This window comes from Hydrogenophaga sp. (genome assembly GCF_014773545.1).
GTDB lineage: Bacteria > Pseudomonadota > Gammaproteobacteria > Burkholderiales > Burkholderiaceae_C > Hydrogenophaga.
This window is the reverse complement of sequence record NZ_SDDV01000001.1, coordinates 225,947-331,748: the sequence shown is the minus strand read 5'-3', so window position 1 is coordinate 331,748 and position 105,802 is coordinate 225,947. Positions and strand designations below refer to the sequence as shown.

Below are 105,802 nucleotides of genomic sequence, written 5' to 3'. Positions count from 1 at the left end.
ACCGCATCCACGACGGCGGCCCCCGGCCCCGGTGCTACGCGTTAACCCTAGGCCCAATACTGTTCAAATAGCTCGCCACGAATCATAATTCGCGCATCCCGACTTCGAGACGCGAACACGATGGCGAGAACGCGCAAGGCACTGCCAGATAAGATTGACGTGGCGCATCTGATCAGCACCGGCGTGTTGGCCAGTGTTTGTCCTCGGGCGCTGATCGACGATGTACTGGCACAAACCGGCAAGGCAAGCCAGCGCGAGCGGCTACTGCCGGCCCCGGCGGTCGTCTATTACGTGATGGCGTTGGCTTTATGGCGCGAAGCGCCATTGGAAGAAGTGCTGCGCGTGGTGTGCGAAGGTTTGCAATGGCTCAGCGGCGGCGCGTCGGGCGCGGTACAGGCCAGCAAGTCGGCGATCTCGCAGGCGCGTACTCGCCTGGGCCCGCAAGTCATGAAGCAACTCGCTGATCGGGTACTGAAGCCGATGGCGCGCCCCGAAGCGCCTGGGGCGTGGTACCGGGGCTGGCGCTTGATGGCAGTGGACGGCAGTTGCATGGACGTGGCCGACGAGGCGGCCAACGCCAAGTTCTTCGGCTATCCGGCCGCGTCGCGTGGCCAGAGCGCATTCCCGCAGGCGCGCTTGCTCGGCCTGGTTGAGTGCGGTACGCATGCGGTGGTGGCCGCGAGCATAGCGCCCTACAGCCACAGTGAGGTGGCCATGGCGGCGGAGTTGCTGCCGGCCAAACTCAACGGCGACATGTTGGTCATGGCCGAGCGCAACTTCTACAGCTTCAAGTTGTGGCAGGCGTGCGCCAGCGGCGCCAAGCTACTGTGGCGCGTCAAGTCCAATCTGGGCCTGCCAGTGGAGCAAGAGCTTGCCGACGGTTCATACCTGAGCACCGTGTTCGACAGCGAAGATCGCGCCAGGCGCAACGGCCAGCGAGTGCGGGTCATTGACTACACGTTGAAGGACTCGGCGAGTCCCGTGCAAGACAGCTACCGATTGGTCACCAATATCCTGGACCCCGAGGCGGCGCCAGCGCTGGAACTGGCGGCGCTGTACCACGAGCGCTGGGAGGTCGAAAGCGTCTTCGATGAGTTCAAGACGCACATGCGCTCGACCAGCACGGTGCTGCGCAGCAAGACGCCCGATCTCGTCCAGCAGGAACTGTGGGGTCTGCTGCTGGCGCACTACGGAGTGCGCCAGTTGATGGAGCGCGCGGCTTGGCAGCAGGGACTCGATCCGGACCGCCTGAGCTTTGTCCACGCGTTGCGCGTGATCAAGCGAAAGATGCCGCAAGCCGCGGCCATTCCCCCCTGAGCGCCTGCCGGCATGGCGCAACGCGTTGCTCAACGAGATCGCCAGTGGCCGCTGCGTGAGTAGTCGTGGGCGCCTCAACCCGCGTGGCGTCAAACGCAAGATGAGCAACTACACCGTTCGACGACGTGGCACCCCTCTACACCTCAAGCATGAGCCGGTGCCAGTGTTGCGTATCTGAACAGTATTGTGCCTAGGTTGGAAAATACTGCGTTCGAAAATGACCAGGAGCCGCCGCCTCAGACAAGCGGCTGAAGCAGATCGATTATCGATCTGCGGCCCCTTATGCAAACCGCCAGAGAAGCAGGCTTGTCTGGCGGTTTGCAGGGCTTGACGGCCACGGCGGGCCGAGTCGGGGCGAACTTACATGTTTTCTATCATCACCTGACCAAAGCCCGAGCAGCTCACCTGGGTGGCGCCCTCCATCAGGCGCGCGAAGTCGTAGGTGACTTGCTTGCTGGCGATCGATTTTTCAATCGAACTGATGATCAAGTCGGCGGCTTCGGTCCAGCCCATGTGGCGCAGCATCATTTCGGCCGACAGAATTTCCGAGCCGGGGTTGACGTAGTCCTTGCCGGCGTACTTGGGCGCGGTGCCGTGGGTGGCCTCGAAACAGGCCACCGAGTCCGATAGGTTGGCGCCCGGCGCAATGCCAATGCCACCGACCTGCGCTGCCAGCGCGTCCGAGATGTAGTCGCCGTTGAGGTTGAGCGTGGCCACCACCGAGTACTCGGCCGGGCGCAGCAAAATCTGCTGCAGGAAAGCGTCGGCAATGCTGTCTTTGACAATGATGTCTTTGCCGGTTTTGGGGTTTTTGAAGGTGCACCACGGGCCGCCGTCGATCAGTTCGGCGCCGAACTCGCGCTGCGCCAGCGCGTAAGACCAGTCACGAAAACCACCTTCGGTGTACTTCATGATGTTGCCCTTGTGCACAATGGTCACGCTGGGCTTGTCGTTGTCGATCGCGTACTGGATGGCCTTGCGCACCAGGCGTTCGGTGCCCTCGCGGCTGACCGGCTTGATGCCAATGCCGGACGTGGCGGGAAAACGAATCTTGGTCACGCCCATCTCGTCGATCAGGAACTTGATCAGTTTGCGTGCCTTATCGGATTCGGCTTCGTATTCGATGCCGGCGTAAATGTCTTCCGAGTTCTCGCGGAATATCACCATGTTGGTCTTTTCCGGCTCTTTCACCGGCGACGGCACGCCTTTGAAGTACTGCACCGGACGCAGACAGACGTAGAGGTCAAGTTCCTGGCGCAGCGCCACGTTGAGCGAGCGGATGCCGCCGCCAACCGGCGTCGTCAGCGGGCCTTTGATCGAGACCACATAGTCACGCAGGGCGGACAGCGTTTCTTCGGGCAGCCAGACGTCGGGGCCGTAAACCCGGGTCGACTTCTCGCCCGCGTAGACCTCCATCCAGTGAATTTTCCTCTTGCCGCCGTAGGCCTTGGCCACCGCCGCATCGACCACCTTGAGCATCACAGGCGTGATGTCCAAACCGGTGCCATCGCCTTCGATGTAAGGAATAATGGGCTCGTCTGGCACGTTGAGCGACATGTCGGCGTTGACGGTGATCTTCTGGCCTGCTGCGGGCACCTGGATGTGCTGGTACATGAATTCGGGTCTCCGGGATGTGCGGTATTGATCGATGTGGCAAACTGCGGCTGCAGTGCCAAATGAAACATCATCTCAGCTGATGCTCGCAAACGATTCTAGTCTGACTCGCTGTACCAAAACTGACAAGTGCCCGGCGCTTCATGGGGCAAAGGGGGGTTGCGTGCGCGTTTTTCTTTTGCTCGTTCCTTGGTTCGTCGCGCGCCTGCTCCGGCGGCTGACGCTGGCGGCGCTGGTCGGCGCCGGCCACCTGGCTTGGGCCGGGCCGGGCGCCAGCTTGCCCCAGTTGGATCTGCCGCGCATGCCCCTGAGCGTAGGCATGCACCAGATCGACGCTCAAGTGGCACAAACTCCGCAGCAGCGACAAATCGGCCTGATGTACCGCAGCAGCATGCCGCAGCACGAAGGCATGCTGTTCATCTTCGAACACGCGGGTGTGCAGTGCTTTTGGATGAAGCACACCCCGCTGCCGCTGACGGCGGCTTTTCTGGCCGATGACGGCCGCATCGTCAACCTGGCCGACATGCAGCCGCATTCCGAGCAAAGCCACTGCTCGGTGCAACCGGTGCGCTACGTGCTGGAGATGAACCAGAGCTGGTTTTCCAAACGCGGCATTCGGCCCGGTCAGCACGTCAGCGGCGCGCCGTTTCGGTCGCGCTGAAGACGAGCAGTCGATTCAGCGCACCAGCATCCTGTCGGTCTACCCGCGCCACCCGAACGGCCAAGCCATCAGGCGTAGTTGGCCTGCACAAACGACCAGTTCACCAACTTGTCGAGGAAAGTTTCGACAAACTTGGGACGCAGGTTGCGGTAGTCGATGTAATAGGCGTGCTCCCACACATCAACGGTCAGCAGGGCTTGGTCGCCGGTGGTCAGCGGTGTGCCGGCCGCGCCCATGTTGACGATGTCGAGCGTGCCGTCGGCTTTTTTCACCAGCCAGGTCCAGCCCGAGCCAAAGTTGCCCACAGCGCTCTTGATGAAGGCTTCGCGAAAGGCGGCGTAGCTGCCCCACTTGGCGTTGATGGACGCCGCCAGTGCGCCGCTGGGTTCGCCGCCGCCTTGGGGCTTCATGCAGTTCCAGAAGAAAGTGTGGTTCCAGATCTGGGCCGCGTTGTTGTAAACGCCTCCGCTGGATTTCTTGATGATGTCCTCCAGCGCCAGGGTTTCAAACTCGCTGCCCTTTTGCAGGTTGTTGAGGTTGACCACGTAGGCGTTGTGGTGCTTGCCGTGGTGAAACTCCAGCGCTTCGCGGCTGTAGTGCGGTGCCAGGTCGTCCAGCCCATAGGGCAGTGGGGGCAGGGTGTGTTCCATCGGGTTTTCCTTCTGCGTTGGAATGTGAAATGTCAAGTGGGGGCAGCGCGGATTGTAGGCATGCCAGATGAAACCATGCCCTTCAGGGGCTTTGGCGGGCCGCTGGCAAGCAGTCATCGACCGTCAACAGCAGCTCGCCGTCCAACAGCGACGCGCGCAGGGTCTGCCCAGGCCGGGCCTGGCCGGTGTGTGTCACCAAGTGGCCCTGGCTGTCACTCAAAAAGGCGTAGCCGCGCCCAAGCACCAGCCGCGGGTCGAGCAGACCCAGGGCCGCATCGAGCCGCTGCAGGCGCTGGCCATGCCGATCCAGCAGGCGCGTGCGCGCTTGCTCCAGCGCGTCTTGCAGCGCTTGCAGGCGCAACTGCTGGCGCTGACTGGTGCGCAGCAGCGCGCGTTCGAGCCGGTGTTGCAGGCCAGCGAGCCGCTGCTGGCTGTCGTGCACGCGACCCGAGGGTCGCCCCAGGCGCTGGCTCAGGCGGTCGAGCCACTGGCCGCGTTGGTCGATGGCGTTGAAAACGGCGTCGTGCAGACGTTCGTGCAGGTAAGACAGCTCGCCCAGCCGGGCCAAGCGCGCCGGCGCGCACAGCTCAGCAGCGGCGCTGGGCGTGGGTGCGCGCAGGTCGGCGACGAAATCGGCCAGGGTGAAATCGGTTTCGTGTCCGACACCGCACACCACCGGCATCGGCGCCTGGGCCAAGGTACGCACCAGTTGCTCGTCGTTGAAGGCCCACAAATCTTCCAGCGAACCGCCGCCGCGCACCAGCAACAACACCTCGGCCTCGCGCTGCTGCGCAAATCGCTGGTAGGCCAGCCGCAAGGCCGCGCACAGTTCGGCCGGCGCCTGCGCGCCCTGCACGGCGCTGGGATAAATGTATACCGGCAGGTGCGGCACACGCCGGCGCAGCGCGCTGGCCACGTCGCGCAAGGCGGCCGCGCCCAACGAAGTCACCACGCCGATGCTGCGCGGCTGCGCAGGCAGCGCTCGTTTGCGCGCGGCATCGAACAGACCTTCGGCCTCGAGCCGGGCTTTGAGGCGCAAAAACTGCTCGAACCACACGCCCTGCCCGGCCGGCTGCAAGCTCTCGACGATCAGTTGCAGTTCGCCGCGCGCACCGTAGACGTCGAGCTTGCCGCGCGCCTGCACCAACTGGCCGTCGCCCGGGACGAAGGCGAGCTGATCGGCAGCGCGGCGAAACAGCGCGCAGCGCAACTGCACGCCATCGTCCTTGAGCAAAAAATAACAATGCCCGCTGACGGCGCGGGAAAAACCGGCCACCTCGCCCCGCACCACGACCGGGTTCAAACGCACGGCCAGCGCGTCGGCCACGGCGCGCATGAGCGGGCCCAGCGCCCAGACCGGGCGACCGTGCAAAGGTTCGGCAGCCAACAAGGGCTCAGTCACCGCATCCCCCGTTCGATATCTGTCCACAACCCGAGCGCACGCCAGGGCTTTGCTGCAACACACCGAACCCCAGCGCACACGGCTGCCAGCGGCTTGATTTATAGGCGTTTTGCAGCGTTGGTCCGGTTTTTGCGCGGCCGCGCCGCGTTGCAGGCGCCAAGCGATGCTGGCTTTTTGGCAGGTTCTTCACAAAGTTATCCACAGAATCAGCGACACCCGCCAGGCAGCACAAACGCAAGCGGTCTGCGCCATAATTCGAGCTTGTCGATTGGTCGCCCGCCTGGCGGCCTAGTCTGGAGCCCGATTTGCTTTCCATCATACAAGCCGCTGGCTGGCCGGTCTGGCCCTTGATCGCCTGCTCGGTGCTGGGGCTGACCCTGGTCATCGAACGCTTCATCAGTCTCAAGAGCAGCAAAATCGTGCCGCCCAAGCTGCTGGAAGAAGCCATCATGGTGTCGCGCACCGGCATTCCGGGCCCCGAGGTGGTGGACCAACTGGAGCAAAACTCGGTTCTGGGCGAGGTGTTGGCAAGCGGCTTTCGCACCCTGAGCGGCGACCCCAACGCCAGCGAAGACGATTTGCGCGCCAGTTTGCAAGGCGCCGGCCGCCGCGCTGGCGCCAAGCTGCAACGCTACTTGGGCGCGATCGCCACCATCGCATCGGCCGCACCCTTGCTCGGCTTGCTGGGCACCGTTATCGGCATGATAGAGATTTTTGCCTCGCAAGGCGTAGACGGCGGCATGGGCGTGGCACCGGGTGGCGGCAACCCGACCCAGCTTGCGCACGGCATCTCGATTGCCTTGTACAGCACCGCCTTCGGCCTGATCATCGCCATTCCGGCGCTGGTGTTCTGGCGTTATTTTCGCTCCCGGGTGGACGAATACCTGCTGACCATGGAACTGGCGGCCGAGCGTTTTGCCCGCCACCTGCTCACCCTGCGCGCCTGAGCCGCCATGAACTTCCGACCTGGCGAGCGCGACGAGCCCGAGCTCAATCTGATTCCGTTCATCGACATTTTGCTGGTGGTGCTGATCTTCCTGATACTGACCACCACCTATAGCAAGTACACCGAGTTGCAGGTCAACCTGCCGCTGGCCGACGCGCAGGCGCTGCGCGACAAGCCCCGGGAGGTGGTGGTGGCGGTCGGCCGCGACGGCCGCTACTCAATCAACCGCGAACTGCTCGCCGACGCCAGCGTGCCCGCACTCACACACGCGCTGGCGCTGGCCGCGCAGGGCAGCCCCGACGTGGTGGTGGTCATCAGCGCCGACGCCGTCGCCACGCACCAGTCGGTCATCAACGTGATGGACGCCGCGCGCCGCGCCGGGTTGGTGCAAATCACCTTCTCCACCCAGCAGCAGCCGGGCGCGGCTGGCGCACCCGCGCGGCCCTGAGGCGCGGCCGCCTCATGGGTTCAGGTTCGGCCCGGCGCCACGCCCGCTGGCAGGCCAACGCCGTGCGACGCGGGCCGCTGGCGCGGCTGCTGTGGCCCTGGGCCTTGTGCTACGGCGCACTGGTGGCGCTGCGGCGCTGGTTGTACAGCGTGGGTTTTTTCACCCGGCATCAACTGCCGGTACCGGTCATCGTGGTCGGCAATGTGGTGCTGGGCGGCGCCGGAAAAACCCCGACCGTGCTCGCCCTGCTGCGGCATTTGCAGCAGCAGGGCTGGCGCCCGGGCGTGGTTTCACGCGGCTATGGCCGCCGTGCCCAGACGGTGCTGGAGGTTCATGCCGGCAGCAGTGCCGCCGACGCCGGCGACGAGCCGGCGCTGATTCAGCGCCGCAGCGGCGTGCCGGTGTTCGTGGCGGCACGCCGGGTCGCTGCCGCGCGCGCGTTGCTGGCGGCGCACCCCGAAGTCGACCTGTTGCTCTGCGACGATGGCCTGCAACACCTGGCGCTACAGCGCGAGCTGGCGATTGCCGTCTTCGACGAGCGCGGCGTGGGCAACGGCTGGCTGTTGCCGGCAGGTTTGTTGCGCGAACCCTGGCCGCCCAGCACCCGGCCTGCGCCGGTCGACCTGGTGCTGCAGCAGCACCGCACCGGCATCTGCCCGGCGCTGCTGGTGGCACCGCCCGGCGTGCCGGTGTTCCATGCGCTGCGCCGTCTGGCCGACTGCGCCGTCGGCCCCGGCGGCGCGGTGATGGCGCTGACGCAACTGCGCGGCCAGCGTGTGCTTGCCGTGGCCGGCATTGCCCGGCCCGAGGTCTTTTTTGCTATGTTGCGTGCCTGCGGGTTGACGCTGCTGCAAGAGCTGGCGCTGGTCGACCACGCCGACGCCGCCGACTACGCCGACGCCTGCCAACGCCTGCGGCAAGACGAGCACAGCACGCTGCTGTGCACCGAAAAAGACGCCGTCAAACTGTTTGCCCTGCTGGCCGGTGACGTCTGCGCCGCCAGGGTCTGGTCGGTGGCGCTCGAACTCAGCCCCGAGCCGGCATTTTTTCACGCCGTCGACGAACGCCTGCGCCGCCACAGACCCGGCAAACCAAGCTAAACCGCACACCCGACTATCATCGGCACCATGGACACCAAACTGCTGGCACTGCTGGTCTGCCCGGTCACCAAGGGACCGCTGATCTATGACCGCGACAAACAAGAGCTGCTCTCGCGCAGCGCACGCCTGGCCTACCCGGTGCGCGACGGCATTCCCATTTTGCTGGAGCACGAAGCGCGCACCCTGAGCGAAGAAGAAGCGGCGCGCCCCCACACCGCCACGCCGCAGCCATGAGCCGGCCGGCGCCGGGGGCCGGCTTCACGGTGCTGATTCCGGCCCGGCTGGCGTCGAGCCGACTGCCCAACAAGCCGCTGGCCGACCTGGCCGGCCTGCCCATGGTGGTGCGAGTGGCGCAGCGCGCACGCCTGAGCCGGGCCAGCCGCTGCGTGGTCGCAGCCGACGACGCGCGCATCGTCCAGGCCTGCCAGGCGCACGGCATTCCCGCCCTGCTGACCGACACCCGGCACGCCAGCGGCAGCGACCGCTTGGCACAGGCCTGTGACCTGCTTGGACTGGCCGACGACGAGCTGGTGGTCAATGTACAGGGCGACGAACCGCTGATCGAGCCGGCGCTGATCGACGCAGTGGCAGACGAACTGCGCCAGCGCCCCGACTGCGTGATGAGCACTGCCGCACACGCCATCGACCGCGTGGCCGATTTCCTCAACCCCAACGTGGTCAAGCTGGTGCTGGCCCGCGACCGCAGCGCGCTCTATTTCAGCCGCGCGCCGATTCCCTGCTGGCGCGACGCCCAGACGGCAGCGAACGCCTGCGCTGCCCTGCCGACGCCGGCGCCGCTGCGCCACATCGGCATTTACGGCTACCGGGCCGGCTTTCTGCGCCGCTTTCCCACGCTGGAGCCAGCACCGCTGGAGGCCACCGAAGCGCTCGAGCAGTTGCGCGTGCTCTGGCATGGCCAGCGCATCGCGGTGCATCTGAGCACACACGCGCCGGCGCCAGGAGTGGACACCGCCGCCGACCTCGAACACGTGCGGGCCCTGCTGAGCGCGCCGTGACGCTGGCGCCAGAGCGCCGGCGCCGCAAACCCGCTTCCCTGGCCGCCCCGCGCGCGCTCGCACCCCCTGCCATGTCAGCCCCAACCCCAAACACCCGCTGCATCGCGCTGGCCGGACCGACTGCCAGCGGCAAGAGCGCGGCCGCACTCGCCATTGCGCAACACTGGCCGGTGGAGATCGTCAGCGTCGATTCGGCGCTGGTCTACCGCGGCATGGACATCGGCACCGCCAAGCCAAGCGCCACCGAACAAGCGGCGGTGCCGCATCACCTGATCGACATCCGCGACCCGCTGCAGGCCTACAGCGCGGCTGAATTTGCCGTCGACGCCCGGCACTTGATCGGGCAAATCAATGCGCGCGGGCGCAACGCCTTGCTGGTCGGCGGCAGCATGCTGTACTTCAAGGCCTTGCTGCAAGGACTGGACGATCTGCCGCGCGCCGACGCGGCGCTGCGCTTGGCGATCGAGTCGCGCGCGCGCGTGCACGGCTGGCCAGCGCTGCACGCCGAGCTGGCGCAGCAAGACCCGGCCACCGCAGCGCGCCTATCGGTCAACGATGCGCAACGCATTGCGCGCGCGCTCGAAGTGCAAACCCTCACCGGCCAGCCGCTGTCAGCACTGCACAGCGGACGCAGCACCGCTTGCGGCCCGCTGGCTCCCGCGGCGCTGATTGCGCTCGAACCCCAAGACCGCGGCTGGCTGCACCAGCGCATAGCCGAGCGTTTCGACACCATGCAGGCGGCCGGTTTGCTGGCTGAAGTGCAGCGCTTGCGCGCACGCGGCGATTTGCACCCGGCGCTGCCGTCGATGCGCTGCGTCGGCTACCGCCAGGCCTGGGAATTGCTGGCCGCCGCCGACCCGCCCACGCCAGCCCAACTCAGCCAATGGCGTGAACGTAGCATTTTTGCCACGCGCCAACTGGCCAAGCGCCAGCTCACCTGGCTGCGCAGCATGTCCGAGCGGCAGGTGCTGGCAGCCGACGCGCCCGACGCGACGCCACGCTTGCTGCAGACGGTCGAGCGGCTGCTGGGCGCACCCACTGGAGCCGCCGCTTGCGGCTTGTTGGCAGCAGATGCCGGCCAAGCGCTGCGGTGACAGCACGGTGTCCGAGCGCCCCGCTGTGCCAGGCGGGGACGGGAAAGTTCAGCAGGCGGGCATTGTCAGCGCTGGCGTTGCAGGTTCGCGTCGCACCCGATACCGGCCGCGATCCAGCGCAGCGCCAGTCGGCGCAGCAGCGGCGCTGCCCACGCCCAGCGCGGGCCGAGCACGCCAACTGCATCGCTGATGACACCGCAGCGGTAGCGCTGTTGCACATCGTCCCAGCGCAATGCATCGCAAGCGCCGCTGCGTTTGCGAGAGACCCACTGGCCCAGCGGGCAAGGCTCGACCAGGCAACACACGCCGCAGCCATTGCAGGGCGCTCCCACCGCCGGCTGGACTGGTGCCTCGGAGTGGATGTGAATCACTTGCATGGAAGCTCAAAAAGTGCAGTGTCGCATTCTGTTGGGAACAGCCGCCTCGTCATGGGTCAAAAAGGCGGTGAAAACAAAGTTTCACCAAAAATGGACCGCTCCAAACCCCGGCCCGCCTGGTGCCCCGGCGGCGGCTGAAGCGGTCGCTGCCCGGCTGCACTCAGGGCTGCATCCAGGCCTGCACCAGCGGCCAGGCCAGCGCGGCCTCGGTCAGGCTGTGCACCAGCAGACCGACCAGCGCGCCCACCAGCGTGCCGTTGATGCGGATGAACTGCAGATCGCGACCGATGTGGTTTTCCAGCACCCGGCTCATTTCCTGCGCGTCCCAGGCCTGCACGCGCTGGGTGACGAAAGCGACCATGGTTTCGCGCCCGCTGCGCAGCACGCGCAACAGCGCGTACTGCGCCTGCCGGTTGAGCCAGTCGCGCAGCGCCGCGTCGGCCAACAAATGCTGGCCGCTGGCCTGCGCCAGCAGGGCGATGCGCTCGCCCAGCGCGGAACCGGGCTGGCTGGATTCGGCGCGCAATTGCTCCAGCAACTCGTGCCACCAGGCTTCGACTGGTTCGCGCCAGTCGGGTTGCGCCAACCAGGTATCGCGCCACAGCGCCACGCGCGCTTGCCAGTCGGGGTCGTTCTGCAGGCGCTGAATCGAATCGTTCATCCAGTCGTCAAAGCGCGCGCGCAGCTCGTGCTGCGGGTCTTGCGCCACTTCGGACAAGGTGCGCGAGAGCGCAGCCACCAGTTTGCGCGTGGCCAGCCGGGCGGCCACCTGGTCCAGCCCCAGGTATTTGAGCTCCTTGAGTTCGCGCGCAATGGCCTCGGTCAGACGTTCCTGCGTCGGCTCCTGCTCGGCCCATTGCGCCAGTTGTCGCAGCAAGCCGTCGAGCCACTGCTGGTGGTGGCCCTGCGCGGTCAGCGCGGCCAGCGCCTGGCCGCCCAGGGCGGCCAGGTCGAGCTCGCGCAGCAGGCGTTGCGCCAGCGCGGCAACCCAATGCCGCGCCGGGGTCTGGTCTAGCACGTCGAGCACAGCGGGCACCAGGCGTTGCAGCCACTGGCTCAGCCGCCGCGCCGCTTCGGGTCGCACCAGCCACAAAGCCAGCTCGTGCGCCAAGTCCCAGCGTGCCAGCGCGCGCCGCAAATGCTCGGCTAGCAAGAAATGGTCACCCAGAAAGCGCGCCAACTGCGCGCCCAGCTGGTCTTTGTTGGCGACGATGATGGCGGTGTGCGGAATCGGCAGCCCGAGCGGGTGGCGAAACAGCGCCACCACCGCGAACCAGTCGGCCAGCGCGCCTATCATGGCCGCCTCGGCCGCCGCCGCCACGTAAGACCAGGCCGCGTGGCGCGGCTCGAGCAGCGTGGCCAGCACGTAGATGACGGCCGACAGCAGCAGCAGGCCCAGCGCCATGGCCTTCATCTGCGCCAGGCTGGCGCTGCGGTGGTGTGGCAGGATCGCTTTCATGGCCGCCAGTGTGCCCGCTTTGGCCAGCGCCTAGCAGCCTGTCGGACTTGAAGCGCCAGAATTTCTTTCCAAAATGCTACATAAGGCATAGCAATTTGTTACCATTCCACCTGCCCCGATTGGTGATTTTGACCATGCCCAACTTCATTCCCACCGACCGCAAAACCGACTACCTGTTGCCCCCGTCGGTGGACGATTGGCTCACCCAAGACCACCTGGCGCGCTTTGTCGTTGAAGTCATCCTCCTATTGCTGGGGGCTACCGCTGCGCCCGTGCCCACCAGCGCGCCCTGCGCCTGGCTTGCCAACCACGCGTGACGCGCAAGATGATCCATGGCAACCGGCTGTGGGATCGCGTCCTGGAATCTTTGCGTGGGGGCCTCTCGCCTGAGCAGGCCAGCGGCATACTCCAACGTATGCTCGATCCTGTTCGCATCAGTCACGAGACGATCTACACCGCCCTGTACGCCATGCCTCGCGGCGAGTTGCGCGCCGAAATACTGGCGCTGCTGCCACGGGGCCACAAAACCCGCCGCCCTCGCAGTGCGGGCACCGACCGCCGGGGCCTCATCCCCGGTGCCGTCAGCATTGAGGAGCGCCCCATCGAGGTCAGTGAACGACTGGTGCCTGGTCACTGGGAAGGCGACCTTATCAAGGGCGCCCGAAACCAGTCCCAGATCGGCACGCTGGTTGAACGCAAGACGCTCTACACCGTGCTGGTTCAACTCGACTGCGCCACGGCCGAGCACACTGCGCAGCGCTTTGGCATGGCCCTCAACCGGCTCGATGCGGCCATGCGCTTGTCGATGACGTATGACAACGGCAAGGAGATGGCGCACCACCAGGCCTTGTCTGAGGCAACGGGTATCAAAGTGTTCTTTGCCCACCCCTACAGCCCTTGGGAGCGGGGCATCAATGAGAACACCAATGGCTTGCTGCGCCGCGTGCTGCCCAAGGGCTCGGACCTGAGCGAGCACACCCAGGAGCAGCTCGATGCGATCGCCTTTCACCACAACGCCAAACCTCGCAAGTCCCTGGGCTGGAAGTCACCTGCCGAACTGTTCCTCCCCGAAGGATCATTCGACTTCCAGGCGTATTGGTCCGCTATCATCAACCCCGTTGCACTTGGGGCTTGAATGCGCCCTGTGAAAAAGTCAAAAAATCCTGGGAATTCACCCCAAATTGCCTATTTTTTAAGCAACTTCAAAATCGGTCGGGTTTTTGAATTGCTGAGTCCGACAGGCTGCTAGGGGAATTTGACTGGCCATAGGTGGGGGAATTTGAAGTGGCCATCAGGGACCCAGATCGCCTGATGTCATCAGGCCGAATTCTCAGCCACTGAGCTAGCCGCTTGCTGCGGCCTGGAGAAAAACTCTCATGCTCTCAGTCCGCCGGCTGCGCGCGGGCACTCAGTAGCCCGCCTCGGACCCCGGTTTTTTTCGGCTGAACAAACCGGCCGCCCGCGCACCCTGAGCGACGAAGCGCTCTTTGCGCGCCACTTTGGGATCGACGCGCAGGGCGCGATAGACCTCTACCCTATCGTCGGCGCGCAACGGCGTTTGTGGCCCGGCCCGGCGCCCCCACACGCCCAGCGTCAGATCGGTCGAGCCTATTTCAGGAAAGCGCTGCAACCACCCGGCTTGCCGCAAGGCTTGCTCCACCGTCGCCCCTTCGTCCAACTCCAGCACCGCTTCATGCACGGTGCGCGGCGCGCTGGAATAAATCAGGGTGACTTGCATCCCAGCCCCGGCAGCGCTCAGTTGCAGCCGTAGACCTGGTCGGCACGCTTGACGAAAGCGTCCACCAGATTGCTGGCAAGGCGGTCGAACACGGGCCCGACCAGCGCTGCCAGCGTCACGCTGGAGAAAGCGTAGCTCAAGGTGAAATCGATCTTGCAGGCGGGCTCGCTGCCGTCGCCCAAGGAGGTGAACTCCCAGCAGCCGTCCAGATGAGAAAACGGCCCGTCCACCAGCTCAATGAACACCTTGCGGTCGACTTCGTGCACGTTGCGGGTGGTAAAGCTGTGGTGCCAGCCACTGACGGCCATGCCCACTTTGGCCACCACGCCGTGTTCGGCCCGCTCCAGCACCTCGCCATGCTCACACCAGGGCAAAAACTCGGGGTAGTGCGCAACGTCTGTCACCAGCGCAAACATTTCGTGCGCACTGTGCCAGAGCAAAACCGACTTGTGAATGGTTTTCATACAATCAGGGGCTGTGCGCGAGCTGTTTTTGGCCTGTTGCCAAACCGTGCTATCCACGCGCCAGGCCCTCGCCCTCTATTGTATGGGTCTTGCATGTTCTGCCATGCGTCCTCACCTGTGCCCTCATGGCCACCAAATCCAGCAAAACCGCCAGCACCAAAGGCCTTGACAGCCGCATTGCCGACAACAAAAAGGCTTTCTTCAACTACGCGATCGAGGAACGCTTCGAGGCCGGCATGGTGCTGCAAGGTTGGGAGGTCAAGGCGCTGCGCGCTGGCAAGGTGCAATTGACCGACGGCTACGTGGTGATCCGCACGGGCGAGCTGTTTCTGATTGGCTGCCAGATCAACCCCCTGAACACCGCCTCCACGCACATCAGCCCGGATGCGGTGCGTAGCAAAAAGCTGCTGCTGCAAAAAGACCAGATTCGCCGCTTGATTGGCAAGGTTGAGCAAAAGGGCTACACCCTGGTGCCGCTCAACCTGCACTGGAAGAACGGCAAGGTCAAGTGTGAAATAGCGCTGGCCAAAGGCAAGGCTGAGCACGACAAGCGCGACACCATCAAAGAGCGCGAGGGCCAGCGCGAGGTGCAGCGGGCCATGAAGAATCGACAGCGCTGAGAGCGACTGGACGCGCAGGCGCGCGCCGCAAGAGCGATCTCGATCAGGGCTGCTTGGCGCGCTGCCTCCAGCCCAACCACTCGTTGAGCACCAGGGCGCTCACCACCACGCTGCCACCCAGCAGCACCGGATTGGCAGGTGTTTCGTTGGCCCAGAGCCAGGCCAGGAAAATGCCGAAAATCACCTCCAGCAAGCTCAGCAAGGAGACTTCAGACGCCTTGAGCACGCGCGCACAAATCACCGCCAGCACGCAGGGAATGGCCAATTGGAACAGCCCCAGAAACGCCAACCAGGCCAGATCGGAGCGGGTCGCCGCCCAGGGCAGCGCCAGCGGCAGCGTCAGCAGGGTTGAGAGCAGCGCCCCGAGCAGCACGGCAGGCACCAGATCGATGGTCTGGCCCTGAATTTGAGCGCGCTGCACCACCGTCCAGTTGACGGCGCCGGCCAGCGGCACGCAAAAGGCGACCAGTGAGCCCAGCAGCAGCTTGTGGTCCGACACCGCTGGCGCCGCCGCCGGCTGCAGCCATTGGCTGCCGAACATATAGGCAATGCCCAGTCCGGCCAGCAGCACCGCCAGCCAGGTACGCCAGGCCAGGCGCTGGCCGATCAGCAGCCGCGCCAGCAACGCAGTGAGCAGCGGGCCGACCGACAACACCACCAGCACGTTGGCCACGCTGGTCAGCGTCAGCGCCAGCATCAAGGCGGTGAACATCACGCCCCAGCAAAGACCGCAAATCCAGAACGAGCCGGAATCGAGCACCAGGCCCCAGTGACGCTCGAACACCTGCCACCAGGCAACGGGGCTTGCCGGCCGGCCCGCCGACGGGAGCTGCCGGCGCTGCCGGGCGCGCCACAGCGGCAGCAGCAGCAGCAAGGACAGGGCCGTGAAGGCGCTGCGCCAAAAAGCCGCCTCGAAGCGGCCAACCGCTTCAAACTGGCGCGACACCACGCCAGCCATGGACCACAGCAGCGCCACCAGCACCATCAGCAGCACCGCCTGGTTGTGGCTGGGCAAGCGCGCTGCGTGCACAGGCCAGACGCCCATCAGTCGCGGCTGGAGCGCTTGCGTTCGTGCTCTTTGAGGAAGCGCTTGCGCAGCCGCACGCTCTTGGGCGTGATCTCGACCAGTTCGTCGTCTTCGATGAATTCGACGCCGTATTCCAGGTTCAGGTCTATCGGTGGCGTGATCTTGATTGCGTCTTCCTTGCCAGAGACGCGAAAGTTGGTCAACTGCTTGGTGCGGGTGGCGTTGACCACCAGATCGTTGTCGCGGTTGTGGATGCCGACAATCATGCCCTCGTACACCGGGTCGCCGGCGCGCACGAACATGCGGCCGCGGTCGTCGAGCTTGCCCAGCGCGTAGGTGAAAATTTCACCGTCGTCCATAGAGATCAGCACACCGTTTTTGCGCCCGGCGATGTCGCCCTTGTGCGGCTCGTAGCTGTCAAAAATGTTGGAGATCAGGCCCGAGCCGCGCGTCAGGTTCAGAAATTCGTTGGTAAAGCCAATCAGGCCGCGCGCTGGAATGCGGTATTCCAGCCGCACGCGGCCGCGGCCGTCGGGCTCCATGTTGACCAGATCGCCCTTGCGTTCGCCCAGCGCCTGCATCACGCCACCCTGGTGCTGCTCCTCGATGTCGGCCGTCACCAGCTCGATCGGCTCGTGGCGCACGCCGTCGATGTCTTTGAACACCACGCGCGGCTTGGACACCGCCAGCTCGTAGCCTTCGCGGCGCATGTTCTCCAGCAAAATCGTCAGGTGCAGCTCACCGCGGCCCGCCACCTCGAAAATGCCTTCCTCGTCGGTTTCTTTCACCCGCAGCGCCACGTTGGACTGCAATTCCTTTTGCAGCCGGTCCCAGATTTGGCGGCTGGTGACGAACTTGCCTTCACGCCCGGCCAGCGGGCTGGTGTTGACGCAAAAGTTCATGGTCAGCGTCGGCTCGTCGACCTTGAGCATAGGCAAAGGTGCCGGATTGAGCGGGTCGGTCACGGTCACGCCAATGCCGATGTCGGCCACGCCGTTGATCAGCACAATGTCGCCCGGGCCGGCCTGGCTGACCTGCACCCGATCCAGCCCCTGGAAGGTCAGCACCTGGTTGATGCGGCCTTTGATCGATTTGCCGTTTGGGCCCTCCATCACCAGCACGTCCATCGCCGGGCGGATGGTGCCGGCGCTGATGCGGCCCACACCGATGCGGCCGACGAAGTTGGAGAAGTCGAGCGCCGAGATTTGCAGTTGCAGCGGCGCCGCCGGATCGCCCTGCTGGACGGGCACATGCTTGAGCACGGTGTCAAACAAGGCCGACATGTCCGGCCCCCACTGCTCGCCCGGCGCACCTTCTTGCAGCGAAGACCAGCCGTTGATGCCCGAGGCGTAGACCACGGGAAAGTCGAGCTGCTCGTCGTTGGCGCCCAGCTTGTCAAACAAATCGAAGGCGGCGTTGACCACCTTGTCCGGGTTGGCGCCGGGCTTGTCGACCTTGTTGACCACCACGATCGGCTTGAGTCCCAGCGCCAGCGCTTTCTTGGTGACGAAGCGGGTTTGCGGCATCGGGCCTTCCTGCGCGTCTATCAGCAGCAGCACGCCGTCGACCATAGACAAGGCGCGCTCGACCTCGCCGCCAAAGTCAGCGTGGCCGGGGGTATCGACAATGTTGATGTGCGTGCCCTGCCAGCTCACGGCGCAGTTTTTGGCCAGGATGGTGATGCCGCGCTCGCGTTCGATGGCGTTGCTGTCCATCACGGTGTCGACCACTTTTTCGTGCTCGGCAAAGGTGCCGGACTGCCGCAGCAGTTGGTCGACCATGGTGGTTTTGCCGTGGTCGACGTGGGCGATGATGGCGACGTTGCGGATTTGTTTGCTCATGATGAAGAGTGGGCAGAGGTTTGCAGAATGTGCTGTATTTCGATCGGGCTCAGCAGCCGCCCGGGTATCAGTTCGCCGCCTTGGATGTGGGCACTGCCCAGCAGCGAATCCTGGGCGCCCTGCTTAGGCCCGAACACCGCCACCTGCGCGTTGTCGGGCCAGTCGCCACGGCGGCGCACGCCGCTCAGGAATCGGGCTGCATGATCGGCGTCGAGCGTGACGCGCTCGTGTCCTGCCAGCAGGGCCTGCACTGGCAGCAGCCGCGCCAGCCGCTCGGCCTCGCCGAGTTGTTCAAACGCCGCCAGCGTGATGCAGTGCGACAGATCGAACGCGCCGCTGGCGCAGCGGCGCAGCAGGCTGACATGGGCAGCGCACCCGAGCGCCTGGCCTATGTCTTCGCCCAGGGTGCGAATGTAAGTGCCTTTGCTGCAGCGCACGCGCAGCCGCAACCAGGGCGCGTCGCCCTGCAATTGCAGCTCCAGCAGTTCCAGTTCGTGAATCAGCACCGGGCGCGGCGCGCGCTCCAGCGTTTGGCCGTCGCGGGCGTATTCGTACAGCGGTTTGCCGTCTTTCTTGAGCGCGCTGTACATGGGCGGCACCTGGCTGATGGGGCCGGTGAAACGATCCAGCGTCTCGACCACCTGGCCCGGCGTGCAGCGCACCGCACAGGTCTGCGTCACGCGGCCTTCGGCGTCGCCGGTGCTGGTGCTCACACCCAGGCGCAGCACGGTTTCGTAGCTTTTGTCGGCGTCCAGGTGCAACTGGCTGAATTTGGTGGCGGCACCAAAACACAGGGGTAACACGCCGCTGGCCAGCGGGTCCAGCGTGCCGGTGTGACCGGCTTTTTCGGCGCGCAGCAGCCACTTGACTTTTTGCAGCGCCTGGTTGCTGGAGAGCCCGAGCGGTTTGTCCAGCAGCAGCAGCCCGTGCAGCGGCTGGCGCTGCACCCGCTGGCGCGGCGCGCGCGCGGCGCCGGCGCAGGCATCGCCACCCCCTGCGGGGGCCAAGGCTCCCTGGGACGGCCCTGCACGGTGCATGTTCAGTCGTCCTTGGCGCGCGAAGATACCGCCTTGGCGATCAGGGCGTTCATGTCGCAGGCGCGTTCGGTGGTGTCGTCAAAGACAAAATGCAGCGTCGGCACGGTGTGGATGTGCAGCCGCTTGAACAGACCGCTGCGCAGAAAACCGGCAGCGGCGTTCAGGCCTTGCAGGGTTTCTTGCGGGTTGCCGCTCAGCAGGCTGAAAAACACCTTGGCGTGCGCGTAGTCGGGCGTGACTTCGACCGCGTTGATCGTCACCATGCCGACGCGCCGGTCTTTCAACTCGCGTGCAATCAGCTCGGCCAGATCGCGCTGGATCTGGTCGGCCACGCGCAAACCGCGGTTTGGGGTGGTGGAGGCTTTGCGCACCATATCGATGACCCGCTCAGAGCGTGCGAGCAACTTCCTTGACCTCAAAGAACTCGAGCTGATCGCCCTCTTTGATGTCGTTGTAGTTCTTCAGCTTGATGCCGCATTCAAAGCCTTCCTTGACTTCGCGCACGTCGTCCTTGAGCCGCTTCAAGGTCTCGATCTCGCCGCTGACCACCACCACGTTGTTGCGCAACAGGCGGAAATGCGCGCTGCGCGTGACCTGGCCCGAGGTGACCATACAGCCCGCCACGGTGCCGATCTTGCTGGCGATGAAGACGGTGCGGATTTCGGCCGAGCCAATGATTTCCTCGCGCTTCTCGGGCGCCAACATGCCCGACATGGCGGCCTTGAGTTCATCCACCGCGTCGTAGATGATGTTGTAGTAGCGCAGGTCGACCTCGTTGCCCTCGGCCAGCTTGCGCGCACCAACGTCGGCGCGCACGTTAAAGCCTATCACCACCGCCTTGGAAGCAATCGCGAGGTTGACGTCGCTCTCGCTGATGCCGCCCACACCGGCGTATACCAATTGCACCTTGACCTCGTCGGTCGAGAGCTTGAGCAGTGCGGTCGCCAGCGCTTCTTGCGAACCCTGCACATCGGCCTTGACGATGATGGGCAGCAGCTTGACCTCTTCGGCCGTCATGTCGGTGAACATGGTTTCCAGCTTGGCCGCTTGCTGTCTGGCCAGCTTGGTGTTGCGGAACTTGCCGGCCCGGTAGGTGGCGATTTCGCGCGCCCGGCGCTCGTCGCTCATGACGATGAAATCGTCACCGGCCTGCGGCACCTCGGCCAAGCCCTGAATTTCAACCGGAATCGACGGTCCGGCCGACTTGACGGCTTTGCCGTTCTCGTCCAGCATGGCGCGCACCCGGCCCGAAGTCTGACCCACCAGCACCACGTCGCCGGTCTTGAGGGTGCCGCTTTGCACCAGCACCGTGGCCACCGATCCGCGCCCCTTGTCGAGCCGGGCTTCGATCACCAGGCCCTTGGCCATGGCGTCCACCGGCGCCTTGAGCTCGAGCACTTCGGCCTGCAACAGCACCTGCTCGAGCAAGGCGTCTATGCCGACGCCGGTCTTGGCCGACACGCCCACAAAAGGCGTATCACCGCCAAATTCTTCCGGCACCACGGCTTCGGCCACCAGTTCGGCGCGCACGCGCTCGAGCTGAATGCCGGGTTTATCGATCTTGGTCAGCGCCACCACCATCGGCACCTTGGCCGCCTTGGCGTGTTTGATTGCTTCCTTGGTCTGCGGCATGACGCCGTCGTCGGCCGCGCAAACCAGAATCACGATGTCGGTCGCCTGGGCGCCGCGGGCACGCATGGCGGTGAAGGCCTCGTGGCCCGGTGTGTCGAGGAACGACACCATGCCGCGCGGCGTTTGCACGTGGTAAGCACCGATGTGCTGGGTAATGCCGCCGGCCTCACCGGCTGCCACCTTGGTGCGGCGAATGTAGTCCAGCAGCGAGGTCTTGCCGTGGTCTACGTGGCCCATGACGGTGACCACCGGCGCACGCGGCAACAGTTGCTGCGCCTGCGGCAACACTTCTTCGTCGGTGAAGGCTTCCGGGTCGTCCAGCGCAGCCACCACGGCGCGGTGCCCCAGTTCTTCCACCACGATCATGGCGGTGTCTTGGTCCAGCGGCTGGTTGATGGTGACCATCTGGCCCAGCTTCATCAACTGTTTGATGACCTCGGACGATTTCAAGCTCATTTTGTGCGCCAGCTCGGCCACCGTAATGGTCTCGGGCACGTGCACTTCTATTACTTTGAATTCGGACGGTGCGACAAAACCGCCGTGGCCCGTGTCGCCGCGCGCGTCGCGGTCGTTGCGCCGCCCGCTGCCGCCCCTGGGGCCGCCGCGCCAGTTGGCGCGTCCGGCGCTGGTGTCGCCGCGGGTCTTGATTTCTTTTTTCTTGGCGGCGTCGTCTTTCCAAGTCGAAGACAGGTTCTCCGACTTGACTTCTTTTTTGCCGGCGCCGGCCGTGCCGGCGCTGCCGGCGGGCGCCGGTTTGCTTGTGGCTGCGGCCGGTTTGCCGGGCACACCGACCGGCTTGTGCAAGGTGCCTTTGATGCCTGCCTTGGCATCGGCTACCGGTGCCGGTGCCGGTGCCGGTGCCGGCGGGGGAACGGGTTTTTTCGCCAGCATGGTCTTGGCGGGCGAAGCCATCATGGCGCGAATATTGGCGGCCTCGGCTTCGGCCTTGCGGCGCCGCTCCAGCAGGTCTTGGGCGCGCAGTTCCTCGGCCTTTTTGGCCTGCGCGTTTTTCTCGGCCAGCTCACGGGCAGCGGACTCGCGCGCCTGCGCCTGCGCCTTGACCTGCTCCAAGCGGGCCGCTTCGGCCGCCAGCGCCTGCTGGCTCGGAGCCAGCGGCGCTGGCGCCGCAACTGCTTTCACTTGCGCTGCGGCGGCGAGTTGTGCCGCCTCGGCGGCGGCGCGCGCCTGTTCGGCCTGCACGCGGCGCGCCTCCTCGGCTTCACGCTCGCGCCGCTGCTGCGCCAGGTCTTCTTCCTGCCGCTGGAGCAGGGCGGCCTGGCGGCGTGCATCTTCCTCGCGCCGCTCCAGCTCGGCCTGCTCAATCTGAGGGTCGCTGAAAACCGGCACGGGCTGTGGCGGCGCGGCCGTCACTTCTTCTTCGCGCTGGATGAAGGTGCGCTTCTTGCGTACCTCGACCTGAATCGTGCGCGAGCGCCCAGTGGCGTCGGCCTGTTTGATCTCCGAGGTCGACTTCTTCACCAGGGTGATTTTCTTGCGCTCACCGCTGGCGGTGCCGTGGCTGAGCTTGAGGTGCTCCAGCAGCATCTGCTTGTCGGAATCGGTCAGCCGATCGGCACCCGATACTTTCGGCACACCGGAGGCGCTGAGTTGCTCCAGCAACAATGAAGTGGGCTTGTTCAGCTCGGCGGCCAATTCGGCAACGGTGGTACTGGTCATGGTTTGTTTTCTCCGCGAGGGCCCTGATACGCTCAGACCGAAGGCTGCGCCGGGTCGGCGCTGAACCAGTGGGCGCGAGCTTGCATGATCAGCGCGGTGGCTTCTTCTGAAGTTTGCCCGGTGATGTCGGTCAACTCGTCGCTGGACAAGTCGGCCAATTCATCGCGGGTGTGAATGCCGCCGTCGGCCAGCTTGGCCACCAATTCGGGCGTCACGCCTTGGAGGTCGCGCAAGTCCTGCGACACATCCCCGACGCTTTCTTCGCGGGCAATCTCCATCGTCAACAAAACGTCCTTGGCGCGGCTGCGCAGCTCGTTGACGGTTTCCTCGTCGAAAGACTCGATCTCCAGCATTTCCTGCAGGGGCACATAAGCCACCTCCTCCAGACTGGTGAAGCCTTCTTCGATCAGGATGTCGGCAATTTCTTGATCGACGTCGAGCTTGGCCATGAAAAGCGTGCGAATGCCTTGCGCCTCGGCGTTTTGCTTCTGCGCCGACTCGTCAACGGTCATGATATTGATGCGCCAGCCGGTCAATTCAGACGCCAGGCGGACGTTTTGCCCGCCGCGGCCAATGGCAATGGCGAGATTTTCCTCGTCCACCACCACGTCCATGGCGTGGCGCTCCTCGTCGACCATGATCGACTGCACATTGGCCGGTGCAAGCGCGCCAATCACGAACTGCGCCGGGTCTTCGCTCCAGAGCACAATGTCCACCCGTTCGCCGGCCAGCTCGTTGGTCACACCGTTGACGCGCGAGCCGCGCACCCCGACGCAGGTGCCAATCGGGTCGATGCGCTTGTCCATCGTATGTACGGCAATCTTGGCGCGTGAGCCAGGATCGCGGGCACAAGCCTTGATCTCCAACTGGCCTTGCTCGACCTCGGGCACTTCCTGCCGAAACAACTCGACCATGAAGGCCGGCGCCGAACGCGACAAGACGATGGGCGCGCCACGCAGCGTCAGATCGACATCTTTGATGATGGCGCGCACGCGGTCGCCCGTGCGGAAATTCTCCTTCGGAATCATCTCGCTGCGCTTTAATCGACCTTCCACGCGACCGCTCTCGATGATCAAGTCACCTTTGTCCATGCGCTTGACGGTGCCGACAAAAATTTTGTCGCCACGCGACATAAAGTCATTCAGCAGCATTTCGCGTTCGGCGTCGCGGATTTTTTGCAAAATGACTTGCTTGGCAGCCATGGCGCCTATGCGTCCGATCGGCACACTTTCGATCGACTTCTCGATGTAGTCGCCTTCTTCGATGTCGGCCAGCTCCTCGCGTGCGTCCGACAGCAGCTCCTCGGCGTCCGGGTTTTGCAAACCAGCCGCATCGGGCACCACCAGCCAACGGCGAAAGCTTTCATAAGCACCGGTATCGGGGTCCATGACGACGCGAATATCGACCTCGCCTTTGTAGAACTTCTTGGTGGCCGAAGCCAGCGCCTGCTCCACTGCGCCCAACACCACGTCGCGCTCGACATTTTTCTCGCGCGAGATCGCATCGATCAGCATCAACATTTCGCGGTTCATTTCACTCGCCACCTTTTCAGCAATCTTTGTTCAGACTCAAAACCGTAATCCAGCCACGGCCAGCAACGACCCATGACCCTCATGGCGCGGCTTGCGCGCCCGGGTCGCTGCGACCCTTGAAATTCACCAGCGGCGCCAGTCGCGCCTGCTGCAACTCGTCGAGCTTGAAGCGCATGGCCTGCAAGGGCGGCGCAGCGCGCTTCTTGCTCACGCGCTGCCCCGGCTTGAGCGCAGGCTCGTCGCTCCAGACCAGTTGCCAGCCCAAGCCGTCTGCAGTGCGCTCGAGCGTGCCGCGAAACTTCTTGCGATTGGCCGCCACGCCGGCGCCCGTGACGCCGATCGGCTCTTTCAATACGATGTCCAGCACGCAACCCTGGAAGCGAACAAAATCGAGCTCGCCCTTGAGCAAGCGGTCAATGCCCGGCGAGCCGACCTCGAGCCGGCGGTACTCCAGACCCTCGACTTCGAGCAGATACTGCAACTGGCGGGTGATTTTTTCGCAGTCTTCGACCGTGACGAAGCGCTGCACGGCCAGCGGCTGTCCAGCCAGCGGCGGCTGCCAAGGCCAATCTATCGTCACCCGCAGCAAACCTCCAGCGCAACGCTCGAGTTCGACCAGGTCGTAACCCAGCCCGGTCACGGTTTGTTCTACGGTTTCCTGCCAAGCCATCTTGCGTCGTGTCTGCCCTGGATTGGGGTGCTGAGAAAGTAAAAGCGATAAAAGCGTTCAACCAAAAAAAATGGGCCGGTGATAACCCGCCCATTTGGTCGTGAAGCGCGCATTCTAACCGTTTTCTTGCCGGTTTGCAATGCCCGATCTTGCCTGCGCTGCCTGATACCGGCACCTGTTGCCAGGCGCCGGCACGGCGCCTCAGTGGAACTGCTCTTCTTCGGTCGAGCCGCTCAGGGCTTTGACGGAGGACGAGCCGCCTTGAATCACCGTGGTCACGTCGTCAAAGTAGCCGGCACCGACTTCTTGCTGGTGCGACACGAAGGTGTAGCCCTTCTCGCGGGCGGCAAATTCCGGCTCTTGCACCATGTTGACGTAGTGCTTCATGCCTTCGCCGCGGGCGTAGGCGTGGGCAAACTGGAAGGTGTTGAACCAGTTGATGTGAATGCCGGCCAGTGTGATGAACTGGTACTTGTAGCCCAGTGCCGCCAGGTCTTCCTGGAACGTCGCGATTTGCGAGTCGTTGAGGTTTTTCTTCCAGTTGAAGGAAGGCGAGCAGTTGTACGACAGCAGCTTGCCCGGGCAGGCGGCGTGCACGGCCTGGGCGAATTCGCGGGCAAACCCGATGTCGGGCACGCCGGTTTCGCACCACACCAGATCGGCGTAGGGCGCGTAGGCGATGCCGCGGCTGATCGACTGCTCCAGGCCGTTCTTGACCCGGAAGAAACCTTCTTGCGTGCGCTCACCGGTCAGGAAGGGTTTGTCGTTGGCGTCGTGGTCGCTGGTGATCAGGTTGGCGGCTTCGGCGTCGGTGCGCGCCAGCACGATGGTCGACACCCCCATGACGTCAGCGGCGAAGCGGGCAGAAATCAGCTTCTCGCAGGCTTCTTGCGTCGGCACCAGCACCTTGCCACCCATGTGGCCGCACTTCTTCACGGCGGCCAATTGGTCTTCGAAGTGAACGCCAGCGGCACCGGCGGCGATCATGTTCTTCATCAGCTCGAAAGCGTTGAGCACACCGCCGAAACCGGCTTCGGCGTCGGCGACGATGGGCAGAAAGTAGTCGATGAACTCGGGCGAACCCGGTTCGATGCCACGACCCCACTGAATTTCATCGGCGCGCTTGAAGGTGTTGTTGATGCGGCGCACCATGGTCGGCACCGAGTCGTAGGCGTAGAGCGACTGGTCGGGGTACATGGTTTCGCTGGTGTTGCCGTCGGCCGCCACCTGCCAGCCCGACAGATAGACCGCTTCCAGACCGGCCTTGGCCTGCTGCATGGCCTGACCGGCGGTAATGGCGCCGAAGGCGTTGACGTAGCCTTTCTTGGCGCCGCCGTTGACCTTGTCCCACAGCTTTTCAGCGCCGCGCTTGGCCAGCGTGTGCTCGATTTGCATGCTGCCGCGCAGACGCACCACATCGGCGGCGCTGTAGCCGCGCTTGACACCCTTCCAGCGCGGGTTGGTCGCCCAGTCTTTTTCCAGGGCTTCGATCTGTTGGGCACGGCTGAGTTGTTCGGTCAGAGATTGGGACATGAGTGGACTCCTTCTGGTTAAAAAAATGGACAGGCCGCCGGGCTCTGCACAGGCACTGCTGCTGCAGTCACTTTACGTCTTGACCATGTCTTTTGAAAGCTCTTATGTCTTATATAAGACAAAAATTTTCTGCTTTGAAAACAAGCAACTGGAAAATAATTTCATCATTCGGAATTTTTTTCTGTCGCCATGAGAAATTTCTTTGCAGCGCAACGCCGATGCATTCCGCATTGTGAACATTGATTCTTTCCATGCAGAAACTCGCGCGGGGTTGTCCTTGAGCGCGGGCGTGACCGCGCAGGTCATGGAGATCGGGCACAGGACGGACGGCTCCAGCCCGGTAAAGCGCATGAAGCCTGCTGCCCGGGACAGGTGTGGGCTGGGGCTGCCCCCACCCCCGCCCTCTCCCATTGGGCCTATCTGTCAAGTTCCGTGCGATTATGTACCCTGTCGCAGCTGGCCGTTGTTTCGAGCGCGTGCTGTCTTAACGTGCGATCTCATCGGTAAAACCGATGGAGTCAATTCGGGGTACGAGTCGGTGAAGGCGCGCCAAGTTAGCTATCGGGATACAAGCTCCCAAAGAATTTTCTCGGCGTCTACCCCAGCACCTCCACCCCTGAGTTTCTTTCATCATCCGGGGCGTCGGCCTGGATTCATGAAAGTTAGCGATTCAGCCAGCCGCGCCCGGACTTCGCGCCGAAGAAACTTGGAGCTCATCTGATGTACCGTTGAGTGGCACGCCACACATGACCGGTAAGCCATTGGTGCCTTTGTGGCCCGTACGTTAGCGTGGTTGGGTTGCGTCTTCGACATTGGTGAGGCTCATGGCTGCCGTTGCGGTGGCGATGACCATCCCGATTGGCGAAACGATAAGGATCGCCGGACGTTCCACAACAAGGGCAGATGACCCGTCACCCCATCGTGCGCGCTCAAGGTAAGCCGCGCACGCCGCCCCGTCAGGGAAGAGGCGCTGGAACTCCGGCAGGGAGCGCGGAAACGGCAGATCGTCTCGCTCAAGCACGTCGATAACCATGGTCGCCCCAAGTCAGCGCAGATGCTCAACACACTACCGGTAGTGGGTTTGGGTGACAACCGGATAAGAACGGTTCAATCTTCCACAAAAGCCTCTTGCCGCTTTTTCCTGATGGACGGCAATAAAACGACAATCAACAGCAAGACCGCGATCAGCAGCAAGGTGGCCGAAATCGGGCGGCTGACAAACACCGACCAGTCGCCACGCGAGATCAGCAAGGCGCGGCGCAAAAACTCTTCCATCATGGGGCCGAGAATGAAGCCCAACAGCAAGGGGGCAGGCTCGCACCCGAGTTTGATGAAGATGTAGCCGATCAAGCCAAACAGCGCCACCATCCAGATGTCGAAGCTGTTGTTGTTAACCGAATACACGCCGATGGCACAAAACAGCACAATGGCTGGGAACAACCAGCGGTACGGCACCGCCAGCAGCTTGACCCACAGACCGATCAGCGGCAAGTTGAGCACAACCAACATCAGGTTTCCGATCCACATGGAGGCAATCAGGCCCCAGAACAGCTCGGGGTTGGAGCTCATGACCTGCGGACCCGGCTGGATGCCGTGAATCGTCATGGCGCCCACCATCAAGGCCATCACGGCATTGGGCGGAATGCCCAGCGTGAGCAGGGGGATGAACGAAGTTTGCGCGCCGGCGTTATTGGCCGACTCGGGTGCGGCCACGCCGCGAATATTGCCTTGGCCAAACGGAACCTCACCCGGGCGCAGCCGGGTTTTCTTCTCGATCGTGTAGGCGGCAAAGGCCGACAGCAGCGCGCCGCCGCCCGGCAAGATACCCAGCGCCGAACCCAGCGCCGTGCCGCGCAACATGGCGGGCACCATGCTTTTCACGTCTTGCCTGGTTGGCATGATGCCGCTGACCTTGCCCTGCACGATCGCGCGGTTTTCCTCGGGTTGTGACAGGTTATGAATGATTTCGGCGTAACCAAAAACGCCCATGGCCACCACCACGAAGCTGATGCCGTCGGTCAACTCCGGAATATCAAAGGTGTAGCGGGCCACACCCGAATTGATGTCGGTGCCGACCAGGCCGAGCAGCAAACCGAGCACGATCATCGCCAGCGCCTTGAGCAGCGAACCCGAGGCCAGCACGACGGCGCCGATCAGACCGACCAGCATGAGCGAAAAATATTCGGCCGGGCCAAAGCTGAGCGCGATCTCGGTCAACGGCGGCGCAAAGGCAGCCACCACCAGGGTGGCGACGGTACCGGCAAAAAACGAACCCAACCCAGCCGCCGCCAGCGCCGGACCAGCCCGGCCCTTGAGCGCCATCTGATGGCCGTCGATGACCGTGACCACCGAAGACGATTCACCCGGCAGATTGACCAAGATCGCCGTCGTCGAGCCACCGTACTGGGCACCGTAGAAAATGCCGGCCAGCATAATCAGCGCGGCCAGCGGCGGCAAACCGTAGGTCACCGGCAGCAGCATGGCAATGGTGGCCACTGGGCCGATACCGGGCAGCACGCCGATCAGCGTGCCCAGCAGGCAGCCGATGAAAGCGAACAGCAGGTTTTCAAAGGTCAGCGCCGCGCCAAAACCGAGCGCCAGGTTGTCGAGCAATTCCATTTTTTCAACCCAGTCTCAGACGCTCAGGAACTCAGGCCACACCGGCAGGCGCAGATCGAGGGCAAAGACAAAGGCCAGATAACAGCCCAGGGACAAACCGACAGCCAGCAACAGCGACTCTTTGAACGAATGGTTTTTGCGCGCCATGCCGACAATGAATACCAGCGCAAAAATAGCCACTAGCAAGCCCATGGCGGGCAAACCCCAGGATGGCAGTCCGACCAGCAGGGCGCCAAATGCCAGGTTACCCAGCAGCACGAAACCGAGCGGCCGCCAGGCAAAGGCGCCGACCTTGTCGCCGCCCGGCAAGCCATGGGTGAACGACTTGAACGTGATGAGCGCGCCCAGCAATGCCAGCAGCACCCCCAGCAGCAGCGGAAAATAGCCCGGCCCCATGCGGGCGGCGCTGCCGATGGTGAATTGAGTCGCCCCGAGCGCGAACGCCAAACCGACCACGGTAAACATCAGTCCGGCGAAAAAATCTCTCTGACTGGCCAGTTGCACGGGCATCTCCTTGGTTTTGACCCAGCCTGTATTTTGTCGGCTGCCGCAGACGCAGCCCATGTGGCTTACACCTACCGGTTCAGCCCGGTGCAGTCTTGAGCTCAGCTTGGGCTGAGCCCTTCGACCCTTCGACCAGCTCAGGACAGGCTCAGGACAGGCTTGTCGAAGGGCTCATGCTGCACAGTTGCCACTTCACTGGGCCGGATCAATAGGCGGCTCACCAGCGACCCAGCGGCTGACGCGCACGCGCCGCAGCAGCAATCTGCTCGGCCACCGAACTGCGATCGGCCCGGTGCGCGAAGTCAATCGCCGTCAGCCCCTGCTCATTTTTCAGCAACGGGTTGGCTCCTCGCATAAGCAACAGTTGCACCACCGACGATTGACCGTAGAGGGCGGCCATCATCAGCGGCGTGCTTCGGTTGGGCGACTCGGCGTTTATCAAGGCTTGCTGCTCCAGCAACAAGCGCACGATATCGATGCTCTGCGGAGCATCACTGGATGCGGCGTAATGCAGCGCGGTCCAACCGGGCTGGTTGACGGCGGCCCCGCGCTCGATCAGGCGGCGCACCAGCGGCAAATGTCCTCTGAGCGCAGCCATCATCAGCGCGGTCTCACCGCTGGGACTGCGCGCCTGTAAGTCGATGCCGGGATGCTCCAGCAACAAGGCAGCGACGGCAAACGACTCGGCCCGCAGCGCCAGCAACAAACCAGGCTCGCCAGCGGCGTTGCGCGTGTTGAGGTCAAAACCACGCAACGCCAAGGCCGTGACGGCGCTGGGACGATCGCGTTGGATGGCGGTGAAAAATTCGTCCAATGAACTTGCCCGAGCGGATATCTGCGCGCCGCACAGGGCGACAAAAACCAACACAGCCACCAGTTTTCTGACCGCCGCCAAGGGAATCTGGCGCATGTTCAGGTGCATGTTCAGGCCCCTGTCCGGTCGAACAATTGCTCAAAATTGCGGCTGGTGGCGTCTGCCACCTGCTCCAGCGTCAGCCCCTTGATCTGCGCGATCTGCTGCGCCACGTAAGGCAGATAGGCCGGCGTGTTGGTCTTGCCTCGGTGCGGCGCCGGAGCCAGGTAAGGGCTGTCGGTCTCGATCAGGATGCGCTGCAGCGGCACGAAAGCGGCAATTGCGCGCAGGTCGGCGGCGTTGCGAAAGGTCAGAATGCCGGAGAAAGAAATGTAGAAGTCCAACTCCAGCGCGGCGCGGGCGACCGACTCGGTTTCGGTGAAACAGTGAAACACCCCGCGCGCGACGGCCGCAGCGGCACCAGCAGGCGAGGCAAATCCGCCCTCTTCGCGCAGGATAGACAAGGTGTCGGCCGCCGCACTGCGGCTGTGAATCACCAGCGGCAGGCCGCTGCGGCGCGCAGCGCGAATGTGAATGCGATAGCGCTCGCGCTGCCAGGCCATGTCGGCCACGCTGCGGCTGCCCAGCCGATAGTAGTCCAGCCCGGTCTCGCCAATGCCGACCACGCGCGGGCGCGCCGCACGCACGAGCAAGTCGTCCAGCGAGGGCTCGTGCACGTCCTCGATGTCGGGGTGAACGCCGACGGTGGCCCACAGATGGCCGTGCTGCGTCGCCAGGGTATGAACGGCGTCGAATTCTTCCAGCGTGGTGCAAATGCACAACGCGCGCTCGACCTGCGCCTGCGCCATGGCAGCCAGCACCGCCGGCAAGTGATCGCGCAATGCAGGAAAACTCAGATGACAATGCGAATCGGTAAACATGCTCGGAAGGCGCAACGGGCACGGCGTCGCCAGTAGATCCGCCAGTTCAGAAGGTTTGCGTCGGGCGATCGGAGCCCAGGCTGGAGCCGAGAATTTCTTCGATCTTGCGCTTGAGCTGACGCGATTTCTCGTCCGCCGGAAAGCGGATGCCCACCCCCTGGGTGCGCCCTCCATGTGACTTGACCGGCGTGATCCAGGCCACTTTTCCCGCCACCGGATAGCGCTGCGGGTCTTCGGGCAGGGTCAGCAACACGTAGACGTCGTCACCCAGGCGGTGCTCGCGGTTCGATGGAAAGAAAATGCCACCGTCGGCGAACAAGGGAATGTAGGCTGCGTACAAGCCGGCCTTCTCCTTGATGGAGAGCTGGATCACGCTCGGACGGGCCGCGCCGGCTGCGGCTGCAGGGGGGACGTTCATGGCAATAGAGTGTAGCTTGTCAAAGCGCGAAATTTTTTATCGATCGCCCGACGGCATAAACAGGTGCAAACCGCCACAGCGTCTCGACCTGAACGCTGAACGGAGTGGTTCGGGCTCTCAGAAATCTGGCCCCTGCGGCTGCTCCCACACCGTGCGCGCGCGCGCCGCCCAGGCTTCTTGCATGAGAGCGGCGTTGAAGGGGTGTTCGACCGTGCGCGCCGCCGCCATCAAGTCGCGCGACCACTGGGCCAGCGCACGCCAGCTCGGGGGAGCGGGCAGTGCTGTGGACAGAAAAAACCGTGGCGCACCGCCCGCAGCGAGCGCCATCAGATCGTGGCAGAGTTGTTGCAGCACGACGAGTTGACGCACCGGCGGCCAGTCGGCCAGCAAAGTCCAGTCGCCGCGCGCCAGCGCTTGCGGCAGTTGTGTCCAGGTCGGGACATCGAGGCCGCTGCGCGCCCACGCCAGCGCATCGTCGGGGCGACCACCGGCGGCTTGCAGCCATACAGCGGCCTGCTCGCGCGTGGCGGCGGTTTTGCCCAGCGCCAGGCTCTGCGCCTGCAACCAATTCAGCGCCTGCTCAGGCTGCGGCCAGACCATGGCGTGGCTCTGGCAGCGGCTGCGTATGGTGGGCAGCAACTGGTGCGCGGCTTCGCTGGCCAACACAAAGCGCACCTGCCCCAGCGGTTCTTCCAGCGTTTTGAGCAAGGTGTTGGCCGACTCCGGGTTCATGCGTTCGGCCGGATACACCAGCACCACCTGGGTGCCGCCGCGGGCACTGGTGAACTGGGTGAAATGGATGACTGAGCGCGCCGCCTCGACCCGAATCCACTTGCTGGGCTGGCGTTTTTTATCGTCGATCTCTTTTTGCGCGCTCTCCTCCAGCGGCCAAGCCAGCTTCAGGTGCAAAGATTCTGGCAGCAGCACGCACAAGTCGGCGTGGGTGCGCACGTCCACCGCGTGGCAACTGCCGCAGACGCCGCAGGCGCCGTGCGCGCTGGGCCGCTCGCACAACCAGGCACGCGCCAGCGCCAGCGCCAGTTCGTATTGACCCAGACCGCTGGGGCCGCACAGCAGCAGCGCATGGCCGCGCTGCGTCAGCAAGCTGGCAAGCTGCGGCAGCAGCCAGGGTGCGAGTGGCGGCGGGCTGGCAAGCGAAACGGACATAAGGGGTTCCCGGGGCAGAGTCAGGCCGTTGGCGGCCAGTCGGTCGATTATCTGAAATACCGGTCGCCCCGCATCAACCCCTGGGATGGTGCGCGGCGACGATGTTTTTGAGCCGCTCGCGTGCCACGTGGGTGTAGATGGTGGTGGTGGAGATGTCAGCGTGCCCGAGCAGCAGTTGCACCGCACGCAAATCGGCACCGTGGTTGAGCAAGTGAGTGGCAAAAGCGTGCCGCAAAGTGTGCGGCGACAGCGGCGCCGTGATGCCGGCCGCCAGCGCGTGTTGCTTGACGATCTGCCAAAACCGCACCCGCGTCATGGCGTGCCCGGCGCTGCTGCCGCGTGCGGCGACAAACAAGTCCGGGCTTTGCCGGGCCAGCAACAGCGCCGGCCGGGCCTGCTCCAGATAACGATCCAGCCACAGAGCGGCCACCTGACCAAACGGCAGCAGCCGCTCTTTGTCGCCTTTGCCGGTAATGCGCAGCAAGTGGTCGCTGCGCACGAGTTGGAAGATTTTCAACCCGACCAGTTCGCTCACGCGCAGTCCGCTGGCGTACATCAGCTCGAGCATGGCGCGGTCGCGCAAACCCATGGGTGTTGCGGAGTCGGGCGCGTCGAGCAGGGCTTGCACCTGCCGTTCGCTCAGCGTCTTGGGCACCCGCAAAGCGACGCGCGCGCTCAGCAGGCGCAGCGTCGGGTCGGCGTGAATGAAGCGCTCGCGCAGCGCCCAGTGAAAAAAACGCCGAAACACCGTTAGTCTGCGGTTGGCGCTGCTGGCGCGAGTCTGCGCGTGGCGCTCGGCGAAGTACCGGTTCAGATCGAGCTCGCAGGCGTCGACCAGGGGCCGTCCCTGAGCGGCCAACCACTGGCTCAGCAGCAGCAGGTCGCGCCGGTAGGCGTCGAGCGTGTTGCGCGCCAGGCCCTCTTCGAGCCACAAACAGTCGATGAAGGCCTGCACGCTGGCTTGGCTGGCCGCCAGCATGGACGCATCCGCCGACCCGCTGCCGGTTGACGCTGGCGTTTGGTCTGGCAGCACGGCAAGCCTGGGGCGAAAGTAAAACGCCGACGGTCAACGGCTGTTGGCGCCGCTCAAGCGCCGCACGCGAGCCAAACCACCGCCTGCCTCAGCGTGGACTGCGCCGCACCTGTGGACGGGCGTGTCCGCCTTCGCTGCGGCGCGGCTGAAAATCGCTGCCGCGCTCGGCGCCCTTGTCGCTGCGGCCCAAGCTGGTAAAACCGCTGGGCCGAGTGGCCGGGCGCGCCGCCGGGCCGCTGCGCTCAGCCCAGCCGCGCGCGGCCGGACGGTGTTCGCTGGGCGGGTCAAAACGGGTCTCGCTGCGCGGCTCGAAGCGGCCCTGATCCGGGCGCGGTGCGTCACGGCGGGCGTCAAAACGCGCCGGGGCCGCACTGCGGCGTTCGGCAAAACGGTCGTTCGTTCGGCCGGCGAAGCGCCCGCCCGCGCCAGCGCGGGCCACGGGGTCGGACGGTGGAATGCGCAGGCGTGGCTCCATGCCGGGCACGGTTTGCACCGCGATACGCTGGCGCGTGAAGGATTCGATGTCGCTGATTTTGCGCCGATCGCGCAGCTCGGCCAAGGTGACGGCCAGACCGTCGCGCCCGGCGCGGCCCGTGCGACCGATGCGGTGCGTGTAGTCTTCGGCCTTCATCGGCAGGCCGAAATTGAACACGTGGGTGATGGTAGGCACGTCGATGCCGCGCGCAGCGACATCGGTCGCCACCAGAATTTGCACCTGACCGGCGCGCAGCGCCATCAAGCGGCGGTTGCGTATACCCTGGCTGAGTGCGCCGTGCAAGGCCACGGCAGCAAAACCGACCTGTTGCAAATCGGTGGCCAAACCGTCGCATTCAATTTGCGTGCTGCAAAACACAATGGCTTGATTGATGCTGGCGTCACGCAGCCAATGATCCAGCAGCGCGCGCTTGTGCTGCGCGTTGTCGGCCCAGAATAAGCGCTGCTCGATGTTGCTGTGCTGCTCTTGCGGACTGTCGATCTGAATTTTTTGCACATGCTGGCCGCCGTCGTGCATCACGCGCAGGGCGAGCTGCTGGATGCGCGGCGCAAAAGTGGCGGAAAACATCATGGTCTGGCGGCGCTGGCTGGTCAGTTCGTTGACCTCGGCCAGATCGTCGGAGAAACCCAAGTCGAGCATGCGGTCGGCTTCGTCGACCACCAGGAATTGCACCCGGTCGAGCTTGATCTGCTGCGAGCGCTGCAGATCGAGCAAGCGGCCAGGGGTGGCAACCACCAAATCGGCGTTTTGCAGCTTGGCAATCTGCAACTGGTAAGGCATGCCGCCGACCACGTTGGCAATGCGCAGCCCACGGCAGTGGCGCACCAAGTCGATGGCGTCATTCGCCACCTGCTGCGCCAGTTCGCGCGTCGGGCACAGAATCAGCGCGCCGGGTGTGGCGGCTTTGAAGTTGCGCGCGCTGGTCGGGTCTTTGCGCTTGGGTGCTTTGGGTGCAGACTCACCGCGCGCCAGGGCTTGCGCGGCGGCGCGTTCACGCTCGGTGCGTTCTTGCGCCTGCTCTTGGGCACGCTGCTGCAACAAAGTGTGCAGCACCGGCAGCAAAAATGCAGCGGTTTTACCGCTTCCAGTCTGGCTCGAGACCATCAAGTCGGCGTAGCGCTGTGCGCCTTCGCTCAGCAGCGCCTTGGGCACCACCTTGTTCTGCACCGGGGTGGGTTGCTGATAGCCCAGGTCGGTGCAGGCTTGCACCAACTCGGGCGCCAAGCCCAGGCGTTCAAAGCCATTGGGCTGCGCAGGCGCCGGCGCGGCCGTGTTCAGCGGCTCGAGCGCCGCGTCGGTGTCGGTGATGATAGAAAAATCGTCGTTGGCGAGGGTGGCGGATTCAAAAGCGTCGTTCATGTTCCATCTTCCTGGTGCGCAAAGATAAGGCGCGCACGTGGACGAGCAAAGCGGGAACCGAACCTGGTGGTTTTTCCGGGCATGGCCGGAGCCGCAGGGTCAGCGCTGCTTCGTTCGTGGTTGGCAAAAACATCAACCATCAAACGAAGCGCGCTGCTGTCCAGAACAAAAGTCTGGCCGTGGCGGCGCGTGGGCCCTGGAGATCAATGCTGAGCTTGAAAGACCGGCCGGCGGCTGGTGACGTTCAAGCCCGCGGCCGTCTAAAGCAAAACCAGTCGCCTAAAGGCGTCGATCTGCATGACGGCATCAGGACTCTGAGTGTGAGGCAGATGCACAATTCAGCGCAGAAATCTGCGCAGCCCTTGATTATCGCATGGTTTTAAACTCTGCGTAAAAAACAAATGCACCCGACCCTCACCGATGCCCCCGGGTCTGCTCGCCCCGCAAGGGCTTGATCGGCTTTGACGACGCCGCTGGCCCGTGCGTCAGAGCACCGCTTCCGACCCCTTGGATCGACCGTGATGCGCCACCAACTGAGTTAACAAAGCCGACGCGACGCGCGCCATCGGCCCGTCGGCGCGGCTGGTCAGGGCGATCGGCACGCGCGCACCCAGCACCAGTCCGGCGCCGGTGGCACCCGCCAGGTATTCGAGCTGCTTGGCCAGCATATTGCCGCTCTCCAAGTCTGGCACCATCAGCACGTCAGCCTGCCCCGCCACTGGGGAGTCGATGTTTTTGATCGTCGCCGCCTCGGCCGAAATGGCGTTGTCGAAAGCCAGCGGGCCATCCAGGATGCCCCCGCTGATTTGCCCGCGGGCGGCCATTTTGCACAGCGCTGCAGCATCCAAGGTGGACGGAATATTGGGGTTGACGGTCTCCACCGCCGACAGCAAGGCCACGCGCGGCAGCACCACGCCCAGCACGCGCGCAAAATCAATTGCGTTTTGCACAATGTCGATTTTGTCGGCCAGCGTCGGCTGGATGTTGAGCGCAGCATCTGTGATCAGCAGCGGCTTGCTGTAGAGCGGCACATCGAAACGAAACACGTGCGACATGCGCCGACCGGTGCGCAGCTCTTTGCGCGCCAGCACGGCGCGAATCAATTCATCGGTGTGCAAGCTGCCCTTCATCAGCGCGTCTACGGCTGCATCGGCAGCGAGTGCAGCCGCGTGTTCGGCCGCTGCATGGCTGTGCAGCACGTCGACGATTTCGACGTCGTTCAAGTCCAGGCCGAACTGCTCGGCCACGGCGCGTATGCGGGATTCGGGACCGATCAGGACCGGAATCAGCAAACCGTGACGGGCCGCATCGATGGCGCCGGTGAGTGAGCCTTGGTCGCAGGGATGAACCACGGCACAGCGCACCGGTGCCAGAGCGCGACCGAGGGCCAGCAGTTCGTTGAAGCGGGCCTGCGGGTCGAACAACTGAATCTGTGGCACGCTGCTTCTGGGTAGGCGAATTTTTTGCCGCGGGGCCAACACGCGCGCCGTGCCGTGCAGCACGCGCTCGCCTTTTTGGTTATTTACCTCGCAGGCCAGCTCGACCGCCTTATTCGCTTCGTCCTTTGTAATGACGACCGCGCTCACCGTCAGCGTGTCGCCAATGCGAACCGGTCGCTCGAAGTGCAAGGCCTGCGCCAGATAAATGGTGCCGGTGCCCGGAAACTGGGTGCCCAGCAGGGCCGAAATCAAGGCCCCGCTCCACATCCCGTGCGCAATGACACCATGAAAACGGGTGTTGTTGGCGTAGTCCGCGTCCATGTGCGCGGGGTTGGTATCGCCCGAGACGGCGGCAAAAGCCCGAATATCCTCGTTCGTGAGGGTGCGCAGCAGCCGCGCACTCTGACCGATCTGCAATTCGTCAAAGGTGTGGTTTTCAATCAAGTCGCTGGAGAGATTCATATAAAGGCTTTGCTTTGAGTCAATGGATATTCGGGTCGCAGGTCGTTCCATCTAAGCGTTCAACTTCATGCGTCCGCCTTGGCCGCCCTTTTCTTGCCGCTGTGTTTTTGTCCCTGCCGCAGCGCCTGCAGGCGGCGCTGCAGCGGCTCGTCGGCCACGCTGATGCTGGCAACCCTGCCTGCGTAGATCAGGCCTTCGTTGCCGTCGAGGGTGACGATGTCGCCCTCACTCAAGGCATGGTCGCCTAGGCGCAGACTGCGCTGCGCTTCGTTGATTTGCAGCGTCTGGCAGGCCACCAGGCATACCTTGCCGAGCTGGCGCGCCACCACCGCCGCGTGTGAGGTGCGCGCGCCGCGCTGGGTCAACAAGGCGACCGACAATTCCAAGGCGGCGATGTCGCTGGTCTGCGCATCCGGGCGCAGCAGTACCACCGGCACGCCGGCGGCTACGCGCTCGCGCACCCGGGCTTCGTCAAACGCCAATTCGCCCCAGGCCACGCCGTTGCCGGCCGATGTCGCGCCCGCCAGCGGCGCGGCCACGGCGCCCGACTCGTCCTGCGTCAGCAGCCGCTCGGTTGCCAGCTCGTGCAGTTGCAGCGCCTGCGTGCGCTCCAGCGCGGTCACGGCGTCGATCAGACCTTCGTCGAACAGGTCGAGCGCAATGCGTGCCGTCGCCAACGCGGTGCGCTTGCCCGAGCGGCTTTGCAGCATGAACAGCGCGCCGTCCTGCACGGTGAATTCAAAATCCTGCATGTCCTCAAAGGCCTGCTCCAACTGGGTGGCTACGGCCTGCAACTGGGCCCAGGCGGTGGGTGCGGCTTGCGCCAGCGCCTCGTGGCCGTGCGCGTTGCGCTGACCGGACACCACGTCCTCGCCTTGTGCGTTGGGCAAAAAATCGACCCACAGCCGGTTCTCGCCCGAGTTGGGATCGCGCGTGAAACCCACGCCCGCGCCCGAGTGGCAGCCCGAGTTGCCAAACACCATGCGCTGAATCGTCACCGCCGTTCCCATGGCGGGGTCGATGCGGTGAATTTCCCGGTAGGTTTTGGCCTTGGCTTGCTGCCAGGAGGCAAACACCGCCTGCACCGCAGCGCCGAGTTGAGCCCGCACATCCTGCGGAAACGGTTCGCCGGCGTGCTGCTGGTAAAGCGCCAAAAAACGCTGGCTCAATTCGCGCAGTTCGCTGAAGTCGAGCCAGCGCTCGTCGCGCCCTTGCGTGACGCGGTCTATTTCCTCCTCGAACAAGGCCGCTGGCAGGCCCGCGACCACACTGCCGTAGGTGGCAATCAGGCGCCGGTAGCTGTCCCAGACCAGGCGCGGGTTGCCGGTCTGGCGCAACAAGCCGGGCAGCGTGGCCTCACACAAGCCGACGTTGAGCAGCGTGTCCATCATGCCCGGCATCGACACCGGTGCGCCCGAGCGCACCGAGACGATCAGCGGTTGGCGCCGGTCGCCGAACACCAGTTCGGTGGCTGCTTCCAGCGCTGGCAGGCCCACGCTGAACAGCGGCAGCATGCAGGTTTCGGGTGCGCGCGTGAAATGGGTGCCGATCACCAGCGCAGGCGGCACCGGCAGACCGATAGCGGCCATGCGCAGCAGGTTGTGCGCCTTTGACCCCATGTGCTCGCGGTCGGGCTTGTGATGCGTCGGCGCCGGATTGCTGCCGATCAGGTAGAAGTGTTTGGGCCAGTGTGAGGTATTGCTCATGGGATTTTCGTCGAGGCGGCTGCTCAGGCAGCCAGACCGGACTTGCTGAACACCAGCTTGCGCAGCGCATAGCCGGCGCTCAGCAGGCTGTCGGTGGCGTTTTCAATGGTGGCGGCGAGTTCGGTGGCGAGTGAAAAAGCGGTCGGGTGGGCGTGCAGGTGCAGCACGATTTTTTCCCGCGCGCTGCGCAGCAGGTCATCACAAATGCGCTCGGCACGCAACATGCGCCACAGCGTCTGCAAAAAGGCTTCGCTGTCGCTGGGTTCGACCTGCTCGCTCATGTGGCGGGCGATCTCGATCGCTTTGACCTGATCTTGAATCGCTGCCAGCGTGGTGTCGGCCAGTTCAGCCAGCACCCGCAGCACCGGCGCTGGCAGTTCGGGCAGCGGAGACGCCAGCAGCAGGTGGTGCAAAAAGCTGGCCTCTTCGAGCGCGTCGGCGATGTCGTCCGAGGCTTCCAGCAAATGCACCATCGGCAGCCAGCGGGTTTGCCGCTCGGCGCGCCGGCGCGCCTCCATCAGCAAATGGTCAGCCTTGCGTTCCCAGGCCTTGGCGCGCTGCGCCGCTTCGGCGCTGTCGCTGCCAAACTCAAATGCATCGCTCAAAGACAGCGCCAGCGCGTGGCAGTAAGCCGCGTGTTCGGCCAGCAAGTCAAACTCGAAGGTGCGCCGGCGCAGCACGCGCGCCAGCAGCAGCCGCGCTTCGTCGGCGATCAATCCCACCGGCTGCTGCTGGCGCAGCTTGACGCTGGCCATGCGCAGCAAATCCTGCAAAAAAGCCTGTGCGACCGCCTCGCCCAGCACCAGGTCGAGCCGGTCACCGATGCGAAACGCCTCGCTGTCTATCGTCTGCATGGCCTCGAACACCAGTTGTTCGCCGCCGGCGAGCAACCAGGCCATGTGGCCCAGGTCGTGTTCGGCGGCAAAGCGCAGCACCGCCAGCGCCACCGGTTTGCGCACGAAGAACTGCAAGCGCTTGCGGGCGCGGTTCCAGTCGATCACGAACACGATGCGCGAAGCCACGGCTTCCAGTGCGTTTTGCAGCTCGACCAGATCGTCGGCCTTGAACACCGCGTTGCCCACGTGGTAGGGCTTGCCTTGATTGAGCTCGCCACTGACCCTGGGCTCGAACACGGTCCAGACAAAGCCGCGCTGCTGCAGCATCTGACGGAAAAAATCAAAGCGTGTCGGATGCAGGTCGGAATAGCACAAGTGAATCGTCTGGCCTTCGACCTGGATCACCAGCACATGCGCGTCATTGGTGCCGATGTCGTTCTGAATCAACAGACGCGCGCCGTCACGGGTGACGGCGGTGTCCAGGCCAGGGTGGTTGAACTTGAGCGCGGCGGTGCGCGCCAAGCCGCGCATGAAAGCCCGGATCAAGGGCCGGTCGGCCTCGTCGACCTGCCAGACGTGCGCGCCGTCTATGTTTTCGGTCGCCACCGCCACCGCCATCGCATTGAGCTGCTTGTGCAAGTCCATCACCAGCAGGTGCAGGCTGTCGCCGACACGCCGGTTGCCGTGCGTCAAGCTGTTGAGCGCGGCCAGGCTCAGGCCCTCCTCGTCGCTCAAAGTCTCGATTTCCTGCAACCATCGGTCGCGCCGTGCCGCCAGGGCGGCATCGCGGTGCTCGGCCACGTCGCACAGCGGCCGCGCCATCAGGCTCAGATCGGCCGCCAATGCCGCCAGCCATTGCGCGAGCTCAGACACGATCAAGACCTGATCCTGCAAGTAGGTCGTCTTGGCCACCTCTTTGAGCCAGACCGCGTCGCGCAAACCCAGTTGCGCCATCTCGCGCGCCCAGTCGGGCGAACTGCTGGCCGGATCGGCAGCGCGCAGCGCCGCCGACTGCATCACCGAGAGATACAGCTTCAGACGGTCATTCGCCTGCAAGGCCACTTTGATCCAGGCCGGCAGCAGCAGCGAAGGCTGTCCGAGCGAGGCCACCGCTTTTTGTTTCTCCATGCATCCATCCTTGGTGTTGTCAACAACCTCGCATCATCCGGTTCTAGTATGGCGAATTGGTGAAAACGCCCGTCGCGCAGCTGCGTCGAGTGGCTGTTTGACCCCGAGTTTGACCCCGAACAAGAAAATGCGCCAGCCTGGTTTCTGTCATTTTTTTGACATGAAACACACGGCCTGGCGCGCTATGCTTGCCCGTGACCGAGCCGAAGCCGGTTGATCACCAGCGGGTTTGGTCTCGCAGGTTTTTGGAAATACAGGAGAAATGAGCATGCGAGCCCTGAAGTTAGTCAGAAAACGGATCGAAAACCAGCCCAATAATCCGGCGGCGGAAATTTTCTCCCGGCTGGTGCTGGCGCTGGAGTCGCAGACGCCGTTCCAACTCGCCGACCTGTACCAGCTCGACTTCGACGACTTTGGCCTGGCGCTGGATTTGTTGAACGAGTGGCGGCTCGATCGCTACTATGCCAGCAAGGGGCGCTTGCTCGACTTGTCGATGCAACACGCCGATCTGCAGGCGCAAAGCGAGACCAGCCCTTTCACTGAAGCAGGGGCAAAAAAAATCGCCTGAACTCGGCTCGACCGCGTGCTGCCGACAAGGGCTGGCGCGGATCGGACCGCATCGGATCAGTCGTCCAGCGGCGTGAGTTTGGCCACGCTCAAGGCCAGCCACTTCACGCCGTGGCGCGTAAAACCGATCTGGGCACGCACATCAGCCGCCGCACCCTCCAGCGCCAACACCTTGCCTTCGCCGAACTTGTTGTGAAACACCTTCTGACCCACCTTGAGTGAGGTGCCGCGTGACGGTTCGGGGTCGTTTTTCCCCAAGCCCAAAGCACTGCTGCGTTCTTTCCATCCGTCCGACCAAGCCGGCTTCGTCCAAGCGGCAGCGTCGGTAGCGGCACCGCCCCTCTGTGGCAACCTCGGCGTCAGCCATTTCAAGCAGGCCGGCGGCAGCTCGTCATAAAAGCGGCTGATCGGGTGGGAGCGCGTCTGCCCGTGCAGCATACGCGTTTGCGAGTGGCTCAGGTACAGACGTGCGCGCGCTCGTGTGATCGCCACGTACAGCAGGCGGCGCTCTTCCTCCAGGCCGCTGCGCTCGTTCATGGCATTTTGGTGCGGAAACAAGCCCTCTTCCATGCCGGTGATGAAAACGCAGTCGAATTCCAATCCCTTGGAGGCGTGCACCGTCATCAATTGCACCGCGTCTTGACCGGCCTGCGCCTGGTTATCTCCCGCTTCGAGCGCGGCGTGGCTCAAAAAGGCCGCCAGCGGGCTCATGGTCTCGCCGCTGCCAGCGTCCAGCTCGGGTGCTGACCCCTGTGCGCCCTGCGGCAGTGCCAGTGCATCGCGCCCAAAGCCTTCCTGGGTGACGAAACTCTCGGCCGCATTGACCAGTTCTTCCAGGTTTTCCACCCGATCCTGAGCTTCGCGCTCGGCGCGGTAGTGCGCCAATAAAGCGCTGTGTTGCAACATCAGTTCGATGATTTGGCGCAGCGTCAGCCCAGGCGTCTGCTCGCGCAACACGTCCAGTTGGGCTTTGAAAGCACCCAGTGCCGCCCCGGCGCGCCCGCTCACAGCGCCTACTGCGTCGTGCAAGGAGCAGGTGCGCGCGCGCGCCGCGTCTTGCAACTGCTCCAGGCTGCGCGCGCCCACGCCGCGCGGCGGAAAATTCACCACGCGCAAGAAACTGTTGTCGTCGTGGGGATTTTCCAGCAGGCGCAAATAAGCCAGCGCGTGCTTGATTTCGGCGCGCTCGAAGAAACGCAGACCACCGTAGACGCGGTACGGCAGTCCGGCGCTAAACAGGGCGCCCTCGAGCACCCGGCTTTGTGCGTTGCTGCGGTAGAGCACGGCGATCTGGCTGCGCGCAACGCCTTCGGACACCAGTTGTCTGATTTCGTCGACCATCCACTGCGCCTCGGCAAAGTCACTCGTGGCCTCGAACACCCGTACTGGTTCGCCTGCGCCAGCGTCGGTGCGCAGATTCTTGCCCAGGCGCTGGCTGTTGTGGCTGATGAGTTGGTTGGCCGAATCCAGTATGTTGCTGCAACTGCGGTAGTTCTGCTCCAGCTTGATCTGCTGGCGCACCTGGTATTCGCGCACAAAATCGGCCATATTGCCCACCCGCGCGCCACGAAAGGCGTAAATGCTCTGGTCGTCGTCGCCGACCGCGAACACCGCTTGAGCAGCCAACGGCACAGCCACACCAAGCGGCGGGGCACACAAAGCTTTGATCCAGGCGTATTGCAGCCGGTTGGTGTCCTGGAACTCGTCGATCAGTAGGTGGCGAAAGCGCTGCTGATAGTGCGCGCGCACCGGGTCGTTGTCGCGCAGCAGCTCGAAGCTGCGCAGCATCAGCTCGCCAAAATCGACCACCCCTTCGCGCTGGCATTGCGCCTCGTACAGCTCGTACAGTTCGACCCATTTGCGCGTGTCTGGGTCGCGCGCAGGCACGTCGCATGGGCGCATGCTGTCTTCCTTGCAGCCGCTGATGAACGATTGCAAAGCCTTGGGCGGGTAACGCAGTTCGTCGACATTGAACTGTCGGCACAAGCGCTTGATGGCCGCCAATTGATCTTGCGCATCCAGAATCTGAAACGTGGCCGGCAAGCGGGCCAACAGATGGTGCGCGCGCAGCATGCGGTGGCACAGACCATGAAAAGTGCCGATCCACATGCCGCGCACGTTGAGCGGCAACATGCTCGTCAGCCGCGTCATCATTTCTCTGGCAGCCTTGTTGGTAAAAGTCACAGCCAGTACGCCAGCAGGCGAAACTTGGCCGGTTTGCAGCAGCCAGGCAATACGGGTGGTCAGCACACGCGTCTTGCCCGAGCCAGCACCGGCCAAAATCAGCGCGTGCTCGGGCGCCAGCGTGACAGCGGCACGCTGCTCGGGGTTAAGGCCCGCCAACAGCGGGGACGACGCGGTGAATTCTTTCAGTGACATGCCGGTGATTGTAGAAAGCGTCCGCACCCAGCCCGAAAAAACGGCAGCTGCACACGGCGCAGCACCGGGTTCAAGTCGCTTAACATAGGGGCTGGCTGACTGCATGGTGCGGTGGCAATGGGAGCAGATCATGGGCGACAAAGCGCAGCACAGCGAAAAACTGAAGAAAAAACCGAAAAAGGACAGCTCGGCCCCCAAGGGACCGGCCACCTCGGACCGTCCCACACCGCCGGTGACGGCGGTGCCGGCGCGCGGCAAAGAAAAGAAAAAGTAATACCGATGCACGGCCAGCGCTCGCCGCTGTGACTCACGGCGGACGGCTCGGTTGCGGCTGAGCTGCGGGCCTGCAGCTCAGTCGCAGCGGGCACACGGTCAAGCGCTAGCGCAGCTTGCTGCGCCGTTGCTGCTGACGTGCCTGGCGCTGCGCGTCGGCCTGCAAAGCGGCGTCTGTCCAATGGGCAAACTGCTGCGGTGTCTCCAAGGTCATGCACCCGATTTGATGCGATCGAAAATCGCTCAGCACAATTTCGGCTGCTTTTTGCCAGTCGATCCGCGCACCCGCGGTAAGCGCACCCCGCTGGCGGGCAATCGCCCGCAACAAGTCCTGCTCGCCCAGATCGGCCACTTGTTCGGGCAACAGGCCCAGCCGGTAGCGCGCCAGCAGCAAGGCCGCATAGGGCTGCTTGATACGGGCCAACAACTCCAGCGCCACCTCCTGCTCGTCGTAGGCGTTGCGACCTACAGCACCGCTGGCGGCCAAGTTCGATCCGCTCTCGGGCACGCCAATGCGCGGCCATAACATGCCTGGGGTGTCGAACAAATAAAAATGATCGGCCAGCACGATGCGCTGCTCCCGGCGCGTCATCCCCGCCTCGTCGCCGGTCTTGGCCGCACGCCGCCCCGCCAAGGTGTTGATCAGCGTCGACTTGCCGACGTTCGGAACCCCGCAAATCAGCACCCGCATCGGTTTGACCGCCGTGCCGCGCAGGGGCGCCAGAGCCGAACAAGCGGCCACCAGCATACGCGCTGGAGCGGCAACGTTGGCGTCCGAGGCCATGGCCTGCGTTCGGGGCATTGCGTTGAAGTGCGCCAACCAGAGCTTGGTGCGCACCGAATCGGCCAGGTCTTGCTTGTTGAGCAGCTTGAGCGTGGGTCGCCCGCTGGTGAGTTCTGCCAGCAGCGGGTTGGCGCTGGAGCCGGGCAGACGCGCATCGAGCATTTCAATCACCACGTCGATGTCTTTCACGCGCTCGGTAATCGCCTTGCGCGTCAGGTGCATATGTCCGGGAAACCACTGAATGCTCATGAAATCGGCTCTTGGGTTATGCAGCAGCACCGCCAGGCTGCCAGGCAGGCGATTGTGCGCCCTCAGCGCCGTAGCAGCGTGCCACAATGAACGCTTTGACGTCGCAGAGGAACCCGTGCACGACTCCCGCGCCCACGGCCGCGCCGGCCACCACACCCACGCGAGCAGGCACCAGGGGCCGACCTGATGTGCTGGTCTTGCCTGCACCGTCACCTGTTTGCCTGGGCGCTAGACTTGGCCTGCGGCCTGCCCATGATCGCGCGCATGCGCGCGCAGGTGGTGCCGCTGGCGCACGGGCGCGTGCTTGAAGTCGGTATCGGCACCGGGCTCAATCTGCCGCATTACGACCGTTCGCGCGTGCAGCGCATCACCGGCATCGACCCCGGCCTGGAGATGCAGCCGCGCGCACGCCGTCGCATCAAGGCGGCTGGCATCGAGGTCGAGTTGCTCGGCTTGAGCGCCGAACTCATCCCCCGGCCCGACGCCAGCTTCGACTCGGTGGTGTTGACCTACACGCTGTGTTCGATTCCCGACCCGCTTGCCGCACTGCGCGAGATGCGTCGCGTGCTCGCGCCCGGCGGCGTGCTGCTGTTTTGCGAACACGGCCGCGCCCCGGACGCCTACGTGGCACGCTGGCAGGACCGGCTGCAACCGCTGTGGGGGCGACTGGCCGGCGGCTGCCACCTCAACCGCGACGTGCCAGCGCTGCTGCATGCGGCCGGTTTTGTTTGTGCGCCACTCAACACCGGCTACCTGCGCGGCCCCAAACCCTGGACGTTCCACTACTGGGGGCAGGCACTCGCGGCCTGAGCGCACCCGTCCACATGGCGCCGACTTGTCCCTGCAAAACGGGGAAAAACCTGTGCATAAACCCGCATCGATTCTGTACGGCAGCCGCAAGCCATTGATTCATAAACACTTGAATCATCATGCCTGTTTTATAAGCAGTCAGGACTTGGCCGCGCTGCGCGTCTGACCCGGCGCCCGACCCAGGCGCTCGCTAGCAAGGTATTGCTGCCGGTAGGTTTCAAACGGCAGCGTGTCGGCCGCCTCGATGGCGCGCTGCTTGCTCCATGACTGCGCCGCCAAGGCTTCAAAGCGCGCTTGCTGCTGCTGACTCCAGGGCAGCGCCAGCAGCTCGCGCTGCGTATGCTTTGACTGCGCCAGTGAAAAATCAAGAAACGAATCGGCGTGCTGCTCGCGCATGGCGCCGAGCACGCGCGCTGCGGGCAGGCAAGCAGGCGCCAGCCAGGCTGCCTTGGCCTGCGCCACAGCCTGCGCGTGGGCGTCGCCCCCATGCAGCTCATCGAGCCGGCGCGCGATCGGTGGCAACTGCTCCAGCAGCTCCAGGCCCCACTGCTGCTGCGAAATGCTTTGCCCGGCGCGCCACAGGCACAGACCGGGTGTGCGCCCGCGCGCGGCGCTGAGCTGCTGGTTGTGCGCCAGCTCGCGGTTTTCGGCCGGTGAGTCAGGCGGGCTGTCGCTCAGCAGACAGTGCAACAAAAACACGTCGAGCAGGTGCAGCGTGGCGGCCGAAATGCCGATCGGCTCGAACGGATCGAGGTCGAGCAGCCGCACCTCGATGTACTCGACGCCGCGCTCGCGCAGGGCGTGCAAGGGCCGCTCGCCCGGCGCCGTCACGCGCTTGGGGCGGATGCTGCCGTAAAACTCGTTTTCGATTTGCAGCAGCGAGGTGGCAATCTGGTTGTAATCGCCGCCGGGGTTGCGAATACCCACGCTTTCGTACGCCGGCCAGGGCTGTGTGAGCGCGCTTTGCAGCGAGGCCGCATAGCCCTCTAAATCGTTGTAACTCACATCCAGCGTGGCCTGCGCCGCGCTCTGATAGCCCAGACGCCCCATGCGCAAGGACGTGCCGTGCGGCATGTGCAAGGTGCTGCCCTGCCCCAGCGCCTGCAGCTCGTGCGTGCGGCCTTCGACGAAGCTGGAGCAGACTGCGGGCGATGCGCCCAGCAAAGTCAGCAAAACAAACGCATGGCGGCGAAAGTTGCGGATCAGCGCAAAATAACCGTCGTCGCTCACCCCGGGCAGCGACCAGTTGTAGTGAATGCCCGAAATGGTCTGCATGCGGCGGCCGTAGCGGTGGCCCAGACCCATGCGGTAGACGCTCTTGGCACGCCCGACGTTGGACGATCCGTAGACACCAATCGGAATCGTCTCGTCGGCTGGCAGGACGCACGGCATGCTGGCGACCCAGAGCATTTCAGCGCCGCCGCCCTGCTGAACCTGCTGCAAGCTGTGCAGAGTGAATTGGTGAATTTCGGTCAGTTCATTCAGGCAGGCGCGCACGCTGTCGTGCACGCCGGTAATGAATTCAAGCTGCGCTTCGCTGAAGTCGGTGGTGATGTGCGAATGCGCCAGCGCACTGCCCAGCACCTGCGGGTGCGGCGTCAAGGCCAGTTGAGCGTCGGGCCGCACCCGCAGGCTTTCTTTTTCCAGGCCGCGCCGCATACCGCGCAAGCGCTCGTCTGCAAGGGCCGCGAGCCGTTTGTTTGATGTGGTCATGCGCTGAAGATGTAGCTGTGGCGGGCCGAAAGTTAACACGAGCGGGCTCTTTGTGCCGCTGCGGTGTCGGTGGCACGGGCAGGCGCCACGGGTCGGCCCACCGTCCAGGCGGGATTGCGCGACCGATGGCCACGGTATCCGCTACCATTCAAAGCTGCTCGAGACAGAGAAAAAATGCGCCTGTTGATCACCCTGCCCTTGCTGACTGCACTGCTGGGCGGCACGCCCGGGCTGGCGGCACAGCCTGGCGCCGCCGGCAGCGCCGCTTGCACCGCGCTGGCCGGCGCCACCGCAACACCCCGGATCGGCACCTTCAAGCACGTCGAGGGTGAGGCCTGGCTCGGTTCGGCCGACGCCCGGTGCAGCCCGCGCCCCGGCGACGGTCTGCGCCAGGCCGATCGCGCGCGCACCCGCGCTGGCGGCGAGATCGTCATCACCGGCCACACCGATCGCCAAGGCTCGGTCGCAGACAACGACCGGCTGTCGCTACAGCGCGCGCAAGCCGTGCGTGCGCTGCTGATCGAGCGCGGCTTTGCCGCCGAGCTGGTGCAGGCCATCGGTCGCGGCGAACGCGAACCCCTGCTGGCGACCGAAGATGAAGTGGTCGAGCCGCGCAACCGACGCGCCGATGTGTTGGTGCGCTGACCCACCTGAGACATGGCCAATGAACACAGCCTGACGCGCGCGCTGCGCGAGCTGCTGCAGCACCAGCGCTGCGCCGCCCTGGGCACGCTGGGCGCAGACGGTGCGCCTTTCGTCTCCATGGTGCCCTACGCGATCGACACCGAGCAGCGCTGCCTGCTCATCCATGTGAGCGCACTGGCCGCGCACAGCGCCAACCTGCTGCGCGAGCCGCGCGTCTCCTTGCTGGTGTGCCAGAGCGAAGCGGCGGCCGAGCCGGTGCATGCGCTGGCGCGCGTGACGCTGCAAGCCAGCGCCACGCTGCTGGCGCCCGGCAGTTCGGACGCGCTGGCCTGCCGGGCCTTGTACCTGCAACGCTTTCCCGAGGCCGAGCCGATGACGCAATTGGGCGACTTTCGCTTCGTTCGTCTGCAGGTGCAACAAGCGCGCCAGGTGGCCGGTTTTGGCGCTGCGCGCAGCCTCGATGGCGCCGAAGTGCAGACCGCACTCGGGCTCGCACCGTGAGCGCGCCCGCCCTCACGACCGAGCCCGACCAGGCGCTGTCGGTGCTGTACGCCGACGCCGATCTGCTGGTGCTGGACAAACCAGCCGGCCTGCTGTCGGTTCCCGGACGCGGCCCGCAGCGGCAGGACTGTCTGAGCGCGCGCGCGCAAGCCGTCTGGCCCGATGCCCTGGTGGTGCACCGGCTCGACATGGCTACCTCGGGCCTGCTGCTGATGGCGCGCGGCAGCGCGGCGCAGCGCCAACTCGGCAGCGCCTTCGAGCAACGCCGCATCGGCAAACGCTACTGCGCCGTGGTGGCCGGCGCGCTGCACAACCCCAGCCCCGACAACGGCTGGAACAGCGTCGAGCTGCCGCTGCTGGCCGACTGGCTCGACCGGCCCCGCAGCAAGGTCTGCCATCTGCACGGCAAACCGAGCCTGACACGCTGGCGGCTGGCGGCGCAGCCGGACGACCCGGCAGACCAGCCCTTGACGACCCGGCTTGAACTCGAACCCATCAGCGGCCGCTCGCACCAGTTGCGCGTACACCTGCAGGCCATAGGCCACCCCATCTGGGGCGACACCCTGTACGGCGGCGGGGGGGGGGGGAGAGGGGTTGGGGGTGAGGGAGAACGGGCATGACTTTCATTTTCCGGGGTGGCTTTCAAAGTCATGCCCGTTCGTTTAGACAAACCACTCCCAAGGAGCCGTTCATGAGCCGAGAAGTCGTCGTCGTCAGTGCCGTTCGCACCGCCATTGGAACCTATGGCGGCAGCCTGAAAGACATTGCCCCCACCGAACTGGGCACCCTGGTGGTGCGCGAATCGCTGGCGCGCGCCGGGGTCGACGGCAAGGACGTCGGGCACGTGGTGTTTGGCCATGTGGTCAACACCGAACCGAAAGACATGTACCTCTCGCGCGTGGCAGCGCTGCAGGGCGGTTGCGGCGAAGACACGCCGGCTTACAACGTCAACCGCCTGTGCGGATCGGGCCTGCAGGCGGTGGTGTCGGCCGCGCAAAGCATTTTGCTCGGTGATGCCGACATTGCCATTGGCGCCGGGGCCGAAAACATGAGCCGCGCGCCTTATGCCAGCCTGAACATGCGCTGGGGTGCGCGTATGGGCGACAGCAAAATGGTTGACATGATGACAGGCGCGCTGCACGACCCGTTTCACGCCGTCCACATGGGCGTGACGGCAGAAAACATCGCCACCCGATGGGGCATCAGCCGCGCCGAGCAAGACGCGCTGGCGGTGCAAAGCCACAACCGCGCCGAACGCGCCACACAGGAAGGCCGTTTCAAAGACCAAATCGTCCCCGTGCTGCTGAAAAGCAAAAAAGGCGAAGTGGCCTACCTCACCGACGAGCACTTCCGTCCCAATTGCAGCCTGGAAGACCTGGCCCGGCTCAAACCCGTTTTTGTGAAGGAAAACGGCAGCGTGACGGCGGGCAACGCCTCGGGCATCAACGACGCCGCGGCTGCCGTGCTGCTGATGGATGCGCAAGTCGCGCGCGCGCGCGGTCTGGCACCCATGGCGCGCCTGGTGGCTTACGCGCACGCGGGCGTAGACCCCAAGTACATGGGCATAGGCCCGGTGCCGGCGACCCGACTGGCGCTGCAAAAAGCCGGCCTGAGCGTGGCCGACATGGACGTGATAGAGGCCAACGAGGCCTTCGCCGCGCAGGCCTGTGCCGTCACGCGCGACCTCGGCCTCGATCCCGCCAAGGTCAATCCGAACGGCTCGGGCATTTCGCTTGGCCACCCGATTGGTGCCACCGGCGCCTTGATCACGGTCAAGGCGCTGCACGAACTCCAGCGCATCGGCGCACGCTACGCGCTGGTGACCATGTGCATTGGAGGCGGCCAGGGCATTGCGGCCATTTTTGAGCGCGTCTGAGGTTCAAACGGCATCTTCGTCACCCTGGAAGCCGCCGCGCCGGTAGGTCAGCACCAGGGTGTCGCGCCAGCCAAAGCCACCGGCCTGCAGCGGCTGAATCGGCGTGCTCTCGTGTATCACGCGCGCGTCGTCGAGCAGCAGCAGCGACCAGGGCTGGCTGAGCGTGAAACGCTGGCCGCTCGGGCCATCGGCCTCGAACACCCGGCTCTCGCCGCCCTTGATGTTCGATCGCTCCAGCATGAACACCGCCACCAGATCGACGCCGTCGCGGTGCGCGCCTTCGGGCGTGGGCCGGCCAATGCCGTCGGTGGTGTCGATGCGAAAAGTGTGCGCCTCGATGTACCAGGGCTGCTCGCCGTGCAAGGCCGACACCAGTTCGCCCACCCGCAGCAGCAGGCGCGGCCACAGCGCCTGCGCCAGCGTCTGCGGCAACAAAGGCTCAAACCAGCGCCGCATGCCGCCGTGCAAGGCGTTGTATTCCAGCGGCTGCCAGTGCGCGCGGTGTGGCATTTGCTGCAGTTCGGTGCCGCGCTGCACAAAGCAGCCGTAACGCCGCCGCCGGTAACGCCCGCCGTCGCGCAGATAAGCGTCGGACGGCAAATCGCTCCAGCCGCGGTGCAGCACATCAAGCTCGTCGGCACGGGCAGGCAACCATTGGCGCACGTCGGCGGCGCTGATGAGGGCAAAGCCCTGGCGCCGCAAAGCTTCGACGGCTTCGTCTACAAGCACATAAGGCGGCTGAAATAAAGGGGTCATGGAGCGGCAGTTTAGCTGGCGCGCGCTTGCGGCACATTCAAAATCCGCCTGGGGCTGAACAATGTCACACAGCCAGGATGGTTATGGCGCACTGCCTGTGGCACAGTCAATCAGCCCGGCCTACATTGGCTGCGGGAAAAGGGATTCCATGAGCGATGTCGGCGCATCCAAGTCTGCACCCGAGCAAGAACAGGCACCCGGGGCTGTCGGCAGTTTTCACGCCAGCAGCGCGCCCGATGCGGTTGAATCGGTGCTCTCGCTGCCGCTGGCCCGCCTGGGCTGGCTTGACCCGTTGCGCTGGATTCGGCTGGGCTGGAACGACTTTAGGCGCTGCCCCCGTATCGGGCTGTTTTACGGCCTGTGCTTTGTACTTATGGGCTACGCGCTGCTGGCGGTGTTTCGTTCGTCCCCAGCTTATGTGATGGCGCTCGCGGCGGGTTTTTTGCTGATGGGCCCCTTTCTGTGTCTCGGTCTGTACCACACCAGTCGAGCGCTGCAAACCCCTGGGGCTACGCCTTCGCTGCGCGCTTCGCTGCTGGCCTGGAGGCCCACCCTGGGAACAATGGGCATTTTTGCCGGCCTGCTGCTGATTCTGGAGCTGCTCTGGGGGCGCGCTTCGTTGGTGGTGTTTGCCATCTCCTTCAACACCATGCCAAGCACCGACGGGTTGTTGCAGCAATTGTTCAAGCTGGAAAACATCAGCTTCCTCATCACCTATACCGCTGTCGGCGGCATTTTCGCCGGCCTGATTTTTGTCACCAGCGTGATTTCGATCCCGATGATTCTGGATCGCCAGGTCGATGCGATCTCAGCCGGACTGACCAGCATCCGCGCCTGCTTGGAAAATCCCGGCGTGATGCTGCTCTGGGGCGCGCTCATCACGCTGCTGATCGGTCTGGCCATGCTGCCGGCCCTGCTAGGCCTGCTGGTCGTCGGCCCGGTAATAGGCCACGCGAGCTGGCACGCCTACCAGCATATCGTTGCGCATCGAGCGGCCTGAGGGCAAACCCACGCCTCATCTGTCCGCGTCTGCCTGAGCACCCTCGCGCCACAAAAACAACAGCATCAGCCAGCCCATGCCGGTGTTGATCAATGCCAGCAGCACCAGCACAACGCGCAGCGGCTCGGGCGGCTGATTCAGGTGAACGTACCAAGCCAGAAAGGCCGACAGGGCATTGAAGACCAGAAACAGCCAGAACAGACCGCTGCGCGGCCGCCACAGCCGCTGGAGCTTGCGCCATTGAAGTGTCATGGGTGAATTGTGCGGCAAGACAGGCCCAATCGGCTGGGCGGGCGCAGCCGTCTTGGCTGCTGCGGCAGGCTTTTCATCCTGATTTGCGCCGCTCTCGCGTCCCTATGGGCATCCGTGCGACACTTGAAACCATGTCTATTTCTTCCAAAAAGTCTGTTGCCGCACCGGTCAAACCCCGCTCTGCGCCTCGCAACGAGGTGCGCATCATCGGCGGCCAGTGGAAGCGCAGCAAGCTGGCGCTGGCTGACCGTGCGGGTCTGCGTCCGACGCCTTCGCGGGTGCGCGAGACGCTGTTCAACTGGCTCGGGCAAGACCTGAACGGCTGGCGCTGCCTGGACGCCTTTGCCGGCAGTGGTGCGCTCGGCTTTGAAGCCGCCTCGCGTGGCGCCTCCGAGGTGTTGTTGGTCGAGCAGGATGTGGCAGCGCTGGCCCATTTGCAGCAGATCAAGCTGCGACTCAGGGCCGACACGGTGCGGGTGCTGCGCGGTGATGCGCTGGCGGTCTTGCGTCAGCGCAGCGGGCAAGGACTTGACCTGGTGTTTCTAGACCCGCCTTTTTGCACCGATGAGCCCGCAACCCTGCTGCTGGCCGCGCTGGCGGCGGCGCGCGCGTGCCTGACTGAAAACGGTCTGATCTATCTGGAGGCACCGCGCATCTGGCGCACTGACGAACTGGCCGCGCTGGGCCTGCAGGTGCAGCGCCAGGGCCAGGCCGGCCAGGTCGCCTTTCATTTGTTGCGTTCAGACCGTTTCTGAATTTCGTTCGTCCTTGCTTGGAATGACGGCTGCTGGATAATCGGATCAACAGATTTTTTCTACCCACCGGAACCTGAAACGTCGGCACAGCGTTTGGGCGTTCGGCATTTTTGCAAGAGGCTGCCATCGACCACGCTGCACACCAGGCAGGCCAGGCGCTGACCCAGCGGCAAGCCCAGATTTTGGCCTTAATCCAGGATTGCATTGCACGCAACGGCGCGCCCCCAACGCGGGCTGAAATTGCCGCCACGCTGGGCTATAAATCGGCCAATGCGGCCGAAGATCATTTGCGCGCGCTCGCGCGCAAGGGCGCCATCGAACTCCTGAGCGGGGCGTCGCGCGGCATACGGCTGCGCCGCGAAGAGTTGCAGTGCGTCAACGCCGCGCGCGGCACACTGCTCAGCCTGCCGCTGGTCGGCCGCGTAGCGGCCGGTGCGCCGCTGTTGGCGCAGGAACATGTGGAGCACACCTACCGGGTCGATTCCAGCTTGTTTCAGCGACCACCCGACTACCTGCTCCGGGTGCGAGGCCAATCGATGCGCGACGCAGGCATTCTGGCTGGCGACCTGCTCGCGGTACAGCGCTGCAATGAGGCCCACAGCGGCCAGATCATCGTCGCACGCCTGTTCGATGAAGTCACGGTCAAGCGCTTCGTGCGCCGGCTGCAACAGATCGAACTGCAGGCCGAAAACCCCGATTACCCCAGCATGGTGGTGCAAGAGGGCGATAGCTTTGCCATCGAAGGGCTGGTGGTCGGGTTGATCCGCAGCAGCCTGTCTGGCAGCCTATGACCGATCCGGCAAGACAGCGCTGGATTTTCCCGCTACCCAACCTATTCAGCAGCGCGCCGGCGCCGGGCTGAGCTACAGCCGCTGCAAACCCGCGCACCAGGCCACAAACCCCGAAGCGACGCACGCTCAAACGTCGGCCAGCACGCGCAAGTGCGCCTCCACACTGCGCGCCAGCGCGCTCAGGTCGTAGCCGCCTTCCAGGCAACTGACGATGCGGCCCTGGGCGTGGCGTTGCGCCACCTCCTTCAAGCGCTGGGTGATCCAGGCGAAATCTTGCTCGACCAGGCCAAGCTGTCCCATGTCGTCTTCGCGGTGCGCGTCAAAGCCGGCGCTGATGAAGATCATCTCGGGCCGGTGTGCTTCCAGCCGGGGCAGCCAGGCGGTCTCGATCAGCGTCCGAATTTCTGCTCCTCGGCTGTAGGCGGGTACCGGCAGGTTCACCAGATTGGGGGCGCTGGCGTGGCTCCACTCGGGGTAATACGGGTGCTGGTAGTAGCTGCACATGAGAATGCGCTCGTCCCCAGCCACAATGTCTTCGCTGCCGTTGCCGTGGTGCACGTCAAAATCAATCAGCGCCACACGCTTGAGACCGTGGCGCTCGAGCGCGTACTTGGCCGCCACCGCGACGTTGTTGACGAAACAAAAACCCATCGCCTGGTTGCGCGTGGCGTGGTGACCGGGCGGGCGCACAGCGCAAAACGCATTCGTCAGCTCACCGGCCATGACGGCGTCGGTGGCGTCGATGGCCGCGCCGGCAGCGTACAAGATCGCGTCCCACGAATGCACGTTGATGCAGGTGTCGGGGTCGAGTTGCGCATGGCTGGGGCCACCGGCGGCGATCTCGTCGCGCAGACATTCGGTCAGACCGCGCAGCGCCGCCAGGTGCATGCGGCCGTGCGCGAGTTCGAGGTCGGCCATCGAAGCCGGGGTGGCCTCGCGCCGCTCCAGCGCCACGTCCAGCCCGCTGATGAGCAGCCGGTCTTCGATCGCATCAAGCCGCTGCGGGCATTCCGGATGCCCCGGGCCCATTTCGTGGCGCCGACAATTTTTGTGCGTGAAGTATCCGGTGGCTTGTCTCATGGTATTTTTAAGCTATGGTTAGCGGGATGAATGCCCACCTGAAAATACACCAACTCTCCGAGCAGCTTAACACGGTGATCGTGGGCAAGTCGTCCCAAATCAGCGACTGTGTCGGTTGCCTGCTGGCCGGCGGTCACTTGCTGATTGAGGACGTGCCAGGCGTGGGAAAAACCACGCTGGCGCATGCGCTGGCGCGCTCGTTTGGCCTGCAATTTTCGCGCGTGCAGTTCACCGCCGACCTCATGCCCAGCGACCTGGTGGGCGTGTCGATCTACGAGCGCGGCCGCGAAGCCTTCGTCTTTCACCCGGGGCCGGTGTTTGCCCAGGTGCTGCTGGCCGACGAAATCAACCGCGCCAGCCCCAAGACGCAAAGCGCGCTGCTGGAGGCAATGGAGGAAAAACAGGTCACAGTCGAAGGATCGACGCGCGCGCTGCCGAACCCGTTTTTCGTCATTGCGACGCAAAACCCGCACGACCAGTTGGGCACCTACGCGCTGCCTGAATCGCAGCTCGATCGCTTTCACATGCGGCTCTCGCTGGGCTACCCGGACCGCGTGGCCGAACGCGAACTGCTGCGCGGTGCCGAACGACGCGAGCTGATCGAGCAGTTGCCCGCGGTGCTCTCGGCGCCTGAGCTGGCGCAGTTGCAGCGCAGCGTGAGCCAGATCCACAGCGCCGAAGCGGTGCTGGAATATTTGCAAGACCTGGTGGCGGCAACGCGCTCGGGCCGTTGGTTTGTGCAGGGCTTGTCGCCGCGTGCCGCGCTGGCGGTGTTGCGCGCAGCCAAGGCGCAGGCTTTTCTGTGCGGGCGCGACTACGTGGCGCCGGACGACATCGCCGCCATCTTGCCGCAGACCGCGGCGCACCGCTTGACTGCACGCAGCGATGCCGGGCGCGGCGCGCTCGAGCAGGTGCGCGCCATGCTTGACGCCGTGCCGCTGCCGTGAATCCGAAAACCCTGCTGCACTGGGCCAAGACCAAGGCGCGATCAGCTGCGCCGTCCACCCAGTACCGGTGGTGGGTGACGCTGCGACGAAGGCTACAAAACTGGCTTCATCAGCGCCTGCCCGCCAGCGACACCCTCACCCTGAGCCAGCGCCGGGTCTATATCCTGCCGACCCGCGCCGGCTGGATGCTGCTGCTCACGCTGCTGCTGCTGCTGCTGGCCAGCATCAATTACCAGCTCAACCTGGGTTACCTGCTGACTTTTCTGCTGGCTGGCAGCGCTGCCGTCGGTATGTATATCTGCCAGCGCAACCTGTGCGGCCTGACGCTGCACCTGGACCCGCCCTTGCCAGCGCACGCCGGTCAGGCGCTGACGCTGGCGCTGCATCTGCACAACCCACAGCGGCGCACGCGCTTTGGCATTGGCCTGGGCGTCATCAACGCCGACGCGGCCCCACCCGCGCTGGCCTGGACCGATGTGCCCGCGCAGGGCAGCGCCAATGTGCAAGCCAGCTGGCGCGCGCCGCAGCGCGGCCGCCACCCGCTGCCAGCGCTGATGGTGCAAACGCTGTTTCCGCTCGGCACGTTTCGCGTCTGGGCGGTCTGGCGCACGGCGGCTTTGGTCCTGGTCTACCCCAGCCCGGAGTTGCCTGCACCGCCGCTGCCTTTGGTCCAGCCGCACGCCGACGGCAGCTCCAGCACGCACGCCAGCAGCAGCAGCAGCGGTGAATTTGACGGCGTGCGTGCCTACCGGCGCGGCGACCCGCAGAAAACCGTGGTCTGGAAAAAAGCCGCACAAGCCTTTGCTGCCGGCCGCAACGAACTGGTCAGCCGCGACACGCTGGTCTCGCAGCACCAGCAGCTCTGGCTGGACCATGCACACTGCGGCGCCGCCCCCTTTGAGGCGCGCCTGTCGCGCCTGTGCGCCTGGGTCTTGTTGGCCGAGCGCCTCGGGCTCGACTATGGGCTGCGTCTGCCCGGGTGCGAAATTGCGCCGAGCCAAGGCCCGGCGCACTGCGCCCGCTGTCTGGAGGCGCTGGCCCTATGTTGAGACGGGCTGCGCAGACCTTGGTGCAACTGCCGCGCGAGACACGCGACACCTTCTTTATGCTGGCCGTGATTGGCTGGGTGGTGCTGCTCCAAGTCGGCCACATTCCCTGGTGGTGCACGCTGCTGAGCGGCGCCGTGCTGGCCGCACGCGCCACCCTGGCGCTGCGCGGCCAGCCGCTGCCGGGCTGGAGCTGGCGCGCCGCTCTGCTGGCGCTAACGCTGGGGGCGACTTGGCTGACACACGACAGCTTGCTCGGGCGCGACGCCGGCGTCACCCTGATCGTTGCCCTGCTGGCGCTGAAAACGCTGGAGCTGCGCGCCCGGCGCGACGCCTTCGTGGTGTTCTTTCTGGCCTTCTTCACCCTGCTGACGCACTTTTTCTACTCGCAATCGCTGCTGAGTGCCATCGGCACTGTGTTGGCCGTGCTTGGCCTGCTGACCGCCCTGGTCAACGCCCACCTGCCGGTGGGTCGGCCGCCGCTGGCGCAGTCGGCGCGCATCGCCGCCGGCATGGCGCTGCTGGGCGCACCCCTCATGCTGGTGCTGTTTTTGCTGTTTCCACGCATGGAGCCGCTGTGGAGTCTGCCCAGTGACGGCATGAGCGGGCGCAGCGGCTTGTCCGAGCAGATGCGGGTCGGGCAGATTGCACGGCTGGCGCTGGACGAGCGCATTGCGCTGCGCATTCGCTTTGACGGCGCGCCGCCAGCGCCCGAGTACCTTTACTTGCGTGGTCCGGTGTTGGGCGACTTTGATGGCACCGAGTGGCGCGCACTGCGCTCCAGCCTGCCCGCCAGCATGGCACTGACTGCCGACCTGCGCGTCACTGGCGCGGCGCTGCACTACGAAGTGACCCTGGAGCCGCACCTGCGGCCTTGGTTGTTCGTGCTCGAAGCCACGCCGCAGGCGCCGCTGCTGGCCGGACACGAGGCCTTCATGTCGAGCGACTTGCAGTGGCACACGCGCCGCCCCATCAGTGAACTGCTGCGCTACCGCGCCGTCAGCTATCCCCACTTTGCTCACGGCCCGCTCAGGCTGGTGCCGGCCTTGCACGAACACACCCGCCTGCCGCCCGGCTACAACCCGCGCACGCTGGCGTTGGCGCAAACGCTGCGCCAACAACACGGCTTTGGCTCCCAGGCCAACCCGGCGCTGGTGCAGGCCGTGCTGGAGCGGCTGCGCAGCGGCGGCTACAGCTACACCCTGGAGCCGGGCCTGTTTGGCCCGCACAGCGCCGACGAATTCTGGTTCGACCGGCGCGAAGGGTTTTGCGAACACATTGCGTCGGCCTTCGTGCTTCTGATGCGCGCGCTCGACATCCCGGCGCGCATCGTCACTGGCTACCTGGGCGGCGAACTCAACCCAGTGGACGGCTTTTGGACGGTGCGCCAAAGCGACGCCCACGCCTGGGCCGAGGTCTGGCTGCGCGACCAAGGCTGGGTACGGGTCGACCCGACGGCATCAGTAGCCCCGCAGCGCATCGGTACGCTACAACGGCTGCGCGCACCCGAGGGCGCGCTGGCCGGCGCCATACGCACCCTCAACCCCACGCTGGCGACCCAGTTGCGCGCGCTGTGGGAAGCGGCGAACAACCGCTGGAACCAATGGGTGCTCAAGCACAACCGGGAGCGGCAATTCGACCTGCTCAAAAGCCTGGGCTTTGCCAGCCCGAGCTGGGCCGACCTGGCCAAACTGCTGATCGCTCTGGTGCTGCTGCTGGGTCTGGCGGGCGCGGCCTGGACACTGTGGCAACGCCAGCAACACGACCCCTGGCTGCGGCTGTTACAGCGCAGCCGCCAGCGCTTGCAAGGGCATGGGCTGGCGCCGGGCGCCCACCTGCCGCCACGCGCCCTGGCGCAACAGGTGCAGCAACATTTTGGCGACAATGAATTCAGCCGCAGCCTGTGTCGCTGGCTGCTGCGGCTCGAAGCACAGCGCTACAGCGCCCACAGCAGCATCGAGCTGGCTACACTGCGCAGCGAGTACAGACAAATCGTCTGGCCCAGCAAAAACACCCGATGAAATCGAATTCTTCGCCCGCTTGGAATCCTTGGCGCAAAGCGCCGACCGCTGCGCTGCTGCTGGCCGCCCTGGGATGGCCGGGCGTACCGGCGGCGGCCCAGGCAGCCCGGACCGCCGCGCCCGAGGCGGCCCGGGCCGACCCGAGGCGGCTGCGCTGCGCTACGCGCAACACGCTGGCGCACTGAGACTGGCCGAGCAACTCGCGCAGCGACACGGGCTCGACCCAGCCTGGGTGCAGCAGCAAATCGCTCAGGCCCGGCACCTGCCCCAAGTGGTGCGACTGATGACGCCCGCGCCGCAAGGGACAAACAACTGGGCCGTCTACCGTGCCCGATTCGTCGAACCCGTGCGCCTGCGCGCGGGTTTGCAATTCTGGCGCGAACACCGCAGCAGCCTGGCGCGTGCCGAAGCTGAATTTGGCGTACCGGCCAGCCTGATCGTCAGCGTGATCGGCATCGAAACCCTGTACGGGCGTCAGCTTGGCGGTTTTCGCGTCATCGACGCGCTCGCCACGCTGGCGTTCGACTTTCCCGCCAGCCACCCGCGCGCGGCGGCCCGCAGCGAATTTTTCAAGTCTGAACTCGGACACTATCTGAGCCTGACGCAGCGCTACGGCCTCGACCCGCAAGCCCTGCGCGGCAGCTTTGCCGGCGCCATGGGCTGGCCCCAGTTCATGCCCAGCAGTTGGGTCAACTTTGCCGTCGACTTTGACCGCGACGGCCAGGTCAACCTGTTCGACAGCCCGGTCGACGCCATCGGCTCGGTGGCCAACTACTTCAAAGCCTTCGGCTGGCAGACCGGCATGCCGACCCATTTTCCGGTCACTTTCGACCCGACCCAAATTGACAAAACCACCCTGCTCGCTCCCAGCGTGCGGCCCAGCTTCAGCGTGGCGCAGTTCCACGCCCACGGTGCGCGGCTCGACACCACAGCCCAGCAACACAGCGGAGAACTGGCGCTGATCGAACTGAAAAACGGCAGCAACCCGTCCAGCTTTGTGGCCGGGACACAAAATTTCTACGTCATCACGCGCTACAACCAAAGCAGCTTCTATGCGATGGCCGTGATCGAACTGGCGCAGGCCTTGCAAGCCGGGCTGGCTGCACCCTGAAGCGCGGCGGGCGGCGCACGGCGCCACCTGCGCTCAAACGCTTTTTCGTCCGACACCGAGCGCGGTCAGCGCCGACAAAAACAAGAACAACGCCGCCCCGGCCAGCGTCAGCGCGTACCAGCCGCGGTCCATGAACAGTCCGAACAACAGCGGCGAGACGGCAAAACCGACGTCCAGCCCGGCGTAGACGGTGCCGTAGACGCGGCCGGTGGCGCCGGCTGGCGTGGCCTGGCGAATCATCATGTCGCGGCTGGGCCCCGCCACCCCGACGGCACAACCGGTTGCCGCCAAAACGAGCAAAGTCGCGCCAGCGCTGAGCCAAGCGCTGGCGCACAGCAACAGCAATAGCGCGCCCACCGATATCGCCAGCGCCACCACGCGCTCGCTGCGGTATCCGCGCCGCTGGCTGTGCCCGACCACAAAACCACCGATCAGCATCCCCACGGCAGCGCACAGCATATAGGCGCTGACCCCCAGCGTGGCAGCGGCCAGACCGATATCGTGCTGGTGCTTGAGAATGGACGGCACGTAGCTCTGCACCACCGCCAGCGTCATGGTCGAGAGCATGAAAAAAACAAAACACCCCCACAGCACCGGCAGCCTCAGGTACGCCAAGTCGGCCCCGGCGGGCCGGGTGCGATCGCGCGGGGCGACCGTGGTGCGCAGCTTGTCGCGCTGCCAAATCAGCAGCGCGAGCACCAGCGCATAAAAAACCGCTGCCGCCCAGTAGGCCAGGCGCCAATCGGCCAGGGTGCTGATGCCGATCAGAAATACCGGCGCCAACGCCCAGCCCAGATAGCCGCTCAGACCGTGCACGCTGTAGGCATGTCCGAGCCGCTGCGGCGAGACGCGCTGATTCAAAATGGCGAAGTCGACCGGATGAAACGGCGCATTGCCCAAGCCGGCCAGCACGGCCACCAGCAGCAAGCCGCCGTAGCCGCTGACCTGGGCCGCCAGCAGTGCTGCCAACAAAAAGCAGCCCAGCGCGGCCAGCAGCACCGGCTGCGCGCCGATGCGATCCACCACGAAACCGGCGCCGACCTGCCCGATGCCGGAGATGACGAAAAACACGCTCATCAGCAGACCGACCTCGGCGTAACTCAAACCGAAGTCGCGCATGAAAACCGGAAACAGCGGTGCCAGCAAGAGCTGCGAAAAATGCGAGGTGCCGTGCGCCAGACCGACCCATCCGATGACGCTTGCATCCTGCCTGAACTCGATTGTTCGGGCAGCAGGCGCGTCGTCCAGGCTGGTGGCTCTCATGCAAGCCATGGTAGCGCGGGCAGCGCACACGCGCTCGCAGCACCCGCCGCAGCCAGGTCGATGGCGGTCTCAGGTTGCTGCACCGGGCCGATCAGGCCGCGTCGAGCGCCACGGCAAATGGAAAATGGAAAATAAAAAAATGGGCCTACACGGGCTGTGCTCAAGCAGTCTTTTGTCACGGTTTTGATTGATAATTTGGCCATGGGCTTGTGAAATCTGACTCGAACTTTGGGAGACAGCCGGGTGCAACGTGCCGCTTGCTACGTCAAAACCGCCAAGGGTTGGGATGTCTTGGCACGTCCAGGCGTCGTGGGTCGACACGCCCACAGTCTGCTGCTGCTGGCCAATGGCAGGCGCAGCGCCGGCGAGCTTTCGCTGCTGCTGGGCGATGACGTTTCAGCCCTGGCGCACCATCTGCACGCTGAGGGTTACCTGCAGCACGCCGGTGCCAGCGCACAAGGTGTTGCCGCTGAAGACCTGCCCTGAGAGGCCGAGCCCCCTCAGAGCCAGCGTTTGAGCAAACCCAGCAGCCGCGCCAGTCGCGCTCCATAGGGCGGATAAAACAAGCGCCCAAGCGCCCAACGCGACTGCAACAGCACCGGCTTTTGCTGGGTGAAGCGCAAAAAGCCCGTCTCGCCATGGTAGGCGCCCCAGCCGCTGTGGCCCACGCCGCCAAAAGGCAGGTTTTCGTGCGCGACGTGCAGCAGCGTGTCGTTGACCGTGACGCCTCCGCTGACCGTCTGGCGCAGCACGCGGTCGCGCGCGGCGTGGTCGCGGCCGAACCAGTACAGCGCCAGCGGACGCGCACGCGCGTTGATGGCGTCGATCGCCTGCGCCAGGCTATCGTACGGCAGCACCGGCAAAATCGGACCAAAAATCTCCTCGTCCAGCAAGCGCAGACCGGGTGGCGGGTCAAACACCAGCACCGGGTTCATCTGGCGCAGGTTGACGCCGTCGGTCTCTGCGGGCGCCATCGGCACCAGCCGTGCACCCTGCGCCTGCGCTTGCGCCAGCAAAGACAGCAAGCGCGCGTGCTGTCGGTCGCTGATGATGCTGGCGTAGTCGGGGTTGCCGGCAAGCACGGGGAACAAGCGCGCCACCGCAGCGGAAAAAGCCCGCTCGAACGCAGCCTCACGTCCACGCGGCAGCAGCACGTAGTCGGGTGCAATACAGGTCTGGCCAGCGTTGAGCAGCTTGCCGTGGGCAATTTTCAGCGCCGCGTCGGCCAGATCGCACGAGGCATCGACGATGCAGGGCGACTTGCCGCCCAGCTCCAGCGTGGTAGGGGTGAGGTTGCGCGCCGCCGCCTCGGCCACCGCGCGCCCGACGCTGGTCGAGCCGGTGAAAAACAAGTGGTCGAACGGCAGACTGGCAAAGTCCCGCGCCAGCTCGACGCCGCCCGTCAGCACACAGAATTCGTCAGCGGCAAAATACTGCCGCACCAGTTGCGCCAGCAGCGCCGATGTCTGCGGCGTGATTTCGCTCGGCTTGAGCATGACGCGGTTGCCTGCTGCCAGCGCCGTTGCCGCCGGCCCCAGCGCGAGTTGCAGCGGATAGTTCCACGGCGCGATCACTCCCACCACCCCCAGCGGCTGGCGCAGGATGTGGGCGCGCGCCGGCAGCAGGTAAAACGGCGTGGCAACGCGCTGCGGCTTCATCCAGCGCGGCAACTGGCGCTGCAATTGCCCGAGCAGGGCGTGCAGCATAAACAGATCGGCCACTTCGGTCAGTTGCGGCGAGCGCACGCCAAAATCGGCCTGCACCGCCGCGGCCAGGGCCGCCGTGTGCCGGTTGAGCAACTCGCCCACACGCCGCAGCCGCTCGCGCCGCAGCGCCAGCGGCACCTCGATCTGGCGGCGGCTGGCCTGGTGCTGCGCGTCAAACAGCGCGTGCAGTTCGGTTGCAGAACCGGCTGGCGTCATGGCACCCTACTGACCCGCCCCGGTTCGGTTGACCGCATAAGCAGCCCTCGATCAGTCGGCCGCCAGGGCGGCACCGAACTCGAACACGCCGGGGTTGCGCACCGGATCGACGTCCACCGGAATGACCGATTTGGGCGGGTACTTGCCCTCCAGCAGCAACCTGGAGAGCGGGTTTTCGATCCGCTGCTGGATCGCACGCTTGAGCGGGCGGGCACCGAACACCGGGTCGAAGCCGACTTTGGCCAGCTCGGACAAAGCCGTCGCCGAAACCTCCAGCCGCAGATCCATTTTCTGCAAACGCGCCTGCAACACCTTCAACTGAATGGCCGCGATGGCGCCGATGTGCTGCGCATCGAGCGCGTGGAACACCACCGTTTCGTCGATTCGGTTCAAAAATTCGGGCCGAAAATGCTCTTTCAACTCAGCCCAGACCGCTTCCTTGATCTCTTCGTAGGGTCGTGCGACCATGGCTTGGATCAGGTGCGAGCCCAGGTTGCTGGTCATGACGATGACGGTGTTCTTGAAATCGACCGTGCGGCCCTGACCGTCGGTCAAGCGACCGTCGTCGAGCACCTGCAACAGCACGTTGAAGACGTCCGGGTGAGCCTTTTCCACCTCGTCGAGCAGCAGCACGCTGTAGGGCTTTCGGCGCACGGCCTCGGTCAGGTAGCCGCCCTCCTCGTAGCCCACGTAGCCGGGCGGCGCACCGATCAAGCGCGCCACCGAGTGCTTCTCCATGAACTCGCTCATGTCGATGCGGATCAGGTGATCCTCGCTGTCGAACAGGAAGCCGGCGAGCGCCTTGCACAGCTCGGTCTTGCCGACGCCGGTCGGGCCGAGAAACAGGAAGGACCCGGTCGGACGGTTCGGATCCGACAGGCCCGAGCGCGAGCGGCGAATCGCGTTCGCCACCGCACTGATCGCTTCGTCCTGCCCCACCACGCGCTGGTGCAGGCGCTCTTCCATCAGCAGCAGCTTGTCGCGCTCGCCCTGCATCAGCTTGGCCACCGGAATGCCGGTGGCGCGCGCCACCACCTCGGCAATTTCCTCCGCGCCGACCTGGGTGCGCAGCAGTTGCCGACCGACGCCCGACTTGCCTGACTCCTTGTCCTGCGCTTGCTTCAGGCTTTTTTCCAATTCCGGCAGCCGACCGTATTGCAACTCGGCCACCTTGGCCAGGTCGCCCTTGCGGGTCAGGCTCTCGATCTGCTGGCGCAACTGGTCAATCTCCTCACGCACCTGGGCGCTGCCCTGGGCGCTGGCTTTCTCGGTCTTCCAGATCTCATCGAGGTCGGCAACTTCTTTTTGCAGCTTGCTGATTTCTTCGTTGATGAGTTCAAAGCGCTTTTGCGATGCCTCGTCCTTTTCCTTCTTGACCGCTTCGCGCTCGATTTGCAACTGAATCAGCCGCCGATCCAGTTTGTCCATCACCTCGGGTTTGGAGTCGAGTTCGATCTTGATCTTGGCCGCCGCCTCGTCGATCAGGTCGATCGCCTTGTCGGGCAAGAAGCGGTCGGTGATGTAGCGCTGGCTGAGTTCGGCCGCCGCCACGATGGCCGGGTCGGTAATGTCTACGCCGTGGTGCACCTGGTAGCGCTCTTTGAGTCCACGCAAAATGGCGATGGTGGCTTCCACCGTCGGCTCGCCGACCAGTATTTTCTGGAATCGGCGCTCCAGCGCGGCGTCTTTTTCTATGTATTTGCGGTATTCGTCCAGCGTGGTCGCCCCCACACAGTGCAGCTCGCCACGCGCCAGCGCCGGCTTGAGCATATTGCCCGCGTCCATCGCACCCTCGGCCTTGCCGGCGCCCACCATGGTGTGCAGCTCGTCGATAAAGACGATGGTCTGCCCCTCGTCCTGGGACAGTTCTTTCAGCACGGTCTTGAGGCGTTCCTCGAACTCGCCCCTGAATTTGGCGCCGGCCAGCAGTGCAGCCATGTCCAGGCTGAGCACGCGCTTGCCCTTGAGCGAATCGGGCACCTCGCCGGCGACGATGCGCTGCGCCAGACCTTCGACAATCGCCGTCTTGCCCACACCAGGCTCACCGATCAAGACCGGGTTGTTTTTGGTGCGGCGTTGCAACACCTGAATGGCGCGGCGGATTTCGTCGTCGCGGCCGATCACCGGGTCTAGTTTTCCCAGCCGCGCGCGCTCGGTCAAATCGAGCGTGTATTTCTTCAGCGCCTCGCGCTGGCCCTCGGCCTCGGGGTTGTCCATCTTCTGGCCGCCGCGCACCGCGGTGATGGCCGCTTCCAGGCTCTTGCGGGTCAGGCCGTTTTCATTGGACATGCGGCTCAACTCGCCCTTGCTGTCGGTCAGCGCGAGCAAAAACAATTCGCTGGCGATGAACTGATCGCCGCGTTTGATGGCTTCCTTTTCGGTCGCCTGCAGCAGCCTGCCCAGATCGGGGCTGGGCTGCACCTGGTCCTGCCCCTGCACCTCGGGCAAGCGCTTGAGCGCTGCCTCGGCGGCCTTGGTCAGTCCTGCCACGTTGACCCCGGCGCGCTGCAGCAGCGAGACAGGGCCGTCGGCCTGGCGCAGCATGGCCAGCAGCACATGGACGGGCTCGATATAGGCGTTGTCCTTGCCCAGCGCCAGCGTCTGGGCTTCGCTCAGGGCTTCCTGGAACTTGGTGGTGAGCTTGTCGATACGCATGTAGGCACTCCGTAAAGGGGGAATTGTCAGTCAGTTGGCGCTGGCGCTTCGCTTTTCAAGCCCGCCGCCCGATCAGGCGTTGCGCGCGCTCACACCCCAGCGCGCCAGCGCGGCGTCGTCGCTGGCGCGCGCATCGACCCAGCGCGCCCCGAGCGGGGTGTGCTCTTTTTTCCAGAACGGCGCCTGGGTTTTGAGGTAGTCGAGCAGGAATTCACACGCCTGAAAGCTCTGGCCGCGGTGCGCCGACGTCACCGCCACCAGTACGATTTGATCGCTTGGCTGCAGCAGCCCGACGCGGTGAATCACACGGACGGCAAAGATGTCAAAGCGCTGCAGTGCCAAGTCGATCATGGCCTCGATGGCCTTTTCCGTCATACCGGGGTAGTGCTCCAGCTCCATGCTGCCTATGAGCTGGGCGTAGCTGTGCTCGCGCACGGTGCCAACGAAAGCGCAGACGGCGCCGACGCGCGGGTCGTGCTCGCGCAGGCGGGCGACTTCGGCCGTGAGGTCGAAGTCTTCGGTCTGAATCGATATCTGGGCACGCATTTCAGCCCCGCTTCAACCGCCGGTGACGGGTGGAAAAAAACCCACCTCGGCACCCTCGCTGAGGGCGGATTGCTCGTCGCTCATGGTCTGGTTCAAGGCCACCCGCAATGCCGCGCCGCGCGCCAGCGCCTGCGCATGGACGCCGCCGCGCGCGATCAATTCGTCGCGCAAAGCCGCCAGCGTGGCCGCCTGGGTGTGCAGCGTTTCGCTGCCGCAGCCTATGGTTTCGCGGATGGAGGCGAAATAGCGCAGTTGGACTTTCATGCACAAACCCTTCAATGGAGCAAATCGGCAAAAGCAATGAAGCGCACCGGATCACCGCGTTGGATGATGTGGCCGGCCGCATGGTCCAGCAGCCCATCGCCCCAGACCAGCGAGCTGAGCACGCCCGAACTCTGGTTGGCGAACAAGTCCAGGCCGCCCGCCGCATTGCGGCGCACGCGCAGAAATTCACGCCGCCGCTCGGCCCGCAGCAGATCAAAATGCGCTGGCAACACGCTCACGGGCAGCTCTGGCAGCAGCGCGCCCTGCAGCTTGAGCAAAAACGGGCGCACCAGCAGCAAAAATGTGACGAAAGCAGAAACCGGATTGCCCGGCAGGCCAATGAAGTGACACGCGTCGGCGTCGCCCCCGGCGCCGCGCCTGACGCTGCCGTAGGCAAACGGCTTGCCCGGCTTCATGGCGATCTGCCACAGATCGAGACGGCCGAGTTGCTGTACGGCGGGCTTGACGTGGTCTTCTTCGCCAACTGAAACGCCGCCGCTGCTCAGAATCAAGTCGTGATCATTGGCCGCCGTCTCGAGCGCGGCCTGCGTGGCCGCGCGCTGGTCGGGCACGATGCCCAGATCACTGACCGCGCAGCCCAGACGCTGCAGCAGCGCGCGCAAAAAGAAGCGGTTCGAGTTGTAAATGGCCCCCGGCGGCATCTGCTGCGGCGCCAGATCACCCGGCATAACGAGCTCGTCGCCGGTGGAAAACAACGCCACGCGCAGGCGCGCGCACAGCGGCAGTTGCACCAGCCCGATGCTGGCGGCCAGGCCCAGACTGGCGGGCGACAAACGGGTGCCGCGCGGCAGCACAACCGCGCCGCGCGCCACGTCTTCACCGGCACGGCGCACCCACTGGCCAGGCGTGGGGAGGGTCTGAATGTGCACGCCGTGCAGGTTGCCGCCGACTGTGCGCGTGTCTTCCTGCATCACCACCGCGTCGGCACCGCATGGCATAGGCGCGCCGGTAAAAATACGCGCGCAGGTGCCCGCTCGCAGCGGCTGCGCGGCCTGCCCAGCGGCTATGCGCTGCGACAGCGGCAGCACCTGATCGGCTGCACTCAGATCGGCCACACGCACGGCGTAGCCGTCCATGGCCGCGCTGTCTTGCGCCGGCACCTGCAATTCGGACACCAGATCGGCCGCCAACACCCGGCCGTCGGCGTCCCAGGTGGCAACGCGCTCGACCCGGGTGCTCGGTCGGGCAGCGGCCAACAACTGCTCGAGCGCGGTCTCCAGCGCCATCAACGGGGCTCGGCCGGGGGTTGCGCTGCTTGACTGCATGGCAAGCCCCTCGACTACTCGAGGTAAACCTCGGGGTTGTAGGCGAAGCGCTCGCCTTGCCCGAGCAACCAGTCGGCCAGCGCCGGGGCGTCGTTCAGGTCGAGCAGCGGGCGCAGCGTGGCCGCGGGCAATTGGTTCGAGGCGTCGGTGGCAAGGGCGACGATGAAGGGGTCTTCTGGGTACTGCGGCGCCTGTGTCACGTCCGTGCGCCAGACCTCGATCTTTTGCAGATCGCTGTGTTTGAAGCCTTCCACCAACACCCAGTCAACGCCGTCGTAGAGGTGGGCAATCAGTTGATGCACCGACAGGTGGCTCGGCTTTTCAAACTCGCGCAGCAGCGCCAACCGCTGCGTGCTCGCCAACACCACCTCGAAGGCGCCGGCCTTGCGGTGGCGCCAACTGTCTTTTCCCGGCAGGTCGAATTCAAAACCATCGGCGGCGTGCTTGAGCACCGAGACGCGCAGCCCGCGCTGTTTGAGCACCGGAATCAAACGCTCGATCAGCGTCGTTTTGCCCGCGCCCGAACCCCCTGCAAAACCGATCACATTCATGACGCCAAACCGTGTTGAGCAATGTAGGACTGTACCGCAGCGGCGTCGACAGGCAGGTGTTGCACGCGCCTGGGCAAGTCTTCCAGGCCCTCGAACTGGGGTGGCCGCTCGGGCGCACGCCCCAGCGCCTCTGCGATGGTGTCGGCAAACTTGATCGGCAACGCCGTCTCCAGCACGATCATGGGCACAGCCGGGTCACGCCGCTCGAGCGCGACTCTAACGCCGTCGGCGGTGTGGGGGTCTATCATGACACCGTAACGCTCGAACACCTGGCGGATGGTGCGCAGGCGATCGGCGTGCGTGCTTTGGCCGCTGACAAAGCCAAAGCGGCTGGCAGCCTGGGCAAAGGCCGGGTCGGCACTGAGGTCAAAGTACCCGTCTTCAGCAAGCGCGTCGCCAAACAAGGCTTTGATGCGCACGGCGTCGCGGCCCAGCAGATCGAACACGAAGCGCTCGAAATTGCTGGCTTTGGAGATGTCCATCGAAGGGCTGGATGTCTCGTGCGTATCGACGCTGGCGCGCACGCGGTAGACGCCGGTGCGAAAGAACTCGTCGAGCACGTCGTTTTCGTTCGTCGCCACCAGCAGGGTTTGAATCGGCAGGCCCATCTGGCGCGCCACGTGACCGGCGCACACGTTGCCAAAGTTGCCACTGGGCACGGTAAAACTCACCGCTTGCGCGTCGTTCGTGCTGGCCTGGAAATAGCCGGCAAAATAATAAACCACTTGCGCCAGCAGGCGCGCCCAGTTGATCGAATTGACGCTGCCGATTTTGTAGGCGCGTTTGAACGCCAAATCCTTGCTGACCGCTTTGACGATGTCTTGGCAGTCGTCGAACACGCCATCGATGGCGATGTTGTGTATGTTCTCGTCTTGCAGGCTGAACATCTGCGCCTGCTGAAACGGGCTCATGCGACCGGCCGGGCTGAGCATGAAGACGCGCACGCCGCGTTTGCCGCGCAAGGCGTATTCGGCCGCGCTGCCGGTATCGCCCGAGGTCGCACCCAAGATGTTGAGCTGCTCACCCCGGCGCGTCAGCTCGTATTCGAACAACCGGCCCAGCAACTGCATGGCCATGTCCTTGAAGGCCAGCGTCGGGCCGTTGGACAGCGCTTGCAAATAAAACCCAGCCTGCCCTGAGTCTGTCGAAGGGGCTTCGAGTTGCTTCAGCGGCACGATGTGCGCCGTGCCGAATACCGCCTGGGTGTAGGTTTTTTCGCACAGTGCGCGCAGATCGGCGGCGGGAATGTCGTCGATGTAGAGCGACAACAGCTCGAACGCCAGCGCCGCGTAGCCGCCCGGCGCGCCGCCGTTGTAGAGGGTGCGCCAGTGCGCCAGCACGCCAGCGTCGAGCTGCGGGTAGCGCTCGGGCAAGTACAGGCCGCCGTCGGGCGCCAGGCCTTCGAGCAGGATTTCGCAAAAGTGTTTGCGCTCGGCGTGGCCGCGGGTGCTCAAGTACAGCATGGCAGCCTCAGCGTATCAAACCCCGTGCCGGCGCTCAACTCAGCTCCTCTTTGCGAATGCGCGTGATCGGCTCCAGCACCGCAGGCAGCGCCTGCATCTGCGCCAGCACCGCGTTCATGCCGCCTTCGCGGGTGTCGTGCGTGAGAATGATGACGTCGGTCGAGGCGGCAGCGGCGCCGCCGACTTCGTCTGCCTGGCGCTGCAGCACCGCGTCGATGCTGATGCCGGCATTTGCCAGCAGGCCGGTTACTTGGGCCAGCACGCCGGCTTGGTCGGCCACGCGCAGGCGCAGGTAGTAACTGGTGATGACTTCACTCATGGGCAGCACCGGCAAATCGCTCAGCGCATCGGGCTGGAACGCCAGGTGCGGTACGCGGTGCTGCGGGTCGGCGGTGTGCAAGCGGGTGACGTCGACCAGATCGGCAATCACGGCGCTGGCGGTCGGTTCAGCCCCGGCACCCTTGCCGTAATACAAGGTGGTGCCGACGGCGTCGCCCTGCACCAGCACGGCGTTCATGGCGCCTTCGACATGGGCGATCAGTCGCTTGGCAGGCACCAGGCAGGGGTGCACGCGCAGCTCGACGCCGTTGTGCTGGCGTTTGGTGATGCCCAACAGCTTGATGCGGTAGCCCAGTTGTCCGGCGTATTTGATGTCGGCCGCGCCCAGTTGCGTGATGCCCTCCACATAAGCCCGGTCGAACTGCACCGGAATGCCAAAGGCAATCGCGCTCAGCAAGGTGAGCTTGTGCGCCGCGTCTACGCCTTCGATGTCGAAGCTCGGGTCGGACTCGGCGTAGCCCAGGCGCTGCGCTTCTTTCAGCACCACGTCAAAGTCCAGCCCCTTGTCGCGCATTTCGGACAGGATGAAGTTGGTGGTGCCGTTGATGATGCCGGCAATCCACTGAATGCGGTTGGCGGTCAGCCCTTCACGCAGCGCCTTGATGATGGGAATGCCGCCAGCCACCGCGGCTTCAAAGGCCACCATCACGCCCTTGGCCGACGCGGCGGCAAAAATCTCGTCGCCGTGCTGCGCCAGCAAGGCCTTGTTGGCCGTCACCACATGCTTGCCAGCGGCAATCGCTTCCAGCACCAGCGCCTTGGCGACGCCGCAGCCGCCGATCAACTCGATCACGATGTCGATCTGCGGGTTGGCAATGACGGCGCGCGCGTCGCTCACCACCTGTACCTGCGGGCCGACAATGTGGCGCGCGCGCGCGCTGTCGAGGTCGGCCACCATGGTGATTTCAATGCCACGGCCGGCGCGGCGGCGAATTTCCTCCTGGTTGCGCTGCAACACCTGGAAGCTGCCGCTGCCCACGGTGCCAATGCCCAGCAGGCCTACTTGGATCGGTTTCATGTCGGTCATGTGATGGAGGAAGTTGTGAAATAGGCCAGCGTGCCGCTCAACGGGCGTGGCGCTTGCGCCAGTGCTCGAGAAAACGCGCCACGCGACCGAGGGCGTCGCGCAGATCGTCTTCGTGCGGCAGGAACACGATGCGAAAGTGCTGATTGTCCGGGTAATTGAAGCCGCTGCCCTGCACCAGCATGACGCGCGTCTCCTGCAACAGCTCCAGAAACAACTGCTGGTCGTCCTCGACCGGGTAGAGCTGCGGGTCGAGCCGGGGAAACATGTAGAGCGCAGCGCTGGGCTTGACGCAGCTCACGCCGGGAATGGCGGTGATCAGGTCAAAGGCCAGGTCGCGCTGGCGGCGCAAGCGCCCGCCCTCGCACACCAGATCATTGATGCTTTGGTAGCCGCCGAGCGCGGTCTGAATGGCCCACTGCCCCGGCACGTTCGAGCACAGCCGCATGTTCGAGAGCATGTTCAGGCCCTCGATGTAGTCGCGCGCCGGCATTTTGTCGCCCGAGACCACCATCCACCCGGCCCGGTAGCCGCAGGAGCGGTAACTCTTGGAGAGCGAATTGAAGGTCAGCGTCAGCACATCGTCGCTCAGGCTGGCCATGGCGGTGTGACGCGCGCCGTCGTACAGCACCTTGTCGTACACCTCGTCGGCAAAGATCACCAGGCCGTGCGTGCGAGCCAATTCGACCACGGCCTTGAGCAATTCGTCCGGGTAGAGCGCGCCAGTCGGGTTGTTCGGGTTGATGAGCACAATGCCCTTGGTGGCGGGCCTGATTTTGGCGGCCATGTCGTCCAGGTCGGGCAGCCAGCCGTTGGCCTCGTCGCAGCGGTAGTGCACCGGTGTGCCGCCGGACAGACTCACTGCCGCCGTCCACAAGGGATAGTCGGGCGCTGGCATCAGCATTTCGTCGCCGGCGTTGAGCAAGGCATTGACCGCCATCACGATCAACTCGCTGGCACCGTTGCCCAGGTAAATATCTTCCAGCGCCACGCCCTTGACGCCTTGCTGCTGGGTGTAGTGCATGACCGCCTTGCGCGCGGCAAAGATGCCCTTGCTGTCCGAGTAACCGGCCGAATTGGGCAGGTTGCGGATCATGTCCTGCTGAATTTCCTCGGGCGCGTCAAAACCAAACGGCGCCATGTTGCCGATGTTGAGCTTGATGACCTTGTGGCCCTCTTCCTCCAGTTGGCGCGCTGCGTCCATGATCGGACCGCGGATGTCATAGCACACCTGGGCCAGTTTGGCCGATTTCTGGATGGTTTTCAAAGCACCTCCCGAGGGGATTCAAAGGTCAGGCCATGCGGGCGCGTCAACCGCGCGGGGCAAACGCTACATTAGCGGCTCAAAGCAGGGTAAAACCCGCAATTTGACCACAAGATCGGAGCCGCCCCCGCCCTCTCACCCCATGAAACTGCACGCCGACAAAACCACCCTTCAGTCGATCACCGCCTACGGCGAAAACTGGATTGCCGTCGACGGCGAGCGCCATGCCCACAGCCTGGTGCTGAGCTGGAGCGGACAACGCCGGCCCTGGTCGTGCCAGCGTTTCGACACGTTGCAACCCACTGATTTCGAGCAGCTGCTGGAGCACTTGCCGCAAGCGCCGGAGCTGCTGCTGTTTGGCAGCGGGACGAGGCTGCGCTTTGCGCACCCGGCGCTGCTGCAAAACCTGCTGCAGCAGCGCATCGGGGTTGAAACCATGGACACCCGGGCCGCCTGCCGCACCTACAACATCTTGGCCGCCGAAGGGCGCCGGGTGGTGGCCGCGCTGCTGCTGGAAAGCTAAACCCGAGCGCGAAAACCTGCTGCGCGCGATCCCCCGGGCGTTGCGCGCAGCACGCGCGCATGGCTGAGGTCAGCGTCTGGTATCAGCTCAGCAAGAGTAAAATGCTGGTTTGCTTCCTGGCAGGACTGCTCTCGAACTGCCATCAAGGCCGCCGCACCCGCAGTGCCCGGCGCTTTGAGCAGACCAGCAAATCACCACCCACTCATGTCAGGTGTCTATCCAATATGGCCGTCGTTGTCAACAAACCCATTCCAGAATTCGATTCGCTGGCCACCGGTGGCGTCAAGGTCAGCCACCAGTCTCACCTGGGACAAACCTTGGTCTTGTATTTCTACCCCAAGGACAACACGCCTGGCTGCACCACCGAGGCGATGCAATTTCGCGACAAGTACAAGGATTTTGCCAAGGCAGGCGCGCTGGTGTTTGGTGTTTCGCGCGACAACATGAAGTCGCACGACGACTTCAAGACCAAGCTCGAACTGCCATTCGAACTGATCGCCGACACGGAAGAAAAAATGTGTCACATGTTCGGTGTGGTCAAAAACAAAATCATGTACGGCAAAAAAGTCAAGGGCATTGAACGCAGCACCTTCCTGATCGGCCCCGACGGTTTTCTCAAGCAGGAGTGGCGCGGCCTGAAAGTGCCCGGCCACGTGGAAGAAGTGCTCAAGGCCGTCAAAGCCCTGAAAAAAGCCGCCTGATCAAGCCCACGCTTCCTGCGGCCAAGCAACTTGGCATGGACGCTGCAGGCCGTCATATGACTCATGCATAATGATTTCATGACATGGGGACTTCTTTCTGCCCAAGCCGCCCTTATCGCACCCTGCAGCCCAAAAAGCCGCCCGGATATCCCGGCGGCTTTTTGTTTTTTTGACCTGCACTGAATCACCTCCACATCCACCTCCATCCATGCCACTGCCGCCCGCCCCCACCAAACGCGCTGCCACACTGGCCCCGCAGGCTTACACATTGCAGTTGATCGCGGCTGACGTGGCAGCCGAACTGGAGCCGCCCCCGAAGCCCTTGCCGGCCGCTGCGCCTGCCAGTGCCGCTGCCGCGCCGACGACGCCGAACACCCGTGCGCGGGCGCGCAAACCGCGGCTCAGCCAAGCCAGGGCCGAAGCGGCCGAGCCAGCGGCAGCGCCTGCGCCTGTGGAAGCACGCGCGATCGATTCGCCGCCAGTCGAGCCCCGCAGCAATGGGGTCAAGCCGTCGACGGCACGCAGCAACGGCCGCGTCAAGTCAGCCCCCGGGGGCATGCCGCGCCTGTTCGTGCTCGACACCAACGTGCTGCTGCACGACCCAAGCAGCCTGTTTCGCTTCGAGGAACACAACATCTTTTTGCCCATGATCGTGCTGGAGGAGCTAGACGGGCACAAAAAAGGCATGACCGAGGTGGCGCGCAACGGACGCCAGACCAGCCGCATGCTAGACGCGCTGGCAGCACAGCACGGCGGCGACATGAACCGCGGCTTGAAGCTCTCGGCCACCGGCCACAGCAGCGCACGCGGCCTGTTGTTTTTCCAGACCGAACCACTTGACGCCCAACTGCCCTCCAGCCTGCCGCAGGGCAAGGCCGACAACCAGATTCTGGCTGTGGTGCAAGCGCTGCGCAACCAGCACGCGCAGCGCGAAGTGATTCTGGTGTCGAAGGACATCAACATGCGCGTCAAGGCGCGCGCGCTCGGGCTGGCGGCCGAGGACTATCAGAACGACAAGACGCTCGACGACGGCGAGTTGCTGTACGCCGGCGCGCTGGCGCTGCCGCCAGACTTCTGGAGCCGCCAGAGCAAGTCGATCGAGAGCTGGCAAAGCGGCAGCCACACCTTCTACCGCGTCAGCGGCCCAACCGTGGGGCAGTTCTACATCAACCAGTTTGTCTATTTCGAAGCGCCGGGTGAGCCGCCACTGTACGCACGGGTGACCGAAATCCGTGACAAGACAGCCGTGCTGAAGACACTCAAGGACTACACGCACCTCAAGCATGCGGTCTGGGGTGTGAGTAGCCGCAACCGCGAGCAGAATTTCGCGCTCAACCTGCTGATGGACCCCGAGGTCGACTTCGTCACCCTAGCGGGAACCGCTGGTACCGGAAAAACGCTGATGGCGCTGGCCAGCGGCCTGACGCAAGTGCTCGACGAACGGCGCTACACCGAAATCATCATGACCCGCGCCACCGTCAGCGTGGGCGAAGACATAGGTTTTTTGCCCGGCACTGAAGAAGAAAAAATGGGGCCCTGGATGGGCGCGCTGGACGACAACCTGGAGTTTCTTGCCAGGGGTGACGGCGGCAACGCGGGCGAGTGGGGCCGCGCCGCCACCAACGAACTCATCCGCAGCCGCATCAAGATCAAAAGCATGAACTTCATGCGCGGACGAACGTTCATGAACAAGTTCGTCATTATCGACGAGGCGCAAAACCTCACGCCCAAGCAAATGAAAACCCTGATCACGCGCGCCGGCCCGGGCACCAAGATCATCTGCATGGGCAACCTGGCGCAGATCGACACGCCCTACCTCACCGAAGGCTCCAGCGGCCTGACTTTTGCGGTCGACCGCTTCAAGGGCTGGCCCCATGGCGGCCACATCACGTTGGCGCGCGGCGAACGCTCGCGGCTGGCCGACTTCGCCAGCGAAGTGCTCTAAGCCCCTCTCCCGAAGCAGGCAAGCCCGCGCAGCCAGCAGTCTGCTTGAGCGCGCTCGCGGTGCGCCGATACAGCCTGGCGCACCGGCGTGCGCGACTGCGTCCAGGTGCAACATGCGGCGCAGTGCGGGGCTGATCCAGCGCTGGCCCGGCGTCTGCTGGGCTGGCAGGCGCAGCAAACGCTGGCGCGCATGCCGTGCCGACGGCCGGCGCCGGCACTGCCGCAACCCGAACGGCCACCGGGGCAAACCGGTCCGGGCGGCTGCTTATTTGAGTTCGGCGCCGGCCGCACGCGCCGCCAGGAACAAGCCCTCACCGAGGCTGACGCCCAAACGCTCGACCAGGCGCAAGCCGATGTTTTGGCGTTGTGTGTAGTCGACGATCTTCTCAGCCTTGATGACTTCGCGCGCGACGTAGTCGAGGTTGCCCAGTCCGTCGGCCAGTCCGAGTTCGACTGCCTGCTGCCCACTCCAGACCAGGCCACTGAAAGTCTCTGGTCCGACCTGCAAGCGATCACCCCGGCCGGCCTTGACCACTTCGATGAACTGCTGGTGGATTTCGCTCAACAAGGCCTGGATGTAGGCGCGTTGCACCTCGTCCTGCGGGCTGAAGGGGTCGAGCAGCGCTTTGTTTTCACCCGCCAGCATCAGGCGGCGCTCGACGCCCATTTTCTCCATCAGACCGGTAAAGCCAAAGCTGCCCATCATGACGCCGATGCTGCCAATCAAACTGGCCTTGTCGACAAAAATCTTATCGGCGGCGGCCGCCACGTAGTAAGCCGCCGAGGCACACGTCTCCTCCACCACAGCGTAGACCCGTTTCCTGTGCAAGGCCTTGAGGCGGGTGATTTCGTCGTTGATGATGCCAGCCTGCACCGGGCTGCCGCCGGGCGAATCGATCAGCAGCACGATGGCTTGCGCGCCTTCATCTTCAAACGCGGCGTGCAAGGAAGCCACCACATTGGCCGCGCTGGCTTCGGCGCCAGCGACAATTTCACCCCGGATTTCTATCAGCGCGGTGTGTGGCGCGGCGATGGCGGGGCTGACTCGGCCAGCGCTGTACAGCAGCGCAAGCACCGTCAGAACAAGCGCCAGCCAGAGCAGGCGCATGAAAATTTTCCAACGCCGCGCCGTCTGCTGTTCCTTGATGGTGGCAAGCAGAATTTTTTCCAGTGTGGAGCGCTCCCAGTTGCGTTCGGGCTCTGGGCTGGCGGGCAATGCCACTTGGTCGTTGTTCATGGTGCTTGAAATTTAGAGCGCAACGGCTTGAAACGGGTATTGTGCCCGTCAGCACACCCCGGTCGTACTCCGGCAGCATGATTTTTCTCGGACGGCTTGGCCCGGTTGCGCGATAGGTTGGGCAGCACCGGGCTTGTATGCACAGGTCTGTGGGTTACTGGCGCGAGTACCGGGCATAGGCCAGCGTCGAGTGCATTCGGGTGCTGTTGTACCAGAGCAGCCAGGCAATGACTTCGTCCTTGGCGCAGCCCTCAGGCATGGGTGCTGAGCCAATGGTGCAGTTCGCGCACCGAATGCAGCACCTGGAGCGGCCCCAGAGCGGCAAAATCAGCCGGGTCGTGGGCGCCGTAGCTGACACCGACGCTGGCGCAACCGGCGTTGCGGGCCATCGCCAGGTCGTGCGTGGTGTCGCCTATCATCAAAGTGCGTTCGGGTTCGACGCCAAATTCGCGCATCAACTCGTGCAGCATCAGCGGATTGGGCTTTGCGGCGGTCTCATCGGCGGTGCGCGAGCCGTCGAACATGCCTTGCAAGGCCACAGCGCGCAAGGCCAGATCGAGCCCGTGACGGCTTTTTCCGGTCGCAACCACCAGCCGATGCTGCCGCTCTTTAAGATCGGCCAGTAGCGGCACAACACCATCGAACAGGGCCAGATCGTGCTGCTGCGCCAGATAGTGGTGGCGGTAGCGCTCGCCCAACAAGGGAAATCGATCGGGCGCGACATCCGGGGCGGCGTGCGCCAGCGCCTGCATCAGGCCCATGCCGATGACGTAGCTGGCCTGGCTCGGGCTGGGCACCGTGCCACCCACGTCGGCCACCGCAGCCTGAATACAGCGCGCAATCAGCGCGGTAGAGTCGAACAGGGTACCGTCCCAGTCGAAAGCGATCAGATCGAATTGGCGTGCGCGCATAGGCATTTTCTACAGCAAAGTGTGCATCGGCCGCCATTGTGCTGGATATCAGGCTGCCTGCGCGCGACGGCTGCAGCGCGTCTCTTGTCATCGTCTCTTGCCATCGTCTCTTCCCATCGTTTTCGCCTCTGCCAGCCCGTGTTAAGCTGATGGCCGCATCAGACTGGACCGGTTCAACAGCCAAGCCGCTGTTGGCGCTGGCTTTCCCCTGTCGACCCCAAAGGAACCGCCATGAAAACTGCCAGCCCCGAACCCCGGACCAGCACCGGCGGCACAGCGCCACGTCCGGCCTATGCGCGCGCCGGCCGGCTGCTGCTGGCTGCTGCGGGCGCAGCCCTGCTGGCCGCGTGCGCGACCCCGCCACCGCCACCGCCGCCACCTCCTGCGCCGGTTGCGCCGCCCCCCATTCCGGCGGCACCTGCGGCCGTCTTGCCTGCGCCCACCTTGATCTCGAAGGCCACGACAGCCAGAGAGTACCGCCGGGACGGCGCGCGCCACATCTACCAGCACAACCAGGAACGCATCTTTCAGGGCCGCTTGCCACCGCTGGTGAAAGCGGTCGGGGTGTTGCAGATCGACATCGACGCGCGTGGCAACGTGCGCCAGCTCTATTGGATGCGCGCACCCGATCACGTGCCCCATGTGATGCGAGAAATCGAACGCACGGTGCGCGCCGCTGCGCCGTTTCCGGCCCCGGTGCTGATCGGCGGCGTCACCTACACCGACACCTGGCTGTGGGACAAAAGCGGGCGTTTCCAGCTCGATACCCTGACCGAAGGACAGCGCTCGCGCTGAGGCCGCCGCCAGCACCGGCGCTGCAAGGCGGCGCTGCTGCCGCACTCAGGCCAAGACTGCTTTCATGAGACCGATATGACACCTGCCGAACAAGCCCTGCGCGACGCCGCACTGGACTACCACCGCTGGCCGACCCGGGGCAAAATTTCAATCAACCCGACCAAGCCACTGTCGAACCAGCGCGATCTCTCGCTGGCCTACTCGCCCGGGGTGGCTTACCCTTGTCTGGCCATCGAGGCCGACCCGGCGCTGGCGGCCGACTACACCGCGCGCGCCAACCTGGTCGGCGTGGTAACCAACGGCACCGCCGTGCTGGGCCTGGGTGACATCGGGCCGCTGGCGAGCAAGCCGGTGATGGAGGGCAAGGGCTGTTTGTTCAAGAAGTTTGCCGGCATCGACGTATTCGATATCGAAATCAACGAAAAAGACCCAGACAAACTGGTCGAGATCATTGCCGCGCTCGAACCCACGCTGGGCGGCATCAATCTGGAGGACATCAAGGCGCCCGAGTGTTTCTACATCGAGGAAAAGCTGAGCCAGCGCATGGGCATTCCGGTCTTTCACGACGACCAACACGGCACCGCCATCATCTCGGCGGCCGCCTTGCTCAACGGCCTGGAACTGGTCGGCAAGCCCATCGCTGCGGTCAAACTGGCGGTCTCGGGCGCGGGTGCGGCCGCGCTGGCCTGCCTGGACTTGATGGTTGATCTTGGTGTGGCGCGCAGCAACATTGTTGTCTGCGACTCCAAGGGCGTGGTCTACGAGGGCAGACCGGGCGGCTTTGATGCATCGAAAGCGCCTTATGCCCAGCGCACCAGCCGGCGCACGCTGGCCGATGCGGTAGCTGGTGCCGACGTCTTTTTGGGCTGCTCGGCGCCCGGCGTGCTGAGCGCGGAAATGCTCAAGACCATGGCCGAGCGCCCCCTCATATTGGCGCTGGCCAACCCCGAGCCGGAAATCCGCCCGGAATTGGCCAAGGCCGTGCGGCCCGACTGCATCATCGCCACCGGACGCAGCGACTACCCGAACCAGGTCAACAACGTCCTGTGCTTTCCCTACATTTTCCGCGGCGCGCTCGACTGCGGCGCCAGCAAAATCACCGCCGCCATGAAGCTGGCCTGCGTGCGTCAGATTGCCGAACTGGCCAAGAGCGAAACCAGCGACGAAGTGGCCAGCGCCTACGCCGGACAAGACTTGAGTTTCGGCCCGGAATACCTGATTCCCAAACCGTTCGACTCGCGCCTGATTTTGCGCATCGCGCCGGCTGTGGCGCAGGCGGCGGCCGAATCGGGCGTGGCCACGCGCCCGATTGCCGACCTGGACGCCTACCGGCAGAGTCTGGCGCGCTTTGTCTACCAGACCGGCATTCTGATGCAGCCGATCTTTCATGCCGCCAAGGCCGCACCCATGGGCTCCAAGCGCGTGGCCTTTGCCGATGGCGAAGACGAACGCGCGCTGCGCGCGGCGCAAATGGCGATCGATGAACAACTGGCGCAACCCATTTTGATCGGGCGACCGGCGGTGATTGCGGCCCGCATAGAAAAAGCCGGCCTGCGCCTGCGCCTGGGCCTGGATGTGCAAAACGTCAACCCTGAGGACGACCCCCGCTTTCGTCAGTATTGGGAGCAATATCACCGGCTGCTGTGCCGTCAGGGCGCCACACCCGAAGTCGCCAAAGCGGCGGTGCGGCGCTCCAACACCATCATCGGCTCGCTGATGGTCTCGCTGGGCGAGGCCGATGCAATGATCTGCGGCCTGGTCGGCAGCTACATGACGCACCTGGAGCGCATTGACAGCATCCTGGGCAAGCAACCCGGGGTCAGCAACTACGCCGCCCTCAACGCCATCATGACCAGCCAGGGCACACTGTTCATTGCCGACACCTACGTCAACGAAGACCCGAACGCCGAACAGTTGGCCGAAATCGCCTCGATGGCGGCGCAGCAGGTGCAGCGTTTTGGCCTGTCGCCCAAAGTGGCGTTTTTGTCGCACTCCAGCTTCGGCTCGTCCAAGCGCGCGTCGGCGCTCAAAATGCGGGCGGCGCGCGATTTGTTCCGCGCCCAGCACCCCGAGATCGAGTGCGACGGTGAACTGCACGGCGACGCCGCGCTGCAAGAGGAGATTCGGCTCAGCTACCTGAGCGAAAGCACCCTGTCGGGCGCGGCCAATTTACTGATCTGCCCCAACCTGGACGCGGCCAACATTCTCTACAACGTGCTCAAGACCACCACCAGCGGCGGCGTCACAGTCGGGCCGATGCTGCTGGGTGCAGCCGCCCGCGCCTACATCCTGACCCCGGCGGCCACGGTGCGCCGGGTGCTCAACATGACCGCGCTGGCGGCCGCTGGGCAGTAGTCACTCCCACCGGCTGGTGAAAACGCCAAGGGGATCGAAAAAAAACACGCGCGCGCTCAGCGCAATTGAATCGAACCCGAAACCGTCACCGTCACCAAGCTCTGGCCGGCCTGCACCGGCAACGCTGCTTCTTCTGCCACGGCGGCCTGCGCCTGCATGGCCAGCAGGCGCGGCTGCACCGCAGGCACGTCCTGGCCGGCGCTGCTGATCGAGACTTCTTGCAGCGTGAAGCGTTCAAAGCCAAAGGCACGCGCCACCTCGGTCGCACGGCGCTGGAAGCGCTCGATCGCCAGCGCCTGCACCTGGGCTTCGATTTTGTGCTGCGCCCGCGGCGACAAGCTAAAAACCACCTGACTGACCGTCAGGGTTTCGATCTGGCCTGCCGTCTGGCTGATGCGCAAGAAATCGCGTCCTTCGAGCACCAACTCCACCGTGCCTTGCCAACCGGCAATGCGGCCCCTGCCACCGTAGCGCGGGTACAGGCTGAAGCGGCCGCTGTGCACATTGAGTTGTTGCGGCTGTGCAGCCGCGCGCGCGACGCCCAGCGCGGCGTCCAACGCCCGTTTGAGTTGCTGCTGTAGCAGCACCGCGTCCGGCCCTTCTTTGGTGCTGCTCAAGCTGATGCTCAACCAGTCCTGCGGCACCTGCATCAAACCGCTGGCGCTCAAGTGCACCACGTTGACCGAAGCGGTCGGCATGACAGACGGCTGGGCCCAGACACCTGTAGCCACCAGCGACGACAGCGCCAGCAGCGCCACCGAATAGCGCGCCGCACGCGACCACATGAACAAGGCTGTCGTCCGGCTCATGGCTTGTCGTGCCCCACTTGCTGGCGGGAATGATGGCGCAACTGTTCACGCAGGTTGTGCAACTCGGCGGGACTGAGCCGGTGCGGCTGGCGGGGCTCTTGCACTTCGTTGGGCGCCTGGCGCAGCAGATCGCGCAGCGAGAGCAGTTCGCGCGACCGCTCGGTCTCGTCGGCCATCGCAATCGGCAACACCTTGACCAAGCCCAGATCGGCCTGCGCCTGAGCGCTCTGCGCAGCCGCCAACGACGGCCCCAGCATCAGCAACAAAACCCCGCCCGACCAGTACGCGTTCATCATGCTCTCCCTTGCATCGGGCTAATTGTGTGCGCAGCCCGAGGATCCACGAGGACGGCGCAGGAAACATCCGTAACAGCCTGTCAAGATGACGAAAATGCTGCCCTGTCAAGCAGTTGAAGGCGCCACAATGGCCACTGTTACATCTACCCGGAGTTGTTCCCATGCCACAAACCGATGCCCGCCCGAACAAAATTTTGGTGCTGGACGACGACGTCCGAATCCGCGACCTGCTGCGCCGCTACTTGGTGCAAGAAGGCTTCGAAATCATCCTGGCCGAAGACGGCAAGGCGCTCAACCGGGTGCTGCAGCGCGATGCGGTCGATCTGATCGTGCTCGATCTGATGATGCCTGGCGAGGACGGTCTGTCGATCTGCCGCCGCCTGCGCGCCAACGGCGACCGCACACCCATCATCATGCTGACCGCCAAAAGTGAGGACGTGGACCGCATCGTTGGCCTGGAAGTCGGTGCCGACGACTACCTGGGCAAGCCCTTCAACCCACGCGAATTGCTGGCCCGCATTCATGCCGTGCTGCGCCGTCGTCCACCGATCGAGGTGCCCGGTGCACCCTCACAGGATCAGGAGCTGGTGAAATTCGGCCCGTTCGAATTCGACCTGGGTCTGCGCACGCTGCGCAAAGACGGCGTCGACCTGTCTTTGACCACCGGTGAATTTGCCATGCTCAAGGCGCTGGTGCGGCACCCACGCCAGCCGCTGTCGCGCGAGAAGCTGGCGCAATTGGCGCGCGGGCGCGAGTTCGAACCCTTCGACCGCAGCCTGGACGTGCAAGTCTCACGGCTGCGCAAGCTGATCGAGGAAGACGCCGCCTCGCCGCGTTACCTGCAAACCGTCTGGGGCGTGGGCTACGTGTTTGTCCCCGACGGCAAGAATTGATGAACAAAGACTCGCGCGTCCTGCTTGATACCCATCCCGCTGTGCTGGAGACGGCGCCGGCGCCGCTGGCGCTGCGCCCGGGGCGCGGCGTCAGCCTGTTTTGGCGCACGTTTTTGCTGCTGTCGATGCTGCTGCTGGCCAGCACCGTGGCCTGGCTACAAACCTTTCGCGCCCTTGAATTCGAGCCGCGTGCGCTGCTCAGCGCGCAGCAACTCGCCACCTTGGTCAACCTCAGCCGCGCCGCCTTGGTGCATTCGGATTCGATTGCCCGCGTGTCGTTGCTGAAAACCCTGGCCGATGAAGAACGGGTGCGAATCGCACCGCGCGAGCCCGATGACAGCTACCAGCTCTACGACGCCGACGCCTTCAGCCGCAGCATCAGCGAGAAGCTCCATGCCCGGCTCGGGCCCGACACGGTGGTGGCACGCACAGTCAACGACATCCCCGGCCTGTGGGTCGGCTTTAGCATCGACGGTGACTCCTACTGGCTGCAGACCGACCCTTCGCGCATCGGGCCGGTGGGCGGCGCCACCTGGCTGATCTGGCTGGGCACTGCGGTGTTGTTTTCGCTCGCCGGTGCAGCGCTGATTGCCGGCCTGATCAACCGGCCATTGAAAAAACTCTCGCTCGCCACCGCGCGCGTGCGCGAGGGTGATTTTCAGTCCAGCCAACTCAACGAGTCCGTGGCGACGAGCGAAATCCGGGAAGTCAACGTCGGCTTCAACCGCATGGCGCAAAGCCTGAGCAAGATCGAGCAAGACCGCGCGCTCATGCTGGCGGGCATTTCGCACGATTTGCGCACGCCGCTCTCACGTCTGCGGCTAGAGACCGAAATGAGCGTGGCCGACCCGCAGGCGCGCGAGCACATGGTGGCCGACATCGCGCAGGTCAACGCCATCATCGACAAGTTTCTCGACTACGCGCGGCCCGACCACTTCGAGCCACAGTGCGTCAACCTGAACCAAGTGATAGACGCGGCGCTGGCCCCACTCGGCAACGACCCGACCCTTCAAGTCAGCACCAGCATTCCGGCGTCCACCCGGGTGGCTGGCGACGCGGTGGAACTGCAGCGCGTTTTCGCCAATCTGCTGGAAAACGCCCAGCGCTACGGCAAGAATCCGATAAGCGGCATCGCCCAGGTCGAAATTGCCGCCCAGACCAAGGACAACTGGGTGCTGATCAAGCTGCGCGACCACGGCCAGGGCGTCAGTCCCGACCTGCTGGAGCGGTTGACGCAGCCCTTTTTTCGCGGCAACGCCGCGCGCACCGAAGCCTCTGGCACCGGCCTGGGGCTGGCCATCGTCGAGCGCGCCGTTGCCCGCATGGGCGGGCGTTTTGCGCTGGCCAACAGCAGCACCGGCGGGCTGGCAGCCCACATCAAACTGCGCAAGTCGAGCTGAGAGCGGCGGCGGCTGGAGCTCCAAGCAACAACACCACCGCCTGCGCCTCGATGGCCAGGCCCTGCCCGAGCGGCCCGAGCCGCTCGGCGGTTTTGGCTTTGACGTTGACCTGATCGAGCCGCAAGCCCAGGCTGCGCGCGAGGTTCTCGCACATGGCGCCGATGTGGCCCGCCAGCCGGGGCGCCTGGGCGATTACGGTGCTGTCTACGTTGCCGATCTCCCAGCCCGCGGCGCGCACGCGCCGCGCCGCCTCGACCAGCAAGAGGCTGGAATCGGCGGCGCGAAAACGGACATCGGTATCAGGAAAATGGCGGCCGATATCGCCGAGCGCAGCCGCCCCGAGCAAGGCGTCGGTGACGGCGTGCAGCAACACATCGGCGTCGGAATGACCGAGCAAGCCAAGCCGGTGCGGTATGCGCACGCCGCCGATGATCAGCGCACGCCCCGGCACCAGGGCATGCACGTCCCAGCCCTGTCCGATGCGAAGGCGCGGCAAGCTCAATGCACTGGCACTCATGAACGGCTCCTCAGAATGGCCTCGGCCAGGGCAAAGTCATCCGGGTAGGTGACTTTGAAGTTTTGCGCGCTGCCCACGACCAGGCGCGGGCGCAGGCCGAGCCGCTCGATCGCGCTGGCCTCGTCGGTGATGCCGGCAAAGCCGCTGTCCGTCTGCGCCGCCAAGGCAGCGTGCAGCACGCCCAGGCGAAACATCTGCGGCGTCTGCGCCAGCCACTTGTCGGCACGCTCGAGCGTGCTGGCGACGCGGCCGTCACGCTCGAGCTTGAGGGTGTCGGGCAAGGGCAGCGCCAGCAAACCGCCGACCGGGTCGCTCCAGCAGGCGTCGAGCAAGGCGTTGATTTGATCCGGCCGCACCAGGCAGCGTGCAGCGTCGTGCACCAACACCCAGTCACTCGCTGGCACGCCCCATTCCAGCAAAGTGCGCAAGCCCTTGCAAACGCTCTCGGCCCGACTGGCACCGCCGCAGTGCGCCAGCAGCGCACCGGGCGGCGCGACGCTGAAAAAAACGTCCCCCGGCGCCAGCACCAGCAGGTGTTTGTCTATGCGTGGCACAGCCAAAAAAGCCGCCAGCGTGTGCAGCACCAGCGGCACACCAGCCAGCGGCTGATACTGTTTGGCCAGCGCCGTTCCCGCGCGCAAGCCGCTGCCCGCGCAGGGCAGCAACACGTGGCAGCGGGGCGTGGCAGGCAGGGCGATGGCAGCGGACGAATCGGTCATGGTTGCGCCGCATTTTAGAATCGAGCGCTCGCACCCTCGGCGCCAGCCGGGGCGTGTGCCCGGCTGGCGCTGCGTCAGTCGCCCCACCAAGCTTTGCATGCAACTCCCCAAACTCGCTCCCGGCAAACGCTTTAGCCTGACGCGCCCCTGTGGCTCGGCCGACGCCTTGCTGCTGGCGCAACTGGCTGCGCGCGAATGCGCCGCAGGACGGCGCACCGCCATCGTCTGCGCCGACGCCAGCGACGCCCAACGCCTGCTCGACGAGCTGGCCTTTTTTGCCCCCGAACTGCGCTGCGCGCTGTTTCCCGACTGGGAGACCCTGCCCTACGACAGTTTTTCGCCGCACCAAGACCTGATTTCCGAGCGACTGGCCGCGCTCTGGCGTATCCAGCAACACGAGAACGACGGCGGCGCCGACGTGGTGCTGCTGGCGGCCACCACCGCGCTGTACCGGCTGGCTCCGCCGGCGTTTCTGGCCGGCTACACCTTTGCCTTCCGAGTCAAGCAAAAACTCAACGAAGCCAAACTGAAGGCGCAGCTCAGCTTGGCGGGCTACCAGCACGTCACGCAGGTCGTCAGCCCGGGCGAATACGCAGTGCGCGGCGGCCTGATCGACCTGTTTCCGATGGGCAGCCCGCTGCCGTACCGGGTCGATTTGTTCGATGACGAAATCGACAGCATCCGCAGCTTTGACCCCGACAGCCAGCGCAGCCTGCAAGCGGTGCCCGAGCTGCGGCTGCTGCCGGGGCGCGAATTTCCGCTGGACGAAGCCGCACGCGCCAAATTTCGCAGCCGCTGGCGCGAACTGCTCGACGGCGACCCGACCAAGAGCCGCATGTACAAAGACATAGGCCAAGGCGTGGCAACGGCCGGTATCGAGTATTACCTGCCGCTGTTTTTCGACGCCACCGCCACCGTGTTCGACTACCTGGGCAGCGCCGCCACCGTGGTGCTACACGGCGATATAGAATCCGCCTTCCAACGCTTTTGGCAGGACACCCAGGAGCGCTACCGCCTGCTGCGCAGCGACCCGCAACGACCGGTGCTGCCGCCGCAAAGCCTGTTTCTCAGCGCCGAGCAGTTCTACACCTGCGCCAACGCGCACGCGCAACTCGCCCTCAAGACGGCTCTCCCTGAGCCTGTCGCAGCCCTCGCCAGCCCTTCGACAAGCTCAGGGCGAACGGATGGAGGCCGAACCGACTGGGCTGAATTTGGCTCCCTGCCCGACCTGGCGGTGCAGCGCGCCGGCGCCGAACCGCTGGCGCGCCTGCAAGAGCACATGCGCCAGGGCGCGCGGCGCGTGCTGCTGCTGGCCGAGAGCGAGGGCCGGCGCGAGAGCCTGCTGGACTTTTTGCGCGCCAGCGGCCTGAACCCACCCAGCTTTGCCTCCCTGGCCCAATTCCAGACCAGCACGCAGTCCACTGGCATTGCCTGCGCCGCGCTTGGCGCCGGATTTTCCTGGCTCGAACAAGGCATTGACTTCGTCACCGAGACCGAGCTGTTTGCCAGCGCAACCAGCGTGCGGCGGCGTAAAAAGCAAGAGCAGGCCAGCGACCTCGAAGCGCTGATCAAAGACCTGAGCGAACTCAAGCTGGGCGACCCGGTGGTACACAGCGCGCACGGCATTGGACGCTACCGCGGCCTGGTCAACCTGGAGATGGGCGACAAAAACGCCGACGGCTCACCCGCGCTGATGGAGTTTTTGCACCTGGAGTACGCCGACTTGGCGGTGTTGTACGTGCCGGTGAGCCAGTTGCAACTGATTGGCCGCTACAGCGGCGTCAGCGCCGACGAAGCGCCGCTGCACCGACTGGGCAGCGGCCAGTGGGAAAAAGCCAAGCGCAAGGCGGCCGAACAGGTGCGCGACGCCGCCGCCGAGTTGCTCAACATCTACGCCCGGCGCGCCGCGCGCAGCGGCCACGCGTTTCGCTTTTCCGCGCCGGACTACGAGCTGTTTGCGAACGACTTCGGCTTCGAGGAAACCGCCGACCAGCACGCCGCCATCCAAGCCGTGCTACAGGACATGGTCAGCCCGCGCCCCATGGACCGGCTGATCTGCGGCGACGTGGGTTTTGGCAAGACCGAAGTGGCACTGCGCGCCGCTTTCGTCGCCGTCACCGGTGGACGGCAGGTGGCATTCTTGGCCCCCACCACGCTGCTGGCCGAACAGCATTTCCAGACCCTGAACGACCGGCTGGCCAAGTGGCCGATCAAAGTGGCCGAGATGAGCCGCTTTCGCTCGCCCAAAGAGATCAGGGCCGCGCTCTTGGGCCTGGCCGATGGTTCGATCGACATCGTCGTCGGCACGCACAAACTGCTGAGCGAGAAAACCAAGTTCAAAGACCTGGGCCTGCTCATCATCGACGAGGAGCACCGCTTTGGCGTGCGCCACAAAGAGGCGATGAAGGCGCTGCGCGCCGAGGTTGACGTGCTCACACTGACCGCAACGCCGATTCCGCGCACACTGGGCATGGCGCTCGAAGGTCTGCGCGACCTCAGCGTCATCGCCACCGCGCCGCAGCGTCGGCTGGCGATCAAGACCTTTGTGCGCAACGAGGGCAGCGGCGTGATTCGAGAAGCGGTGTTGCGCGAATTGAAACGTGGCGGACAAGTCTATTTTCTGCACAACGAGGTAGAGACGATCGAGAACCGGCGCCAGCAACTCGAACAACTGTTGCCCGAGGCCCGCATTGCCATCGCGCACGGCCAACTGCCCGAGCGCGAACTCGAGCGCGTGATGCGCGACTTTGTGGCGCAGCGCCACAACCTGCTGCTGTGCTCGACCATCATCGAGACCGGCATCGACGTGCCCAGCGCCAACACCATCGTCATCAGCCGGGCCGACAAGTTTGGCCTGGCACAACTGCACCAGTTGCGCGGGCGCGTCGGTCGCAGCCACCACCAAGCCTACGCCTACCTGATGGTGCCCGACACCCAGGGCCTGAGCAAACAGGCGGCGCAGCGGCTCGATGCGATCCAGCAAATGGAAGAACTCGGCAGCGGTTTTTATCTGGCCATGCACGATCTGGAGATTCGCGGCGCGGGTGAGGTGCTGGGCGAGAACCAAAGCGGCAACATGCTCGAAGTCGGCTTCCAGCTCTACAACGACATGCTGGGCGAGGCGGTGCGTGCGCTCAAGGCCGGGCGCGAGCCCGACCTGCTCGCGCCCCTGAGCGCCAGCGCCGACATCAACCTGCACGCCCCCGCATTGCTGCCAAGTGACTACTGCGGCGACGTGCACCTGCGGCTGTCGTTCTACAAAAAACTCGCCAGCGCCAAGAACGCCCAGCAAATCGACGCGCTGCTGGAAGAGATCGTCGACCGCTTTGGCAAGCTGCCGGTGCAGGCGCAAACGCTGATCGACGTGCACCGGCTGCGCGTCTTGAGCACACCCTACGGCGTGCTCAAGATAGACGCCACGCCGCAGGTGACGCACATCACCTTCAAACCCGACGCGCCGCTGGCGCCACTGCGCGTGGTCGAGCTGCTGCAAAAAAACCGCCACATCAAACTGGTCGGCAACGAAAAGCTGCGCATCGAACGCGCCCTGGCGCAAGCGCGCGAACGCGCCCAGGGGGTGCGCGAGGTGCTGCGCGCGCTCGGGCCGCCACAAGCCTGATGCCAGGCCGAAATTTCGGCAATCCCGGATAATCAGCGGCCATGAGCATCACCTACAAAGACCAAGCCGGCATCAGCGGCATGCGCCAGGCCGGTCGCCTGGCTGCACAAGTGCTGGACTACCTGATGCCACACGTGCAGCCGGGCGTCAGCACCAACGCGCTCGACCGCCTCGCGCACGACTACATCGTCCAGGTTCAAGACGCCATTCCGGCGCCGCTGAATTACGCGCCGTCCGGCAACAACCCCTACCCCAAGAGCATCTGCACCTCGATCAACCAGCAGGTCTGCCACGGCATTCCGAACGACAAGGCGCTGAAAAAAGGCGATATCGTCAACATCGACATCACCGTCATCAAGGACGGCTGGCACGGTGACACCAGCCGCATGTTTTTGGTCGGCGGCGAGAGCGCCTGCTCGATTGCTGCCCGCCGCCTGTGCCAAATCACCTATGAAGCGATGTGGAAAGGCATTTTGCTGGTGCGTCCCGGCCTGCACCTGGGCGACATCGGTCACGCAATCCAGTCCTTCGCCGAAGCGCAGGGCTATTCGGTGGTGCGGGAATTCTGTGGCCACGGCATCGGCCAGAAGTTCCACGAAGAGCCGCAGGTCTTGCATTACGGCCGCCCCGGCACGCTGGACGAACTCAAACCCGGCATGACCTTCACCATCGAGCCCATGATCAACGCCGGGCGGCGCGACATCAAGGAACTGAGCGACGGCTGGACCATCGTCACCAAAGACCGGTCGCTGTCGGCGCAGTGGGAGCACACGGTGCTGGTGACCGAGTCGGGCTATGAGGTGCTGACGCTCTCGGCCGGCAGCCCGGCCGCGCCGGCCTTCGTGCCCGCAGCAGCCGCCACGGCTGGGTTGCCGCTTGGCGATTCGGCTGCGGCCCCTAGCGGGGCGCGGCCTGCCTCGCCCCCTGAGCCGGCCTGGCGATGCCCGACGCTGGCCTGATGGACCCGCCGGTTGACCTGGCGCCGCTGCGGCGTTCGCACCAGGAGCGCAAAGCGGCGCTGCTGCAACAGCTCAGCCGCCCCAGCAGCAGCAGCCGGGGCTTGCGCAGCGTGCTGCACAAACTCTCGCAATTGTGCGACCAGAGCTTGCGCACGCTCTGGCAACAGGCCGGGTTTGCGCCTGACTGCGCCCTGATCGCGGTCGGCGGCTATGGTCGGGGCGAACTGTTTCCGCACTCCGACGTCGACTTGCTGCTGCTGCTGCCCGAGGACAGTCAACCCGAACGCGACGCCGAACTGAAAGCCCGCATCGAGCGCTTCATCGGCGGCTGCTGGGACATCGGCCTGGAGATCGGATCGAGCGTGCGCAGCCGCAGCGAGTGCCAAGCCGAGGCCACACGCGACGTCACGGTACAGACCGCCTTGCTCGAATGCCGGCTGATCTGCGGCAGTCAGCAGTCCTTCGACGCACTGGTGGCCGATCTCAAGCAGGCCATGGACCCGCGCGCATTTTTCGTTGCCAAGACCTTGGAGCAGCGCCAGCGGCACCAGAAATTTGAAAGCACGCCTTACGCGCTGGAGCCCAATTGCAAGGAGTCGCCCGGCGGTCTGCGCGACCTGCAGGTGATTTTGTGGGTGGCCAAGGCAGCCGGCCTCGGGCAAACGTGGGACGAGTTGGTCACCCGGGGACTGGCCACGCCGCTGGAAGCGCGCCAGATCAAGACCAACGAAGCGCTGCTGGGTCTGATTCGCGCCCGACTGCACCTGCTGGCGCAGCGGCGTGAAGACCGGCTGGTCTTCGATTTGCAACATGCGCTGGCCGAATCGTTTGGCCTGCTCAACACAGCGTCGAGCGGCGCCACACCCCCAGCGACGCCAGCTCGACAGCCACTCAAGCGCGCCAGCGAAGTGCTGATGAAGCGCTACTACTGGGCCGCCAAGGCGGTGACGCAGTTGAACCAGATTTTGCTGCTCAACATCGAGGAGCGGCTGGCGGGACAACCCGAGCAGGCGCGGCAAATGCGCGCACTGAATCCGCGCTTTCTGGACAACAACGGCCTGCTCGAAGTCGCCAGCGACGACCTGTACCAGCAGCAAGCGCACGCGATCCTGGAGACTTTTCACCTCTACCAGACCAGCGCCGGCATCAAGGGGCTGTCAGCGCGCACGCTGCGCGCGCTCTACCATGCGCGCACGCTGATGAACGCGCGCTTTCGCGCCGACCCGGTCAACCGCGCTTGCTTGCTGCGCATTCTGCAACACCCCGAAGGCATCACCCGCGTGCTGCGGCTGATGAACCAGACCTCGGTGCTTGGACGCACCCTGTGGGCGTTTCGCCACACGGTCGGTCAGATGCAGCATGACCTGTTTCACGTCTACACGGTCGATCAGCACATCCTGATGGTGTTGCGCAATATGCGCCGTTTCTTCATCGCCGAGCACGCGCACGAATACCCGTTCTGCTCGCAACTGGCGGCCGGCTGGGACAAACCCTGGGTTCTCTACATCGCCGCCCTGTTCCACGACATCGCCAAAGGGCGCGGTGGCGACCACTCCGAGCTCGGGGCGCGCTACGTGCGCCACTTTTGCCGCCAACACGGCATCGCCCGCGCCGACGCGCAACTGATCGAATTTCTGGTGGCGCAGCACCTGAGCATGAGCCGCGTCGCACAAAAGCAAGACCTCAGCGACCCGGACGTGATCCAAGCCTTTGCCAAGCACGTCGGCAACGAGCGCAATCTCACCGCGCTCTACCTGCTGACGGTGGCCGACATCCGCGGCACCAGCCCGAAAGTCTGGAACGCCTGGAAAGGCAAGCTGCTGGAAAACCTGTACCACGGCACGCTGCGCACGCTGGGTGGGCGCGCGCCCGACCCGGACACCGAGATCGAGGCGCGCAAGCGCGAAGCGCTGACGCTGCTGGCGCTGCACGCCCTGCCGCACCAGGCGCACAAGGCCCTGTGGGATACGCTGGACCTGAGCTACTTCATGCGCCACCAGGCGGACGAAATTGCCTGGCACACCCGGGTCTTGACGCGCCAGTTGGCGCACCAAGCCCGGCCCAGCCCATCAGTGCCCAGCGCCGACGCAGCGGCCGGACTCAAGCCCAGCATCGTGCGCGCCCGCCTGTGGCCCGAGGGCGAGGGCCTGCAGGTGCTGGTGTACGCCAGCGACCAGAGCGACCTGTTCGCTCGCATCTGCGGCTACTTTGACAACGCCGGATTTGGCATCCAGGACGCGCGCATCCACACCACGCTGGACGGCCAGGCACTCGATACCTTTCAGGTCATCGCGCCCACCCTGGCCGAACACTACCGGGAGCTGATTGCGATGGTCGAGAGCCAGTTGGCTCGAACCATAGACCAACGCGGCCCACTGCCAGAACCCGGCAAGAGCCGGCTGTCGCGCCGCGTCAAGAGCTTTCCGATTGCACCACGGGTGGACTTGCAACCAGACGAAAAAGCCCAGCGCTGGTTGCTCAGCGTCTCGGCCAGCGACCGCACCGGCTTGCTCTACGGCATGGCGCGCGTGCTGGCGCGCCACAGCGTCAGCGTCGAGCTGGCCAAAGTGAGCACGCTGGGCGAACGGGTCGAAGACACCTTTTTGATCAGCGGCGCGCCGCTGCAGGTCAACAAGCGCCAGATTGAAATAGAGACCGAATTGCTGGCCGTGCTGGCCGCTTGAACGCAAACACCTCAAGGCGCCAGCTCTGGCGTGGGCACCGGGTCGGGCGCCGCCTTGGGTGCGAGCAAACGACCAAAGACACGTTTGAGCCACAGAGAAAAATCGTCGACGATGGTGTAGAGCGCCGGTATCACCAGCAGACTCAGCAGCGTCGAGGTGATCAGGCCGCCGATCACCGCCACCGCCATCGGCGAGCGGAAGCTGGCATCAGCCGCACCCCAGCCGACCGCAATCGGCAGCATGCCCGCGCCCATGGCAATGCTGGTCATGATGATGGGGCGCGCGCGCTTGTGGCAGGCATCCAGGATGGCTTGCAGCCGTTCCATGCCGTGCCGACGCTGCGCCTCGATGGCGTAATCGACCAGCAGAATCGAGTTCTTGGTCGCAATGCCCATCAACATCACCAGGCCAATCAGTGAAGGCATGGAAAAGCTCTTGTTGGTCAGCAACAAGGCGACGAACGCACCGCCGAGCGACAGCGGCAGCGCGGCCAGAATCGTCACCGGATGCAAAAAGGTTTTGAACAACAGCACCAGCACGACGTAAATGCACAGCACGCCAGTCAGCATGGCCAGCGCAAAGCTGGCGAACAATTCGGCCTGCACCTCGGCGTCGCCCACCTCCAGCACCTGCACGCCCGGCGGCAGATTGCGGATGCTGGGCAGCGCATCGACGGCGGTCTTCATGTCGCCCAGCGCAATGCCGGCCAGCTCGACTTCGAAGTTGATGTTGCGCGAGCGGTTGAAGCGGCTGATGACGGCCGGGCCGCCACCGTAGCTCAGCGTAGCGACCTGGGTCAGCAGCACCGGGCCGCGTGCGCCCGGCACGCTCAGGCGTTCGAGCACGCCCAGGTCTTGCCGCGCCGCCGGGTCGAGCTTGACAACAATTGGAATTTGCCTCTGCGGCAGGTTCATCTTGGCCAGCGCGGCGTCAAAATCGCCCACGGTGGCGATGCGCAAGGTCTCGGCAATGGCGCTGCTGGTCACGCCCCGTTCGGCTGCGCGCGCCAGATCGGGGGTGACGATGATTTCGGTGCGCACCAGCGCGGCGCTGGACTGCACGGCGGCGACGCCGGCGATGCCGCGCAGCTCGCGCTCGATTTGCGTCGCCGCACTGTGCAAGGCCAGCGGGTCGGCACCGCTGAGGGTGAGAATGTAGCGCTCCCCGGTGCCGCCCAGGCCGACCCGGCTGCGCACACCGGGCAACTCAATCATGGCCAGGCGCAACTGGTTTTCGATCACCTGCTTGCGCGGTCGCAGCTCGCGCGGGTCAAGCTGAATCGTCAGCGCCGCCTTGCGCGACTCGGCCGCCCCCGGCGGCGCAAACGGATCGGTGCCCGCCGCGCCCGAACCTATGGTGGTGTAGATCGAGCGCACGTGCGGCACGGCTGCCACCAGCAGTCGCGCGCGTTCGGCGGCCTGCACCGTTTGCGCCAGCGTCGCCCCCGGCGGCAGCTCGATGAAAATCTGCGTTTGCGAGTTGTCATCAGGTGGAATAAAACCCTGCGGCAGCAGCGGAATGAGCATGACCGAAGCAATGAAAAATGCCCCGGCGCTGATCATGGTGACCCAGCGGTGCCGGATGCACCAGGCGGCCCAGAGCTGGTAGCTGTCTAGCCACCGGGGCTCTTGCTGCGGGTTCAGCCAGAGCCAGACGCGCTCGCGCAGCACGCTTTTGCGCGCCCAGAGCGGGCGCGCAGCGGTTTGCACGAACGGCCGCAGCATATAGGCCGCCATCATGGGCGTGAGCGCGCGCGCCACCACCAGCGAGGCAAACACCGCCAGCGCAGCGGTCCAGCCGAATTGCTGGAAAAACTTGCCTGGTATGCCCGGCATGAAGGCGGTGGGCAGAAACACCGCAATCAAGGTGAAGGTGGTGGCAATGACCGCCAGCCCGATTTCGTCTGCCGCCTCCATCGCCGCGCGGTACGGCGTCTTGCCCATTCGCATGTGGCGCACGATGTTTTCCACCTCGACGATGGCGTCGTCGACCAGCACCCCAATCACCAGCGACATGGCCAGCATGGTCACCACGTTGATGCTAAAGCCCAGGTAATGCATGCCAATGAAGGCCGCAATGGCCGACAGCGGCAGCGCGATCGCCGCCACCACGGTGGCGCGCCAGTCGCGCAGAAACAGCCAGATCACCAACACCGCCAGCAGCGCCCCTTCGTAGAACAGCAGCATGGATCCGTCGAACTCTTCCTGCACCGGGGTGACGAAGTCGAACGACTCGGTGATGTGCAGGTCGGGCCGGTCGAGCTGCAATTGGCTCAGCTTGGCGCGCACGCCGGCGCCCACTTCCACTTCGCTGGCGCCGCGACTGCGCACCACCTCGAAGCCCACCACCGGCTGGCCGTTGAGAAACGCCGCCGCCGTCGGCTCGGCCACCGTGTCGACGACCCGGGCGATCTGATCGAGCCGGATGTTGCGCCCATCGGGCAGCGCCAGCTCGAGCCCGGCCAGCTCCTGCGCCGACTGCAGGCTGGCGACGGTGCGCAGCGGCTGCTGGCTGCCGCCCAGGTCGGCGCGACCACCCGCACGCTCGATTTGCACCCGCGCCAACTGGCGTGAAATGTCGGCTGCCGTGACGCCCAGCGCCTGCAACTTGAGCGGATCGAGCTGCACCTGCACCTGGCGCTCGACGCCACCGACGCGGTTGATCGCGCCGACGCCGCGTACCGTCATCAGCAAGCGCTCGATGTCATTGTCGATAAACCAAGACAGCGCCTCGGCATCCAGGGTGTCGGACGCGACGGCGTAGGCCAGCACCGGCATGCCGGCCAGATCGACCTTGTTGATGATCGGCTCTTGCAGATCGCTGGGCAGGTCGCCGCGCACTTTGGCCACCGCCGAACGCACGTCGTCCAGCGCTTCCTGGCTGTCTCGTTCCAGCCGGAATTCGGCCGTGATAGAAACCACGCCGTCTTGCACCTGGGTGTAGATATTGCGGATGCCTTGCAGCGCAGCCATGCTGTTTTCGAGCACGCGCGCGACGTCGTTTTCGAGCTGATTGGGCGACGCCCCTGGCAAGGTGGCCACCACGGTGATGTTGGGCACATCCAGATCGGGGAAGTTCTGCACCTTCATCTGCTGGAACGAGTACAGCCCGGCCAGCATGAGCAAGAAGAACAGCATCGCAGCCGCAATCGGGTTGCGGATCGACCAGGCGGAAACGTTCATCATTCGGTGGTCCTCACTGCGCCACCACCCGAACCCGGTCGGACGGGTTCAGAAAACCGGCCCCGCGCACCGCCACCGTCTCGTCGGGCTGCAAACCCGCCAGCAATTCAATCTGCTCGCCGACGCGCCGGCCCGTCTGCACCTTGCGCTGGCTGACCTGGTTTTGCGCGTCGAGCACGAACACATGGCTGTGGCCGTCGCGCAGCACGACGGCTTCGCTGGGCACCGTCAGCGCCTGGCTCTGACCGATCTCAAACCAGCCGCGTGCAAAGGTGCCGGCCTTGAGCTGGGCATGCCGGGGCAAGTCGACGAAGACCAGAATGTTGCGCGTTTGCGGGTCGGCTGCAGGGGCGATGGCGCGCACCGATCCACTGATCTCGAGCCCGGTCGGCAAGGTCAGCAAGACCTGCTGGCCCAGGCGGATGCGGGCCATTTCAGCCGCAGTGAGCTCGGCGCGCCACTCCATGCGGCTTTGACGCAGCAAACGAAACAGCTCCTGCCCGCTGCCGACCACTGCGCCCACGCTGGCGCTGCGCGCCGCAATCACGCCGCCGTCCGGCGCCCGCACCTGGGTTTGCGTCAGCCGCAGCTCGGCCGTGCTCAAAGCAGCCTGCGCCAGTTCACGCTGCGCGTGGGCCAGCTTTTCCTGCAGAAAAAACTGCGCCTCCTGGGAGTCCGACAAGGCCCCGCTGTCCTGGATCGAGCGCGCGCGCGCCGCGTCGGCCTGGGCGTTTTCGTACTGGGCCTGGGCCTGCAACAGCCGGGCACGGTGTTGCAAGACCTCCGCGCGCAAGGTCTCACTGGCCAATGTGGCCAACACCTGGCCTTTTTGCACCACGTCGCCCACGTTGGCCTTGACCGCCGTCAGTTGCAAACCCCCGACCTCGGCGCCCACGCTGGCTTCTTGCCAGGCGCTGATGTTGCCGTTGGCCTGCAAGCGAATCGGCAGCAAGACGCTGTGCGGCCGGGCAACCGTCACCGTCAGGGCCACCGGGACTTGGGCTGGCGCGTCTGCGCTGACCTGCACCTGCGCACTCGGCCGTTGAACGATCAGCCAGAGCAGCAACAGCAGCAGCGCGGCCAGCGCGCCGACCACCCAGAGCCAGCGCTTGCGCGGGGGTTTGTGTGCAGCTTCGAGGTTCATGAGGTCGGGGCGATGGGACTTTCCGAAGGATCGAAACCGCCACCCAGGGCGACGTAGAGATCGATCCAGGCGTTGATGCGTTCTTGTTGCAGCGCCAGCACGCTGCTGTGGGCACTCAGTTGCAGGCGGCGCGCCTGCTCCAGCTCAGCCAGGTTGGCCAGGCCAGCGCGCCAGCGCGCTTGGGCCGCGTGCAGCGCTTCGTTGTAAGCCGCCAGCGCACGGGCGTTGGCGGCGCCGCGCTCACGCAAACTGGCCAGCGCCAGCAAAGACTGTTCCACCTCAGCCACCGCCTGACGCAGCGTGGCTGCATACGTCAGCGCCGCCGCCTGGTACTGAGCCTGCGCGCTGTCGGTGCCGGCGTGCAACGCCTCGCGCCCGATCAAGGGCAGGCTCAGCGACAAAGGGCCAATGGCCCAGGTGTTAAAGCTCTGCTCCAATCCTGCGCTCGAGCGGTGATTGCGCAGCAGTTGGCCGGAAAATGACAGATTTGGCTTCAAAAGCGCGCGCGCCACGCCGACGGCGGCCCCGGCGGCCAGCAGCTCGTGCTGCGCTCGGTAGACGTCGGGACGTTGGCGAATCACATCGGCTGGCACCGCTTGCACCGCCAGCAAGTGCTCCAGGCGGTCTGACGCCAGCAGCTCTTGCAGCTCGGGAGCGGTCTGGAGTTGGCGGCGCAACTGCGGCTCGGGCACGCCGGTGAGTGCGACCAAGGATTTGATCTGACGCTCGCACTGCTCGGCCTGCTGCGCCCAGCGCACCGCGCTGTGCGCGCTGGCCGCGCGCTCGAGCGCGCTGGTCGCTGCCGAGCTCAGACCGGCGCGCGCGCTCAGGTCGCTGCTGCGCTCGGTCAGCGCGCGCGAATCGCGCTCGTGCGCGGCCAGCGCCAATTGCTCGCGGCACATGCGCTGGGCAAAATACAGTTGCGCCAGTTCGGCCGCCACCAGCACCCGGGCCTGGTGCCAGTTGGCGTGGGCAGCTTCTTGCTGGGCCGCAGCGCGCTCGCGCTGGGCCTGCTTGCCGCCCCAGAGGTCGATGACCCACGACACCTGCAAGCCCGCACCCACCAAGCTGGCAGCCGGCTGCCTGGCTTCATTCTGTGCGCGGCTCAGCCCGAGCGCCAGCGCCGCCTGCGGGCCGGTCTGCACCTGCACGCCCAGGCGCTGGGTGCGGGCCGCAAAGACCTGCGCCCGCGCGGCCGCCACGCTGGGGCTTTGTGCCTGCGCGCGCGCCAGCCAGTCAGACAGCACCGGGTCATCGATGTGGCTCCACCAGGCAGCCAGTTGCGCCGTGCTGCCCTGGTGCGGCAGCGGCGGTGCGTACCAGGCGGCAGGCACATCCGGCGGTGCAAGAGCCGGTGGCGGGGTCACGCTGCAAGCGCCCAACAGGGCAAGCCCAGCCAGCGCAGCGATCAATCGCTTCATAGAAAGCAGCATTTCGCTGGGATGTAATGACCGGCTGATTCTAAGAGCTTCTCGGACTTTGCTTGTCGAGTGCGTTTACAAAGAGCCCTTGGCAGCCGACGCCAACACCCCCGGCACCCGGTTGACGCAGCGCAACGAATACATCCATGACGCTGGCTGCGATCCGATGAAGGTTCAACGGGCGCACAGAACAGGCCCGCCCGGGCGCAACCCTGCGATGGATCCGGCCCGGCGAAGTCTCAACCGTTCGCCCTGAGCCGGTCGAAGGGCTTGAACAGGCTCGGCCCGAACGGACTTCAAGACTGCACCGGGTCGAACCCATAGAGCGTGCCAGCCATCGATCAGCTCCTGGCGAGCAGCCAAAAGTCAGTGCGGCGGAGCAAAATATGGCAGACCCGGGCGCACCGGCTGCTACAGTCATCCGACGAGCGCAAAAACCCACCCTCCGACCCCACTCCAAGTCATGAACCCAGGCCAACACACCCGCACCGAAACGCCGCCAGCCCAGGGCGCACCGTCCAGCGACTGGTCCGCAACACCTGCTGCCACGCGCTGGCACTTCGCCGTGGTCGGCGCGGGCATGGCCGGCGTGGCTTGCGCCCGCACCTTGGTTCAAGCAGGCCACCGCGTCACGTTGCTGGAGAAAAGCGCTGGTTTTGGTGGCCGCATGGCCACCCGCCAGACCGAATTTGGGGGCTTTGATCATGGCGCCCAGTACTTCACCGCGCGCGACGAGCGTTTCAAGCAGGCATTGCAAAGCGCACAAGAGCTGGTGCGCCCCTGGAGCGCCAGCTCGGTGCGCGTGCTCGACGAACACGGCCGCGTGCATGCCAGCGCCCCACCCCCCACCGAGCCCCATTACGTGGCCAAACCCGGCATGAACGCGCTGGTGACCTACTGGGCGCAGCCGCTGCTCGAGCCCGAACTGAACGGCAATCTTGCGGCCAAAACCCGCTTGCAAACCCGAGTCACCCACATCGAACGCGACCCAGGCCACGCGGCGCAGTGGCAGTTGCGCAGCGAAGACGCACAGGGCGGCCAAGCGCTGCTGAGCGGTTTTGACCGTGTGCTGCTGGCGCTGCCGCACATTCAGGCGAATGATCTGTTGCTGGCCTCGGGCCTGGCGCCCGCGCTGCGCCAGCGCCTGACAGCGGTGCAGGTGGCGCCTTGCTGGACGCTGCTACTGGCTTACCCCAACGCCATGCAGCCCGGTCTGCCGCACCTGGGGCCACACTGGAACGCCGCACGCAGCACGCACCACCGCATCTCTTGGCTGGCACGCGAAAACAGCAAACCCGGCCGCGAGTCGACCGAACGCTGGACCGTACAGGCCAACCCCGCCTGGTCGGCCGAACACCTGGAAGACGACGCCGAACGCGTCAAAGCCAAGCTGCAAAAAGCCTTTGCCGAAGTCACCGGCATGCACGCCAACCCGGGCTACGCGCAGGTACACCGCTGGCGCTTTGCACAAACTCAGTTGCCACTGGGCCAACCCTTTTTGTTCGACTCGGAGCTCGGTCTGGGTTTGTGCGGCGACTGGTGTCTGGGCCACCGGGTCGAAGACGCCTTCATCTCCGGCCACGAACTCGCGCGGGCGCAGGGCTGAGAAACGGCAGGCTAGGCAGCCATGACCCAGGCCGGCTACCGCGGCCGCTTCGCCCCCTCGCCCACCGGTGCGCTGCACGCCGGCTCGCTGCTGGCGGCGCTGGCGAGCTGGCTCGACGCGCGCGCCCAGGGCGGCATCTGGCTGGTACGCATTGAAGACATCGACCATCCGCGCTGCGTACCCGGTGTCGACCGTTTGATAGTGCAACAGCTCGCCGCCTGCGGCCTGCACAGCGATGAGCCGGTGTGTTGGCAGTCGCAACGCAACGCGCACTACCGGTGCGCCTTGCAACAACTGGTGGCCAGCGGCCAGGCCTACCCCTGCGGCTGTTCGCGCCAACAGATTGAGGCCGCGCAGCCCGCTCGGGGCGCGCCGCGCGCGCGCCACCAAGCGGCCGTCTACCCGGGCACCTGCCGGCCAGAAAACGCAGGCCTGCGCGGCAAACCGGCACGCGCCTGGCGCTTGCAGGTGGATCCGGCCACGGCCATGGTGGCGTGGACCGACCGCCGCCTCGGGCCACAGACGCAAAACGTCGCCGCTGAAGTGGGCGACTTTGTGCTCCAGCGCGCCGACGGCCTGTGGGCCTACCAACTGGCGGTGGTGGTTGACGACGCCGCACAAGGCATCACGCACGTGGTGCGCGGGCAAGACCTGGCCGACAACACCCCGCGCCAGTTGCTGCTGCAACAAGCCCTCGGCCTGCCTAGGCCGCGCTACCTGCACACGCCGCTGGTGCTGGGCGCCAACGGCGAAAAACTCAGCAAACAAAACGGCGCGCAGGCGCTGGACCTGTCCGACCCGCTGGCCGCGCTCAACCAAGCCGCGCAGCGCCTGGGCCTGCCTGCGGTCAGCGGCACACTGGTGCAGGCGCAGGCGGTCTGGGTCCAAGCCTGGCGCCGCCGACTGGAATGCGCACAAACGCCACCCGCAGCGCAGCAGCAGCCCTAAAATCCAGCACCTCGTCTGCCACCCTGCCATGACCCCGCACACCCCAGCCCCCTGCCCTGCCAACGACCCGTGCGCCCCAGCCGTTGTGGCGCAACTGCCGCACCGGCGGCTGGTCAAGTCTTACGTGCTGCGCGCCGGGCGCACCACGCAGGCGCAGGCGCGCGCCTACTTGGCCTACGGCGCGCGCTTTTTGCTCGACTACGCACCCGGTGGTTTTGACGCCACGGCGGCGTTTGGTCGCAGCGCACCGCTGGTGCTGGAGATTGGTTTTGGCATGGGTGCGGCCACCGCGCACATTGCCGCCCAACGCCCGCAAGACAATTTTCTGTGCTGCGAGGTGCACGAACCCGGCGTCGGCGCGCTGCTCAAACTGGCGGGCGAACAGGGGCTGGAGAACATTCGCATCCTGCGGCACGACGCGGTCGAGGTGCTCGAACACATGCTGGACGACCGCAGCCTGGACGGTGTGCATATTTTCTTCCCCGACCCCTGGCACAAAACCAAACACCACAAGCGCCGCCTGATTCAAGCGCCCTGGGTCAAGCGGCTGGCCGCGCGCCTCAAACCTGGCGGCTACCTGCACCTGGCGACCGACTGGCAGCCTTATGCGCAGCACATGCTCGACGTGCTGCAGGCCCAAGAGCTGCTGTACAACACGGCCGCGCCCGCTGGCGACGGCTATGTGCCCAAACCGGCCTACCGGCCCTTGACCAAGTTTGAGAACCGCGGACTCAAACTCGGCCACGGCGTCTGGGACTTGGTGTTTCGGCGCCACTGAGAGGCTGAGCAGCCCCCGCCAGCCATGGCACGAGCGCCCCGCCCTGCACAGATCGGCGCGCGTGCCGGTGTGTCGCCCAGTTGCGTGGCGCTGCCGCCACAACCCGTTCCGCCAGTCTGGGCCAGCTTGCTGGATTTTCTGGTGCAACGCCTGCCCAAGGTGGACCGCGCCACGTGGTTGCGGCGGCTGGCGCAAGGCGACGTGCTGGATCAGGACGGGCAGGCGCTGGCGCCGCTGGCGCCGTACCGGCCAAACACGCGGGTCTATTACTACCGCCAACTCGACGCCGAGCCGGCGCTGCCGTTTGAAGAGCTGCTGCTGCACCAGGACGAGCGCCTGGTGGTGGTCGACAAGCCGCACTTTCTGCCGGTCACGCCCGGCGGGCGCTACCTGCAGCAAAGTCTGCTGGTGCGGCTCAAGCGCCGACTGGGCATAGAGTCGCTCAGCCCGATCCACCGCATCGACCGAGAAACCGCCGGACTGGTGCTGTTTTGCGTGCGCCCGCAAGACCGCGCCGCCTACCAGGCGCTGTTTCGCCAGCGCGCGGTGGACAAGGACTACCTGGCGCTGGCGGCCTACGCGGCCGAGCTGCAGCAACCCCTGCTGCGGCGCAGCCGTCTGGTGCAAGACACGGGCTCATTTTTCCGCATGATAGAAGTCGAGGGCGAATACAACAGCGAAACCCGCATCAGCCTGCTGGAGCAGCGCAGCGCTTGGGCGAGCTACCGGCTCGAACCGCGCACCGGCAAGCGCCACCAACTGCGCGTGCACATGAACGCGCTGGGTCTGCCTATCGTGGGCGACCAGTTTTACCCGCGCGTGCTGCGCGGGCCCGACGAGACGGAAGATTTTTCCCAGCCGCTGCGCCTGCTGGCGCAGCAAATCGCCTTTACCGACCCGATCAGCGGACAGGCGCGTCGCTTCGTCAGCCAGCGCCAATTGGACTGGCCGGCGGCGGCATAACTACCGACCGCTGCGTTGGCATAGAGGCTGCGGTTGAACCCGAAAGCCATCAAGACTGGAATAGGATTGCGCCCGTGCCGGACGCAAAAAAAACCGCGCCGCCCCTGCAGGAGCAACGCGGCTGCTTGCGCCACGCCAGCAGGCGTCAGGCATCAGGCGCCGAGTTTTTCCCGGATGCGGGCCGACTTGCCGCTGCGTTCACGCAAGTAGTACAGCTTGGCACGGCGCACGGCGCCCCGGCGCTTGACTTCGATCTTGGCGATCAGCGGGCTGTAGAGCGGGAAGGTGCGCTCTACGCCTTCTCCGTTGGAAATTTTTCGCACAATGAAGCCTGAGTTCAGGCCACGGTTGCGACGCGCCACCACCACGCCTTCGTAGGCTTGCACGCGCTTGCGTGCGCCTTCGATCACGTTGACGCTGACGATTACGGTGTCACCCGGCGCAAAGGGCGGGATTTCTTTGTTCAAACGAGCAATTTCTTCTTGCTCCAGGGTCTGGATGAGGTTCATGTTTACCTAAATGCGTTCATGCCCGCGCTGCACTAAAGGCCACGAATCCGGCAGGGGCTTGGCACAGGCGGCACAGATTGGGTGTGCAGGCTGCGGGCTGGCCCGGTCGTGGCGGCCGGTCAGAGGATCGAAAAGCTTTTGATTATAGCAAGCCAGAAGCGCGCAAGAATGCTTCGTCGACTGGCGTGAGCCCAGCGCTGCGACGCGCCTGCGTCAGCAGATCGGGTCGCCAGCGTGCCGTCTGCATCAGGCTTTGCTCACGCCGGTAGCGGGCGATGCGTTCGTGGTTGCCGCACAGCAGCACCTCGGGCACCGCCAGCGGCCCGTCGGGGCTGTTCCAGACTTCGGGCCGGGTATGGTGCGGGCAGTCGAGCAAGCCGCTTTGCGCTGGGTTGAAGCTGTCTTGCCGGTGGCTTTCGGCGTCGCCCAGCACGCCGGGCTGCAAGCGGGCCACGGCGTCGAGCAGCGCCAGCGCGGCAATTTCACCGCCCGAGAGAACAAAGTCGCCCAGGCTGATTTGTTCATCGACGCAGGCGTCGATGAAGCGCTGATCTACGCCTTCGTAACGCCCACACACCAGCACCGCGCCGGCGCTGTGCGCCCACCGCGCCACGCTGCCATGGTCGAGCCGCTGGCCCAGCGGCGAGAACAAGACCACCGGCGCCAGGGCCGCAGGTGGGTCGGCGCGGTCGGCACGCACTGCTTGCAGACATTGCCAAAGCGGCTCGGCCAGCATGACCATGCCAGGGCCACCACCAAAGGGGCGGTCGTCGACGCGGCGGTAGTTGCCCTGGGCGTACGCGCGCGGGTTCCACAGGCGCAGCTCCATCTGCCCCGTCTCGAATGCGCGCCGGTTGACGCCGCTGCTGAAAAACGGGGCAAACCATTCGGGAAACAGGGTGATGACGTCAAAACGCATGGCGCATGTTGCGTTCATGGGCCAGGGTCTGCCGCAGCAGCAGCCCGCGCAGGTTCAATAGTCGGGCTGCCAATCGACCGTGATGCAGCGCTCTGGCTGATCGACCCGATCGACGTAGGCCGACACAAAAGGAATCAGGCGCTCGGCGCTTTTCCCGGCTGCACCGCTGGTGTCGGTGTATTCGAGCACCAGCACCGCATGGGGTCCGGTGGGCAGCAAATCGCGCACCACGCCCAGGTGCACGCCCTGACGGTTGACGACCTCGAGCCCGATCAAGTCTACCCAGTAATACTCGCCCTCAGGCGTGGTGGGAAAGGCGCTGCGCGACAGGAAGATGCGCGCCCCTTTGAGCGCCTCGGCGGCGCTGCGATCAGCCACACCTTCCAGGCACGCCACCAGAGCGTCGGCATGGGTCTTGACTTCTATCACGGCCACCTGAACCGATCCGCTGAAGGCGCAAAAACCGCCCCGATAGCGGGCTTCGGGCGGCTGCAGATGCCATTGCTTGGCCGCCAGCAGCGCCTGGGTTTGGGCGCTGTGCGGCAAAATGCGCAACCAACCCTTGACGCCCCAAGCCTCTTGGATGCGACCCAGTTCGACCGCATCGGCCGGCAGCGGCGCCGGCGTGAAGAGGCCAGGGCTTGTCATCCGGGGTGCCGGTGCGGGTGGCTCAGGCGGTGGCCGGGGCGCTGGCCTGGTTTTGCTTGACCAGACGCGCCACCGTTTCGGACGGCGTGGCCCCGACGCCGCTCCAGTAGTTCAGGCGGTCGGTGGCGATGCGCAGCGTCTCTTCGCCGCCCCGGGCCAGCGGGTTGTAAAAACCGATGCGCTCGATGAAGCGACCGTCGCGGCGGTTGCGCTTGTCGGCCACCACGATGTTGTAAAACGGACGCGATTTTGCACCACCACGAGAGAGTCGAATGACGACCATGATATATCCTTGCTGTTCTGGGCTGGCCTGATCTGGGGCCCACTGGGTTTTCATCTGGATGCAGACCACCCGATGCGTCAACCCGCTTCATTGCGGCGCTTGAGACACGGCTGACCACCTGGCCAGCCAAACGCTGCAAAACCGCTGATT

General features: G+C 64.9%; 95 protein-coding genes and 2 pseudogenes. 40 read left to right on the top strand and 57 right to left on the bottom strand.

What is annotated here, in order from left to right; genetic code table 11:
- Positions 1-120 precede the first annotated feature (120 nt).
- Positions 121-1,317, top strand: coding sequence for an IS4 family transposase (locus EST26_RS01570; RefSeq protein WP_291064804.1), 1,197 nt, complete (start codon positions 121-123; stop codon positions 1,315-1,317).
- Between the two features lie 360 nt (positions 1,318-1,677).
- On the opposite strand, the gene icd is transcribed toward EST26_RS01570, so the two are convergent.
- Complete coding sequence (icd, locus tag EST26_RS01565; protein WP_291064802.1) at positions 1,678-2,931, bottom strand: NADP-dependent isocitrate dehydrogenase; 1,254 nt, start codon at positions 2,929-2,931, stop codon at positions 1,678-1,680.
- A gap of 223 nt (positions 2,932-3,154) precedes the next feature.
- Between icd and EST26_RS01560 the strand changes: the two genes are divergently transcribed.
- Positions 3,155-3,592: a DUF192 domain-containing protein gene (locus EST26_RS01560; protein WP_291064831.1), complete on the top strand. Its 438-nt coding sequence runs from the start codon at positions 3,155-3,157 to the stop codon at positions 3,590-3,592.
- 68 nt (positions 3,593-3,660) lie between these two features.
- On the opposite strand, the gene EST26_RS01555 is transcribed toward EST26_RS01560, so the two are convergent.
- Together EST26_RS01555 and xseA are read right to left on the bottom strand one after the other, a co-directional pair.
- Entirely contained in the window at positions 3,661-4,242 is a 582-nt protein-coding gene (locus EST26_RS01555) for a Fe-Mn family superoxide dismutase (RefSeq protein WP_291064801.1), read from the bottom strand.
- Positions 4,243-4,324: 82 nt separating this feature from the next.
- The gene (gene xseA, locus EST26_RS01550; protein WP_291064829.1) at positions 4,325-5,578 is read right to left on the bottom strand and encodes an exodeoxyribonuclease VII large subunit; all 1,254 of its coding nucleotides are present in this window, start codon (positions 5,576-5,578) and stop codon (positions 4,325-4,327) included.
- 371 nt (positions 5,579-5,949) lie between these two features.
- Between xseA and EST26_RS01545 the strand changes: the two genes are divergently transcribed.
- From EST26_RS01545 to miaA, 6 genes are all read left to right on the top strand, one after another.
- A complete protein-coding gene (locus EST26_RS01545; RefSeq protein WP_291064799.1) occupies positions 5,950-6,591 on the top strand; it encodes a MotA/TolQ/ExbB proton channel family protein in 642 nt (213 codons plus the stop codon).
- Between the two features lie 6 nt (positions 6,592-6,597).
- Positions 6,598-7,038: a biopolymer transporter ExbD gene (locus EST26_RS01540; RefSeq protein WP_291064798.1), complete on the top strand. Its 441-nt coding sequence runs from the start codon at positions 6,598-6,600 to the stop codon at positions 7,036-7,038.
- A 14-nt stretch (positions 7,039-7,052) separates the two neighbouring features.
- On the top strand, positions 7,053-8,138 hold the full coding sequence (gene lpxK, locus EST26_RS01535; RefSeq protein ID WP_291064797.1) for a tetraacyldisaccharide 4'-kinase: 1,086 nt from the start codon (positions 7,053-7,055) through the stop codon (positions 8,136-8,138).
- A gap of 27 nt (positions 8,139-8,165) precedes the next feature.
- Positions 8,166-8,372 carry a Trm112 family protein gene (locus tag EST26_RS01530; protein ID WP_291064796.1) on the top strand — a complete coding sequence of 69 codons (207 nt, stop codon included), beginning with the start codon at positions 8,166-8,168 and terminating at the stop codon, positions 8,370-8,372.
- Positions 8,369-9,154 carry a 3-deoxy-manno-octulosonate cytidylyltransferase gene (kdsB, locus tag EST26_RS01525; RefSeq protein ID WP_291064795.1) on the top strand — a complete coding sequence of 262 codons (786 nt, stop codon included), beginning with the start codon at positions 8,369-8,371 and terminating at the stop codon, positions 9,152-9,154. The genes EST26_RS01530 and kdsB overlap by 4 nt, the downstream gene beginning before the upstream one ends.
- A 71-nt stretch (positions 9,155-9,225) precedes the next feature.
- The gene (miaA, locus tag EST26_RS01520; protein WP_291064793.1) at positions 9,226-10,248 is read left to right on the top strand and encodes a tRNA (adenosine(37)-N6)-dimethylallyltransferase MiaA; all 1,023 of its coding nucleotides are present in this window, start codon (positions 9,226-9,228) and stop codon (positions 10,246-10,248) included.
- A gap of 65 nt (positions 10,249-10,313) precedes the next feature.
- Here the strand turns inward: miaA and EST26_RS01515 are convergent, their stop codons facing one another.
- Positions 10,314-10,625 (bottom strand): hypothetical protein, encoded by a 312-nt coding sequence (locus tag EST26_RS01515; protein WP_291064792.1) that lies wholly within the window; start codon positions 10,623-10,625, stop codon positions 10,314-10,316.
- Positions 10,626-10,785: 160 nt separating this feature from the next.
- Complete coding sequence (locus EST26_RS01510) at positions 10,786-12,084, bottom strand: DUF445 domain-containing protein (RefSeq protein WP_291064790.1); 1,299 nt, start codon at positions 12,082-12,084, stop codon at positions 10,786-10,788.
- 134 nt (positions 12,085-12,218) lie between these two features.
- Here EST26_RS01510 and EST26_RS01505 point away from each other — a divergent pair, with 134 nt between their 5' ends.
- Positions 12,219-12,401 carry a hypothetical protein gene (locus EST26_RS01505; protein WP_291064833.1) on the top strand — a complete coding sequence of 61 codons (183 nt, stop codon included), beginning with the start codon at positions 12,219-12,221 and terminating at the stop codon, positions 12,399-12,401.
- On the top strand, positions 12,398-13,219 hold the full coding sequence (locus EST26_RS01500; protein WP_291064788.1) for an IS30 family transposase: 822 nt from the start codon (positions 12,398-12,400) through the stop codon (positions 13,217-13,219). The genes EST26_RS01505 and EST26_RS01500 overlap by 4 nt, the downstream gene beginning before the upstream one ends.
- Before the next feature lie 273 nt (positions 13,220-13,492).
- Here EST26_RS01500 and EST26_RS01495 read toward each other — a convergent pair whose 3' ends face one another.
- Positions 13,493-13,822: an RnfH family protein gene (locus tag EST26_RS01495; RefSeq protein WP_291064787.1), complete on the bottom strand. Its 330-nt coding sequence runs from the start codon at positions 13,820-13,822 to the stop codon at positions 13,493-13,495.
- A gap of 17 nt (positions 13,823-13,839) precedes the next feature.
- Positions 13,840-14,286, bottom strand: a complete 447-nt coding sequence (locus EST26_RS01490) for a type II toxin-antitoxin system RatA family toxin (RefSeq protein ID WP_291064785.1) — start codon at positions 14,284-14,286, stop codon at positions 13,840-13,842.
- Between the two features lie 125 nt (positions 14,287-14,411).
- Here EST26_RS01490 and smpB point away from each other — a divergent pair, with 125 nt between their 5' ends.
- Positions 14,412-14,906, top strand: coding sequence for an SsrA-binding protein SmpB (gene smpB / locus EST26_RS01485; RefSeq protein WP_291064784.1), 495 nt, complete (start codon positions 14,412-14,414; stop codon positions 14,904-14,906).
- A 43-nt stretch (positions 14,907-14,949) separates the two neighbouring features.
- Here the strand turns inward: smpB and EST26_RS01480 are convergent, their stop codons facing one another.
- From EST26_RS01480 to EST26_RS01380, 21 genes and pseudogenes are all read right to left on the bottom strand, one after another.
- Entirely contained in the window at positions 14,950-15,951 is a 1,002-nt protein-coding gene (locus tag EST26_RS01480; protein WP_291064782.1) for a DMT family transporter, read from the bottom strand.
- Positions 15,951-17,774 (bottom strand): translational GTPase TypA, encoded by a 1,824-nt coding sequence (typA, locus tag EST26_RS01475; protein WP_291064780.1) that lies wholly within the window; start codon positions 17,772-17,774, stop codon positions 15,951-15,953. The genes EST26_RS01480 and typA overlap by 1 nt, the downstream gene beginning before the upstream one ends.
- Positions 17,771-18,781, bottom strand: a complete 1,011-nt coding sequence (gene truB, locus EST26_RS01470) for a tRNA pseudouridine(55) synthase TruB (RefSeq protein ID WP_291064778.1) — start codon at positions 18,779-18,781, stop codon at positions 17,771-17,773. The genes typA and truB overlap by 4 nt, the downstream gene beginning before the upstream one ends.
- A 32-nt stretch (positions 18,782-18,813) precedes the next feature.
- Positions 18,814-19,185 carry a 30S ribosome-binding factor RbfA gene (rbfA, locus tag EST26_RS01465; protein WP_291064776.1) on the bottom strand — a complete coding sequence of 124 codons (372 nt, stop codon included), beginning with the start codon at positions 19,183-19,185 and terminating at the stop codon, positions 18,814-18,816.
- 13 nt (positions 19,186-19,198) lie between these two features.
- Complete coding sequence (infB, locus tag EST26_RS01460; RefSeq protein WP_291064774.1) at positions 19,199-22,120, bottom strand: translation initiation factor IF-2; 2,922 nt, start codon at positions 22,118-22,120, stop codon at positions 19,199-19,201.
- A gap of 32 nt (positions 22,121-22,152) precedes the next feature.
- A complete protein-coding gene (gene nusA / locus EST26_RS01455) occupies positions 22,153-23,652 on the bottom strand; it encodes a transcription termination factor NusA (protein WP_291064772.1) in 1,500 nt (499 codons plus the stop codon).
- Between the two features lie 79 nt (positions 23,653-23,731).
- Positions 23,732-24,322, bottom strand: coding sequence for a ribosome maturation factor RimP (gene rimP, locus EST26_RS01450; RefSeq protein ID WP_291064770.1), 591 nt, complete (start codon positions 24,320-24,322; stop codon positions 23,732-23,734).
- A gap of 201 nt (positions 24,323-24,523) precedes the next feature.
- Positions 24,524-25,855, bottom strand: a complete 1,332-nt coding sequence (gene aceA, locus EST26_RS01445; RefSeq protein ID WP_291064768.1) for an isocitrate lyase — start codon at positions 25,853-25,855, stop codon at positions 24,524-24,526.
- 249 nt (positions 25,856-26,104) lie between these two features.
- A pseudogene (locus tag EST26_RS01440) lies at positions 26,105-26,248 on the bottom strand (hypothetical protein); the annotation flags it as partial.
- Positions 26,249-26,718: 470 nt separating this feature from the next.
- Positions 26,719-26,888: pseudogene (locus tag EST26_RS01435) on the bottom strand (transposase); the annotation flags it as partial.
- 74 nt (positions 26,889-26,962) lie between these two features.
- Positions 26,963-28,474 carry a tripartite tricarboxylate transporter permease gene (locus EST26_RS01430; RefSeq protein WP_291064767.1) on the bottom strand — a complete coding sequence of 504 codons (1,512 nt, stop codon included), beginning with the start codon at positions 28,472-28,474 and terminating at the stop codon, positions 26,963-26,965.
- Positions 28,475-28,489: 15 nt separating this feature from the next.
- A complete protein-coding gene (locus tag EST26_RS01425) occupies positions 28,490-28,978 on the bottom strand; it encodes a tripartite tricarboxylate transporter TctB family protein (protein WP_291064766.1) in 489 nt (162 codons plus the stop codon).
- A 217-nt stretch (positions 28,979-29,195) separates the two neighbouring features.
- Positions 29,196-29,900, bottom strand: a complete 705-nt coding sequence (locus EST26_RS01420; RefSeq protein ID WP_291064764.1) for an ankyrin repeat domain-containing protein — start codon at positions 29,898-29,900, stop codon at positions 29,196-29,198.
- Between the two features lie 2 nt (positions 29,901-29,902).
- Positions 29,903-30,712, bottom strand: coding sequence for a TatD family hydrolase (locus tag EST26_RS01415; RefSeq protein ID WP_291064762.1), 810 nt, complete (start codon positions 30,710-30,712; stop codon positions 29,903-29,905).
- Positions 30,713-30,758: 46 nt separating this feature from the next.
- Positions 30,759-31,130 carry a PilZ domain-containing protein gene (locus tag EST26_RS01410; RefSeq protein ID WP_291064760.1) on the bottom strand — a complete coding sequence of 124 codons (372 nt, stop codon included), beginning with the start codon at positions 31,128-31,130 and terminating at the stop codon, positions 30,759-30,761.
- A gap of 117 nt (positions 31,131-31,247) precedes the next feature.
- A complete protein-coding gene (locus EST26_RS01405) occupies positions 31,248-32,297 on the bottom strand; it encodes a DNA polymerase III subunit delta' (RefSeq protein WP_291064758.1) in 1,050 nt (349 codons plus the stop codon).
- A gap of 73 nt (positions 32,298-32,370) precedes the next feature.
- Complete coding sequence (gene xerD, locus EST26_RS01400; RefSeq protein ID WP_291064827.1) at positions 32,371-33,276, bottom strand: site-specific tyrosine recombinase XerD; 906 nt, start codon at positions 33,274-33,276, stop codon at positions 32,371-32,373.
- 142 nt (positions 33,277-33,418) lie between these two features.
- The gene (locus EST26_RS01395) at positions 33,419-35,185 is read right to left on the bottom strand and encodes a DEAD/DEAH box helicase (protein ID WP_291064756.1); all 1,767 of its coding nucleotides are present in this window, start codon (positions 35,183-35,185) and stop codon (positions 33,419-33,421) included.
- Between the two features lie 485 nt (positions 35,186-35,670).
- Complete coding sequence (locus tag EST26_RS01390; RefSeq protein WP_291064754.1) at positions 35,671-37,086, bottom strand: bifunctional enoyl-CoA hydratase/phosphate acetyltransferase; 1,416 nt, start codon at positions 37,084-37,086, stop codon at positions 35,671-35,673.
- Between the two features lie 65 nt (positions 37,087-37,151).
- Positions 37,152-38,792, bottom strand: coding sequence for a PEP/pyruvate-binding domain-containing protein (locus EST26_RS01385; protein ID WP_291064752.1), 1,641 nt, complete (start codon positions 38,790-38,792; stop codon positions 37,152-37,154).
- A 23-nt stretch (positions 38,793-38,815) separates the two neighbouring features.
- On the bottom strand, positions 38,816-40,756 hold the full coding sequence (locus EST26_RS01380; RefSeq protein ID WP_291064750.1) for a phosphate transport regulator: 1,941 nt from the start codon (positions 40,754-40,756) through the stop codon (positions 38,816-38,818).
- Between the two features lie 268 nt (positions 40,757-41,024).
- Here EST26_RS01380 and EST26_RS01375 point away from each other — a divergent pair, with 268 nt between their 5' ends.
- On the top strand, positions 41,025-41,324 hold the full coding sequence (locus EST26_RS01375) for a hypothetical protein (protein WP_291064748.1): 300 nt from the start codon (positions 41,025-41,027) through the stop codon (positions 41,322-41,324).
- A gap of 56 nt (positions 41,325-41,380) precedes the next feature.
- Here EST26_RS01375 and EST26_RS01370 read toward each other — a convergent pair whose 3' ends face one another.
- Positions 41,381-43,702: a UvrD-helicase domain-containing protein gene (locus EST26_RS01370; RefSeq protein ID WP_291064747.1), complete on the bottom strand. Its 2,322-nt coding sequence runs from the start codon at positions 43,700-43,702 to the stop codon at positions 41,381-41,383.
- Positions 43,703-43,805: 103 nt separating this feature from the next.
- Here EST26_RS01370 and EST26_RS01365 point away from each other — a divergent pair, with 103 nt between their 5' ends.
- Positions 43,806-43,976, top strand: a complete 171-nt coding sequence (locus tag EST26_RS01365) for a hypothetical protein (RefSeq protein ID WP_291064746.1) — start codon at positions 43,806-43,808, stop codon at positions 43,974-43,976.
- Positions 43,977-44,081: 105 nt separating this feature from the next.
- Here EST26_RS01365 and ylqF read toward each other — a convergent pair whose 3' ends face one another.
- Positions 44,082-45,008, bottom strand: a complete 927-nt coding sequence (gene ylqF, locus EST26_RS01360) for a ribosome biogenesis GTPase YlqF (protein WP_291064745.1) — start codon at positions 45,006-45,008, stop codon at positions 44,082-44,084.
- A 186-nt stretch (positions 45,009-45,194) separates the two neighbouring features.
- Here ylqF and EST26_RS01355 point away from each other — a divergent pair, with 186 nt between their 5' ends.
- Positions 45,195-45,818, top strand: coding sequence for a class I SAM-dependent methyltransferase (locus EST26_RS01355; RefSeq protein ID WP_291064744.1), 624 nt, complete (start codon positions 45,195-45,197; stop codon positions 45,816-45,818).
- 138 nt (positions 45,819-45,956) lie between these two features.
- On the opposite strand, the gene gshA is transcribed toward EST26_RS01355, so the two are convergent.
- Positions 45,957-47,531: a glutamate--cysteine ligase gene (gene gshA / locus EST26_RS01350; protein WP_291064743.1), complete on the bottom strand. Its 1,575-nt coding sequence runs from the start codon at positions 47,529-47,531 to the stop codon at positions 45,957-45,959.
- 174 nt (positions 47,532-47,705) lie between these two features.
- On the opposite strand from gshA, the gene EST26_RS01345 reads away from it, so the two are divergent.
- The 4 genes from EST26_RS01345 to bktB all read left to right on the top strand — a co-directional run bounded on the left by EST26_RS01345 (position 47,706) and on the right by bktB (position 50,553).
- Positions 47,706-48,176: an OmpA family protein gene (locus tag EST26_RS01345; protein WP_291064742.1), complete on the top strand. Its 471-nt coding sequence runs from the start codon at positions 47,706-47,708 to the stop codon at positions 48,174-48,176.
- A 12-nt stretch (positions 48,177-48,188) separates the two neighbouring features.
- Positions 48,189-48,677: a pyridoxamine 5'-phosphate oxidase family protein gene (locus EST26_RS01340; RefSeq protein WP_291064740.1), complete on the top strand. Its 489-nt coding sequence runs from the start codon at positions 48,189-48,191 to the stop codon at positions 48,675-48,677.
- A complete protein-coding gene (locus tag EST26_RS01335) occupies positions 48,674-49,297 on the top strand; it encodes an RluA family pseudouridine synthase (protein ID WP_291064739.1) in 624 nt (207 codons plus the stop codon). Before EST26_RS01340 ends, EST26_RS01335 begins: the two co-directional genes overlap by 4 nt.
- A 71-nt stretch (positions 49,298-49,368) precedes the next feature.
- Positions 49,369-50,553 (top strand): beta-ketothiolase BktB, encoded by a 1,185-nt coding sequence (bktB, locus tag EST26_RS01330; RefSeq protein ID WP_291064737.1) that lies wholly within the window; start codon positions 49,369-49,371, stop codon positions 50,551-50,553.
- Positions 50,554-50,556: 3 nt separating this feature from the next.
- Here the strand turns inward: bktB and EST26_RS01325 are convergent, their stop codons facing one another.
- Positions 50,557-51,309, bottom strand: a complete 753-nt coding sequence (locus EST26_RS01325) for a 2OG-Fe dioxygenase family protein (protein WP_291064736.1) — start codon at positions 51,307-51,309, stop codon at positions 50,557-50,559.
- Positions 51,310-51,457: 148 nt separating this feature from the next.
- On the opposite strand from EST26_RS01325, the gene EST26_RS01320 reads away from it, so the two are divergent.
- Positions 51,458-52,309: a DUF2189 domain-containing protein gene (locus tag EST26_RS01320; RefSeq protein WP_291064734.1), complete on the top strand. Its 852-nt coding sequence runs from the start codon at positions 51,458-51,460 to the stop codon at positions 52,307-52,309.
- A gap of 15 nt (positions 52,310-52,324) precedes the next feature.
- Here the strand turns inward: EST26_RS01320 and EST26_RS01315 are convergent, their stop codons facing one another.
- On the bottom strand, positions 52,325-52,561 hold the full coding sequence (locus EST26_RS01315; protein WP_291064733.1) for a hypothetical protein: 237 nt from the start codon (positions 52,559-52,561) through the stop codon (positions 52,325-52,327).
- A 131-nt stretch (positions 52,562-52,692) separates the two neighbouring features.
- Between EST26_RS01315 and rsmD the strand changes: the two genes are divergently transcribed.
- Both rsmD and lexA read left to right on the top strand, forming a co-directional pair.
- Positions 52,693-53,316 (top strand): 16S rRNA (guanine(966)-N(2))-methyltransferase RsmD, encoded by a 624-nt coding sequence (gene rsmD / locus EST26_RS01310; protein WP_291064731.1) that lies wholly within the window; start codon positions 52,693-52,695, stop codon positions 53,314-53,316.
- Positions 53,317-53,474: 158 nt separating this feature from the next.
- Entirely contained in the window at positions 53,475-54,107 is a 633-nt protein-coding gene (lexA, locus tag EST26_RS01305; RefSeq protein WP_291064825.1) for a transcriptional repressor LexA, read from the top strand.
- Between the two features lie 126 nt (positions 54,108-54,233).
- Here the strand turns inward: lexA and EST26_RS01300 are convergent, their stop codons facing one another.
- Entirely contained in the window at positions 54,234-55,187 is a 954-nt protein-coding gene (locus EST26_RS01300) for a histone deacetylase family protein (protein ID WP_291064729.1), read from the bottom strand.
- Positions 55,188-55,213: 26 nt separating this feature from the next.
- Here EST26_RS01300 and EST26_RS01295 point away from each other — a divergent pair, with 26 nt between their 5' ends.
- The 4 genes from EST26_RS01295 (at position 55,214) to mltB (ending at position 60,312) form a co-directional block, all read left to right on the top strand.
- Complete coding sequence (locus tag EST26_RS01295; protein ID WP_291064728.1) at positions 55,214-56,134, top strand: AAA family ATPase; 921 nt, start codon at positions 55,214-55,216, stop codon at positions 56,132-56,134.
- 74 nt (positions 56,135-56,208) lie between these two features.
- Positions 56,209-57,183 (top strand): DUF58 domain-containing protein, encoded by a 975-nt coding sequence (locus EST26_RS01290; protein WP_291064823.1) that lies wholly within the window; start codon positions 56,209-56,211, stop codon positions 57,181-57,183.
- Complete coding sequence (locus tag EST26_RS01285; protein WP_291064726.1) at positions 57,177-59,201, top strand: DUF3488 and transglutaminase-like domain-containing protein; 2,025 nt, start codon at positions 57,177-57,179, stop codon at positions 59,199-59,201. Before EST26_RS01290 ends, EST26_RS01285 begins: the two co-directional genes overlap by 7 nt.
- 73 nt (positions 59,202-59,274) lie before the next feature.
- On the top strand, positions 59,275-60,312 hold the full coding sequence (mltB, locus tag EST26_RS01280) for a lytic murein transglycosylase B (protein WP_291064724.1): 1,038 nt from the start codon (positions 59,275-59,277) through the stop codon (positions 60,310-60,312).
- Positions 60,313-60,345: 33 nt separating this feature from the next.
- On the opposite strand, the gene EST26_RS01275 is transcribed toward mltB, so the two are convergent.
- Complete coding sequence (locus EST26_RS01275) at positions 60,346-61,575, bottom strand: MFS transporter (RefSeq protein WP_291064722.1); 1,230 nt, start codon at positions 61,573-61,575, stop codon at positions 60,346-60,348.
- A gap of 228 nt (positions 61,576-61,803) precedes the next feature.
- Here EST26_RS01275 and EST26_RS01270 point away from each other — a divergent pair, with 228 nt between their 5' ends.
- Positions 61,804-62,061, top strand: coding sequence for a hypothetical protein (locus EST26_RS01270; RefSeq protein WP_291064720.1), 258 nt, complete (start codon positions 61,804-61,806; stop codon positions 62,059-62,061).
- A 14-nt stretch (positions 62,062-62,075) separates the two neighbouring features.
- Here the strand turns inward: EST26_RS01270 and EST26_RS01265 are convergent, their stop codons facing one another.
- The 9 genes from EST26_RS01265 to EST26_RS01225 form a co-directional block, all read right to left on the bottom strand.
- Complete coding sequence (locus tag EST26_RS01265) at positions 62,076-63,497, bottom strand: coniferyl aldehyde dehydrogenase (protein WP_291064717.1); 1,422 nt, start codon at positions 63,495-63,497, stop codon at positions 62,076-62,078.
- 51 nt (positions 63,498-63,548) lie between these two features.
- A complete protein-coding gene (clpB, locus tag EST26_RS01260; RefSeq protein WP_291064715.1) occupies positions 63,549-66,152 on the bottom strand; it encodes an ATP-dependent chaperone ClpB in 2,604 nt (867 codons plus the stop codon).
- 72 nt (positions 66,153-66,224) lie between these two features.
- Positions 66,225-66,698 carry a molybdenum cofactor biosynthesis protein MoaE gene (locus EST26_RS01255; RefSeq protein ID WP_291064713.1) on the bottom strand — a complete coding sequence of 158 codons (474 nt, stop codon included), beginning with the start codon at positions 66,696-66,698 and terminating at the stop codon, positions 66,225-66,227.
- A gap of 12 nt (positions 66,699-66,710) precedes the next feature.
- Complete coding sequence (locus EST26_RS01250) at positions 66,711-66,962, bottom strand: MoaD/ThiS family protein (RefSeq protein ID WP_291064711.1); 252 nt, start codon at positions 66,960-66,962, stop codon at positions 66,711-66,713.
- 11 nt (positions 66,963-66,973) lie between these two features.
- Positions 66,974-68,209, bottom strand: a complete 1,236-nt coding sequence (gene glp, locus EST26_RS01245) for a gephyrin-like molybdotransferase Glp (RefSeq protein ID WP_366474099.1) — start codon at positions 68,207-68,209, stop codon at positions 66,974-66,976.
- Between the two features lie 53 nt (positions 68,210-68,262).
- Positions 68,263-68,799 carry a molybdopterin-guanine dinucleotide biosynthesis protein B gene (gene mobB, locus EST26_RS01240; RefSeq protein ID WP_291064707.1) on the bottom strand — a complete coding sequence of 179 codons (537 nt, stop codon included), beginning with the start codon at positions 68,797-68,799 and terminating at the stop codon, positions 68,263-68,265.
- The gene (gene thrC / locus EST26_RS01235; RefSeq protein WP_291064705.1) at positions 68,796-70,262 is read right to left on the bottom strand and encodes a threonine synthase; all 1,467 of its coding nucleotides are present in this window, start codon (positions 70,260-70,262) and stop codon (positions 68,796-68,798) included. The genes mobB and thrC overlap by 4 nt, the downstream gene beginning before the upstream one ends.
- Positions 70,263-70,296: 34 nt before the next feature.
- The gene (locus tag EST26_RS01230) at positions 70,297-71,619 is read right to left on the bottom strand and encodes a homoserine dehydrogenase (RefSeq protein WP_291064703.1); all 1,323 of its coding nucleotides are present in this window, start codon (positions 71,617-71,619) and stop codon (positions 70,297-70,299) included.
- 46 nt (positions 71,620-71,665) lie between these two features.
- Positions 71,666-72,892: a pyridoxal phosphate-dependent aminotransferase gene (locus tag EST26_RS01225; RefSeq protein ID WP_291064701.1), complete on the bottom strand. Its 1,227-nt coding sequence runs from the start codon at positions 72,890-72,892 to the stop codon at positions 71,666-71,668.
- A 139-nt stretch (positions 72,893-73,031) separates the two neighbouring features.
- Here EST26_RS01225 and EST26_RS01220 point away from each other — a divergent pair, with 139 nt between their 5' ends.
- The 3 genes from EST26_RS01220 (at position 73,032) to EST26_RS01210 (ending at position 76,058) form a co-directional block, all read left to right on the top strand.
- The gene (locus tag EST26_RS01220; RefSeq protein WP_291064700.1) at positions 73,032-73,412 is read left to right on the top strand and encodes an Mth938-like domain-containing protein; all 381 of its coding nucleotides are present in this window, start codon (positions 73,032-73,034) and stop codon (positions 73,410-73,412) included.
- 224 nt (positions 73,413-73,636) lie between these two features.
- The gene (locus EST26_RS01215; protein WP_291064698.1) at positions 73,637-74,113 is read left to right on the top strand and encodes a peroxiredoxin; all 477 of its coding nucleotides are present in this window, start codon (positions 73,637-73,639) and stop codon (positions 74,111-74,113) included.
- 208 nt (positions 74,114-74,321) lie between these two features.
- Positions 74,322-76,058 carry a PhoH family protein gene (locus EST26_RS01210; RefSeq protein ID WP_291064695.1) on the top strand — a complete coding sequence of 579 codons (1,737 nt, stop codon included), beginning with the start codon at positions 74,322-74,324 and terminating at the stop codon, positions 76,056-76,058.
- A 264-nt stretch (positions 76,059-76,322) separates the two neighbouring features.
- Here the strand turns inward: EST26_RS01210 and EST26_RS01205 are convergent, their stop codons facing one another.
- Positions 76,323-77,294, bottom strand: a complete 972-nt coding sequence (locus EST26_RS01205; protein WP_291064694.1) for a S49 family peptidase — start codon at positions 77,292-77,294, stop codon at positions 76,323-76,325.
- A gap of 251 nt (positions 77,295-77,545) precedes the next feature.
- Entirely contained in the window at positions 77,546-78,211 is a 666-nt protein-coding gene (locus tag EST26_RS01200) for an HAD-IA family hydrolase (protein WP_291064692.1), read from the bottom strand.
- Between the two features lie 225 nt (positions 78,212-78,436).
- Between EST26_RS01200 and EST26_RS01195 the strand changes: the two genes are divergently transcribed.
- Together EST26_RS01195 and EST26_RS01190 are read left to right on the top strand one after the other, a co-directional pair.
- On the top strand, positions 78,437-79,000 hold the full coding sequence (locus EST26_RS01195; RefSeq protein WP_291064690.1) for a hypothetical protein: 564 nt from the start codon (positions 78,437-78,439) through the stop codon (positions 78,998-79,000).
- 75 nt (positions 79,001-79,075) lie between these two features.
- Positions 79,076-81,355 (top strand): NADP-dependent malic enzyme, encoded by a 2,280-nt coding sequence (locus tag EST26_RS01190; RefSeq protein WP_291064688.1) that lies wholly within the window; start codon positions 79,076-79,078, stop codon positions 81,353-81,355.
- 56 nt (positions 81,356-81,411) lie between these two features.
- On the opposite strand, the gene EST26_RS01185 is transcribed toward EST26_RS01190, so the two are convergent.
- Complete coding sequence (locus EST26_RS01185; protein ID WP_291064686.1) at positions 81,412-82,164, bottom strand: SIMPL domain-containing protein; 753 nt, start codon at positions 82,162-82,164, stop codon at positions 81,412-81,414.
- On the bottom strand, positions 82,161-82,457 hold the full coding sequence (locus EST26_RS01180; RefSeq protein WP_291064684.1) for a hypothetical protein: 297 nt from the start codon (positions 82,455-82,457) through the stop codon (positions 82,161-82,163). Before EST26_RS01180 ends, EST26_RS01185 begins: the two co-directional genes overlap by 4 nt.
- 164 nt (positions 82,458-82,621) lie before the next feature.
- Between EST26_RS01180 and ompR the strand changes: the two genes are divergently transcribed.
- Together ompR and EST26_RS01170 are read left to right on the top strand one after the other, a co-directional pair.
- Positions 82,622-83,353 (top strand): two-component system response regulator OmpR, encoded by a 732-nt coding sequence (ompR, locus tag EST26_RS01175; RefSeq protein ID WP_291064682.1) that lies wholly within the window; start codon positions 82,622-82,624, stop codon positions 83,351-83,353.
- Positions 83,353-84,753: a sensor histidine kinase gene (locus tag EST26_RS01170; RefSeq protein ID WP_291064680.1), complete on the top strand. Its 1,401-nt coding sequence runs from the start codon at positions 83,353-83,355 to the stop codon at positions 84,751-84,753. The genes ompR and EST26_RS01170 overlap by 1 nt, the downstream gene beginning before the upstream one ends.
- On the opposite strand, the gene ispF is transcribed toward EST26_RS01170, so the two are convergent.
- Positions 84,731-85,270, bottom strand: coding sequence for a 2-C-methyl-D-erythritol 2,4-cyclodiphosphate synthase (ispF, locus tag EST26_RS01165; protein ID WP_291064678.1), 540 nt, complete (start codon positions 85,268-85,270; stop codon positions 84,731-84,733). The two genes, EST26_RS01170 and ispF, sit on opposite strands and share 23 nt — an antisense overlap.
- Complete coding sequence (ispD, locus tag EST26_RS01160) at positions 85,267-85,989, bottom strand: 2-C-methyl-D-erythritol 4-phosphate cytidylyltransferase (protein ID WP_291064676.1); 723 nt, start codon at positions 85,987-85,989, stop codon at positions 85,267-85,269. Before ispD ends, ispF begins: the two co-directional genes overlap by 4 nt.
- A 97-nt stretch (positions 85,990-86,086) precedes the next feature.
- Here ispD and mfd point away from each other — a divergent pair, with 97 nt between their 5' ends.
- The 3 genes from mfd to EST26_RS01145 are packed head-to-tail and all read left to right on the top strand — an operon-like array spanning position 86,087 to position 93,251.
- The gene (gene mfd, locus EST26_RS01155) at positions 86,087-89,608 is read left to right on the top strand and encodes a transcription-repair coupling factor (protein ID WP_291064675.1); all 3,522 of its coding nucleotides are present in this window, start codon (positions 86,087-86,089) and stop codon (positions 89,606-89,608) included.
- A gap of 41 nt (positions 89,609-89,649) precedes the next feature.
- Entirely contained in the window at positions 89,650-90,567 is a 918-nt protein-coding gene (gene map, locus EST26_RS01150) for a type I methionyl aminopeptidase (RefSeq protein WP_291064673.1), read from the top strand.
- Positions 90,567-93,251, top strand: a complete 2,685-nt coding sequence (locus EST26_RS01145; RefSeq protein ID WP_291064671.1) for a [protein-PII] uridylyltransferase — start codon at positions 90,567-90,569, stop codon at positions 93,249-93,251. Before map ends, EST26_RS01145 begins: the two co-directional genes overlap by 1 nt.
- Positions 93,252-93,262: 11 nt before the next feature.
- Here the strand turns inward: EST26_RS01145 and EST26_RS01140 are convergent, their stop codons facing one another.
- Genes EST26_RS01140 through EST26_RS01130 form a run of 3 tightly spaced genes read right to left on the bottom strand, consistent with a single transcriptional unit; the run spans position 93,263 to position 98,998 of the window.
- Positions 93,263-96,433, bottom strand: a complete 3,171-nt coding sequence (locus EST26_RS01140; protein WP_291064821.1) for an efflux RND transporter permease subunit — start codon at positions 96,431-96,433, stop codon at positions 93,263-93,265.
- Positions 96,434-96,446: 13 nt separating this feature from the next.
- Complete coding sequence (locus EST26_RS01135) at positions 96,447-97,577, bottom strand: efflux RND transporter periplasmic adaptor subunit (protein WP_291064669.1); 1,131 nt, start codon at positions 97,575-97,577, stop codon at positions 96,447-96,449.
- Positions 97,574-98,998, bottom strand: coding sequence for an efflux transporter outer membrane subunit (locus EST26_RS01130; RefSeq protein ID WP_291064667.1), 1,425 nt, complete (start codon positions 98,996-98,998; stop codon positions 97,574-97,576). Before EST26_RS01130 ends, EST26_RS01135 begins: the two co-directional genes overlap by 4 nt.
- Positions 98,999-99,461: 463 nt before the next feature.
- Here EST26_RS01130 and EST26_RS01125 point away from each other — a divergent pair, with 463 nt between their 5' ends.
- The 4 genes from EST26_RS01125 to EST26_RS01110 are packed head-to-tail and all read left to right on the top strand — an operon-like array spanning position 99,462 to position 103,293.
- On the top strand, positions 99,462-100,604 hold the full coding sequence (locus tag EST26_RS01125; RefSeq protein WP_291064665.1) for an FAD-dependent oxidoreductase: 1,143 nt from the start codon (positions 99,462-99,464) through the stop codon (positions 100,602-100,604).
- 21 nt (positions 100,605-100,625) lie between these two features.
- On the top strand, positions 100,626-101,552 hold the full coding sequence (gene gluQRS / locus EST26_RS01120) for a tRNA glutamyl-Q(34) synthetase GluQRS (protein ID WP_291064663.1): 927 nt from the start codon (positions 100,626-100,628) through the stop codon (positions 101,550-101,552).
- A gap of 28 nt (positions 101,553-101,580) precedes the next feature.
- Entirely contained in the window at positions 101,581-102,330 is a 750-nt protein-coding gene (gene trmB, locus EST26_RS01115) for a tRNA (guanosine(46)-N7)-methyltransferase TrmB (RefSeq protein ID WP_291064661.1), read from the top strand.
- Between the two features lie 24 nt (positions 102,331-102,354).
- Positions 102,355-103,293 (top strand): pseudouridine synthase, encoded by a 939-nt coding sequence (locus EST26_RS01110; protein WP_291064659.1) that lies wholly within the window; start codon positions 102,355-102,357, stop codon positions 103,291-103,293.
- 152 nt (positions 103,294-103,445) lie between these two features.
- Here EST26_RS01110 and rplS read toward each other — a convergent pair whose 3' ends face one another.
- From rplS to rpsP, 4 genes are all read right to left on the bottom strand, one after another.
- Positions 103,446-103,802 (bottom strand): 50S ribosomal protein L19, encoded by a 357-nt coding sequence (gene rplS, locus EST26_RS01105; RefSeq protein ID WP_291064657.1) that lies wholly within the window; start codon positions 103,800-103,802, stop codon positions 103,446-103,448.
- Between the two features lie 142 nt (positions 103,803-103,944).
- Positions 103,945-104,721 carry a tRNA (guanosine(37)-N1)-methyltransferase TrmD gene (gene trmD, locus EST26_RS01100; protein WP_291064819.1) on the bottom strand — a complete coding sequence of 259 codons (777 nt, stop codon included), beginning with the start codon at positions 104,719-104,721 and terminating at the stop codon, positions 103,945-103,947.
- A 54-nt stretch (positions 104,722-104,775) separates the two neighbouring features.
- The gene (gene rimM, locus EST26_RS01095; RefSeq protein ID WP_291064655.1) at positions 104,776-105,369 is read right to left on the bottom strand and encodes a ribosome maturation factor RimM; all 594 of its coding nucleotides are present in this window, start codon (positions 105,367-105,369) and stop codon (positions 104,776-104,778) included.
- Positions 105,370-105,391: 22 nt separating this feature from the next.
- Positions 105,392-105,652, bottom strand: a complete 261-nt coding sequence (gene rpsP / locus EST26_RS01090; protein ID WP_291064653.1) for a 30S ribosomal protein S16 — start codon at positions 105,650-105,652, stop codon at positions 105,392-105,394.
- Between the last annotated feature and the right edge of the window lie 150 nt (positions 105,653-105,802).

What these genes read in the sequence shown, in the direction of transcription:
- EST26_RS01570 (WP_291064804.1), top strand. Translation starts at nt 121, where the DNA reads ATGGCGAGAACGCGCAAGGCACTGCCAGATAAGATTGACGTGGCGCAT.
- icd (WP_291064802.1), bottom strand. Translation starts at nt 2,931, where the DNA reads ATGTACCAGCACATCCAGGTGCCCGCAGCAGGCCAGAAGATCACCGTC.
- EST26_RS01555 (WP_291064801.1), bottom strand. Translation starts at nt 4,242, where the DNA reads ATGGAACACACCCTGCCCCCACTGCCCTATGGGCTGGACGACCTGGCA.
- xseA (WP_291064829.1), bottom strand. Translation starts at nt 5,578, where the DNA reads ATGCGCGCCGTGGCCGACGCGCTGGCCGTGCGTTTGAACCCGGTCGTG.
- EST26_RS01540 (WP_291064798.1), top strand. Translation starts at nt 6,598, where the DNA reads ATGAACTTCCGACCTGGCGAGCGCGACGAGCCCGAGCTCAATCTGATT.
- lpxK (WP_291064797.1), top strand. Translation starts at nt 7,053, where the DNA reads ATGGGTTCAGGTTCGGCCCGGCGCCACGCCCGCTGGCAGGCCAACGCC.
- EST26_RS01530 (WP_291064796.1), top strand. Translation starts at nt 8,166, where the DNA reads ATGGACACCAAACTGCTGGCACTGCTGGTCTGCCCGGTCACCAAGGGA.
- kdsB (WP_291064795.1), top strand. Translation starts at nt 8,369, where the DNA reads ATGAGCCGGCCGGCGCCGGGGGCCGGCTTCACGGTGCTGATTCCGGCC.
- miaA (WP_291064793.1), top strand. Translation starts at nt 9,226, where the DNA reads ATGTCAGCCCCAACCCCAAACACCCGCTGCATCGCGCTGGCCGGACCG.
- EST26_RS01515 (WP_291064792.1), bottom strand. Translation starts at nt 10,625, where the DNA reads ATGCAAGTGATTCACATCCACTCCGAGGCACCAGTCCAGCCGGCGGTG.
- EST26_RS01510 (WP_291064790.1), bottom strand. Translation starts at nt 12,084, where the DNA reads ATGAAAGCGATCCTGCCACACCACCGCAGCGCCAGCCTGGCGCAGATG.
- EST26_RS01505 (WP_291064833.1), top strand. Translation starts at nt 12,219, where the DNA reads ATGCCCAACTTCATTCCCACCGACCGCAAAACCGACTACCTGTTGCCC.
- EST26_RS01495 (WP_291064787.1), bottom strand. Translation starts at nt 13,822, where the DNA reads ATGCAAGTCACCCTGATTTATTCCAGCGCGCCGCGCACCGTGCATGAA.
- EST26_RS01490 (WP_291064785.1), bottom strand. Translation starts at nt 14,286, where the DNA reads ATGAAAACCATTCACAAGTCGGTTTTGCTCTGGCACAGTGCGCACGAA.
- smpB (WP_291064784.1), top strand. Translation starts at nt 14,412, where the DNA reads ATGGCCACCAAATCCAGCAAAACCGCCAGCACCAAAGGCCTTGACAGC.
- EST26_RS01480 (WP_291064782.1), bottom strand. Translation starts at nt 15,951, where the DNA reads ATGGGCGTCTGGCCTGTGCACGCAGCGCGCTTGCCCAGCCACAACCAG.
- typA (WP_291064780.1), bottom strand. Translation starts at nt 17,774, where the DNA reads ATGAGCAAACAAATCCGCAACGTCGCCATCATCGCCCACGTCGACCAC.
- rbfA (WP_291064776.1), bottom strand. Translation starts at nt 19,185, where the DNA reads ATGGTGCGCAAAGCCTCCACCACCCCAAACCGCGGTTTGCGCGTGGCC.
- infB (WP_291064774.1), bottom strand. Translation starts at nt 22,120, where the DNA reads ATGACCAGTACCACCGTTGCCGAATTGGCCGCCGAGCTGAACAAGCCC.
- nusA (WP_291064772.1), bottom strand. Translation starts at nt 23,652, where the DNA reads ATGAACCGCGAAATGTTGATGCTGATCGATGCGATCTCGCGCGAGAAA.
- rimP (WP_291064770.1), bottom strand. Translation starts at nt 24,322, where the DNA reads ATGGCTTGGCAGGAAACCGTAGAACAAACCGTGACCGGGCTGGGTTAC.
- aceA (WP_291064768.1), bottom strand. Translation starts at nt 25,855, where the DNA reads ATGTCCCAATCTCTGACCGAACAACTCAGCCGTGCCCAACAGATCGAA.
- EST26_RS01430 (WP_291064767.1), bottom strand. Translation starts at nt 28,474, where the DNA reads ATGGAATTGCTCGACAACCTGGCGCTCGGTTTTGGCGCGGCGCTGACC.
- EST26_RS01420 (WP_291064764.1), bottom strand. Translation starts at nt 29,900, where the DNA reads ATGCACCTGAACATGCGCCAGATTCCCTTGGCGGCGGTCAGAAAACTG.
- EST26_RS01415 (WP_291064762.1), bottom strand. Translation starts at nt 30,712, where the DNA reads ATGTTTACCGATTCGCATTGTCATCTGAGTTTTCCTGCATTGCGCGAT.
- EST26_RS01410 (WP_291064760.1), bottom strand. Translation starts at nt 31,130, where the DNA reads ATGAACGTCCCCCCTGCAGCCGCAGCCGGCGCGGCCCGTCCGAGCGTG.
- EST26_RS01405 (WP_291064758.1), bottom strand. Translation starts at nt 32,297, where the DNA reads ATGTCCGTTTCGCTTGCCAGCCCGCCGCCACTCGCACCCTGGCTGCTG.
- xerD (WP_291064827.1), bottom strand. Translation starts at nt 33,276, where the DNA reads ATGCTGGCGGCCAGCCAAGCCAGCGTGCAGGCCTTCATCGACTGTTTG.
- EST26_RS01395 (WP_291064756.1), bottom strand. Translation starts at nt 35,185, where the DNA reads ATGAACGACGCTTTTGAATCCGCCACCCTCGCCAACGACGATTTTTCT.
- EST26_RS01390 (WP_291064754.1), bottom strand. Translation starts at nt 37,086, where the DNA reads ATGAATCTCTCCAGCGACTTGATTGAAAACCACACCTTTGACGAATTG.
- EST26_RS01385 (WP_291064752.1), bottom strand. Translation starts at nt 38,792, where the DNA reads ATGAGCAATACCTCACACTGGCCCAAACACTTCTACCTGATCGGCAGC.
- EST26_RS01380 (WP_291064750.1), bottom strand. Translation starts at nt 40,756, where the DNA reads ATGGAGAAACAAAAAGCGGTGGCCTCGCTCGGACAGCCTTCGCTGCTG.
- EST26_RS01375 (WP_291064748.1), top strand. Translation starts at nt 41,025, where the DNA reads ATGCGAGCCCTGAAGTTAGTCAGAAAACGGATCGAAAACCAGCCCAAT.
- EST26_RS01370 (WP_291064747.1), bottom strand. Translation starts at nt 43,702, where the DNA reads ATGTCACTGAAAGAATTCACCGCGTCGTCCCCGCTGTTGGCGGGCCTT.
- EST26_RS01365 (WP_291064746.1), top strand. Translation starts at nt 43,806, where the DNA reads ATGGTGCGGTGGCAATGGGAGCAGATCATGGGCGACAAAGCGCAGCAC.
- ylqF (WP_291064745.1), bottom strand. Translation starts at nt 45,008, where the DNA reads ATGAGCATTCAGTGGTTTCCCGGACATATGCACCTGACGCGCAAGGCG.
- EST26_RS01355 (WP_291064744.1), top strand. Translation starts at nt 45,195, where the DNA reads ATGTGCTGGTCTTGCCTGCACCGTCACCTGTTTGCCTGGGCGCTAGAC.
- gshA (WP_291064743.1), bottom strand. Translation starts at nt 47,531, where the DNA reads ATGACCACATCAAACAAACGGCTCGCGGCCCTTGCAGACGAGCGCTTG.
- EST26_RS01345 (WP_291064742.1), top strand. Translation starts at nt 47,706, where the DNA reads ATGCGCCTGTTGATCACCCTGCCCTTGCTGACTGCACTGCTGGGCGGC.
- EST26_RS01340 (WP_291064740.1), top strand. Translation starts at nt 48,189, where the DNA reads ATGGCCAATGAACACAGCCTGACGCGCGCGCTGCGCGAGCTGCTGCAG.
- bktB (WP_291064737.1), top strand. Translation starts at nt 49,369, where the DNA reads ATGAGCCGAGAAGTCGTCGTCGTCAGTGCCGTTCGCACCGCCATTGGA.
- EST26_RS01325 (WP_291064736.1), bottom strand. Translation starts at nt 51,309, where the DNA reads ATGACCCCTTTATTTCAGCCGCCTTATGTGCTTGTAGACGAAGCCGTC.
- EST26_RS01320 (WP_291064734.1), top strand. Translation starts at nt 51,458, where the DNA reads ATGAGCGATGTCGGCGCATCCAAGTCTGCACCCGAGCAAGAACAGGCA.
- EST26_RS01315 (WP_291064733.1), bottom strand. Translation starts at nt 52,561, where the DNA reads ATGACACTTCAATGGCGCAAGCTCCAGCGGCTGTGGCGGCCGCGCAGC.
- rsmD (WP_291064731.1), top strand. Translation starts at nt 52,693, where the DNA reads ATGTCTATTTCTTCCAAAAAGTCTGTTGCCGCACCGGTCAAACCCCGC.
- EST26_RS01300 (WP_291064729.1), bottom strand. Translation starts at nt 55,187, where the DNA reads ATGAGACAAGCCACCGGATACTTCACGCACAAAAATTGTCGGCGCCAC.
- EST26_RS01295 (WP_291064728.1), top strand. Translation starts at nt 55,214, where the DNA reads ATGAATGCCCACCTGAAAATACACCAACTCTCCGAGCAGCTTAACACG.
- EST26_RS01285 (WP_291064726.1), top strand. Translation starts at nt 57,177, where the DNA reads ATGTTGAGACGGGCTGCGCAGACCTTGGTGCAACTGCCGCGCGAGACA.
- mltB (WP_291064724.1), top strand. Translation starts at nt 59,275, where the DNA reads ATGGCCGGGCGTACCGGCGGCGGCCCAGGCAGCCCGGACCGCCGCGCC.
- EST26_RS01275 (WP_291064722.1), bottom strand. Translation starts at nt 61,575, where the DNA reads ATGAGAGCCACCAGCCTGGACGACGCGCCTGCTGCCCGAACAATCGAG.
- EST26_RS01265 (WP_291064717.1), bottom strand. Translation starts at nt 63,497, where the DNA reads ATGACGCCAGCCGGTTCTGCAACCGAACTGCACGCGCTGTTTGACGCG.
- clpB (WP_291064715.1), bottom strand. Translation starts at nt 66,152, where the DNA reads ATGCGTATCGACAAGCTCACCACCAAGTTCCAGGAAGCCCTGAGCGAA.
- EST26_RS01255 (WP_291064713.1), bottom strand. Translation starts at nt 66,698, where the DNA reads ATGCGTGCCCAGATATCGATTCAGACCGAAGACTTCGACCTCACGGCC.
- EST26_RS01250 (WP_291064711.1), bottom strand. Translation starts at nt 66,962, where the DNA reads ATGAAAGTCCAACTGCGCTATTTCGCCTCCATCCGCGAAACCATAGGC.
- glp (WP_366474099.1), bottom strand. Translation starts at nt 68,209, where the DNA reads ATGGCGCTGGAGACCGCGCTCGAGCAGTTGTTGGCCGCTGCCCGACCG.
- mobB (WP_291064707.1), bottom strand. Translation starts at nt 68,799, where the DNA reads ATGAATGTGATCGGTTTTGCAGGGGGTTCGGGCGCGGGCAAAACGACG.
- thrC (WP_291064705.1), bottom strand. Translation starts at nt 70,262, where the DNA reads ATGCTGTACTTGAGCACCCGCGGCCACGCCGAGCGCAAACACTTTTGC.
- EST26_RS01230 (WP_291064703.1), bottom strand. Translation starts at nt 71,619, where the DNA reads ATGAAACCGATCCAAGTAGGCCTGCTGGGCATTGGCACCGTGGGCAGC.
- EST26_RS01220 (WP_291064700.1), top strand. Translation starts at nt 73,032, where the DNA reads ATGAAACTGCACGCCGACAAAACCACCCTTCAGTCGATCACCGCCTAC.
- EST26_RS01215 (WP_291064698.1), top strand. Translation starts at nt 73,637, where the DNA reads ATGGCCGTCGTTGTCAACAAACCCATTCCAGAATTCGATTCGCTGGCC.
- EST26_RS01210 (WP_291064695.1), top strand. Translation starts at nt 74,322, where the DNA reads ATGCCACTGCCGCCCGCCCCCACCAAACGCGCTGCCACACTGGCCCCG.
- EST26_RS01205 (WP_291064694.1), bottom strand. Translation starts at nt 77,294, where the DNA reads ATGAACAACGACCAAGTGGCATTGCCCGCCAGCCCAGAGCCCGAACGC.
- EST26_RS01200 (WP_291064692.1), bottom strand. Translation starts at nt 78,211, where the DNA reads ATGCCTATGCGCGCACGCCAATTCGATCTGATCGCTTTCGACTGGGAC.
- EST26_RS01195 (WP_291064690.1), top strand. Translation starts at nt 78,437, where the DNA reads ATGAAAACTGCCAGCCCCGAACCCCGGACCAGCACCGGCGGCACAGCG.
- EST26_RS01190 (WP_291064688.1), top strand. Translation starts at nt 79,076, where the DNA reads ATGACACCTGCCGAACAAGCCCTGCGCGACGCCGCACTGGACTACCAC.
- EST26_RS01185 (WP_291064686.1), bottom strand. Translation starts at nt 82,164, where the DNA reads ATGAGCCGGACGACAGCCTTGTTCATGTGGTCGCGTGCGGCGCGCTAT.
- EST26_RS01180 (WP_291064684.1), bottom strand. Translation starts at nt 82,457, where the DNA reads ATGAACGCGTACTGGTCGGGCGGGGTTTTGTTGCTGATGCTGGGGCCG.
- ompR (WP_291064682.1), top strand. Translation starts at nt 82,622, where the DNA reads ATGCCACAAACCGATGCCCGCCCGAACAAAATTTTGGTGCTGGACGAC.
- EST26_RS01170 (WP_291064680.1), top strand. Translation starts at nt 83,353, where the DNA reads ATGAACAAAGACTCGCGCGTCCTGCTTGATACCCATCCCGCTGTGCTG.
- ispF (WP_291064678.1), bottom strand. Translation starts at nt 85,270, where the DNA reads ATGAGTGCCAGTGCATTGAGCTTGCCGCGCCTTCGCATCGGACAGGGC.
- ispD (WP_291064676.1), bottom strand. Translation starts at nt 85,989, where the DNA reads ATGACCGATTCGTCCGCTGCCATCGCCCTGCCTGCCACGCCCCGCTGC.
- mfd (WP_291064675.1), top strand. Translation starts at nt 86,087, where the DNA reads ATGCAACTCCCCAAACTCGCTCCCGGCAAACGCTTTAGCCTGACGCGC.
- map (WP_291064673.1), top strand. Translation starts at nt 89,650, where the DNA reads ATGAGCATCACCTACAAAGACCAAGCCGGCATCAGCGGCATGCGCCAG.
- EST26_RS01145 (WP_291064671.1), top strand. Translation starts at nt 90,567, where the DNA reads ATGGACCCGCCGGTTGACCTGGCGCCGCTGCGGCGTTCGCACCAGGAG.
- EST26_RS01140 (WP_291064821.1), bottom strand. Translation starts at nt 96,433, where the DNA reads ATGAACGTTTCCGCCTGGTCGATCCGCAACCCGATTGCGGCTGCGATG.
- EST26_RS01135 (WP_291064669.1), bottom strand. Translation starts at nt 97,577, where the DNA reads ATGAACCTCGAAGCTGCACACAAACCCCCGCGCAAGCGCTGGCTCTGG.
- EST26_RS01130 (WP_291064667.1), bottom strand. Translation starts at nt 98,998, where the DNA reads ATGAAGCGATTGATCGCTGCGCTGGCTGGGCTTGCCCTGTTGGGCGCT.
- EST26_RS01125 (WP_291064665.1), top strand. Translation starts at nt 99,462, where the DNA reads ATGAACCCAGGCCAACACACCCGCACCGAAACGCCGCCAGCCCAGGGC.
- gluQRS (WP_291064663.1), top strand. Translation starts at nt 100,626, where the DNA reads ATGACCCAGGCCGGCTACCGCGGCCGCTTCGCCCCCTCGCCCACCGGT.
- trmB (WP_291064661.1), top strand. Translation starts at nt 101,581, where the DNA reads ATGACCCCGCACACCCCAGCCCCCTGCCCTGCCAACGACCCGTGCGCC.
- EST26_RS01110 (WP_291064659.1), top strand. Translation starts at nt 102,355, where the DNA reads ATGGCACGAGCGCCCCGCCCTGCACAGATCGGCGCGCGTGCCGGTGTG.
- rplS (WP_291064657.1), bottom strand. Translation starts at nt 103,802, where the DNA reads ATGAACCTCATCCAGACCCTGGAGCAAGAAGAAATTGCTCGTTTGAAC.
- trmD (WP_291064819.1), bottom strand. Translation starts at nt 104,721, where the DNA reads ATGCGTTTTGACGTCATCACCCTGTTTCCCGAATGGTTTGCCCCGTTT.
- rimM (WP_291064655.1), bottom strand. Translation starts at nt 105,369, where the DNA reads ATGACAAGCCCTGGCCTCTTCACGCCGGCGCCGCTGCCGGCCGATGCG.
- rpsP (WP_291064653.1), bottom strand. Translation starts at nt 105,652, where the DNA reads ATGGTCGTCATTCGACTCTCTCGTGGTGGTGCAAAATCGCGTCCGTTT.